The following is a 111,628-nucleotide window of genomic DNA, read 5'->3' as shown; positions in this document are numbered from 1 at the left end:
AAGCATCCCCTGCCGGCTGGAGAGTTGGGGCGGCAGAGCTGCCAATCTTCCCCCTCGTGGGGGAGATGTCCGGCAGGACAGAGGGGGGCGCTGTCCCGCCAGCCTATCAAGGCCTGACTAGCGCCTCCTCGGACAAGATTCGTGTCGACGCATGTAAATCGGGAACGTCGCATTCCTTCGCGCCCCCTCTGCCCTGCCGGGCATCTCCCCCACAAGGGGGGAGATTAGGCGCACCGTCGCCTCTTCCCTTGTCCTCTCCCACTCGAGCCCATTTCAATCCCCTAGCGTCAAGCAACTGGAGCCAGACGCCTCATGACCGACCAAACCAAATCCACCACTATCCCAATCCGTCTCACCATCAACGGACACAGTCACGAACTGCAGGTCGAGCCGCGCGTCACGCTGCTCGATGCATTGCGTGATCGCCTCGACCTGACCGGCACCAAGAAGGGTTGCGACCAGGGCCAGTGCGGCGCCTGCACGGTGCATGTCGAGGGACAGCGCGTGCTGGCCTGCCTGACGCTTGCAGCACAGGTCGAAGGCCGCGAGATCACCACCATCGAAGGATTGGCCGGCGATGACGGCACGCTCAACGCGGTTCAGGCTGCTTTCCTCGACCAGGATGCTTTCCAGTGCGGCTACTGCACGCCGGGACAGATCATGTCGGCGGTCGCCTGCATCCGCGAGGGCCATGCCGGCTCGGATGACGAGATCCGCGAATACATGGCCGGTAATCTGTGCCGCTGCGGCGCCTATCCGCACATCGTTGCCGCCGTGCGCCACGCGGCACTGGAGGTCGCGTCATGAGGGATTTTTCCTACGTTCGCGCCGATAGCATCGATGCGGCACGACAGGCAGCCGCCCTGCCTGGGGCCATGCTGCTTGCCGGTGGCACGACGCTGGTCGATCTCGCCAAATGCGGCGTGGCCGAACCCGACAGCCTGGTCGACATCACCCATCTCAAAGGGCTCGACGCAATCAAGGTTGACGGCAACGGCGCCATGATCGGTGCGCTGGCCAAGATGAGCCACGTTGCCGACCATGCCGAGATCAAAAGCCGCTTCCCCGCGGTCTCGGAAGCGCTGTGGCAGGCGGCCTCCGCGCAGCTCCGCAACATGGCGACCATCGGCGGCAATCTCATGCAGCGCACGCGCTGCCCCTATTTCCGCGATCCCGCGAATTTTCCCGCTTGCAACAAGCGCTCGCCCGGCAGCGGCTGCTCGGCGATCGGGGGCGTCACCCGCGGCCATGCCGTGCTCGGCACCAGCGACGCCTGCATCGCCATGTATCCCGGTGACCTCGCCACCGCGCTGGTCGCCTTCGACGCCGTGGTTCATCTTGGCGAACGCCAGGTTGCCGTCGACGACTTCTTTCTCCTGCCCGGCGCCACGCCCGACAGGGAACATGCCATCCAACCGGGCGAGATGATCACCGCCATCAGCATACCGGCTTCCGGCACTGCCCGGCGTTCGACCTATCTCAAGATCCGCGACCGGCAGTCCTATGAGTTCGCGGCTGCAAGTGCCGCAGTCGGCATCGACTTCGAAGCCGATGGCCGCACCATTCGCGACCTGCGCGTCGCGCTGGGCGGCGTCGCGACGAAGCCGTGGCGGGCGCACGCCGTGGAAGCGGCGTTGAAGGGCAAGGCGCTCAGCGAAGACAGGGTGCGGGCAGCCAGCTTGCTCGCCATGGAAGGGGCGATCGACCACGGCGCCAACCACTACAAGATCGAACTGGCGCCGCGCGTCGTTGCCCGCGCCATCCTCAAGACGGGAGCCATGTCATGACCATTCACGACCCGAGGACACGGCACGGCGACGCTTCGGACGGCACTGCCGATCAGGTTGGCGGGCGGCTGTCGCGCGTCGACGGCCCGGCCAAGATTACCGGTGCGGCAAAATATGCCGTCGAGCAGCAGCTCGACGGGCTAACCTACGGCGTCCTGGTCGAAAGCACGATCGCATCAGGCAAGGTGCGCTCGATCGACACGTCAGCCGCCGAGGCGGCACCTGGTGTGCTCAAGGTGCTGACGCCGGACACCATCATGCCGCTGAAGACTGCATCGGACTGGTTCGGCACACCGCCGCCGGACAAGCCCTACTGCCCGCTGGCGCGCGATATCACCTTTTCGGGCCAGCATGTCGCCGCGGTCATCGCGGAGACCTTCGAGCAGGCCGTTGCGGCCGCAGCCCTGGTCAAGGTCAGCTATGACGAGGCGCCGGCCATCGTCGACCTCAGCGACGCCAAGGCGGGCGACGGCATTCCGATCGCCGCCATGACCAAGGAATGGGGCGATGCGCAGGCCGCTTTCGCCGCTGCCCCGGTGCGCGTCTGCGGCGCCTATAACACGCCGCGCGAATACCAGGCGCCGATGGAGCCGCATGGCCTCATCGCCCGCTGGGAGGGCGACAAGCTCACCGTGTGGGAACCGAGCCAGTGGCTCGACGGCATGGCCCGCACCTATGCCGAATGGTTCGGCGTGCCGTTCGAGAATGTGCGCCTGGTCTCGCCCTATATTGGCGGCGGCTTCGGCTCCAAGGCGCTGGCGCTCGGCCATGGCGCGGTGGCTGCTGCCGCAGCCAAGATGCTGGGACGTCCGGTGCGGGTCGTGATGACGCGGCCGCAGACTTTTACCGGCTATGGCGGCCGCGCCGCGACCCGCCAGACGGTGACGATCGGCGCCGACCGTGACGGAAAGATCCAGTCGATCGTGCATCGCGGCGTCAATGAAACGTCGATCGACGGCATGTGGGTCGAGCCTTTGGGCGTGGTCACCTCGATCATGTATGCGACGCCCAACTTCTCCTCGAAGCAGAATGTCGTGCGGGTGAATTCGGTGGTGCCTGGCGCCATGCGCGCGCCGGGCGAAAACCCCAGCGCCTTCGGCATCGAAAGCGCCATTGACGAGCTCGCCTACGAGGTCGGCATCGATCCGCTGGAGATCCGGCTGAGGAATTACGCCGAGCAGGATCCGCACGCAAAAAAGGCTTGGTCGACGCGGCAGTTGCGCGAGGCTTTCGCGGCTGGCGCCGAACGCTTCGGCTGGGCCCAGCGCACGCCCAAACCGCGTTCGATGCGCGACGGCAACCAGCTGATCGGCTGGGGCGTCGCCGCCGGTACCTATCCGGTGCGGCGCGCTTACGGCGAGGCCATCGTGCGTATCCTTGCCAACGGCTCGGTCGAGGTCGAAAGCTCCTCGATCGACATGGGCCAGGGCACCTACACGATCCTGGCGCAGACGGCGGCCGAAACGGTAGGCGTGGCGGCCGACCATGTCGTGGTGAAGCTCGGTGATTCCCGGTATCCCCGCGCCGGCGTGGCCGGCGGGTCGCGGCTGGCCGGCGTGATGACGGGGGCGGTCTACAAGGCGGCGACATCGGCGCTCGACCAGCTGGTCGGGCTGGCGATCAGCGATCCGCGCTCGCCCTTCCACGCGCTGCAGGCCAACACGCTGGTCGTCGCCAATGGCCGCATCAGGTCGCCGCGCGGCGATGGTCCCGATGTCTCGATCGCCGACCTGCTGGCCAGCGTCGGCCGCGACCGCATCGAGGCCACCGGCGACACCATGCCGGCGAACTCGACCGCCGAGGATCGCTACAAGAACTACACCACCATCGCGGCGGCGCTTCCGCACACCGAGGGCGACTATTCGCGCCACTCCTGGTGCGCGCATTTCATCGAGGTGCGCGTCGACGAGGATTTCGGCACGGTGCGCGTGTCGCGCGTGGTATCGGCGCTGGATTCGGGCCGGCTCTACAACCCCAAGCTGGCCGAAAGCCAGTGGAAGGGCGGCATCATCATGGGCATCGGCCAGGCGCTGCTTGAAGAAGGCATTGTCGACCGCAGGCATGGCCGCATCGTCAACAACAATCTCGGCGACTATCTGGTGCCGACCAATGCCGACATCCCCGATATCGAGGTCATCTCGGTCGGCGTTCCCGACCTGCACTCTTCGGTGCTCGGCGGCAAGGGTGTCGGCGAACTGGCCATCGTCGGCGTAGCGCCGGCGATCGCCAATGCCGTGTTCCATGCGACGGGAAAAAGAGTGCGGGACTTGCCGATCACGCTGGAGAAGTTGATCTAGAAAGCGGCGTGCGTAATCTCCCCCCTCGAGGGGGAGATGTCGCCGAAGGCGACAGAGGGGGTCGCCTCTCGTTGAGCGCCAACCTCCTTCCGCCGCAATAGGTCGAGCCCGGTCGGACCGACCCCCTCTGCCCTGCCGGGCATCTCCCCCTCAAGGGGGGAGATTGGCAGCTCGCGCGCCTCGGCTACCAGTCGAGCTTGAACGCAAGCTTGCCGAAATGCTGCCCGCCCGCCGCCATGTGCGCGTAGGCTTCGGCCGCCTGCTCCTGGCTAAACACCTTGTCGACGACCGGGTCGATGCGGGCGGCGGCGATGGCGCGGACGGCGGCGCGAAGGTCAGATACCGACCCGGTGTTGTTGCCGACCAGCTTAAGTGCCTTGATGATGATCGGCAGCAGGTCGACCGTGGCCTCGGCGCCGGTGACGAAACCGATGGTGAACAGCGTGCCGCCAGGCGCGGTGGCGTTGACGGCGCGGGCGAAGGTGGCGGTGCCGGCGGTCTCGACGACGAGGTCGGCGCCGAGGCCGCCGGTCAGTTCCAGCACCTTGCCGTCCCAGTCGGGCGTCGCGCGGTAGTTGATGAGATGATCGGCGCCGAGTGCCTTCGCCCGCTCCAGCTTCTCGTCCGACGAAGAAGTGATGATGACGGTTGCGCCGGCGGCATTCGCCAGCTGAAGGGTGAAGATGGAGACGCCGCCGGTGCCGAGCAGCACGACGACCGAGCCCGGCCCGACATCGGCGGCGCGGACGGCGTTCCAGGCGGTGGTCGCGGCGATCGGCAGGGTCGACGCCGCCTCGAAAGAGAGACGAGCCGGTACCGGCACGAGCGAGTTGGCCGGCAGCGCGACATATTCGGCGAGCGACCCCGGCAGCGAAATTCCGCGCATCTGTGTCATCTCGTTAGGCCGGGGCGGACCGCCGATCCAGCGCGGCTTGGCATGGGCAACGACGCGATCGCCGACGGCGAAATCCGTAACGCCCTCCCCCAGCGCGACGATCTCGCCGGCGCCGTCGGCGACGGGAATGAGCGGAAAGCCGGGCACGCGATAATTGCCGCTGGCCACCGCCACATCGACGAAATTCAGGCTCGCGGCGCGCTGGCGGATCAGCACTTCGCCGCGCTGCGGTTCAGGCGTGGCAATGGTGGTGGCGCGAAAGGCGTCCAGCTTGGCGGCGGTCAGTTCGATGGCTTTCATGGCTCACGCATTCCGGTTGAAGGGGTCGATCGTCAGGATTGAGTGAAGCTATCTGCTGCGCTACAAGCAGATAATCCGGAACCTTACATATGAGTCCTGTGTTTCATGCAGCAATCACACGACCCCGCCAGCCTTGCCGAAATGGCCGCCTTTGCGGCCATCGCCGAAGCGCGCTCCTTCACCAAGGCAGCGTTGCGCGTCGGGCGCGACCCGACGATCCTGTCACGCCGCCTGCAATCGCTGGAGGAGCGGCTCGGCGTGCGGCTGCTGCACCGCACGACCCGAAGCGTATCGTTGACGGAGGCGGGAGCGGAGTTCCTGGTACGCGTTCGCGCCATCCTGGCCTCGGTAGACGAAGCCGAGGCAGCTGCTTCCGCGCATGCCAGCGGGGCTCCGCGGGGCTTGCTGCGGCTGGCGATGCCGGGAACCTTTGGCCGTATGTGGATCGGGCCGCTGCTGCCGCAATTTCTAGCGACGTTCCCGGATGTCCGCATCGAGGCCGAGTTCTCCAACCGGTTCGTCGATCTCGTTGCAGAGAACTTCGATGTCGCCGTCCGTCTCGGCGCGCTGGAGGACTCGCGCCTGGTGGCGCGCAAGATCGCGACACGGCGGCGGTTGCTGTGCGCTGCTCCCTCCTACCTCGCCCGCCGGGGCACGCCGGAAGCGCCGGAAGCGCTCACAGAACACGCCTGCCTCGGCTTCTCCGGCTTCCAGACCTTTCCAACCTGGGAGATGACCGACAGTTCGGGACGCCGCGTCAACGTCGACGTCTCGGGGCCGATGGTGTGCGACGATGCCGAGGTGCTGGTCGAAGCCGCGGTGCAAGGCCTCGGCCTGATGATGAGCACCGACTGGCTTGTCGGACGCGAACTCGCCGACGGACGGCTGGTGCCGGTGCTGGCGGACTGGACGCTGGCCGACGAAGGCGCGGTCTATGTCGTCATGCCCTCGGCCAAGGGACAAGCCGCCAAGACACGCGCCTTCGCCGAGTGGATCGGCAAGCGCTTCGCGCCGGAGCCGCCCTGGACGTCGAGGCCGGTCTCAAAGGCTTGATCAATGGGGCGCGCCGGGGGCTAAGACGGCATATGCCGCTGTCACCAGGCCTTTTGTCCTGTATGATCTCGTTGAATGTAGCTTGGGAGGGGATCATGCAAAGTGCATTGGCGAAGTTCATGATGGCAGGTTCCGTTCTGGCCGCGCTGCAAGCCGCGCAGCCGGCTTTTGCCGCGTCCTGCAACTGGAGCGCCAAGATGGAAGAAGACGAAGGCGGCAGCGTGCTGACGGCTTCGGTGTGCGGCGGACCGAAGGCCGATGCGCATCTGATGCTCGTCTGTTTCGACAAGCCGGTGCTGAGCTACGATCTGGGTGCGGCCGGCCAGCAGCTGGAACCCGGCATCAGCGCTTCCTTCACCTTCAAGGGCGGTGACAAGAGCGTGACCAAAAAGCTCGACCTCGAGGCCATGTATAATTACTTCACGGCTGAGCTGAGCAAAGACGATCCACTGCTCGGCCTGTTGCGCAGCAAGGGCGACGTCACGGTTACGGCCGACAAATATGGCGAGAACAGCTTTCCGCTGACGGGCTCGAGCGCTGCGATCGGTAAGGTGCTGGCGCAGTGCGGCAAAAGTTCGGCCGGCGAAGCGGACTGAAGCTCCCTACTTTCGACCACGCAGCTTGGTCCCGCGCCTCCATCAGGGCAAAGCCAAGCAGGTTCTCGCCGCGCCCGGTTTGCCGTTTCGCTCATCGACGGGGGCACGGGTTTGGAGGCGGCAATATGCGGCCTGAGTTTTCAACGCGAGCTGCGCTTTCCCTCCGGTGTCGCCACCAGCGAGGCGGCGGCGGCATTGGCCGTGGCGATCGCCGCTTCCATCGGATGGCCACGGGCGAGGCCTGCCGCGAAGGCGCCGACGAATTCGTCGCCGGCGCCATGGGTGCTGACGACTTTTACCGGAATGGCCGCCAGCGCGAAGGCCGCGCCGATCCGGTCGCAATAGGCGACGCCTTCGCCGCCGGCGGTGACGATCGCCGAGGGGTAGGTATCGATCAGCCGCCGCGCGGCTTCGGTTGCGCCGGCGAGCGTATCGACGACCGGAACGCCGGCCAAAAATTCCGCTTCGATGGCGTTGACGATGACGATGTCTATCAGAGCGGTCAATTCGGCCGACAGTGTTCGCGCCGGTGCGGCGTTGAGCACGACGCAGCCTCCGGATGCCTTCACCGCGCGCGCGGCAGCGATGTTGGCGGCATCGGGCACTTCGTTCTGCAGCAACAGCACTGCCGTCCGTACCACCACCTCGCCCGCAGCCGCGATGTCATCACCGCCCAGGGTGAGATTGCTGCCGGAGACGATCACCGCGCCATAGTCGCCATCGCTGTCGAAGATCGCCACGCTCATGCCGGAGCCTGCGCCTGCCGCCACGCGCACGAAGCGGCGATCGACGCCGGCGCGATCGAGATTGGCCAGCAGCGCCGTGCCGAAATCGTCGTCGCCGACGGCGGCGATCATCGCCGCGCGCACGCCGGCGCGTGCCGCCGAGACCGCCTGGTTGCCGCCCTTGCCGCCGCATTTCGGCTGCCAGGCATGGCCGGTCACAGTCTCGCCCTTGCGCGGACGGTCGGGCGCGTCGACCATGATGTCGTAGTGCAGGCTGCCGAAGACGGTGACCAGCGGAACCGTCATGTGCCGCGGTCTTTTCGCTTCGAGGTGACCGCCGACATGGTGCGGCCGAGATTGCGCTCCGCCGCCTGGTAGTCGCGCTGCGCCACCGCCACGAACAGCGCGTCGAGGATGTTGAGCTGCGCGATGCGCGCCGCCGCGTTCTCGCCCATCAGCGGCGATCCCTGCGCCGTCGAGCACAGCACGATGTCGGCAATCCGGGCCAGCGGCGAGTTGTCGTAGTTGGTGATGGCCAGCGTGCGGGCGCCGCTCTTGCGGGCAAGATGGATGGCGTCGATGACGGCCGACGTGTTGCCGGAATGCGAGAAGCCGACGGCGATGTCGTCGGCGCCGAGGAGCGAGGCCGACATCAGCATCATGTGCGAGTCGTCATAGACAGACGCGCGGATGCCGATGCGCAGGAATTTGTGCGAGACGTCGCGGGCGATCTGGGCGGAGCCGCCGACGCCATAAAAATCGCGGTTCCTGGCGCGGTAGAGCAGATCGGCGGCACGGTCGAAATCGTCCATGTCGAGGATCGCGAGCGTCTCCTCCAGCGCCTGGATCGAGGTGCGGAACACTTTCTGCACGATCTCGGCCGAGCTGTCGTCGACCGACAGTTCCTGGTGCATCTCGGCGGTCGGGAGGCGGCTGTATTCATAGACGGCGGTGCGGAAGTCGCGGTAGCCGGAGAAGCCGAGTTTCTTGGCGATCTTGACCACCATCGCCTCGGACACGCCGGCCTCCTCGGCGATCTGCTTGAGCGGAATGGTCTCGTCGAAACCGCGCCGGCCGAAGACGGTTTCCACCACCTTGGCCTCAAGCGGGGTGAGATGCGGCATCATCATGCGGATGCGCGGCCCCACGGCTTTCAGATCGAGATTGCTCAACGTCATCAACGTCCCCTCGTCTCCGGCCCGAGCATGGCTTCCTGGACGATAGCCTGCGACGTCACGGCGTCCTGGCTGTCCATGGCGGCGGACAGGCGGTTATCCTTCTCCAGCCGGTCGACAACGCGCAGCAGGCGCTTGACGGTGGCGATGTTGACTTCGCATTCGCGCACCGGATCGAGCCCGGTCATGTCGGGGAAAGTGTCGAAGTAGATGGCGCCGGCATAGCCGTCGCGACGGATCTGGCGCAGCAGTTCGATGGTCTGCAGCGTGTGCACCGCGCCGACCATCAGGCCGTCGTCGCGCTTGGCATAGCCATCGTTGAGATGGACGCCGAGCAGCTTGCTGTGGCGAGCGATCAGCGCCGCGGCGAAGGCCGGCTGTTCGTCGGCATAGAGCACATGGGCAAAATCGAGCGTGACGCCGAGATTGGGTAGGCCGACATCGCGGATCGCCAGCAAGGTGGTCGCGGCATCCGGCATCAGCGAGTAGGAGCGCGGTTCGTTAGGCTTGTACTCCAGGCTGATCTGGCAGCCGGGATCATGCGCGGCAACTTCACGAATCCCCTCGATTTCGTGCTGCCAGAGCGTCGCATAGTCAGTTTGAAATGCATAGTCGAAGCCATCCTGGCCCAGCCACAGCGTCATCAGACTGGCGCCGCACGCGCGCACCGCATCGATACCGGCCTTGGTCAAGTCGATGGCTTCGCGGCGCACCGCCGGGTCCGGATTGGTGAAGGCGCCGAGCTTGAAGGCCGGATTGGAGTAGTAACGCATGGCAAAGCCATTGATGGAAAGCCCGAGACCGCCGAGCTTTCGGGCGATTTCAGCCGGCTTTTCACTGACATGATCGGGGAAATTAAGATCAAGATCGGTCAACCCGTCGACCTTGGCCGCGCGAGTGGCCATCTGCAGCATGGACGGCTTGCCGGTGAGATCAGGCCATTCGGCTTGCGGCCGCGAGGCGAAGGAATTCAGGCGGGTGGCGAAGCGACTGTTTGTCATGATCGACCTTTCAGTGATTTACTTCACATAAATACGAGTATTTGTAAAGTTCTCATTTGCGAGGCGGTTTGTAGCGCGCAACATCCTGCTTGGCCGAGATCTTCGGCTGCGCCTCTGCATCCATGCCGGGAGTTTCGAGTCCCGCAACGGTGCGGATGCTGGTGCGAGCCCTTGCGCCCTGCCTGCCGATTGACCAATCTCGCCGACACTGTCATGAGCCGCGGTTGGGGGATCGCACATGCCAACGCTTTATCAACTGAAACCGGCCTTTCAGGCCAGGCTGCGGCCGCTGGCCGACCGGCTGGCCGATGCCGGCGTCACCGCCAACCAGATCACGCTTCTCGCCGCCGCGCTCTCCATCGCCACCGGCCTGGTGGTCGCGGCCTTTGCCTTCCATCCCCTGGTTTTCCTCTTGATGCCGGTGGTGCTGTTCGTGCGCATGGCGCTCAACGCCATTGACGGGATGCTGGCCAGGGAACATGGGCAAGCATCAAAACTCGGCATGTATCTCAACGAACTCTGCGACGTCGTCTCGGACCTGGCGCTGATCCTGGCCTTTGCCACCTTGTTCCCGGCCTGGGGTGTCGTCGCCTTCGCTATTACCGCCATGCTTGTCGAGTTCGCCGGCGTGCTTGGCGTTGCCGCAGGCAGCGGGCGCAACTATGCCGGGCCGTTCGGCAAGAGCGACCGAGCCCTGGTGCTCGGCGTCATCGCCTTCCTCATCGCCTGCGGCCTGTGGTTCCAAGCGATTGTGCCCTTTGTGTTTCCGGTCATGGCTACACTGTCAGTCGTAACCGCCATCAACCGGATACGCGGCGGCCTTAGAGCGGGCGGCGCATGATGCCAAAGCGTCAGGCACCCGACCGCCAGAGGGAAACCATGATCCACCAGACCATTGCAGCCGGAGCACCGGCAAGCCTCGAGCGCATCGCGCAGGAGCGCACGTTCAAGAGCCATGACGGCACCGAGATCTTCTACCGCTACTGGCCGGCCGCCGGGTCGACGCCAAAGGGTGCGATCCTTCTGTTCCATCGCGGCCACGAGCATGGCGGCCGCATGGCGCATCTGGTCGACGAACTCGCCATGCCCGACCATGCCTTCTACGCCTGGGACGCGCGCGGCAATGGCCGCTCGGCCGGCGAGCGCGGCTATGCGCCATCCTTTGCCGCCCTGGTTCGTGACATCGACTGCCTGGTGCGTGAGATCGGCCGGGATGGTTTTGGCCAGCGCGACATCGCGCTGATCGCGCAGTCCTTCGGCGCCGTGCTGGCCGCTGCCTGGGTGCATGACTATGCGCCCGACATCCGCGCGCTGGTGGTGGCTTCACCGGCCTTTTCGGTCAAGCTCTACGTGCCCTTCGCCAAAGAGGGCATTGCGCTGTGGCAGAAGCTCAAGGGCCGCTTCTTCGTCAATTCCTACGTCAAGGCGAAGTTCCTGACGCATGATGCCGAGCGCATCGCTTCCTTCGACGCCGATCCGCTGATCACGCGACCGATCGCCTCCAACATCCTGGTCGAGCTTTACGACCACGCTGCCCGCATCGTCTCGGACGCGCGCGCCATCACCGTGCCGACGCAGTTCTTGATCTCCGGCAGCGATTGGGTGGTGCGGCATGGACCGCAGCACGAATTCTTCGTCAATCTCGGCAGCAGCGCCAAGGAGCGGCATGTGCTGCCCGGCTTCTTCCACGACACGCTGGGCGAGCGCGATCGCAAGCAGGCGCTGGACTTGATCCGGCCGTTCCTCGAAAAGCAATTTGCCACGCCGGAGAAAACCATCGACTTGCTTCAGGCCGACCGCGCCGGCTACACCCGCGACGAGGCCGAGAGGCTCGCCTCGCCGCTGACGCTGTTGTCGCCCAAGGGAATTTTCTGGGCGATGAGTCGCGCCTCGATCCGCATGGGCGCCTGGCTGTCTTCGGGCATGAAGATCGGCATCGCCACCGGCTTCGATTCCGGCTCGACGCTCGACTATGTCTACGAGAACGATGCGCGCGGCACCGGCTTCATCGGCCGCATGATCGACCGCACCTTCCTCGACGCCATCGGCTGGCGCGGCATCCGCCAGCGCAAGCTGCATCTGGAAGAGCTGATCGGCAACGCCGCCGCCAGCCTGATGGCGGCTGGCCGTCCCGTCCACATGCTCGACATCGCCGCCGGTCACGGCCGTTATGTGCTCGATGCCGTCGCAAAATGCACTGAACCACCGGCAAGCGTGCGGCTGCAGGATTATTCCGAACTCAATGTCGGGCTCGGCTCGAAGCTGATCGCCGAGCGGCGTCTGCCGACCAGCGTTACCTTCCATCAGGCCGACGCCTTCGATGCCGACATGCTGGCTGGGTTGACCCCGGCGCCGGACCTCGCCATCGTCTCCGGACTTTACGAATTGTTCGCCGACAATACGATGATTTCCCGCTCGCTCGGCGGGCTGGCGAGCGCCATGCAGCCCGGCAGCCTGCTCGTCTACACCAATCAGCCATGGCATCCGCAGCTGGAGATGATCGCGCGCAGCCTGACCTCGCATCGCGGCGGCCAGGCCTGGGTGATGCGGCGGCGCACGCAAGGCGAGATGGACCAGTTGGTGACGGCTGCCGGTTTCGCAAAGATCGACCAGCGCATCGACCAATGGGGCATCTTCACCGTCTCGGTCGCACGGCGCGTCTGAGACCATGGCCCTGCCTGTCGCTGACCCTGCCCCGGCGCGGGAACCCTATTTGGGCATCGTGCTGAGGGCAGCCCTTTGGCTGGCGCTGTTGGCGCCATTCTTCTATTCGACCTATAGCTTTGCCAACTGGCTGGCGTCGCGGCGCGACCATGTCGGCAGCATCGTGTTTGCCTGGGAACACGCCATCCCGTTCGTCGCCTGGACGATCGTGCCCTATTGGTCGATCAATCTGTTCTACGGCCTATCGCTGCTGCTCAACACGACCAGGCGCGGCGTCGACCGGCTCGCCGGCCGCTATCTCTCGGCGCAGATCATTGCCGTCGCCTGCTTCATCGCGTTCCCGCTGACGGCGACCTTCGTGCGGCCGGAAACCACCGGCCTGCCGGGTTTCCTGTTTGCGGTGCTCGGTGGTTTCGACAAGCCGTTCAACCAAGCGCCATCCCTGCACATCGCACTCCTGGTGATCATCTGGGACCATTGGCGTCACGTTCTGGCACGTCACCGTCTCGGCGGCATTCTCCGCCCGGTCTGGCACGTCTGGTGTTTTCTCATCGGCGCCTCGGTGCTGACGACCTGGCAGCATCATTTCATCGACATTCCGACCGGCGCCCTGCTCGGCCTGTTTGCGCTGTGGCTGTTTCCGTCCAAGGGCGAGCTGCCATTCTGGGGTTTTCGGTTGACCGCCGACCCAAGGGCGCGGCGGCTGGCGGGTTATTACGGGCTGGGGGCGGCCCTTGCCCTGGCCGGCGCTGCCGAGGGCGCGTTGGTCTCCGCCGATTTTCTCATCCTGTTGTGGCCGGCATTGGCGCTGGCCATCGTCGCCTTCGGCTATGCTGGGGCCGGCACCAAAGTGTTCCAGAAGGCAGCCGATGGTAGCGTCTCACTGGCCAACCGTATCCTGCTCCTGCCCTACCGGCTTGGCGCCCGGATCAATGTGTGGGTATGGACCCGCCAACTGGCGCCGCAAGTGGAGATCACCGACGGTGTTTTCCTCGGCCGGTTTCCGAGTGCCGACGAGGCCAACCGCTTCGGCACAGTGATCGACCTTGCCGGCGAGATGGAACGGCCGCCCGGCGTGACCTGCCGCTGGATCAGCTACGCGATGCTCGACCTCGTGGCGCCGCCTCACGACAGGCTGGAGCGAGCGGTGGCGGCGATCGAGCTGGCGCGCCGGCGCGGCACCGTCCTGGTCTGCTGCGCGCTCGGCTTCCAGCGCAGTGCGGCCATCGTCGCCGACTGGCTGGTGGTGACGGGGCGCTCGTACACAGCTGCACAGGCGCGCAAGAGACTCGCCGCGTCGGGCAGGCCCGTGCACCTTCAGATCGGGCTGGATGAACCGGGGCTGGAAGAACCGGGGCTGGAAGAACCGACATGAGTTGGCCGGCATGAGTGGCGACAATTTTCCCGAGAAGGCCGAAATATTCGCCGCCGGGCTGATGGTGCAGGCGGTGTGGCCGATCCTGCTGGTGGTCGCGGCTGTGATGGCAGCGCCGGTCATCGGCCTGGTGGCCGGACCGCAGACGACAGCGCTGTCCGCGGCGGCCTGGCTGGTCGCGGCGGCGGGCGCCGTGGCCACGCTGGCTCTTTCGGCCTTGCTTTTGTTCGACGCGCTGCTGTTCCGGCTGATGGCAAGCCACGCCAGCGAGGCCGCCGGGGGTGCCGCGGTCGACGATGTGCTGGCGCGCATGCGCCTGAAGCCCGCCGCTGCCGGCGGCCGCTCGCTTGACCGTCGCATTGCAGGCACGCGCCGCCTGCTGACAAGGCAGCGCATGGCGCTCGCCATGTTTGCTGCGGCATCCCTTTTCGCAGCATTTGTTTGAGCCATGACAAAACTTCACCTGCGCGCCAACACCTTCACCTTGCTGCAGACGGTGACTTCGGTCGGCCTGTCGGCGGCGGCCTGGGTGGTAACCGGCGTCAGACCAATCTGGAACGGCAGCCAGCCGTCGGAGCGGCAGCGCATCTACTTCGCCAACCATGCCAGCCATGGTGATTTCATCCTGCTGTCGGCCTGTCTGAGTGAGAAGGTGCGCGCCCGGACCCATGCGATCGCGGCGGCCGAATATTGGGGCAAGTCGCGGCTGCGCCGCTTCATCGCGCAGGACATGATGTCGTCCGTGCTCATCCACCGGCAGTGGACCGACGAAACGCAACACCCGATCTCGATCATGCTGTCGGTGCTCGACGACGGCCACTCGCTGATCCTGTTTCCCGAAGGCACTCGCAACACGACGGAGGCGGATCTGCTGCCGTTCCGCTCCGGCCTCTACAATCTGTCGATGGCGCGGCCGGATGTGGAACTCATCCCGTGCTGGATCGAGAACATGTCGCGCGTGCTGCCCAAGGGCCAGTTCCTACCGGTGCCGCTTTTGTGCCGCGTCGTCTTCGGTCCGCCGGTGGCGATCGCGCCCGGCGAAGAACGCCGCACCTTCCTCGAGCGCGCGCGCCAGACGCTGCTGTCGCTCAACCCGCGTCCCGATCGGGACCGCTAGCATGACCAGGCAAAGAGACTTCGTATGACACTGCCGCCAATGCATGAAACCGTCATCCTGCTGGCCGGCCTGATCTGCGTGCTGACCATGGCGAGCATTATTGCCGGTATCCTCTCATGGCGGGCGCCGAAGCCGCTGCCCTCGACGCTCGTCAACTTGAACCAGCGCATCAACGCCTGGTGGGTGATGGTGCTGGCGATCACCGTCGCCTTCTTCTTCGGCCGCACCGGCATGACCATCCTGTTTGCGCTGATCTCGTTTGCCGCGCTGCGCGAGTTCGTGACGCTGACGCACAGCCGGCGCAGCGACCACTGGGTGCTGCTCGGCATGTTCGGCATCATCATTCCCTTCCAGTACTGGCTGGTGTGGACCGCCTGGTACGGGCTCTTCACCATTTTCATCCCCGTCTACTGCTTCCTCTTGATGCCGGCGGTCACCGCGCTCAACGGCGACACCGAGCGCTTCCTCGAGCGCGTGTCCGCGCAGCAATGGGCGGTCATGATCTCGGTCTACTGCGTCAGCCATGTGCCGGCGCTGCTGACCCTCAACGTGCCCGGTTTCGAGGGCCGCAACCTCCTGCTCATCGCCTTCCTGATCATCACCGTGCAAGGCAGCGACGTGCTGCAATACATTTTCGGCAAGCTGTTCGGCAGGCATCTTCTGTCGCCCTCCGTCTCGCCCTCGAAGACCTGGGAAGGGCTGGTCGGCGGGCTGGTGGCATCGAGCCTTCTCGGCGCGCTGCTGTCGTTCCTGACGCCGTTCTCGCCGCTGGCGGCGGCAGGCGTCGCCTTCATCGCCTGCCTGATGGGGTTCCTCGGCGGGCTGGTGGCGTCGGCGATCAAGCGCGACCAGGGCGTCAAGGACTGGGGTCACCTGATCGAGGGTCACGGCGGCATGATGGACCGCGCCGACAGCCTGGTCTTCGCCGCACCGGTGTTCTTCCACATCGTCCGCTATTTCTGGACGTGAGCTAAGCCGTTCAATCGCGGATGGCGCGGCCTGCCTGCTGCAGCAATTCGAAGGCGGCGAAGCGCTTGTCGTGCCAGGGCACGAGGTCGCCACCGGCCGGGCGATAGATGTCGCCGATGCGCGACATGCCGGTCATCGCCGCGATCACATCGGGAAATTTTTGCGCCGCCACCGCAGCCAATATGGCTGAGCCGAGCAGCACCGGTTCGGGCGAGGTCGAACCGGCGACGGTCAGGCCTGTGGTGTCGGCCAAAAGCTGACGTACCAGCTCGCTTTGCGCCGCACCGCCGCTGACGACGATAGTGTCGATGGCAATGCCTTTTTTGGCCATCGCCGCCAGGATCTGGCGAACGCCGTAGCCGATGCCCAGCAGGCCGCCGACATAGAGCGCGACCAGACTGTCGAGGGACGTGTCCATGCCAAGCCCGGCGATCAGGGCCTTGGACTCGGGATCGGCGAAGGGCGAGCGGTTGCCGAGGAATTCCGGCACAACATGCAGTCCATCGGCCAGGTGCGCTACGGCGGACAGGTCGGCGGACTGCTTCGCCGCCTGCTGACCAAGCCAAGCGGTCAGGCCGAGACCTTCCGCCTTGGCTTTTGCGGATGCCTCAGCCGTGGCCGGATGGAAAGCGACGAGGTGGTCGATTGCAGCACCCGCCGCCGATTGCCCGCCTTCATTGAGCCAAAGCCCCGGCACCATCGAGGAAAAATACGGGCCCCAGACGCCGGGCACGAAGGCCGGCTCGCTGGTGCTGGCCATGGTGCAGGCCGAGGTGCCGAAAACATAGGCCATGCGCGACTGCAAGGTGCCGACGGAGCCCTGCCCGCCAACCGTGCCGACTCCCCCGGCATGGGCATCGATCAGGCCGGCAGCAACCGGCGTTCCCGGCAGCAGGCCGAGATCGGCCGCGGCGGCCTCAGTGAGGCCTTGGGCAAGTGCCGTGCCACCCTCGACGATTTCGGTGCCGATGCGGGCAAAGCCTTCATCGGCGAGCGCGCCGAGGCCGATGGCACGGAAATAGGCATCGTCCCAGCGCCGCTCATGACCGAGATAGGTCCATTTGCAGGTCAGCGTGCAGATCGAGCGCGCTAGGCTGCCGGTTGAGCGCCAGGTCAGATAGTCGGTGAGGTCGAAGAAATGCTCGGCCGCATCGAAGGTGGCGGGCAGGTTCTCGCGCAGCCACAGCAGCTTCGGCGTTTCCATTTCCGGCGAGATGGTGCCGCCGACATAGTCGAGCACGGCGTGCTTGCCGGCATTGATGCGCTGCGCCTGATCGAGCGCGCGGTGATCCATCCAGACGATGATGTTGCGCTGGCTGTCGCCGGAACTGCCGACCGGCAACGGCGCGCCGTCCTTGCCGACCACGACCAGCGAACAGGTGGCGTCGAAGCCGATGCCGGCAATGTCGCGCCCAGCGAGCCCCGACTTCGTCACCGCCTCGCGCACGCTGGCGCAAACCGCACGCCAGATGTCCTCGCTCGACTGTTCGGCGATTTCGCCGGGCTCGATGAACAGAGCGATGTCGCGCTTCGCCGAGGCAAGCATGGTGCCCTTGCTGTCGAACACCCCCGCCCTGGCACTGCCAGTGCCGACGTCGATGCCGAGGAAGTGGGACATGGGAACCTCAGAAGTTAGGCAGTAGGGTGTAGGGTGTAGGGTGTAGGGTGTAGGGTGTAGGGTGTAGGGTGTAGGCGAGATGGTCAGCAGTGAACGGTCAGTTGCAAGAGCCTCTCCCCATTTCCTACTGCCTAACGCCTACTGCCTCACAAATCATTGCTCTGCGGCAGGATCACCAGATCCCTGATGGTGACGTTCCTTGGCCGCGTCAGCATGAACAGCACGGCTTCGGCGACCTCGACCGGCTGAATCAGGCCGCCCTTGGCCAGTTCATCCTCGAGCTTGTCCTTCGGCCAATCGCTGATCAGCGCTGTCACCACCGGCCCCGGCTGCACCGCGCCGACGCGCAGGCCGTGCGGGGCGACCTGGCGGCGCACCGTATGGACGAAGGCCTGCACGGCGTGTTTCGACGCTGTGTAGATCGGCTCCCAGACCACGGGCACCAGTCCGGCGATCGAAGACGTGACGATGATGTCGCCGGTCTTGCGCTCGACCATGTGCGGCAGCACGGCGTGTATGGAACGGAACACCGCATTGATGTTGAGGTTCAGCATGCGGTCCCACACATCGGGGTCGCCTTCGAGCACCGGGCCTCCGACATAGGCGCCGGCATTGGCGTGGAAGATATCGAGCTGGCCGGCCTTGTCCAGGATTTGCGGCATCATCGTCGCGACGCTGGCCGGCTTCATCAGATCGATCACCAGCGGGATCGCGTTGGGACCGAGTTCGGTGCAGACGCTTTTCAGCGCGTCTTCGGCGCGATCGACGAGCACAACGCGAACGCCGGCGGCAATCAGCGCTCTCGCGCATTCCAGGCCTATGCCCGACGCGGCGCCGGTAATCGCCGCGACTTTTCCACTCAAATCCTGAGCCATTCTTCTATCCTCGTATTCTCTGTTGGTTCAGGCTCGGCCGTGGGAAACCCGCGAGCGGCGTGCCAGGGAGTCGACGATGACCGCAATTGCCAGAACGGCGCCGGTGATCATGTAGCGAAGCGACGATGACAGATCGAGCAAGGTCAGCCCGCTGGCGATCGACTGGATGACGATGATGCCTAGCAGCGCGGAATAGGCGCTGCCACGGCCGCCAAACAGGCTGGTGCCGCCTATGACCGCCGCCGCAATGGCGTTGAGGTTGACGTCGCCGGTGCCGGCCTGCTGGCTGGCGGAGGCCAGCCGCGCCGCCGACAGGACGCCGCCGAGGGCGGCAAACATCGAGCACATGACGAAGGCGCTGAGGTAGATCGAGCGCACCTTGATGCCGGCCCGGCGCGCCGCTTCGCGGTTGCCGCCGACGGCGGTCATCGAGCGGCCCCATTGGGTGCGGGTCAGCGCATAGTTCATCGCCACCACCAGGCCGACGAACAGGCCGAACATCCACGGTATGCCGCGCGCCTGGTTGAGATAACCGACGATCAGTTCGAGCAGGATGGTCAGGGCGGCGACGCGCACGATGAGGCCGCCGACAGACGGCGCCGACAAATTGACGGCCCGGCGGCGGCTGACGGTGCGCAGGCCGCTGATCAGCATGACGATGCCGGGCAATGCCGCCAGTGCATAGGACAGCCAGTCCGGCATGACCAGCAACTGGCCGAAATTCACCAGGTTCGACCCATAGGGCAGATTGATCGAGCCGGTGGAGCCCAGAATATACAGTTGCAGGCCGAGCACGGCGAGCAGGCCGGCGAGCGTCGAGACGAAGCTTGGCATGCCGAGCCGGTTGAACAGCAAGGCATAGAGCGCGCCGATGAAACCGCCGACGGCAACCGCGGCGAGGATGGCGAGCGCCACCGGCCAGCCCTGGTTGACCCACAGCGTGCCTACCATGGCCGAGGCAAAGCCGCTGATCGAGCCGACCGACAGGTCGATCTCACCGACCATCAGCACACAGACGATGCCGAGCGCGATGACGCCGACGGTCGAGCAGTCGAACAGGAGATTGACCAGATTGCTCGACGAGACGAAGACCGGATTGAGGGCAGTGAACACGCTCCAGATGATGACCAGTCCGACAATCACCGGCAGCGAGCCGAGGTCGCCGGAGCGGACGCGGTCGAAGAAGGCGCTGATGGCGCCACCGACGCCGGCCTGGTGCTTGACGCGCACGTCGCTGCGGTCGAGCGCCGTCGACGAGGAGGTGTCCTGCTTGGGCTCCGCGCTCATGGCCGCTGCTCCTGGTTGTGCGCTTGTTCGGCGGCCTTGCGCCGTTCGGCGCGGCGCGACACTGCATTGTTGGCGGCGCCGGTGATGGCGCTGACCAGTTCCTGGTTCGAGGCGTCGGGTTCGAAGACGCCGTTGTTGCGGCCAAGCCTGAGCACCACGATGCGGTCGGCGACGGCGCGCACGTCCTCCATATTGTGACTGATCATCAGCACGCCGAGGCCACGCTCGCGCACCCGGTCGATGAGGTTCAGCACTTCCGCCGTCTGGGCGACGCCAAGAGCGGCGGTCGGCTCGTCGAGCAGGATGACCTTGGGGTCGAGCAGCAGCGAGCGGGCGATCGCCACGGTCTGGCGCTGGCCGCCGGACAGCGAGGCGACCGCCTCGCGGACGCTTGGAATACGCGCCGACAATTCGTTGAGCAGCGTCCAGGCGCGAATTTCCATCGCCACCTCGTCCAGCCGCAGCGGGTTGATCTCCTTGCCGAGAAAGATGTTGGCGACGACGTCGAGGTTTTCGCACAGTGCGAGATCCTGGAAGACGGTGGCGATGCCGAGCGTCAGCGCGGCGCTCGGGTCGGGCATCGTCACTTGCCTGCCGCGGAAATTGATGGTGCCCGAGCTCGGCTGGTGGACGCCGGCCAGAATCTTGACCAGCGTCGACTTGCCGGCGCCATTGTCGCCGACCAGCGCCACCACCTCGCCGGCATGGACATCGAGATCGATATCGGTGAGCGCCGAAACGGCGCCGAAATTCTTCGAGATGCCGCGCAGGCTGAGCACCAGCTCGCCTGCCGAAACCGGTCCGTCAGAGATGTCAGACATGGTGGCAAACCTTTCCGGATGGGCGGTCAAGAGTGACTGCGAACTTCCGGCCGCCGCAAGGGCGGCCGGAAAGCAGGATCAGGATTCTAGGTCATCCTTTTATGCATGTCTTATCCCAAAACCGCTGCGCGATTTTGGGCGACCTGCATTGTCACTTTGTGATGCCGAGCTTCTTGCAGCCTTCGGCATAGCGGTCGACGCAGAGCTCTTCGGCGGTGTTGATCTTCTTGTCGATGATCTCGGCCTTGAGGTTTTCCTGCGTCACCACCGCCGGCGTGAACAGCTGCGATGGGGTGTCGTAGAGGGTCATTTCGGCCTTCGGCGTCTCGCCCGACAGAAGCTGGACGGCGACGTTGGCGGCAGCCGCCGCAACGATCTCGCTCGGCTTGGAGATGGTGTTGTACTGATCGCCGGCGATGATCAGCTGCAGTGCGGCGATCGTCGCGTCGTTGCCGGTCACCGGCGGCACCGGATCGACACCGGCGGCCTTGAAGGCGGCGATGGCGCCACCACCGGTGCCGTCATTGGCCGCAACGACGCCGACGATCTGCGTGGAGAAGCGGGTGATCTGGCCGCTTGCCCATTGCTGCGCCTTCGGCGGGGCCCATTCCGGCGTGTCGTATTCGGCAAGGATCTTGTAGCCGCTGTTGTCGAGGCTGGAATGGATGCCCTTCTTGATCAGCCCGGCGGCCGCGTCGGTCGGCGATCCGTTGATCTGCAGCAGGCCGCCGCTGGCGGGGTCGACCTTCAGCGCCTTGAGGTGTTCGACGAGCGAGTCGGCAATGGCCTTGCCGATGCCTTCATTGTTGAACGAGACGTAGAAGTCGGCAGGTGCGGTCGGGATCGGGCGATCATAGGCGATGACCTTGACGCCCTGGCTCTGCGCCAGCTTGACCAGCGAGGCGGCGGCGGTCGAGTCGACAGGGTCGAGCACGATCGCCTTGGCGCCTTGCGAGATCACCGAGTTGAACTGCTGCTGCTGGCGCGAGGCGTCGGCATCGGCGTTCTGGTAGATCACCTTGCAGCCGGGGCAGAGTTTTTTCATCTCGGCGACGAAGCCGGGATAGTCGTGCTGCTCGTAGCGCGTCGAGGCTTGGTCGGGCATCAAGAAGGCGACCGTGGCGTCGGTAACCGGGGCAGCAAAGGCAGCGGTGCCGCCAAGAAGAGAAAGAGTGAGCGCGATGGCTCCCGTCGATTTCCAGGCAAATCTGGTCATTTCGATAGCTCCGTTTCAAGGAATGGTTTCATGAAGCCCTGGACACCACATGGCGCCGGGCCTTGACTGCAGTCGGGCTGTTGCGAGGAACAACGGAGCACTTGATCCGTGCTGCGCATCCTCTTGATATCTCTGGATTTCGGGACAAGCGATCTCCAGCACGGGACGCCTCCAACGCACCCCGCGTTCTTACCTCAGTAAATGTCTAGGCTCCTCCCGGTCCTCCCTGTTAGGCGGCAATCTCCGCGCTGATGTTTTCCGCCAGCAGGGCCCTGAAGCGCGAAGGCGACATGCCTTTCTGGGTCAGGAACTGGCGGTTGAAATTCGAGATGTTGTTGTAGCCGGCGGCGTAGCAGATCTCGGTGATCGGCATGTCGGCCTCACTCATCAGCAGCTGGCAGGCAAGGTTGATGCGCAGCCGGTTGACATACTGCACCAGGGCCATGCCGGTATGGCGGCGGAAGCTGCGCGAAAACGCGCTCGGGCTGCGGCCGGCGATCGCCGCCAGATCGCTTTCGCTGAACGGCTCGGTCAGGTTGGCGTTGATATAGGCAAGCGCCTTGTTGACGCCGGCCGACATGAAGCCTGAGGGATCCGGCAGATAGCTGGCGCTGGTCAGCGTCCGCACATCGGCGGCGCGGCTCAGAATGTCGATGAGCTCCATGAACAAAGCGATGCGGCGAACGCCTTGCGCCTCGACCAGTTCGGCCAGCACAGGTGCGGCGAGCTTGGCGGTAGCGGTGGAGAACAGCGCGCCGCGGCGGCTGAGCTCGAGAATGTTTTCACAACCGGCAAGTTCCGGCAACGCGGCGGTGGCGTCGGCAATGAACTCTTGCGAGAACTGCACGACGCGGCCGCGCAGCGGCACGCTGGCGCCTGCCGGCACGTCGCTGACCCAGTTGTGCGGCAGGTTCGGGCCGGTGAGCACGAGATTGCCGGGCTCGAACTCGCCGATGAAGTCACCGACGAAATAATGGCCCGTGGTGGCGACGACGTGATGGATTTCGTATTCGGGATGGAAGTGCCAGCGCACCGTGTGGAAGGGGTAGCCGTGGGCCCAGGCCTTGAACGACTCGCCGCGTCTGATCTGGACGACTTCCAAGTCCGGATTCATGTCAGTTCCTCCCGGCGCCGGTCCGGTCATGCGACCAGTTGCAGTGCCATCTCCCGCAGGCCGCGTTTGCCGCTCTCTGCAGTGATCGAAGCTTAGGCGGCAATTCATGCAGCCGCCACCACGGTGTGTCCACCTCACTGATACTTTTTTGACGTTTTTGTGGTCAAGGCGATACGTTTGCGAGTACGCGGGAGAGATCAGGCCCCGCTTGCGAGACGGTGACGACGCAAACGATGTCGCCGGCGGCGAGAGCTGGTCGCTCGATTTCGGCTCCGTCACAGTGATAATATGCAAAGGGAGCGGATCGGCATGACAAGGACGTTCACCTACTCCGGCAGCCCTGCGCATATTGTCTTCGGCAATGGCGCGTCGTCCGAGGTGGGCACCTGGATCGAAAAGCTCGGCTGCAAGCGCGCGCTGGTGCTGTCGACGCCGCATCGGGCTGCCGACGGCGAGGCGCTTGCCAAGTCCCTCGGCGCGCTGGCGGCCGGCATCTTTTCGGGCGCCGCCATGCACACGCCGGTCGAGGTAACCCAAACGGCAATGGCCAAGGCAACCGAGGTCAAGGCTGACTGCGTTGTCGCGCTTGGCGGCGGCTCTACCACCGGTCTCGGCAAGGCGATCGCCTGGCGCACCGACCTGCCGCAGATCGTCATCCCGACCACCTATGCCGGCTCGGAGGTGACGCCGATCCTCGGTCAGACCGAGAACGGCGAAAAAACCGCAATGGGTGACGCAAGGATCCTGCCGGAAGTGGTGATCTACGATCCAGAGCTGACCGTCGGCCTGCCGATAGCGATGAGCGTCGCGTCAGGACTCAACGCCATGGCGCACTCGGCCGAAGCGCTTTACGCGCAGGATCGCAATCCGATTTCCACCCTGATGGCGAAAGAAGGATTGCGCGCCATGAAGACTGCGCTGCCGGTGTTGACCAAGGAGCCTGGAAATATCGATGCACGCGGCGATGCGCTTTACGGCGCCTGGCTGTGCGGTACGGTGCTCGGCGCCGTCGGCATGGCGCTGCATCACAAGATCTGTCACACGCTGGGCGGCTCTTTCGACATGCCGCATGCCGAGACGCATGCGGTGATGTTGCCGCACACGATCGGCTTCAACGCCGTCGCGGTGCCCGACTTGTTGAAGCCGGTCGCCGACTTGTTTGGCGGCAGCGCCGGTAGCGGTCTCCAGGATTTCGCCAAGGCGGTCGGCGCGCCCCTTACATTGAAAGAACTCGGCCTCATGCAGGCCGATCTCGACCGCGCCGCTGAGATTGCGACCAGGAACCCATACTGGAATCCGCGGCCTTTCGACCGCGCCGCAATCCGCGCCCTGTTGCAGGACGCGTGGGAGGGAAGGCGTCCGCAAAACTGACTGCAACAGCAAGGAACTTACCCGCCGCGAATTCATCAGGAAGACCGCCATGAGTGGCACCGCCTGATCGGCGCAGGCCGCTCACGCTTTTGTGCGCGTGAAAAACTGCGCGGCTCGAAAAGCCCATTGACATCAACCGTATTTTCGACGCAAACGTTATATTGTTACTGTTATACAGTTACACAGCCCGCCTCTCCGGCGACATACCTTTCAGACTGCAAGGAGACCACGGATGCGTCGCATTCCCTTTCTCGCCGCGCTGCTCGTCGCGGTGCCGCTTTTGACCGGCACGGCTGCCCGCGCCGAAGACAAGCTGACCATCGTGGCGGCCGAGAATTTCTATGGCGACCTTGCCCGCCAGATCGGCGGCAGCAACGTCGCCGTCACCAGCATCCTGGCCAATCCCGATGACGATCCGCATCTGTTCGAGACCAGCCCGTCGACGGCGCGCACCATCGCCGACGCCAAGATCGTCATCTACAACGGCGCCGACTACGATCCGTGGATGGACAAGCTGCTGTTGGCCTCGACAGCCAAGGATCGCACGACCATCGTCGCCGCCGACCTGATCGGCAAGAAGTCGGGCGACAACCCGCATCTGTGGTACGACCCGGCGACGCTGCCGGCCATCGCCAAGGCGCTGAGCGCCGATCTTGCCAAACGCGATCCGGCCAATGCAGCGCATTACGAGGCCAATCTCAAGGCATTCCAGACCTCGCTCGAGGCCATTGACAAGGAAATCGCCGACGTCAAGAACACCTATGCCGGCACCGAGGTGACGGCTACCGAGCCGGTCTTCGGCTACATGGCGGAAGCGCTCGGCCTGAAAATGCTGAACTACGATTTCCAGGTGGCTTTGATGAACGATGCGGAGCCGAGCGCCACGCAGGTGGCGGCGTTCGAAAACAGCCTGAAGGACGGCTCGGCCAAGATCCTGTTCTACAATTCGCAGGTGACCGACGAGGCAACGACAAGGCTGCTCGACATCGCCAGGCAGAATAAGGTCACTGTCATCGGCGTCACCGAGACGGAACCGGCGGGCCAGACGATCCAGACCTGGTTCCGCGGCCAGATCGACGCGGTCCAGAAGGCGCTCGCCGCCCGCACACAATGAACGTGACTGCGAATGAATGTGACTAAATGAACGCAATCGAATTCGACAGGGTCACGCTGACCTATGGGGGACGCCGGGTTTTATCCGACGTCTCCTTTTCTCTACCGCAAGGCGCCTTTGTCGGCCTGCTCGGCGCCAATGGCGCCGGCAAGACGACGATGCTGCGCGCCATTCTCGGCCTGATCAAACCGGCCGGCGGCGCCATTTCGGTGCTTGGCAAATCGCCGACGCGCGGCAACGCCGACATCGGCTATATGCCGCAGGCGCGGCGCGCGCTTGGCGATGTCGGCGTCAGCGGCCTCGACTTCGTGCTGAGTGCCGCCGGCGGGCATCGCTGGGGCTGGCCCGTCGCATCGGCTGCCGAGAAGGAGGCGGCGTGCAAGGCACTTGAAGAGGTGGGCGCCGGCAGCCTCGCGCGCCGTCCCTTGGGCGAGCTTTCCGGTGGCGAGCGCCAGCGCATCCTGATCGCGCAATCGTTGATCGGCAATCCGCAACTGCTTTTGCTCGACGAGCCGCTGATCAGCCTCGATGCGGGCCATCAGCGCGCGATCATCGACCTGGTGCACGACATCGGCGAGCGGCTCGGCATTGCCGTGCTGTTCTGCTCGCACGAGATCAACCCGCTGCTGCGCGCCGTCGACCGCGTGCTCTATCTCGGCAACCGCAAGGCGGCGATCGGTTCCGTCGACGAGGTCATCAGCGGTCCGGTGCTGTCGAAACTCTATGGCACGCATATCAATGTGGTGCGGGTTGCCGGCCGCATCTTCGTCATGGCCGACGATGTCGAACTGGAGAGCGGGGCGCATGTCCACGATCTTTGACTATGAATTCATGCGCAACGCCTTCTATGCCTGCACCATTGTCGGCATCGTTTCGGGCGCGGTCGGCTATTTCCTCGTGCTCCGGGGCCAGACCTTCGCCGGCCATGCGCTCTCCCATGTCGGCTTTCCCGGGGCCACCGGCGCCGGCCTGATCGGGCTGTCGCCGTTTCTCGGCCTCACCGTGTTCACCGTCGCCGCCGGCATCGGCATCGGCCTGCTCGGCGAACGCGCGCATCGCGACGTCGCCATCGGCATCGTTTTGACGCTGTCGCTCGGCCTGGGCTTGCTGTTTCTGCATTTCTACACCGCCTTCGCCTCCCAGGCGACCAACGTGCTGTTCGGCAATGTGCTGGGCATCAGCCTGCGCACCGTCATCGTGCTTGCGGTCCTGGCAGTGGCGATCCTCGCAGCTCTTGTGCTGATCGCGCGCCCGCTGCTGTTCGCCAGCCTGCAGCCGGAACTCGCCGAAGCGCGCGGCGTGCCGCTCACTCTTGTCTCGACCCTGTTCATGGTGCTGGTCGCCGTCGCCACGTCCGAGGCGGTGCAGATCGTCGGCGTGCTGCTCGTCTTCGCGCTGATGGTGGCGCCTGCAGCCACCGCGCTCAGGCTTACCAGCGGCGTCGGAGCCGGCGTGCTGGCGTCCATCGCGCTTGCCGTGATCATCGCCTGGATCAGCCTGACGCTCGCCTTCCTGACCGACTGGCCGACGAGCTTCTGGATCACGGCGCTGGGCGCGGCGGCCTATGTCGTCAGCGGCATGGTCCGGCGCCCGTCGGTCCGAGAGACTCAGAGCGCCGACGCCGGCCCCTGAGGCTTGCCCTCCGGCGGGTCGATCGAGCCGGCTGGAGTGCAAAACTGACGTGAGGGAAATACACCCAAAAAAAGTCAGGTTTACAAACCGGCTCCTGAAACGTTTCAGCCGCGAAAGACAAATTCATCCAATCGCCTAGATCGCGACCTCTGTCGCGCCAAAGGGCCGCTCCGGAGCGGCCGGAACACCCGGAAAACCGCCATTTCAAGCGCATTTTGTAGCGGCGAATGGCGTCCGCGCGGCCGGTTGGAAGCTGGCCGGGAGGTGCAAAGGCGACCCCCCGCGGCCATTGCGGGCGGCGTTGACAGACCGCGGTGCTGCATGCGTATAGCAAGCCATGGGTCACGCCATGGCCGTGGCGGTTGAGACGGGGCTGGGGGGTTTCGTAACAACAGCACTGACGGCCCGGCGCCGGACGGGCGGCATGCACTCTCGAAGTGCGCCGCTCGCTCTTGGCTGACGCGCCGGCGACCCGGCAGCAGTCCTGGCCTGCGTTATCTCGACCAGGCTCCGCAGAACGCCATCGTCTCAGCTTTTCGATCCGCATCGGTTCGAAGCGAACGAGGTGACGCCCTCTTAACCGATATTCGCTTCGCTACGTCCCCCTCCCCCTGCTGGGCGAGGGGGACGCTGGCGATGAACCGCGCCGGCCGATGTGTATCGGCACCGATCAGGAACTGCCGACGACGCGATCAAGCAAGCCTGACGACGAGCCGATCAGGCGACCCTGGCGACGTCGATCAAGCAAGCTTGACGACGAAGTGCTTGGTTACCGGCTCGATGATCTGCCAGGTGCCCTTGAAATCGGCTTCGACCACGAACGCATCGCCCGGACCGACCTCGACCGGCGTGCCGCCATCGGGCGTGATGATGATGCGGCCGGCGATCATGTGCACGAACTCATAGTCGGTGTAGGTGGCGTGATAAGTGCCGGGCGAGGCCCGCCAGGTGCCCGACAGCACCTTGCCGTCGGCGGTGGTGTGCTGCACGGCGGTCTGCATGGTCGGCCGGCCCGCGACAACGATCCAGCCCGGCAAGTCGCCGCCCTCGGCATGCTCGACGGCGCCGAATTTGAGAATGGTGGTGTTGGTCATGAAGGGCTCCGTTTGAATTGCATGGCTGCCGGTTGGATAGCCGATGCGTGTGACGGGGGCAACGCAAGGGCCGACCCCGGATGTCGGAGATTTGGCGAAGGAGGCGGTGGCCGCGCGTGGAGCGCCTGCCTTCACTTGCAGGATTGGGCCGAGTCCGGTCGAACCGACCCCCTCTGGCCTGCCGGCCATCTCCCCCTCAAGGGGGGAGATCAGCGGCGTCGCCTCCTCCAATGTTGCACTGCGTTAGATTTGTTGCATTGCGATATCGACCCATAGGGCGGAGTCTTGGTCCGACTGTCAACGGTTGCAGCGACGTGTCCCGTTGGGCGCAAAGCTGCCGCACGTATGATCCCGGCGCGATCGTTACTCGCCGAGGCGGGGTCATGCACCAGCACGAGGTGGCAAATCGTGTCAGCATCGTTCCGGCCCGATATCGAAGGACTGCGTGCCTTGGCGGTGGCAGGCGTGATCGCCTTTCATTTCGGCTTCACCGGCCTGCCCGGCGGCTTCACCGGCGTCGACATCTTCTTCGTCATCTCGGGCTATCTGATCACAAAACACCTGCTTGCCGAAATCACCGAGACCGGGCGGCTCAACCTGTGGCGCTTCTATGCCAGGCGCGCTCGGCGGCTGTTGCCGGCGTCGCTGTTCGTCATCCTCGCCACACTGGTGGCCGGCGCCTTCATCCTGTCGCCGGAGGAACAATCGCTCTATTCCAAAGGCGCCATGTTCGCCTCGGCCTACATGATCAATCTGTGGCTGATCCGCTGGTCGTTCGATTATTTCGCCGCCGATGCGGCCAGCAACCCGTTTGTCCATTTCTGGTCGCTGTCGGTGGAGGAGCAGTTCTATGTCGCCTGGCCGGCGCTGCTTGTGCTGGCGGCATGGCTGCGCCCCGGCAAGCGCGGCGCGATCCTGGTGATCGGCATTGCCGGCCTCGTCTCGTTCGCCGTCTGCGCGTGGGTCACCACGGTCTCACAGCCCTGGGCCTTCTACTTCTCGCCGCTGCGCGTCTGGGAGTTCGCCGCCGGCGGGCTGGCCAGCATGGTGCCGCAACAAGTCTGGCAAAACCGCCCGCGGCTCGCCGCGCCGCTGGCGTGGCTCGGCCTGGCGCTGATCGCCGGCGCCTATCTCTCCTTCAGCGAGGAAGCCCCCTTCCCCGGCTTCCTCGCCCTGGTGCCGGTGGCCGGCACAGTGCTGTTGCTGCTCGCCGGTTCAGCGCATGCGCAGCAAGGGCAGAGCGCTGAGAAAAGCCCGAGCGCGGCACTGGCGCTGCCGCCCCTGCAATGGGTCGGCAAACTCTCCTACTCGCTCTATCTCTGGCACTGGCCGGTGATCGTCTATGCCACGATGGTGGTGCCCGAGCTGTCGCCGCTCGGACGCCTCGCCTGCCTGGCGCTCACTTTGGCGCTGTCGGTCTTCACCTATCATGTCATCGAGAACCCGATCCGTCGCAATGGCTGGCTGATGGCCAGTGCGGCGCGGGCGCTGGTGCCGGCCGTCCTCCTGACCGGCACCAGCGTCGCAGCCGCATATGCCAATGCCAGGCTGGCCGTCCACGATCTGGACCCTGAGCAGCGCAGCATTGCCGCCAGCGCCGCGCAGCCTTCCACGGCGCGCGCGGCCGGCTGTATTCTTTCCTTTGAGACGGTGACGCCGAAGGCCTGCGTGTTCGGCAACAAGGACGCCCCGCGCTCGATTGCGCTGTTCGGCGATTTGCATGCCGACCACTGGTCGACGCCGCTGATCGAGGCGGCGGCCAAGAACAACTATCGCCTCGTCACCTATCTCAAATCGTCCTGCCGTGCCTCGCGGGTGACGACCTGGAACTGGCGGCTGAAGCGCGACTACACCGAATGCGACCAGTGGCGGGAGCAATCGGTCAAGGACATTATCGCGTTGCACCCGCACATGGTGGTGATCTCGGAATTTTCGATCGGCAATGTGATGAAGGAATCGCCCGAGGAACTGAAGCACGCCGATGGGAACGAGGAGTGGAAGACCGGCCTGCGCTGGACGCTGGCGGCATTCAGCCGGGCCGGGATCAAGGTCGCGGTAATCCGGGACGTTCCCTACAATGGAAGCTATGCCGACAAATGCGTGGCGCGGGCGCTGTGGCGCGGGCAGGTGCCTGAAGTCTGCGACACGCCGAGGGACGCGGCGGCGAACGACGACATCGCCGCGGCCGAGCGCGACGTCGTGCGCAGCGTGCCCGGCGCCACCTATGTCGACCTGACCAGCCAGTTCTGCGACGCCCAAACCTGCCACGTGTTCATCAACGGCCAACTCGCCTTCCGCGACCGGCACCACCTGGCGACGCCATTTGCTGAATCACTGGAGCCGCTCTTGGAGAAGGCGGTGTTTTAGGGGGCGGCGAGGTAGGGGGACCTGACGGCTGACCGCTCAGTTGATGCGAGCTATGCCACAAACACATCCTCTCGATGGTGAGCGAGGTAAGCCTGCTGCGGCGGGGTGAAGGTGCTAGTGCGCCAGACGGCGGGGGCTTCGGCAAAGCCGAAACTCTGCATCACCAATTGCTCGAAACCGAGCCGCCGCAAATCAGTCTTGTCGACGCGCTGGGATATGAGGACCTGCCCGCTATCTTCAAAACTGATGAAGCCACGGTCAAAGAAGTGGTCGGCATCAGGCGTGAGGAGCAGCTCGTTCATGCCGTCCAAGCGCTCCTGCGCGGAAGCGCATAGGCGCCAAGGCTTGATGTGGCTTGCAATCAGCAACGAGGGATTGGTGACCCCTGTGAGTCGGCACGAGCGCTCCATGGCTTCGACATTGGAACGAAATTTACCTTGGCCGCGACGAGCTTGAATGACGCTCGTCTTTACAGTGTCCTCGAGTTGGAGGTCGTCTCGGATACGGCGCTCAACGACGTCCTCTAAAATTTCATTGACGACTTCGAAAGTGAGACTGTTTGCACCACCACGCCTCAGAGCTTCGCGGTCGAAAGCTGTACCCGCGACAATGGTGTGAAACACCTCGTGCGATACGCTCGCGAGATAGGCGTTTTGACGGCCTGATCCGGAGTTTGGGTCAATGGGCGAGTATCGGGGAGGCAGAAGCGGACCCAATTCGCCAATTATGTCCGACGGGCGCACCGTCGGCAGGAGCGGCGCCCAATACACCGGGAGAAGCCAACCTTCCTCGTTCCAATTGGCTCCAGTGTTCTTGAACTCCGGTGGTTTCGGTGCTGTGAATGCAAACTCCGCTACCCGACCAATATAGCGCACGGCTTGACCGAAAAAAGACAACACGAGGTCACCAGGTGTCGCCCGACGCATATTTTTGTAGAACTCGCTGCGTGCCCCATTCTTCTGAGTTTTGGGCGACCAGAGATATTGCCCGTCGATCTCTTGGCGGGCGGTCTGACTGTGATTTACCCACCAGAATTGCGACATCGTTTTGGTTTTAATAGTTGCCGTCGGTTGGATAAGCTCTATTCGAGACCTGTCTCGCCTTCAAGCAGGGAGCCGACCTTATTGCCAGGTGCGACAGGCGGCGTAACTGCATCTTTCGGCGAGACACCAAGAAGAGCGTAGGGCGACGATAGTCGCCGCCCCCACCCCGCTTGCAAATCGCCCCCCAAATGCCATCTACATCACAGGCGCACCGCGGGTGCGCGGCATCCACGGAGCATTCACTTGACGCAGCGAAGCGGCAGTGCGGACTTGCCGCTGCATGGCGGGCGGGTTCCGAAATGGCTGGGCGATCGTATGACGCGGCTGGGTGCGGTGTTGTGCGAGGCGATCATCCATCACTATGGCCGCGACGAGCTGTTGCGGCGGCTGGCGCATCCGTTCTGGTTCCAGTCCTTCGGCGCCGTCATGGGCATGGACTGGCACTCCTCAGGCATCACCACCTCGGTCGTCGGCGCGCTGAAGCGCGGGCTGAACCCGATGTCGCGGGAGCTCGGCATCCATGTCTGCGGCGGGCGCGGCGCGCATTCGCGCAAGACGCCGCAGGAGCTGATGGCGATCGGCGAGCGCGTCGGCATCGATGGTGCGGCGCTTGCCACCGCCAGCCGCTTGGTCGCCAAGGTGGACAGTGCGGCCGTGCAGGACGGTTTCGACCTCTATCTGCACGGCTTCATCGTCACCGACGACAGCCGCTGGGTGGTGGTGCAGCAAGGCATGAACGGCGACAGCCGCCAGGCGCGGCGCTATCACTGGCTGTCGGAAGGGCTGACAAGCTTCGTCGACCAGCCGCATGCGGCGATCGAGGGCGAGCGGCAGGGCGAGATCGTCAACCTGACCGACCATCTCGCCGCGCCGTCACGTAGCGGCCAGATCGACCTGTTGAAGACCATGAGCCCGGAACGGATCCTCGACGAGCTTGCCGTGCTGGAGCCGCCGCCGAAAGCAGCGCCTGCGAAACCGGCGGCGCAGCCGATGCTGCCCAATCTGGTGATGCCGGCGCATCACGACGTGCGCGAGAGCGACATCGTCATGCACCGGCTGCACGGCAACATTTCCGCCGCCATCGAAAGCGGGCCGGCCGATTTTCCCGAGCTGCTGCTGGTGCCCGGCGTCGGCGCGCGCACGGTGCGGGCGCTGGCCATGGTGGCGGAAGTGGTGCATGGCGCGCCCTGCCGCTTCTCCGATCCGGCGCGCTTCTCGCTCGCCCATGGCGGCAAGGACCGCCACCCCTTCCCGGTGCCGCTGAAAGTCTATGACGAGACGATCGCGGTGCTGAAATCGGCCGTCGGCAAGGCCAAGCTCGGCCGCGAGGAAGAGCTCGGCGCGCTGCAGCGGCTGGATGGCGAAGCGCGGCGGCTGGAGCGCTACGTCACCGGGCCAAGCCTTAAGGAGATCGTCGCCGGCGAGTTCGACCAGTCGCATCTGCTTGGAGGGCGCAGTGTGTTCGGGTGGGAGGGGGCGGCGGAAAGCGACGACGGTTCAGACAGGGGCCGCCAGTAGCTGCCTGTCCATCATGCAGAGATAGTGCGCGGCCCATAGAAACACGTGCTCGGCTTGTTTTGATAATGCTTGCAAAGACCCATTTCTCAAGTGATGCTCTGCCAGGCGAGGCTCGGCATGAAGACATTCGCATGGACGTTGGTTTTCGTGCTGCTGGCGATTGGCGGCGCGATCGCCCAAACGACGCCTGAGCCTGCCATACTGGCATATACACCGCCGATGCACTTCGTCGTTGTACGCAACAGCACGCCAGGATGCGAGCCGACATGCCCGGAATGGATTTCGGCGGAAGGTCACATCGTGGCCGGCACGCCAGCTTTGCTGAAGGCTTTGCTGAAAAAACTCGGCCCCCGCAAATTGCCTTTGGCGTTAAATTCCCCGGGCGGCGAGACCGATGCGGCGATGGCGCTTGGCCATATGATCCGCGCCAGCGGGCTCGACACGATGGTTGGCAAGACGGAGTTCTCCGAATGCGCGCCAGACACAAAAGCCTGCGGGCCGGGCGACCTCCGCTTCGGCGTCGCCAACCCCGTCGGCGCAGTCTGTTCGTCAGCTTGTACGATGGTTCTTGCGGGCGGCGTACGGCGCCTGGCAGACAGCCGCGCCTTTGTCGGCATTCACCGGATCATGCTGCCGGCCGCCAAGAAAATCCACGGCAAGAAGACCATCGTCCTCGTTCCGATACCCAAATGGTATGAACGCAAGGTCGACAGCTATTTCACCGAGATGAAAGCAGGTTCGTGGATCGTATCGGCCATGCAAAAAATACCCGACGACAGCATACGATACCTCGTGACATACGAACTTTTGGACCTGAATCTGATAACCGAAACCGGTCACGGCGACACGCGCACCTCCATCGATATCTGCAAGACCACGCCGCCGGCGGGCAACTGCCGAACGGTCAGGCAATAGGAATAGCGGGCCACGTAGGTCGTCGAAGCGCCTGTTTCTCAACAGCAACCCTTCACTTTACGCTGCGCCCTTCAACAGGTCTTCCGGCCGGCCCTCGATGAGCGCAGCAATATAGCTTTCCAGGCTGGTCGTGCCGCGCTCCGGGTTTTCCGGCTGCATCGGCTTGTCCAGCGTGGCCCCGGTCATGCGGGCATAGGACTCGGCCGCCGCTTTGGAGAAGCCTAGTTTTTCGTAGGTTTCTGTCCAGCGCTCCCGCGGCACCGTGACCACGCGCAAGTTTTTGCGCAACGCCGCACTGAAGGCTGCGGCGACATCGGCGGCGGAGTAGCGCCGAGGACCCTCGATATAGTGCGTGCCGGTCTTGTCCGCCGGCTCCAGCAGACGTCTCGCCGCAGCCTCGCCGAGATCCTGCGGCGCCACCATCGGCAGCTCGAAATCCGCCGGGAAGAAGGAGGTGATGACGCCGTCGCGCCGCGCCGTCTCCAGGGCCTGATCCCAGTTGCTCATGTAATAGGCGGCGCGGTTGATGCTTGCCGGAATGGCCTGGGCCTTCAGCTTCTGCTCGAGGCCGTAAAGGACGGTGAGATCGCCGACACCCTCGCCGGCCTGCGCGCCATAGGTCGATTCCGCTACCACTTTTTCGAGGCCGGACCCCTCCAGCGCCGCCGCAATGGCGCCAACCGTCTTGCGCTCCTCGGCGTCGGTGTCGGTCGATGGATCGGCCGGCGGGTTGAGCAGAAACGCCCGCTTGCCGCGCCGCAAGACTTCACGCAGCGCCTCGACATCGAGCACATCGGCAACCGCGGCCTCCGCGCCCTGTTCAACCAACCATGCGGCCTTCGACTCGTCGCGCGTCACCACCGTGACATCCTCGCCCTGCCGCAACAGCGCCATTGCCGCCGCCGAGCCGACATGGCCGGTACCTCCAAGAATGACATGCATGGTCTCGTCCTTCCCTTGCTGATTCATGCCGGATTAATGGCTGGGGCGGCGAAGGGTTCAAAAATCGGGGGACGATGCTGACAGGAGGTGACGCTGACTTTCCTCGCAATGCACGGCGCAGGGGTCGTTCGCATCTTGCAAAATTATGGAACGAGGTCGTGTCCAGCGAGTTATATTAGCGCAACCTTGAATAGGAGGCAGCTATGAGAAAGCTCCTGCTTGCTTCGGCTATCGCTATCACTGCGGCGGCGGCGATGATCGCTCCGGCGAATGCCGGCGGGCGCGTCGTGATCGGCATCGGCAACGGCTACTATGACGATGACTACAATGACAGCTATGGCGACTATTACGATCGCTACGCTCCTCGCCCTTACTACCAGTATAATGCCTACGATAACGGCTTCAGGTACCACAGGTATCACAGGCACCATCGCCATTGCCGCATAGAGTTGGTCAAGCATTGGCGCCATCATCACAGGATCGTCGAGGAAATTCGCGTTTGCGAACGGTGATCCGATAGGGTGAAACCGGTTCGGCCGGCATCTGCCGGCCGGCCGCTTCACTACGCGGCTGCCGGCCTTATCGCGGCTTCCGCATCATCATCCCGTAATCAACGGCCAAAAGGTCGAGCCCGACCTTCAACAGCTTCACCACCACATCTCGTCCCTCGCCGGTGCGTTCGGCGAGCGCCTTCACCGACTGGCCTTCGAGGCAGATTTTGCGAACCACCTCCGCCACTTCCCAGTGGGCCATGGCGGCGATGGCATGGGTGTGGGCGCGGCCGGCGTTGAGCACGCGGTCGGGGATGCCGCCATTGATGCGGCCGCCGTCAATGCGCTCTTCCCACGGCATCGGCCGCAGCCCGTCACGCGAGGCGCGCTCAAAATCGTCGCGAAACCGTTGGCCGGCCTCGCGTTGCTGGCGCGTCAGTGAGGTGATGCCGACCAGCGGATCGACATTGCGCACCCGCACGATGCCGCCGGTCGCGGTGTAGCCGTCATTGGAGACCTCGTAGACGCGCCGCGCCTCTTCGGTGCCGACGCTCAGCCGCTTGCGGCCGAAGCGATCGTCCTTCAGCGCGAAATCATGGCCGATCTCGCGGCGGATGCGCACCTGCTCGGCTTCGCCTATGGGGAGTTTCGGTGGCTGCCGTTTCTGCGCGGTTTTTTTGCTCATCGGGGGATCCTTGTGGGATTGGGTTGTTGAGCCGGAAGGTTGGCGTTCCTTCGCGCCCCCCTCTGCCCTGCCGGGCATCTCCCCCACGAGGGGGGAGATCGGATGTCGCGTCGGCTTTCGCCAATCACCACCGCCGTTGGAAAGGCAGTGCGGGCGAGCTGCCGATCTCCCCCCGCGTGGGGGAGATGTCCGGCAGGACAGAGGGGGCGCTGTCCCGCCGGCTTTCGATCATTGGTGGGGTCGTCCGGAGGCGAGGAACGGAGCCCAGCCGCTCACACCACCTCGCTCACCGGTCGGTGGAAGCGCGCCTGGTGGTATTCGCAGTAGCTTTTCAGCGCCCTTGTGCGCAGGCCGCAGCACAGCATCTCGAGCCCCGGCCGACTGCCGGGAGCATCGTTGTCGGGGTCTTCCTCCAGCGTCAGGTCGAGCGGCGCGCGGCAGCGGTCGAACAGGCAGTCGATGAAGCGCATGGCGGCGACATGCGGCTGACGCCCGAGCGAGGCAGGGCGCGGCGCCGGCACATTGAAGCGGTAGATTTCGCCGTCCACCACCAGCCGTCCTTCGCCCGGGATCGAGGGCGCCGGACGGGCTGGCAACAGAGGCCTGGCCGGCGTGTGTCTGGCTTGCCTGGCGACCGGTGTGGCCGGTGCGGCCGGCTTCGAAACTTCAGGCCGCCTTACCGGCTTGCTCGGCTGAGGCGCCGTCGCATTCTTCCTCGGTCGGCCGCCGGACCTGCCGCCTCTGGGGTTGGCGAAGCCGATGGTCTTCAACGCGCTGTTGCGGTGGACGATGCCGATGATGGCGTTGCGCGAGACCGGACTGCCGCGCAGCGCCGTGAAGCGGACGGCGATCCCTGTGGCCGACAGGCCATCCCTCAGCCAGACGGCGATCTCCTGCAATTCGGTCTCGGTATAGGCAGTCATGTCGGTATCCATTGATTGCGCGCGCAAAGGCGGAGCGCCGGCCCGAGGGCCTACGGGAAAAAATCAGAGCGGATGGTCGGTGCGGTCAGCCGATACTGGCGGCCGGCAGCGAGCCGGCGAGATGCCGCAAGGCGGCTTCGGCGGCCGCTTTGGTGAGGGCGGAAACCGCCCTGCCCCGTCAGCCGGTCGAACAGGATGACGGTGCCATCTTCCGTGCGGATGCAGGAAATACCCTGCCCGCCGGAGACAGCCCTTGGCGCACCGGCGGCGCCATGGGCTGAAGAGGTGGCCGGAGCCGGGAGAGGAGCGGCTCCGGCCGTTCCGGTCGATCGGGGGGACGACGGTTCGACCGGATCCGGGGCAGAAGCCCCGGTTTGCGTCCGGACCGGGGAGGAGGACAGCCCGGACGATGGGAGAAAGCTGAGGATGTCTGCGGAAACGCTTGCGATTTGTTCGATCATGCGCTAAGCGTACGATATGTACGAAACGTACGCAAGCGAAATCGTACATATTGGACGATAAATTTCAGGCAATTTGTACGATGCAGGAACCGAGGCACAGATTGCAGCAGGCGCGGGCGGAGGCGGGCTATGCCTCGCCGAGCGACGCTGCGCGGGCATTGCGCGACATCAACAAGAACACGCTGATCAGTCACGAGAACGGCAACCGGCCGCTGTCGCGCAAGGCGGCGGAGAAATACGGCCGCCTGTTCGGCGTCGATCCCGGCTGGCTCTTGTTCAACGGTGACGGCGGCAGCCTTGCGGGGGGCCATTTCGGCTTTGACGAGTCGGGCCGGCAGATCCCGATGCCGTCGCTGGCCACCGTCGATGTGCCCATCGTCTCATGGATCAGCGCCGGCGAACTCGGCAGCCAGGACATGGTGGTCAATCTCAGCGACTATCCGACCATCCCCACCACCGATCTGGAGCAGGGCCAATGGATTGCTCTGCGCGTCGACGGCCCGTCGATGAACAAGATCTCGCCACCGGATTCGATCATCTTCGTCAACCTCAGGGACAAGCGGCTGGTGACCAATGGCTGCTACGTCATTTCGGACGAATCCGGCCAGGCCACCTACAAGCGTTACCGCCCCAACGAGAACCCGCCCTTCCAGCCGGCCTCCTACATGGACATCCCGCCGCCGGCGCTCGAAGGCGCCATCACCATCATCGGCCGGGTGAAGCGCTCGATGATCGATATGTGAGGGAGAAGGCGGTGAGGCGCAATCTCCCCCCTCGAGGGGGAGATGGCCGGCAGGCCAGAGGGGGTCGCCGCGCGTAAGGCGCTGACGTCCTCTGTCCGCGATAGGAAGTCGCGTCAGGACGTACCGACCCCCTCTGTCGCCTTCGGCGACATCTCCCCCTCGAGGGGGGAGATTACGCGCCCAAAAACTCGTTCGTAAAATACCCCCCGAAATCCGGCTTCTCCTTCAGAACCTTGCCATCGCCATCGAGCAATATGCCGGCCCTGAAGAGGTAGGTTCCGATCGCCTCGATCTTGGCCCTGGCGATGGTGCCGATGACGCCGTCCTGGCTGCGCAAGAAGTGTCCGTCGACCAGCATTTTCAGCGAAGCGTGGATCAGCGCCGGGTCGGTCAGCGCATCCTTGTTGGAAGCGATCAGCAGATCGCCGGCTTCCTGCGGGTGATCGCAGGCAAATTGGTAGCCGCGCCGCGTTGCCTCGACGAAGGCCGATGCGGCCTTCGGGTTTGCCTGGAGATATGCATTGCTGGAGGCGATCAAGGTGGTGTGCTCGTCGGGCACGCCGTAGTCGGCGTAGCGGAAGCCGCGCTGCCTGACGCCTTTCAACTCGGCAGCGACGCCTTCCCAGGTCGAGACCTCCAGCGTGAAGTCGACCGAGCCGTTGGCCAGCGCCTCATAGGCCGAGGTGCCTAATGTCACCGTCTCGAAAACGCCCTTGCCGCCATCGTGGCGGATGATGGTCGAGATCAGCGTGTTTTCCCAGGCGCTGCCGAAGCCGCCATAGGTCAGACCGTCGAGATTCCTGGGACTCTTGATCTCGCCGCGATCCGCGTTGAAGACCAACCGGCCGGTCTCCTGCTGGACCACGGCGTAGACCGCCTTGAGATCGGCGCCGGCAGCCCGCTGGGTGAACAGGCCGACGCCGGCAATGCCGAAATCGGCGATGCGGTTGGCGACCAGCGTGCCGGCGCCAGTATCGCCATAGGGCAGGATCTCAACATCGAGCCCGGCCTCGTGGTAGAACCCTTTGTCGCGGGCAACGAACAGGCCGACATGGTTGGTGTTGACCGTCCAGTCGAGCGCGACGGTGATTTTTTGCGTAGCCGCATGAGCGCGAGAGGCAAGCGGCAGTCCGGCAGCCAGCGTCAGCAGCAAAGCCTGCCGGCGTGTGAATTCGGTCATGAAAAACTCCTTTGAGCGGTCTGCGGGAACGAGGGCCGGTCAGTCCCGGGATTGAGCAGCGTGTCGAGGATGTCGGCTTCGAGCGCGGCGGCCTGGCGCGCGGCATCGCTGCCGGTGGTGCGCGGGCGCGGCAGCGGCACGGCAATCTCGCCGATGATGCGGGCCGGCCGCGCCGACATCAGATAGATGCGATCGGAGAGGTAGACGGCTTCGCGCACGTCATGGGTGATCAGCAGCGCCGTCCAGCGTTGGCGCTGCCACATGCCTTCCAGCCAGCGCTGCATACCCGCGCGGGTCAGTGCATCCAGCGCGCCAAAGGGCTCGTCGAGCAGCAGCATGTCGCGCTGCTGCACCACGGTGCGCAAAAGGGCGGCGCGCTGGCGCATGCCGCCGGAAAGCTCGGCCGGCCAGGCGCGCTCGAAACCGGCAAGGCCGAACTCAGCGAACAACGGCGCGACGCGTTCGCGCGCCGCCTTGCGGCCAAGACCCTGCACTTCCAGCCCCAGCGTCACATTGTCGATGACGCGCCGCCACGGCATCAGCGCGTCGCGCTGCGGCATGAAGGCGAAGGGGCTGCCCTGCAATCGCGCGCCGTCGAAGCGCATGTCGCCCTCGCCTTTCAGCGCGCCGGTCAGCAACTGGAACAGCGTCGACTTGCCGGCGCCGGAAGGGCCGAGGATGGAGACGAACTCGCCGGCCGCGACATGAAGCGAAATGCCGGCGAGCACCTCAAGCGCGCCGAAGTTCTTCCTGATGTCCCGGAGTTCGAGCCGCGTCATTGACGGTTCTCTTCTGCAGCTTCAACCTTGCCGTCGCGGCTTTCGCTCCCTGCATTCTCCCAAGGCATGGCGAAGCGCTGGACGAGCACCGCAATGGCGAACAAGACAAGCGTGAGCGCGGCGCTGACGGCGACCGCGGCGAGCACCAGATCGGGCCGAAAGTTGTTCTTGGCATTGAGCATGTAGATGCCCAGCCCCTTCGCCGCCCCCGCATATTCGGCGAAGATCGCGCCGACGACGGCGTAGGTGATGGAGATGCGCAGCCCGGCGAAGAAATAGGGCAGCGCCGAAGGCAGGCGCGCCAGCCAGAAGATGCGCCAGCGCCCTGCCCCCATGGTGGCGAGCATCTGCGAAATCGCCTTGCTGGTCGCGGCAAAACCCTCGACCAGCGCCACCATCATCGGGAAGAAGGTAACGAGCGCCACAAGCAAGATTTTTGGCATCAGCCCGAAGCCGAACCACAGTACGATGAGCGGCGCAATCGCGACCAGCGGCAAGGTCTGGCTGACAATCAGCAGCGGAAACAGCGCGCGGCGCAGCGGGGCCAAGAAATCGACCAGCGCCGAAAGCACGAAGGCAGCGACCAACGAGCAGGCGAAGCCGGCTGATGTGGCGCGGATGGTGGGCAGCGTGTTGTCGGCAAGGGCAGCGCGATGCTCCCAGGCCTGCTGCAGCACGCGCGACGGCGCCGGCAGCATGGTGGGCGCAGCGCCACCATAGCGGGCGTAGAGCTCCCACGCCGCGAGGAGCAGGGCGGAGGCGCAGGCGGCGGGGATGGTCTTGGCGATGGCTGCGGCTAATCTCCCCCCTCGAGGGGGAGATGTCGCCGAAGGCGACAGAGGGGGTCGTCTCGCATAGAGCGCCCACGCCTTGCCGATGCGAAAAGGACGTCGGCGCTCCACGCGCTGGGACCCCCTCTGGCCTGCCGGCCATCTCCTGCTCGAGGGGGGAGATTCGTGGGCATCGCGGTCTTCGCCAATCGCCAATGGCTCCCCTCCTCTCTGTGCTGAGGGGTCAGAGGCATCTCCTCCACGCAATGGGTCAGATAAACCAGCCACGGCAATATCCTCAAGGAACGACGCTTGAGCCGCGGCTCAGACGGCGCTCGGGCTGTTCGCCGAGATCGTGATGTCGAGGGTGACGTGGCCGGCGCCGGGGCCGAAGCGGCAGAAGGCCTCGTTGAGCGTGGCAAACACCGCACCGGCATCGCCACGCAATTTGGTGCAGAAGTTCTTTGAGCGCTCAAAGACGCCGGACTGTTTCAGGAAATCGATGCAGCCGTAGATCTCGTCCATATGGTCGCCCGTGCCCATAACGTAGAGCGAGAACTGCGCCGCCACCGGCTGACCGGTCGACGGCGTGGCCTGGACAGCGCGGATCGCGGCGATCTTGCGCTCGTCCAGCGGAATGGCGGGGCCGCCGGTCTCGTCGGAGCGGCAGATCGGATCGTCGGGCTCGCCCGGACAGCCGCGCGAGACCGCCGCCGAAAGCACGCAGTGCTTGCCGCTTTTGGCCGCCGCGACGAACAGGTCGCGCATGGCGGGAAACAGCACCTCGGGCGGCCCGACCATAAGGGTCGAGATGTCATCGGTTTCGATCCGCAGCCGGTCGCGCCAGGGATCGAGCGCGCCGAGCGCGCCGAGGATGACGCCGACGAAATCGTCGGTCATGGGATAAAGGGAAATCTGTGCGCCTGAAAACATCGCCCGCCTCGCTCCGCTGGTATTATCCAGATCAGCTTTAGGGTCCGAAGGCTTGCCGCCCTCATCTCAGCCCCGACGATACGGAGCACCCCTGTGGATGGGCGGGTTAAAGCACCGTTCGCGGCATTGGGGAAGCCGTTTGTTGAGGCACTGCGGGAAAGTGTTTTGGGCCAGACGTGCCGGGCGCCCGGGCGTTAACAGACGACTCGTCAGTTCGTTGCGTTATAACGTTTCCACGAACTTCTTATAACTGCGTTGAAATTCAAGCTGATAAACGTAATTATAAGAAAACGGCAGAGACTCCGCGCAGCCCTTACGGTTTCTGGATTTCCTTATCCGCGACCCCATCCGGACTGTGCTCCTGCATCGCTCGGGCTTGCCTGTGCTGGTCCCCTCGCCCCAGCGCTACGCCATCCACAAGCTGATCGTCGCCTCGCGACGCGGGCCGAGCGCTGGCGCCAAGCGGGAGAAGGATCTCCATCAAGCGCGCCTGCTGACCCAAGCGCTCGAAGCCACGCGTCGCCAGGACGACCTTGCCTTCGCCTTCATGGAAGCGTGGGACAAGGGCGAAAACTGGCGCGAGACGATCCGGGGCGGCTTGAACCTGTTCGACGCCGCCACGAGGGAAAACAGTCACACCATCCTGGGGAAATCCCTCCGCGAAATTGGTGCGACTCCTGAGGGATTCACGATGCGGGATTAGCTGAAGCGACCGCTGCTATATTCATTTCCATCGTCCCAACCGTACGAAATTGGCTTGACGCTTATTCGTACATAAAGTGCGATATCTCTTTTCGCAGAGAGGAATGTCCTTGAGCACAGCGAACCATGTTGCCTTCGCCGATCTCTCTCGGCCTTTGCTGTCACCCCCGTCGTTGCCGCCGCCTTTGTTGCCGCCGCCTTTATTGCCGCCCCCTTTGTTGCCCTTGTCATTCGATCAGTGCCAACGCCTCGCCGGGGCCTGGCGAATGGCCAGCCAGGACATCGCCGACGACATCCGCTTCATCCGCCAATATCTGAAAGTCGTTGCCGAGAAGGACGAGAGGCTGTCGACCGGCACCCTTGTTCACAGCCGCGCCTATGTAGAGGCCTGCGCCGGCTGGCTGCCACAGACCGTGACGCGCTATCTGCGCCACCTGCGCCAGATCACCGAATGCGAACTGGCCATGACAGCTGCCGGCATTCGCTTTGCGCTGTCGAGTTATGCCTGGGAGGCATGAGGGCGCCTGTCGCCAAACACAAGGAATTGCGCTGCCCGTCGCAGGCGCAATTCGTCAGGTTGAGAGGCTCGGGCGCGCCTGAACGGCGGGCGCCAAGGATGGCCCGGCCAGCGAATTCCGGCCTTGCTTTATTTCGACTGGTCTTATTTCGACTTGGCCTTATTTCGATTTGGCTTTGCCGGACTTTGCGGCGGCAGGCTTCGCTGCCTTTGGCTTGGCGGCTGCCTTGGCGGGCTTGGCGTCAGCTTTCTTCGCCGCCTTTTTTGGCTTGGCGACCGCGCCATCGACTTCAGCCGTGGCCTGCTCCCAGTGTTCCTGATGCGCGCCTTCAGGCCGGCCGGCCTTTTCCCAGATCTCGTGCGCGCGCTGGCGAATGCGGTCCTGTTTGACGTCCGTCACTTAAGCCTCCGTGGTTGGGTCCGGTCGGTTGGTCCAGATTCCACGAAAACATTAGCCGAAAATTCGGCCGGCGTCTTGAGTGACGAGACATCTCAGCGCGGGTCGGAAATCACCGCAACGCCGAGCAGCGCCGCTTTCTTGACGATCAGCCCGGCGAGGTCGGCATCCGAACGATCGGTGCCGGTGCGCTCCCGCAGGAGCGCGATCGCTTCCTTCATCGATAACAGCGCCGTGTTGCGCTCGGCCAGCAACTTGTCGCAACACGCCGCAACATTGGCGGAGTTCGGGGTCTCGACATGCGGCAACATGGCAATTCTCCTTTCATCATGTTCGTCATTCGGCCCTGCCGCCCTTTTGGGAAGAACGACAGGGCCGTATCACCGATGAATGGTTAGGTTGTCGAGCGTTACTCGACCACCTCGACAATCCTGCGCGTGCTGGGGTCGACCAACACGGTATGGTTGTCGACGACGGCGTATCTGTACTGAACGTCGGGAACCTCCTGCAGCTCGACAGTGTCAGGCAAGGCAGTGCCGACATTCAATTCGACGCCGAGCAGATTGACCGAGGCAAGCGGATGTTTCTTTACGTATTGGTGCACGACCGTGCGCTGTTCCGGGGTGATGATCACCTGCTGCTGTGCCGGCTGCGTGACGATGACCTCGTCGGCGGCGGCAATGCCGATACCAGCGATCATGGCGAGCCCGGCGACGGCGGGAATAAGGATGGTTTTCATCTTCGTCTCCTGTCGTTGTTGGCGAGCTCCGCCGTGTTCCCGCATGAGGCGAAAACAGCGCAGATCGAGGTGGCGGGCTCCTGGAGGCAAACGCAGCCGGTACGGTCTTGTTCCGCAAGCGGAGACTAAATTGATCGGCTTCCGGTCATGCCAGCAGAACCCGCACCCGCAAGATTCGCATTGAAGCACAATCCCTCAGGAGACCTTCGACATGGACGATGCACGGCTCCAATTCCGGTGGCGATCGCGGCCGGCGCCGGCATTGATCCGGTGACCGCGTCGCGCCCGGCCAAGACCGGAACCGACCGCCTTCGTGCCACGCCGTGAAGTTTCAAGCAAAGGTCATTGCTTCGGCGGCTGCGCAGGCACCTCGCCAGGCTTGATCACCGGCGTCTTGCCCTGATCCGGCGGCGGCTGCGTCATACCCTGGTCACCACTGGGCGGCGGCTGCAGCACGCCGCCGCAGGGACCGAGCGTGCTGGTCGATTCGCCGCCGCCATTGGCGACCGGCGGCTTCTGACCATCGTCCTGAGGCTGCGCTTGGCAAGGCGCGGCAGGGCCGTTCTGGTCGCTATTGTCCTGCGCGGCCGCCGGGTCGACCAGCGCCAAGAGCAGCACGCATGGGATGAGGGGGAAAGTCTTCATGGTCCAGCTCCTCTGGATTCATCTCCTTGGCAAAGCAGACTAGTCCTTGGCAAAGCAGACTGGCGGCAATTGGTTCCACGGAGATGGAGTGGTTGCCGGAACCTGGCAGCCGGAAGTGAGTTCCACCTTCTCGACGCTAAGCCGCCCAGAGGAGGCAATCATGGAAGAACGAAACAGAAAACCCAATGACGAGGTCGAGGCGCCACCGAGCAAAAACGATGCCCGCGACAGGATCGCCAATGACGACGTGGAAGCGCCGACGCCGGGTCGGCAGGATTGGGATGCGCTGCGTGGCGCAACGGTCCTGCCCGACGGAGCAGATGAGGAAAGCCTGCCGGACACCACCGGTGTCGAGAAGGAAGGCGAACTGCCCGAGGAGGATGACGACAACCCCTACCAGGACAGTGACGATGCCTTGCCCGACGACGCCGAGGAAGCCGCCATTGGTCACGACCTGGCGAGGCGCGGCGGCCCGTTCGACGACGTGTAAGGCAGCGACCGCGGACTTTCGAGAAGTTTCCCGGGACGTCCACGCCGTCACCAGTTGGACCAAGGATGAGCTGAAGGCGATGCCGGAGCATCGCGATTGATATTTCGAAGGATCCGGCTGCCGGATCCTTCGTTTAAGGCGCCTTGGCGATTTTGGCTTAGCCCTTGTGGTCAAGGGCTGGACGGCGACGCAATCTCAGCACGTTCGACAGCCGCGAGGCAGCCGAGAAGCACGAACGCGAAGTCCGATATTTCAAGCGCCGTGGAGGCCGCTCGCCTGAAAGCTTCAAAGTGCGCAAGAGATCCCCGGCGCGGGCGGTGCGGGCACGCTCGCATGCAGCGCTGCGAATCGGGCCATCGACCGCCGGCACTTGAGTGCCGACGGGCTCTGGCCTTCAGTTCGACCCGGGATCGCCGAGCGCCTCGGTGACGAAGGACGCCGCGATCAGGTCGTCGGCGTCGAGGCGTAGGGAGCCTTCGACACCCCCCATGATGGCCGCGACCTTCTGGAAGGTCTGCATCTCGTGTTCAGTAACGCTGGCGTCTCGCATCCTGGCTTTCAGATCGGCGATGCGTCGGCCCAGTGAGGCCGACGTTCCGATTTCTCTGTTCGACATGGTGGCCTGCTCCTCCCCCAACCCATGCTGTGGACGTACTCAAGTCTGCCTATATATAAGGCAGCGCGAATACAGTCGCCGCAACGCGCGATATCTGGGAAGGTTCCGGCGCCAAATAGTCACGAAATAATACGTGGTGGGACTCGGGTATGTTAAGCGCCGGCGCGGCGATAGACACCGCAGCCAGCGGCTGCGGCCATCGGCCTGGCCAACCCGCGTGGCGGGTCGCGAACGCGGGTCGGACTTGATCGCTGCGCGAACAGTCAGCGAGAAGCCGGCACCACGCCGGACACCGAGCGCGCCGTTTCGGGCGAAAACACCACGAAAGCAAAAACCAGAACGGCAGCGGCGACGATGAGCGAGCCGCCGGCGACGATCGGTTCAAGCGCCGGGTTTCCCTGCAGCATCACATACAGCGCCGGCAGCATGATCACCAGGCCGAGTGTGTAGAGCCCGTAGTGGATCATGGCGATGCGACGCGCCGCCTTTTGCGGATTGAGCGCGTAGTAGCCGCCGAAGATGGCGCTCGTCACCCAACCGAGCAGATTGATATGCGCGTGCGCCGGAAAAGCGGCGTGGTCGCCCGAGATCGCCATCTGCAGGCCGGCCGCAATCCCCAACATCAGGAACAAGATGGCAGTTTTGAAAAAGAGTTCTGAAACCCTCGGCATGTCATTTCTCCCCCTATGCGGTCTGCGACCGCTTGCGACCTGGAGAATACACCCACGCGCAGAACTTTTCCACGCCCCGGTTATGGGGCCATGCCTGCACAGCTTTTTGCACGCTGTTCGACTTTTCTGGCTGCCACAACCCGGCGCCGCCGCGCTACGGCGTCAGCAAGATGTCGGCGCCCGCTCGCTCGTCGAACACCACCGCGCAGCCGCGCCCCAGCGCCACTGCCGACAGCGCGTTGGCCACCGTCTCGTCCGGCGATACGAAATCACCGGTCAGCACTCGCAACTCCTCCACCGCCCTGGCCATTGACACGCAGTGCCCGGCAACGCGATCGCTCGTGCAGGCGTCAACGACGCTGACGAGGTCGATCATCTCGAACTGGCCCATACCGGCCTCCACAAAAACAGCGTCCCGTCGCGGATAGGAACGCTGAGGCGAGAGACAATGTTCCGCAGGTCCGATGCCCAGGCGGAGCACTCGACGGCCCGACCTGGAACGGACCGGCCGGCGGCAACCGCTTCGCTTGACAATAGGCCCTGTTTGTTCTCTATTTGTTCGGAAAAACGCCTCTCACAACAGACGCGGCTAATGCTGCAACGCCGCAAAGGGAACGGTCGGGATGGAACCCACCATCCTGCATGCGGATCTCGACGCCTTCTACGCCTCGGTCGAGCAGCTGCTCGACCCGGCGCTCAGGGGCAAGCCGATCGCCGTCGGCGGCGGCGTCGTGCTTGCCGCCTCCTACGAAGCCAGGGTTTTCGGCGTGCGCGGCGGCATGCCCGGACGACGCGCGCGCGAGCTTTGCCCCGGACTGATTTTCGTCGGCGGCCATTTCGCCGACTATCAGCGGCTGGGCGACGCCGCCATCAAGGTGCTCGACGATTTCACGCCGCTGGTCGAGCGGATTTCCATCGATGAAGCCTTTGCCGATGTCGCCGGCTGCACGCATCTGTTCGGGCCGCCGGCCGAGATCGCCGCCACGGTGCGTCGGCGCGTCCGGGCAGAGCTCGGCCTGCCGATCTCGATCGGCGTGGCGCGCACCAAGCATCTGGCCAAGATCGCCTCGCAGGTGGCCAAGCCCGACGGCCTGGTGGTGGTCGATCCGGACACCGAACTTGCCTTCCTGCATGATCTGCCGGTCGGGCTGATGTGGGGCGTCGGCCCGGCGACCAGAGCGCGGCTGGCCGAGATCGGCATCGAGACCATCGGCCAGTTGGCAAAGACGCATAGCGGGGCGCTGCGAAGGTTACTCGGGCCCGCCGCCGGCGAAAAGCTGGCGTCGCTGGCATGGAACCGCGACCCGCGAAAGCTCGAAACCCACAGGCGGTCGCATTCCGCCGGCGCGCAGTCGGCGCTTGGCGGACGGCCGGCCGAGGCGCGTATCTTCGGACCCGTGCTGCTGCATCTGGCAGACCGGGTCGCAAGCCGGCTCAGGGCGAAATCACGGCCCGGGCGCACGGTGACGGTGCGCGTGCGTTTCGCCGATCTGCACGCTGTCACACGCTCGCTGACGCTCGATCAGCCGATTTCGGCAACCGCGATGCTGGCCGAAATCGCCGGGGAGCTGGTGCGCGGCGTGCTGGCCGCCAACCCTCGGGAGAAGACCATCTCGCTGCTGGCGATCTCGGTGTCGCAGCTGGAAGAAAGTGCCGAGCTGCAGCTGGAGCTGCCGCTCGGGCTTGCCGATGAAAAGCAGCGGCCCGGCAGCAGGCAAGGCCTGGCGCGCTTTGGCGCCGACCGCGCCATCGACAAGATCCGCCAGCGCTTTGGCAGAGAGGCTGTCGGCTATGGCGCCGTGGCGCTGGAAGCCCGGCGCTCGGTTCCCGACGCCTTCCGCGAACTGGCGGAGAAGGAACTGTGAGTGCGGCGCGACGGCAAGGCCAATGTTTAGGCTGGACCCCTCCGCGCTGCATTGCCGCTCTGTTTGAGCAGGCCGACCAACCAGGCCAGACCCGCCGCAGTTTCGGACATTTTTCGCACCGCAACCCGGCCACGCCATGCACGCCCAAGAACAACGCTTTGTCGATGAAGGTGGACTTGCAGTTAGCGCATCGGCGCCAAGAAAAACCGGGATGGGACAGCGAGGCCGCGAAGGTTGACAGTGCCGATCCGTCTGGCATTATCGCGTAAGCTTGGAGGATTCACTATGAAGAAAACCTATTCGAAGCCTGTTCTGGTCAAAAAAGGCAAGCTTTCGCAGGTTACGGCGCTCGCCAATGGAGCGGGTTCCGGCCCGATCGAGTGAGGTCGTTGAGTCCGACTGTCGCCTGATCTGGCGGCCCGCCTGACACTGGAGATGCGGCATGAAGAAGACCTATTCGAAGCCGGTGCTGGTCAAGAAGGGCAAGCTCTCGCAGGTTACAGCCGACAATGGTAACGGCTCCGGGCCGGTCACCATCTAACAGCCGATCATCCGGACGCCTCGTGCCGTCTGGCCGGGAACAGGGCTTTGGGTGCCCGACGTGGAGAGTGGAAATGAAGAAAACCTATCTGAAACCGGTGCTGGTCAAAAAAGGCAAGCTCTCGCAGGTCACCGCGAACGGTGCTTCCAATCCGCGATAAACCCTTTCACCCCGATTGATCGCGACACGCTTCAGCGCACAACCACCAGATCGTCGAGCACGAGCTGCCAATAGTGGCTCGTTGAAAAACGCACGCGCGTCACCGCCGCCAGCATCGGCGCATAGTGGACGGGCGCCAGTGCCGACAGGACGATCGTGTCGCTGGCGATCAGCCGGTCGCCAAGCCAGCTCTCGACCAGTGCGGTTTCGCCTTCGGACTTCAACCATGCCGCTGTCAGCATCACGGAATGGAACCCGAACGGTTTGTCGCTCGACAATTCGGCCGGGTGTCCGCTGCTCGTATAGCAGACATGGTCTCCCGAGATATTGCCGTTGACGTAGCCTTCGCTGCCTTCGGTATGATCGCGCGCCAGTGCGTTCAGGTTGAACCAGGTCAACCCGGCATAACCGGACGGCACCTTGCGCAGGCCGCGCGTCGTGACATCGTCGAAACCGATGGCCTGCAAGGACGCGGCGCTGTCGACAGCCGCGTTCTCGGGCGACAGCAGGCCGAGTTCGGTCGGGTAGGCCGACAAGGCCAGTCGTCGTTCCATGCCACCGCCGGTGATTTCGATCGCGTCGGCGTCATCGGGCAGATCGAGGCGGAAGCCATCGCTGAGCGGATGCACCGCCACCTCTTGCCCTTTCGCCACCACCGAGATGCTCGCCGAGACACCGTCCGCTACGCGGCCGCTGAGCCGGCGTATCGCAAACAGGCCGACCGGCTGCAGCATTGATTCCGAGACCAGCCCGGTGGGCGAGCCCGGCAGCGGCCGGAGGTGCTGCGACTGGACCTCGTTGGCGCTGCTCGAGCGCCAGCCGGGCGGCACAGACACGCTGAAGCGGTAGCTGCCCGGCACATGGATGGGCGCGGCGCGACGTTTCGTCGACGCCAGGAAATTGGCAAAGCCGCCGCGATTGCTCCGCGCCGCGGCGACGAAGCGGCCGTCGCCATCATGCAGTCTGACCATGATGCCGGCCATCGGGCGGTCGCCGAGCCCGTAGCGGCCGTCGCGATCGGCATCGAAATAGACAAAGGACGAATGATTGAGCTTGCCGTGGTTGCCCGACCAGTCGCGGCGCACGGCGTAGTCGTTGGCCGGATCTTCACGAAGCCGGGCTCTGCGACGAGACCGCGCCAGCCGCCAGGCGAGAGCCGCAACGACAGCGGCGAACCCGACAAGGAGTATTGCCTTGATCACGGACGGCTCAAGCAATGCTGTCGGCCCTGCTCATCTGGATCTCCTGCGCATACATCGATCCATATATCGATGCTGCGGGCGCTTGAGCAACCGGACACGGGATCGGCGGACCACGGCATCGGCGTCACATACCCATTTCAGGCAACTATTCCGGCGACGGCACCGGCGGCTTGGTGGTCAGCGCGGCGCCGAAGGCGGCGACGACGACTGCGGCAATGCCCGCGCATTGCAACGGGCTCAGGATCTCGTGCAGGAACAGGAAGCCGGCCAGCGCGCCCAGCGCCGGCTCCAGACAGGTCAGCGTGCCGTAGAGCCTGGCCGGCATCCGGGTCAGCGCCACCATCTCCAGCCAGAACGGCAAGGCGCTGGAGAACAGCCCGACCAGCAGCGCGCTGACCAGGATCGCGGGTGCGATCAGGCCGGTACCCGCCTCGGCGAGGCCGAACGGCAGGGCGAGAGCAGCGGCAATGACCAGCCCGTAAGCCGTGGTCTGGCTGCCAAGCTCGGCGCCCGCCTTTTGCGCAAAGACGATGTAGAGCGCCCAGCAGCCGCCGGCGGCCAGCGCCAGCATCACGCCGATCGGGTCGAGTGCACTGCCGGAGTGGATGAAGGGCGACAACAGCAATATGCCGGCAACGGCCAGCACCACCCAGACGAAGTCGGTGGCGCGCCGCGACGACAGCGTCGCCACGAGCAGCGGGCCGGAGAATTCGAGCGCCACCGCGACGCCGAGCGGAATTCTGGCGAGCGCTGCATAAAACAAAAGGTTCAGCGCCGCGAGGTTGACGCCGTAGGCGATGAGCCATGGCAGCACGGCGCGCGACGGCCGCACCCGCCACGGCCTCAGCACCGCCGCCAGCATCAGCGCCCCCACGACCAGCCGCAGCGCCGTGGTGCCGTTGGCGCCAATCAGTGGAAACAGGCCCTTGGCGAAGGTGGCGCCGATCTGGATCGACACCATGGCGCCAAGCAACGCGCCGATCGGCAAGCCCTTCGCTTCAGCTGCGGCAATCGGCGTCGACGTCAATTCCAGTCCCTCCGCGCGCGACCAGCCGGCCGTAGCGCAGGCCGGAGATAGGGATAAAGGGCCCGGCTGTCGTGTGGCACGAGCGGGCTGTTGATAGGGCAAGGGTGGGAGGCGAACGCCGACGCATTTCCTCTCCCCCGTCGATCGGGGGAGAGGAAAAGAAGCTAGCTCGCCAGCCCATACACCAGGCTCACACGTCCATCCGAAAGCGCCTCGGCCTTGCGCAGTTCCAGTCCGTGCCGGGCGTGCACCGTGCCGAACAGCGCCTTGCCGTCGCCGGCGAGCAGCGGATAGACGATGAGCCGCATTTCATCCACTAGCCCCGCCTCGATCAGGCTGGCGGTGATGCGGGCGCCGCCCATGAGATAGATGTTCTTGCCGGGCTCGCGCTTCAGCGCCGCGACGTCGTCGAGGCTGCGCAGGAAGCGCGTCGAGGCCCAGGCGGCCGAAGTCATGGTGTTCGACAGCACATAGTGCGGGGTTTTCGCGGCAAAGCGCGCCCATTCGAGTTCGGCCGGGTCGACCAGTCTGCCGGTCATCGGCAATGGCTGGTCCGGCTCGTTCTGTTGGATCGCGCTCCAGTAGCGCTCATAACCGGCATACATGACGCCGCCGAGCAGGCAGGCGTCGATCTCAGGCATCAGGCCGTATTCCTCCGACCAGTTGTCGACCCAGTCGGCGAAGCCTTCGGGGCCTTCCATCTTGCCGTCGATGGAGATCTTCATTCCGGTGATCAATTTACGCATGACTTCCTCCTTCGGCTTGCGGGATGCAAGCACGTTGCCTGGTTTCACTTCCGATGACGCGCCGCGGTGTCTGGCGAAGGCGCGTGTTTCGCCGGCCCTTGCGCCGGCATCCGGCGCAAGGGATCGATGGTGCCCGGTTAGACCAGGCGATGCGTCAGGTCAGGTCAGGCCGGCAGGCGCCGGTCGTAGTCCGCCACGAGACGGCTAAAGCTGTCCCAGAACGGTTCGGGTTTCTCGGCCGCCACGCGGGCAACCATGAGGTCGAGATGCACGTGCCAGCCTGCGGCATGCATCATCAGGCTCGAGCGGTCCGGCAGGCGGCGGTGGACCAGGGTGAGCAGAACGTCGTCGCCGCGCTGCGCCAATTCGAAGGTGACATTGCCGCTGCCGTTCCAGGTGATGGTGAGCTTGCGCGGCGGATCGCACTCGACGATCTGGTTGTGCATCCGCTGCTCGCCGCCACTGAAGCTGGCCGGCCTGTCGCCGGGCGGGTCGGTCAGTTCGTCATTGCGCCAGACCAGATCGAAGGAAGAGCCTTCCTCCATCTGCATGTCGCCGGCCGCCAGCCATTGGCGGCGCAGATCGCTCTGCGTCAGATATTCCCAGACGCGCTCCCTGGTGCCGGGCAAAAGCCGTTCGATCCTCAATGTGGCCGGCTGGATCAGCTGGGCGTAGCCGTCGAAGCTGTTCATCTGGTTCATCGGTCGTCTCCCTTGGAAGGTGTTGGCCTGGGTGATTCCGGCTTCGATGGTTCTGGATTTGCCGGTGCCGGCGTTGACGGCGTTGTCGACGTTTTGCGCCCCGCCTCCTCGCGCAAAAGCTGTTCGAGGACATCGAGGCGGCTGTTCCAGAAACGCGCGTATTGGCCGAGCCACTGATAGGCGGTGGCCAGCGGGCGGGCCTCGAGGCGGCAGACATGGGTGCGCCCGCGCACTTCGCGCCGGATCAGCCCGGCATGCTCCAGCGCCTTGATGTGCTTGGAGGCGGCGGCCAGCGACATGGCAAAGGGTTGAGCCAGCTCGCTCACCGTACGCTCGCCGCCGGCGAGGTGGTTAAGCATGTTCCGGCGCGTGGCGTCGCCGAGGGCGTGAAAAACCTGGTCCATCTGGGGCGCCTCTAATTCAACCATGTAGTTGAATATAGAGGCGAGATTTTAGATAGTCAACTAGTTGGTTGAATGTTTTTTGGGGAGAGGCGCTGGCCCCCTACCTCCCCCTTGTGGGGAGGTCGGACCGTAGGTCCGGGCGGGGGTACTAGCGCTGACCGTGGGGGATGTGGATTTCCTCTTCCCTCACGAAAGTCTGGGAGAGGAACCCAAGATGGCGGAGGTCCGCGCAGACCCCCACCCCGATCCGCTTTGCGGATCGACCCTCCCCACAAGGGGGAGGGTAAAGTGCCCTCACCCCGCCATCGCCAGCGGCACCGCGCTCTTGTTGGGGATCTGGATGTCGATCTCCAGCGTCGACATGGTCTCGCCGCGGTCCATCGAAACTTGCAGATAATCCTGGTCGATCTGCACATGCTTGGCGATCACCGCCATGATCTCCTCGCGCAGGATGGAGACGAGATCGGGCTGGCTGCGGTTGCGGCGCTCATAGGCGAGAAGCACTTGCAGCCGTTCGCGCGCCACCGGCGCGCTGGTGCGCCGCTTGAAGATGTCGAGCAGGTTCATGCCGCCCTCCTTCCCAAAAGACGATCGAGGAAGCCCTTGCGTTCGAAGGGCACGATGACCGGCAGCTGTTCGCCCTCGAGCCGCTTGGCCGCGTCGATGTAAGCCTTGGCGGCGGCATTGAGCGGCTCCGACAGCGTCACCGGCGAACCGAGGTTGGAGGCGCGCAGCACATCCTGGCTCTCGGGGATAATGCCGAGCAGCGGCACCGACAGGATCTCCAGCACATCGTCGATCGACAGCATTTCGCCCCGCGCGGCGCGTCCCGCATCATAGCGCGTGACCAGCACATGCTTGGCGATCTGCTCGCCCTCCTCGGCCCGCAAGGTGCGGGAATCGAGCAGGCCGATGATGCGGTCGGAATCGCGCACCGACGACACTTCCGGATTGGTGACGATGACCGCCTCGTCGGCAAAGCGCATGGCGAGCTGCGCGCCGCGCTCGATGCCGGCCGGGCTGTCGCAGAAGACGTAGTCGAACACCGAGCGCAGCTTGCCGATGACCTCGGCCACGCCCTCCTCGGTCAGCGCATCCTTGTCGCGCGTCTGCGAGGCCGGCAGCAGGAACAGCGTCTCCACCCGCTTGTCGCGGATCAGCGCCTGCGACAGCTTTGCCGAGCCCTGGATGACGTTGACGAGGTCGAACACCACGCGGCGTTCGGCGCCCATGATCAAATCGAGGTTGCGCAGGCCGACATCGAAATCGACCAGCGCCACCTTCTTGCCGGTCTTGGCGACCGCCGCCCCCAGAGCCGCGGTAGAGGTCGTCTTGCCGACGCCCCCCTTGCCCGAGGTGACCACCACTACCTTGCCCATCAATAAAGCCTCCGTTGTTGTTCGTTATGTCGTTGTCGGGCGAGACGCACTAGCTGAAAGGGGCGATGCGCAGCATGCCGTTGTCGAGAAATGCCTGCACAGGCTTGCCCCGGACTGACGGGTCCATCTCCTCGGCCGTGCAATACCAGCCATCCACCGAGAGAAGTTCGGCTTCGTTCCTGCGGCAGAAGACACGCGCCGCCGTGTTGCCTTGAGCGCCTGCCGAAGCGCGGCCGCGCAGCGTGCCATAGACGTGGATCGAGCCGGTGGCGACGATCTCGGAGCCGGAGGCGACGGAGCCCAGCACGATGACGTCGCCATGCGGATGGAAGATCAGCTGGCCCGAACGGATCGGCGAGCGGATCATCAACGTGCCGGCGTCCGGGGCCTTGGTGTCTCGAGGCTGCGTCTTGGCATCGCTCGCCGGTTTCAGATCGCCCGTCTTCAAATCGCCCGCCTTCAAATCGCCGGCCTCTGTCTTGATGTCACCGGCCGCCTTCGTATCGCCTGCCGGCGTGGCGTCCTCCGCCCTGCCCGCCTTGCGGCTCGGCTGCAGCAGCCCGTCGGTGGTCGCCTCCTTGGCGCCGACCAGCACCGGCGGCAGGTGCGCGCCAAGCTCAGTGCCGCCGTCGAGCTCGATGGCATAGATGCGAATGCCGCGCTGGCCGAGTAGATCGACCAGCGCTTCGATGGCCACGACATCGGGCTTGAGCACGTTCAGGTCGAGCACCACCGGGCGCCCGGCAAAATAGCCCGGCGAGTTGCCGACCCAGCGATCCAGGCTCTCCAGCCAAACATCCAAAGGCGCCTCCGGCGTCAGCGTGAAGGCGACGAAGGAGCGGGCGCGAAAGCGAATTGATTTGGCCTCAACGGGGGCGGCAAAGGTCACGGCGGGCGATTCCTTACTGAGAGGTAAACGCTAGCGGTGGTATGGTTAATGAAAGGTTAATGAGGGCGTATTCACGAGTTTCGGAAGCGCCTTTCCTGACACCCCGTGCCAGGCATCCTGCCGCCCTTGCAAAGACGCTAATCGATGCGGCCCATTCCCCGGCCGCCAGCAAGGCAAGCTGCAATCGCAACGCGACAAGTTTCGGTGCAGATTATTGAAAATAATCATGTATTACCGAGCGCCGAATACTTGCGCACCGCCATACGCCGCGTAATGTCGGCGTGGGATGGGTTTAATGAGGGGGAATAATGAAACGCAGTGTTTGGCACTATCGCTGCTGGCTGGCCTTGCAGGGTGCGCCACGCCGCCCGACAAGATAGCGGGCGTTCCGAATTCCGGCCCCTGCACCCCGGCCGACAGACAGCGCCTTGCCGTCATATCGAACCAGCAGAACAAGTCGGCAACCGGCGATGCGCTCGGCGTTTTCCTGATCGGCGTGCCGCTTGCGTCCATGTCGGGAGGTGACCACGAGGCCGAGATCGCCATTCTTAAGGGGCGGTGTGGGGCACCGAAGACCTAACATGAAGATAAATGTCGAAAAGGTACTTTTTGATGCGCAAGATAATTGATCTTGCCCTGAACAAGTACGCTACCATTCCCGCTACTTTACGAGAGAGCCCCGGCGCAAACGTGCCCAAAAGCTCTGTTGAGGTCGACCCTGCGCGACTTTTTCACCACCATTACCTCGATACACGAGGGTATGCGCCTCCAAATCCAGATCCAGCACAGTTTGAACACCTAAGTCTTCTGGCTCCCACTTCGGAGCTTCGCTGCTTGGGTGATGGTTTCGGGATTGGCACAGCATTTCGTCGCAGCACATCAAACCAAATGGGCCAAGCGCTTTGCCGCTGGCTTCTACACGATCATCTCAAGATCACCCATTTCGCGCACATGGACGCGGTTCTCAACCGTGCGCCTCAGTCAGGATTTGGCGGACACCGTGTTGAGCGAGCCGAGAAAGGTGATGCGCCGGACTACTTGTGTGCCGCGAACCCATCCACAGTATTCCTGGCAGAGGCGAAAGGGAGAACGTCACCGGTCAGCTTCGGCAGTACAGAATTCAAAAAATGGCGAAAGCAATTTGATCGCGTGGTAGTCAAAGATGGGTCCGGTACGCCTTGCTCGGTAAAAGGGCACATCGTCGCCACGCGCTTCGCGACTCAGGCGGATTCGGCACGAGTGAAGTCCAAGCTACTCGCCGAAGACCCAGCTTCGCCAGGAAATCGACCGCTACGGGAAGCCCCCGACCTTGGTTCGGCGGTGATTGCTATCCACTATTCCGATATAGCCGCGAAAATCAGACAACCGATCCTATCGAGCTCCTTGGCAACGGGCATTGTAGTACCTGGTGAAATCCAGTTCCCTGCTATTGTATGGGAGTTTGTGGCACCGCCGCTGCAAGGCAAGCGGTTCGTCGGCGGCTATTTCCCCGGTCGTGACGGAGCAACCCTACATACGCTGAGAAACGGTCAGACCGCGTTTCTGAATGCCGATCCTCTACGCCTGGACGTGGCTCCTGGGACATTCTTTGGCGTAGAGGAGACCATCTTCAAGGGACTATGTCAGATGGCACGGATAGGTGACGAGCTTGCATCCCAGCTAGAAATGCTCCCTGATATTCCGTTCTTTGACAGCGGCGCCAGTATCCTGCGGGATGGGTCGATCATTGCACCGGTCCACTATTTTAAGCCTCTTGACCTCGAAATCTACTGATCGTCGCGTAGATGAAAACTAGAATGACACTTGTCAATCAGGGCCTCTATCCTGAGACTCTGCCCCCTTGTTTTGCCTCTTATGATGCCTCCCGCGCATTCCGGGGTATAATTGGTGACTTGGACGCCGCGACATTTCAGACGCGCTCTAGTCAGTACATTAGGTACAATGGCACTAAACATGACGGAAATCGGCGATTCTTTGGATCGCCCAACATCGTCTCGTATTTCTACGTCTCCACGTTCATTCACAAACATTGGACCGATTTCGAAAATCGCTTCAAAGCCTCGCCGTACTCCTTAAGTGCCCCAAGTGTCATGCCTGAAGGAGGCGAGCGTGCAATCAAGGTAGCTTCGCTCTCAGAGCTATCTGAAAAAGCATCAAAGAAGCTTAGCTATGCGCCCGTCATTTTGAAGACGGATATTTCTCAGTACTTTCCAAGCATTTATACCCATTCAATCTCGTGGTCGATGCATGGTCGCGAGAAGGCGAAGGCCGACCCTGACCGACGGTCCAAAGACGTTTATTTTAACCTGCTGGACTTCCACACAATGAATTGCCAGTCCGCCCAAACACGCGGGGTATTGATCGGCCCGGATGCATTCCGGCTAATTGCGGAGTTTATCTCTTCAGGTATCGACATCGAGCTGCAGAAAGCCGTTGGCGAACTTATCGTCGGCGCAGTCCGGCATGTTGACGATTACTACATCGGATTAAGGTCCGAAACTGACGGCCTAGTGGTGCTTTCTAAATTGCGAGAAATACTTGCTCAATACGAATTACAGCTGAACGATACCAAAACGCGAATTTACGGCAGCCTTGAACCTATTAACGACCTGTGGGCCCAACAGATTAGAAAGAATCTGTCGGAGCTTCGTTCATGGGATCTCCGGGTCGAGCAGATGGAATTTGCGCTTGACAGCTCATTCGACCTCGCCCGACGCATCGCCTCTGATAGCCCCGTCAAAATGGTGTTACGCTCCCTAGATCAATTAAAGATATACAGCAGTGAAAGTTGGGGATTTGTTGAGAGTTATCTTCAGCGAATTTTACACTATCATCCCCATGCGATCGATTATGTTTGCCTTATAGTTGTAAAACGAAACTCAATTGACGAGGGGATAGATTTTACCGGGTGGGGGAAAGTCGCCAATTACCTAATTGAAAAGCACATACCCTTCAACAATCATCATGAAATAATTTGGTTGATGTGGATGATGCTTTGCTGCGAACTTGACTTCAGTGATCGTCTCGTGATGGCGCTTGAAAAGGTCGACAATGCGCACGTTCAAGCCCTTTTAGTGCAAGCTTTCCTTGATGGAAGGGTAGACACCCGTCCCAAGATTCAATTCACCAAGAGACTGCCATCTACAAATGATAAGTGGCTCCTCAATCTTGTCGCTCGATCGGGAGGCTTCACGAAGGCAAGTTTCGGCGGCGACATGGCGGCAGAATTTGAGCATCTCGCGTCGCGAAAGATTCGGTTGGTTGACATCGACGGATACGTGAAATTCTTGGCCAAGGCGCAAACAAAAGCAATTAGCCGCACTCGGTACGGCTATGATGACGAGGAGCAAGACGGCGACGTTTTTGGATGGCCTGAAGACGACGAAGAATAGGAGAAAGCGCGGTACATGACGCTTCGAGACGGCTACGAAAGATCGCCGATAGCGTGGCCTACGACATGGAGCTAAAGGCGGGAATATGACGGATTTTCCTCCCTCAGTGTTTCTAAATCATGATTTCGCCCGCCGCTTCCCCTTAAGCCCCCGCGCAGCCTGCTCAACTGCGGCGCGATCCGTGCCCAGCCTGTCGATCAGCTCCTGTGCCTCGTCGCCCGATATGCCGGTGCGCACGGCCAGTTCCTCGACGGTCAGGACGTCGGTGCTGGCGATCTCGCGCGGCAGGGCGTCGTCGGCCGTCAGCGGCAGCGCCGACTCGCGGTCGATTTCGGCCTCGGCCCGGTACCAGTGATGCTCGGGGTCGCCAACGCCTTCGCGCTCCCAGATCTGGTAAGCGCGCCGCTGGATCTTCTGATGCCGGTCGTCTTCCATGGTGGTTCCTCCCCTGGGCTTTGAGGACGATCCGAGCGATCCCAGAAATCGCGCGGTCGCAATCGTTCGCGGCGCTCGCGCGGGCTCGCAGCCCGCTACTCGCATTGCCGTCTCTGCCCGCCGGAGTATGGCTGGTAGCTGTTGTCTTCCGGACGGTACGAGCGATAGCGGCTGAAGCAGGAGGCGACATGGTCCGCGCCGCCGGCGGTCGCGTAGGCGCCCTCGCCCTCGACATAGCTTGCCTCTCGCGGCGCGGCGCGGTCGGCGGCGAGATAGGGCGAGACGCAGGTGCGCTGCTGTCCGCTATAGGACATGTAGCTGTTGTCGTCGGGATCGTAGGAGCGGTAGCGGTTGGCGCACCAGGCGAGATGCGGCGGCGGCAGTTCGGTCGGCGCGATGGCGCCGGTGACGGTGGGATCAGGCTGCTGCTTAGACTGGGCCGGCTCCTTGGCGGCGATGTCGGCAGGCGCGGACTGCTCGGGCGGCAAACGTTCGAAGTCCTGCGCCGTCTTGTCCACCGGCCGCGCTTTCCGGGTCCACAGTTCCGCCACGCTGACGGTGGGCCTTGCCTCCCGCACAGGCTTGGCGGCAAGCAGCCAGGCTGCGAAAACCAGCCCGCTGCCGAACACCGCAAGGGTCAGCACGAAGCCGCCGACCAGTCCCAAAATCGCTTTCACTCGACACTCCTTGTGTCCCTGCCAATAAAATGCGGGACATCACGGCTTGTTCCAGAAAAGCAGGCGCGAGGGACCTAAGTCTGACCTACCGACAACCGCCAGCTCGCCGAGAACCGGGTGCGGCGCGATTTTTTTCGACGGTGAAAAATCAAGGGAGCGGTCGAGCAGCCATTGGGCCACGTCGCAGCCGCTATTCCGCCGCCTCGGCATAGTGCTGAGGGACATAGTTGAGGATCGGGCCGAGCCAGCCCTCGACATCGGCCAGCGGCATGGCTTTGCGGCGGGCATAGTCCTCGACCTGGTCGCGCTCGACTTTGGCGACGCCGAAATAATAGCTTTCGGGATGGGCGAGATAGATGCCGGAGACCGAGGAGCCCGGCCACATCGCATAGCTCTCGGTCAGGCTGACGCCGACATTGCGCTCGCCGTCGAGCAGCCGGAACAAGGTCGCCTTCTCGGTATGATCGGGCTGCGCGGGATAGCCGGGCGCCGGGCGGATGCCGCGATAGGGCTCGCCGACCAGTTCGTCGGGCGCCAGCGTCTCGTCTGATGCATAGCCCCAGAATTCCTTGCGCACCTTCTCGTGCATGCGCTCGGCGAACGCTTCGGCGAAACGATCGGCCAGCGCCTTGACCATGATCGAGGAATAATCGTCATTGGCGCGCTCGAAGCGCTCTGATATCGCCACCTCCTCGATCCCCGCGGTGACGATGAAGCCGCCGATATAGTCCGGCTTGCCGCTGTCGGCCGGCGCGACGAAATCCGACAGCGCGACATTGGCCTTGCCGTCGCGCTTGGTCAGTTGCTGGCGCAGCGTGAAGAAGGTTGCCAGTTCCTGCGAGCGTGCCTCATCCGTGAACAGCCTGATGTCATCGCCAACCGCATTGGCCGGCCAGAAGCCGATGACGCCGCGCGGCGCGAACCATTTTTCGGCGATGATTTTCTCCAGCATCGCCTGCGCATCCTCGAACAGCTGGCGCGCGGCGGGTCCCTGCTTCTCGTCCTCAAGGATCTTGGGATAACGCCCCTTCAGCTCCCAGGTCTGGAAGAACGGCGTCCAGTCGATGTAGCGCGAGAGCTCAGTCAGGTCCCAGTTCTCGAACACTTTCACGCCGGTGAAGGACGGCTTCGGCGGTTCATAGGCGGACCAGTCCACCCTGTGCGCATTGGCCCTGGCCTTTGCCAGCGGCAGCCGCTGCTTGTCGGCCTCGGAGCGGGCATGCGCGTCGGCGACCTTTTTGTACTCGGCCCGCACTGTGTCGACGTAGCCGCCCTTGGTCTCGTTCGACAGCAAGGACGAGACGACGCCGACCGCCCGGCTGGCGTCATTGACATAGACCGTCTGTCCCCTGGAGTAGCGGGGATGGATCTTCACCGCCGTGTGCACGCGGCTGGTTGTCGCGCCGCCGATCAGCAGCGGAATGTCAAACCCTTCGCGCTCCATCTCGGCGGCCATGTGCACCATCTCGTCCAGCGATGGGGTGATCAGGCCGGACAGGCCGATGACGTCGACATTTTGCTCGCGAGCCGTCTGCAGGATCTTCGCCGCCGGCACCATGACGCCGAGATCGATGATCTCGTAATTGTTGCAGGCCAGAACGACGCCGACGATGTTCTTGCCGATGTCGTGGACATCGCCCTTCACAGTCGCCATCAGGATTTTGCCGGCCGTCTGGCGCTCGCCATTGTCGATGCCATTGGCGGCATTCGCCAGTTTTTCCGCCTCCATGTGCGGCAGCAATCCGGCCACCGCCTGCTTCATCACGCGCGCCGACTTCACCACTTGCGGCAGAAACATCTTTCCAGCGCCGAACAGATCGCCGACGACATTCATGCCGGCCATCAGCGGGCCTTCGATGACATGCAGAGGCCGCTCGGCCGCAAGCCGCGCCTCTTCGGTGTCGGCGTCGATGAATTCGGTGATGCCGTTGACCAGCGCATGCGAAATCCGCCGCTCGACCGTCCAGTCGCGCCAGGCGAGATCGCGCTCCCTGGCTTCCTTGCCGGCGGTGCCCTTGAAGCGCTCGGCGATCTCCAGCATGCGTTCGGTGGCGGTGCCGCCGGCCCTGGGCGCGCGGTTGAGCACGACGTCCTCGCAAGCCTCGCGCAGTCCCGGTTCGATCGTGTCGTAGACGGCAAGCTGGCCGGCATTGACGATGCCCATATCCATGCCGCGCTGGATAGCATGGTAGAGGAACACCGCGTGCATCGCCTCGCGCACGGGCTCGTTGCCGCGGAAGGAGAAGGACAGGTTCGAGACGCCGCCCGAGATATGCACATGCGGCAGCGTGGCGGTGATCTCGCCGGTGGCCTCGATGAAGTCGACGCCGTAATTGTCGTGCTCCTCGATGCCGGTGGCGACCGCGAAGACATTGGGGTCGAAGACGATGTCTTCGGGCGGGAAACCGGCCTGTTCGGTGAGCAGCTTGTAGGCGCGGGTGCAGATCTCGACCTTGCGCGCCTTGGTGTCGGCCTGACCGGCCTCGTCGAAGGCCATGACGACCACCGCCGCGCCGTAGGCGCGCACCAGCTTCGCATGATGCAGAAAGGCTTCCTCGCCTTCCTTCATCGAGATGGAGTTGACCAGTGGCTTGCCCTGCACGCATTTCAGCCCGGCCTCGATGATCTCCCATTTCGAGGAGTCGACCATCACCGGAACACGGGCGATATCAGGTTCGGCGGCGATCAGGTTGAGATACTCGACCATCGCCTTCTTCGAATCGATCAGGCCTTCATCCATGTTGATGTCGATGATCTGGGCGCCATTGGCGACCTGGTCGCGCGCCACGTCGAGCGCGGGGACATAATCGCCCGCCGTGATCAGTTTTCGGAACCTGGCCGAGCCGGTGACATTGGTGCGCTCGCCGACATTAACGAAGGGAATCTCGTCAGTCAGCGTGAACGGCTCCAGCCCGGACAGGCGCATCTTGCGCTCGATCTCGGGGATGGCGCGTGGCGGATATTTCTTGACAGCCTCGGCGATGGCGCGGATGTGGTCCGGCGTCGAGCCACAGCAGCCGCCGACGACATTGACCAGCCCTTCCCTGGCAAAATCCTCGATCTGCGCGGCCATGAAGTCCGGGCTCTCGTCATAGCGGCCGAATTCATTGGGCAGGCCGGCATTCGGATAGGCGCAGACGAAGGTGTCGGCGACGCCTGAAATTTCGGCCAGATGCGCGCGCATCGCATTGGCGCCGAGTGCGCAGTTGAGGCCGATGGTGAAGGGGCTGGCATGGCGCACCGAATGCCAGAAGGCGGTCGGCGTCTGGCCCGACAGCGTGCGGCCGGAGAGATCGGTGATGGTGCCCGAAATCATCACCGGCAGGCGCACGCCCTTTTCGAGGAAAATCTCGTTGCAGGCAAAGATCGCCGCCTTGGCGTTCAGCGTATCGAAGATGGTCTCGATGAGAATGATGTCGGCGCCACCGTCGACCAGGCCGCGCAACTGCTCGCCATAAGCCAGGCGCAATTCATCGAAGGTCACCGCGCGGTAGCCGGGATTGTTGACGTCGGGCGACATCGAGGCGGTGCGGTTGGTCGGCCCGAGCGCGCCGGCGACGAAGCGCCGCTTGCCGTCCTCCTGCTGTGCCCTCGCCGCTGCCCGACGCACCAGCCGCGCGCCGTCGCGGTTCAGCGCGTAGACGGCATCCTCCATGCCGTAATCCGCCTGGGCGATCGAGGTCGAGGAGAAGGTGTTGGTCTCGAGGATATCGGCGCCAGCGATGGCGTATTGATAATGGATCTCCTCGATCGCCTTCGGCTGCGTCAGGATCAAGAGGTCGTTGTTGCCCTGCTGGTGGCAGGCGCAGCCGGCGAATGCCTCGCCGCGAAAATGCTCCTCGTCGAAACCGAGACCCTGAATCTGCGTGCCCATGGCGCCGTCGAGAATGAGAATGCGCTCGCGCGCCGCTGCCGTGAGCGCCGCAAGCACTTCGGACCCATCGGGTCTGGCCGCGACGGGGCCGAACAATGCGTCCAGCGATGCAGAATTCTGCGACATTTTTTATCCTTGAGGCGACAACCATCACATAAGGATATCTTTATGTCAACATACGGAATGCAGGCGAACGCGTAGTGGCGAGAGTTTGGTGCGATGGTCATCCCGATCGACAATGTGACGGCGGCGGTCATTGTCGCCGCTGGGCCGTGCCTACACCACCACGTCCCGATATACCCTCACCTCGCCATCCTGGCCGCGGATGCGCCAATCCTGCCCTTCCCGCCCCTCGACATGGCATGGCCCGAGCGGCACCTTGCCGCCGCCTTCCGGCAGGTCCAGCACATAGACCGGATTGCAGATGCCCGACAGGCGGGCGCGCAGCGCGCCGGCCAGCGCCTGTCCCTGCGCAATCGTGGTGCGCCTGTGCGCCATGCCGCGCGCGAGGTCGCCGTGGTGCAGGTAATAGGGTTTGACGCCGAGCCGGTACATCAGTTCGCGGCAGAGTTCCTCCAGCACCTCGACCGTGTCGTTGACGCCCTTGAGCAGGACGCTCTGGTTGAGCAGCACGAAGCCTGCCTGGCGCATGGCGCGGCAGGCCAATTCGGTGGCCGGCGTGATCTCCCGCGCATGGTTGAAATGGGTGACGATTGTGACCATCAGCCGGCCCTGCAAGGCGTGAACCAGCCCCGGCGTGATGCGCGCGGGCAGCACGACAGGCACGCGCGTGTGGATGCGCAGCAGCCTGACATGCGCGATCGCCTCGATGCGGGCGCGGATTTCGGCCAGCGCCTTGTCCGGCAGCGACAGCGGATCGCCGCCGGTCAGGATCACCTCGCGGATTTCGGTATGGCCTTCGATATAGGCAAAGGCGTCTTCGAACGCTTCTCGCGTATAGCCGCGGCCGATCGAGGTCAGGGATTCCTTGCGGAAGCAGAAGCGGCAATAGACCGCGCATTGGTAGGTCGCAAACAACAGCACGCGGTCGGCGTGGCGGTGCGTCAGTCGCGGCACCGGACTGAAGGCATGGTCGGCGATCGGATCGTCGAGCTCGCCTTCCGTTTCCGTCAGCTCATCCGGCGATGGAATGACCTGGGCGCGGATCGGATCGGCGGGATCGTTCCAGTCGATCAGGTCGAGATAGGTTTTGGGGGCACGCACCTTGTGGCGTACGGCCGCCTCCTGCGCCGCCGCGTGCTCGGCGGGTGACAGCGGCAGCGAGGCGAGATCGCGGACGTGGCGCACACCGGCGCGGATGTCGTCCTGCCACGCGGTGTCGGCGTCGCGTCCTTCGTCGGCTGTGGCCGCGTCATCGAAAGTTGAGTTTGGGATCATTGGGGCCTCGGGGCAATTCTGGCGGTGCTATCGGCCGGATGGATGGTTCGGTCAACAGCAGTGGCTCGGCGCGGATTGTCGCTGCGCTGCGGTCCTTCGCATCCCCCGACTATCGCCGTAATCGACCAGCGCAGCAATTTCAGGCAATCTGACCGATAAGGCGCTCCAAGGGGAGATGGGCGCCGCTTAGGGAGGACCGCGATGAGCAAAATGCCGCGCTATGAGGATGCCGCTCAGCGCTTTCGCATCGAAGATGAGATCGCGCGGTTGTATGGCAACCCTGAACCGGCATCAATGCCTATGTCGAATGCTGCGGCCGCTACACCGGAGAAGACCGGCTGGCGCTGCGCGCGATCTCGGCCGGCGGCGAGCTTCGCGAATTCAGCTTCGACGATCTCGCCGACATGTCCGGGCGCGCCGCCAATGTGCTCAAGGCCGCCGGCGTCGGTGCCGGCGATGTCGTCGCCGGCATGCTGCCGCGCGTCCCCGAACTGGTGGCGCTGATCCTCGGGACGTGGCGCATCGGCGCGGTCTACCAGCCGCTGTTCACCGCCTTCGGTCCGAAAGCCATCGAGCACCGCCTCGGCTATAGCGGCGCCAGGATCGTGGTGACCAACCCGGCCAATCGCGGCAAGCTCGACGAGGTCGAGACATCAGCGCAAATCGCCACCATTCTTGGCAATGGCGGTGTGCTACCTGCAGGCGACATCGATTTCCGCGCCGCGCTTGCCGCCGCCTCGCCCGAGTGCCAGCCGGTGATGCGCAAGGGCGACGACTTGTTCATGATGATGTCGACGTCGGGAACGACCGGCCTGCCCAAGGGCGTGCCGGTGCCGCTTCGCGCCCTGCTCGCCTTCGGCGCCTATATGCGTGACGCGATCGGCTTGCTGCCCGACGACATCTTCTGGAATATCGCCGATCCCGGCTGGGCCTACGGCCTCTATTACGCCATCACCGGCCCGTTGCAGCTCGGCATCGCCACGACCTTCTATGAAGGCGCCTTCAACGCCAAGAGCACTTACGACATCATCGAGCGGCTCGGCGTCACCAGCCTTGCCGGCTCGCCGACCGCCTATCGCCTGCTGATGGCGGAAGGCGCGGAAGCTGCGGCCCGTGTCAAAGGCAGACTGCGCGTGGTGAGCAGCGCCGGCGAGCCGCTCAACCCGGAAGTCATCCGCTGGTTCGACGCAAATCTCGCCGCGCCCATTCACGACCATTACGGCCAGACCGAGAACGGCATGATGGTCAACAACCATCATGGGCTCTCGCACGTCGTGCGCGTGGGCTCGGCCGGCTTCGCAATGCCCGGATATCGCATGGTGGTATTGGACGAGGCCGGCAACGAGCTCGGCCCCAACCAGCCCGGCATCCTCGCCGTCGACATCGCGAAGTCGCCGCTGCGCTGGTTCGACGGCTATCACCAAGCCGAGACGCCAGCGATCACGGGCGGCTACTACCGCACCGGCGACACGGTGGAGTACGAGCCGGACGGTTCGGTCTCCTTCATCGGCCGCGCCGACGATGTCATCACTTCGGCCGGCTATCGCATCGGCCCGTTCGACGTCGAAAGCGCGCTGATCGAGCATCCGGCGGTCAACGAGGCGGCTGTCGTCGGCGTGCCCGATCCGCAGCGCACCGAGATCGTCAAGGCCTTCGTCGTTCTGGCGCCGGCTTACAAGGGCAATTCGGAGCTCGCCGAAGAGCTGGCCCAGCACGTCAAGAAACGGCTGTCGGCGCACGCCTACCCGCGCGAGGTCGAGTTCATCACGGAACTGCCGAAGACCCCAAGCGGCAAGATCCAGCGCTTCCTGCTGAGGAAGGCGGAGGTGGAGAAGCGCAAGGCGTGATTAGGCGCCAATCTCCCCCCTCGAGGGGGAGATGTCGCCGAAGGCGACAGAGGGGGTCGTTGCGCGTGAAGCGCTAACGTCGTCTCGCGCTGCAAAAGGAGTCAGCGCTTCACGCGCGGCGACCCCCTCTGGCCTGCCGGCCATCTCCCCCTCATGTGGGGAGATCTGCAGCTCCAACGGCGTCTTTTTTCAGCCCAATGTTGTCATGTATCCTTGGAATCGAACGTAGAGCAGGGTTTATATCATGCGGTGGGTCTGGACGTTTCTGTTTGCGCTGGTGAGCAGCGTGGCTTTCACGGCCTCGCCGGAGGACGACTATGTGGCCGCGCGTGACAAGGCGATTGCTGATATCGCGGCGCTGAACAGTGCGAACGCGGCAATCGAGACCATCGACGCTGAGAACGAGAAGGCGCTGGCCGACCTCCAGCAGCGTCTTGCCGGCATTATCGGGCCGCTGGCGGTCAAGGACTTTCCGCCAACCGGCACAATCAATATCGAAAGCCTCAGCGACTCCGATATCGGCTATGGCATGCTCGATGGGCTGCGATACACCAAGGGCGACGACGGCCCCAGCCTGGTGGCAACGACGCGAGGGCTGCTGGAGCGCTGGCTCCAGTCCAGAACCGCCGAGACCGACGAAAGTTTCAAACTGCCCGCCGGCATCGATGAGGCGCTTAAGCTGGATGCCTTCTATACCCAGGCGATCAACAGCGACGCCGCCTTCGAGGGAACGCTCGACTTTCCATTGAAGAAACCCGAAGGCGCCGACATCGCCTTCGCACGGCTCGGCGGCTGGACGCAGGACGTCGGGCCGATCTATGAGCAGGAAGTCATCGTTACGCTCGTCAAAGGCAACAGCGTGAGAATTATCGCAGCGCCGGCAGCCCCTGCCGTTCCGAAGATCGCCGCCTGCGACGCCGTGTGGGCTGCTGCGGACGCCGCCGCGCAGAAATTCCAGGAGGCCTACCAGGCATCGGACCTGAAGGACGAAAAAGCGTTCGAGTCCTCCAACGCCGCCTGGGACAAGGGCGACAGCGACTACCGGGCCTGCATGGCGCAGCGCCTGCCGGCTGACCCGGCTTTCCCGGCGCTGCTCGCCCAGGCGCAGGCGCTGGCCGATCAAATGGCTGGGAAGTAAGCCTCCCGCAAGGGCCCGCGCGGCAAGATCAGGCGGCTTGTTGCAATCTGAGGCGAATATGACTTCGCCGCTGGGTTGCAGAACGCTGCAACCTGGCGTCCTACTTTCGGACACTCATTCAGATTTCGGCTGGACCCTGGCAGCCAAAAGCTTACCGTTTGTTCTCGGATTCGTCTCGAAGCTCAAACTTAAGCTTTAGCTACTATGGTCGACCGAAGGACTACTGTCCTGGAAAGGTCTTCGGATCGAGTTGGCAGGTGCAATGCTCAATTCCGGCCGGTTGAAACGGGCCGTTTTTTCTTCCGCCAACTTGCCGGCGGCGATTGCCTTTGTCGTGCTTCTCGTCTGCGCCCTGGTTGCCGACCAGAGGAACAGAGAGGTCTCCGATCAGCTGGCGCGCGCCGACGTCCTGGCCAAGGTCAACATCATACGCGCCAAGCTCGAAGGCAACATAGGCGGCAATCTCCAGCTGGTTCAGGGTCTCGTTTCGACAATCGTTACCGAGCCCTATATGGGCCAGCAAAGATTTGCGGCACTCGCCCGTAATCTGTTCGAGCAAAAATCGCAGTTGCGCGATATTGCCGGCGCCCCCGACCTCGTCATCGCGCTGATGTATCCGCTGGAAGGCAATGAAAAAGCCATCGGGCTGGACTACCGCAAGAGCGATACGCAACGCATGGCCGCGCTTCGCGCCCGTGACCAGCGCGCGCTGGTGCTCGCCGGGCCGGTCAAACTGGCGCAAGGCGGACGTGGCTTCATCGGCCGTATCCCGGTCTTCGTGCCGACGGCGGGTGGCGGCGACCGTTTCTGGGGTATCGTCTCGGCCGTGATCGATGTCGATCGGCTCTACGCTGCCAGCGGACTGACCGACCCTGATCTGGATATCGATGTGGCGCTTATCGGCAAGGATGCGCTCGGCGGCGGCGGGGAACTGTTCTTCGGCGGCGATAATGTCGTGTCCGGCAATCCGGTGATGGCAGAGGTGCAATTGCCTTCAGGCTCCTGGCAAATTTCAGCCATACCGAAGGGCGGCTGGCCGACCGCTCCGAAAAATGAGTGGCTGTTGCGTCTGCTCATGGCGCTTGCCGGCGCGCTGGTGGTGCTGCCGATCCTCGTGGCAGGACGTCTTTTCGGTGAGCGGCAGAAAAGTGACGCCGAGTTGAGGCGCCTGTCCCGGCGGCTGGAGCTGGCGTTGGAAGCCTCTGCTATAGGCGTGTGGGAGCACGATACCGTCAGCAACGAACTCGTATGGGACGACCGCATCAACGAAATCTATGGCAAACCCGGCGGCGGCAAGACCCGTAGCTATGACGACTGGGCGCTGGCGATCCATCCCCAAGACTTCGAACGGGCTAAAGCAGATTTCGATTCGGCTGTTGCAACACAAGGCCCCTACTCTTCGCAGTATCGGCTCCTGCGGCCGGACGGCACCATTCGCCATGTGCGCACCCGCGCCAGTTTCTTCCGGGACATCGACGGCACGCCAAAAATGATCGGCGCCGAATGGGATGTGACAGGCGACGTGCTGCTCAACGAGAATCTCGTGCGTGAACGTCGCCTTTCAGAATCGAAAAATGCCGAACTGAACCTGGCCAAAGCCCGCATCGAGCATGTCGCGATGCATGATTCGCTGACCGGTCTGCCCAACCGTCGGTATCTGGACGAGATGCTTGCCGAAAACCGCGAAGCCGACGGCCGTGCGGCGTTGCTGCATCTCGACCTTGACCGGTTCAAGCAGATCAACGACACGCTCGGCCATGCAGCGGGCGATGCATTGCTGGTGCATGCTTCGAAAGTCATCAAGGCCAGCGTCGGCAGTGCCGATTTCGTTGCGCGCATCGGCGGCGACGAGTTTGTCGTGCTGAGCCATGGACGCGACGACAAGGAACTCGCCGCGCTGGCCGACCACATTATCGATGCGATGCGCCAGCCGGTCGACTATCTGGGTCACCAGTGCCGGTTCGGCGTCAGCATCGGCATTGCGGCCAATAGCGGCGTCGATGCAAGGCAGTTGCTTGTCAATGCCGATCTGGCGCTGTACCGGGCGAAAGGCCGCGGCCGCAACCGCTACGAGTTTTTCAACGAAGAGCTGCAGAGCGAGATCGTGCGGACCAAGCAGACCGCCGACGAGATTCTGGGCGGGCTCGAGCGGAACGAATTCATCGTCTACTATCAGCCGCAGTTCGACGCCAAGACGCTGGAGATCGTCGGCGTCGAGGCGCTGTCGCGTTGGGATCATCCGCAACGCGGCATGCTGACCCCCGACGCCTACATCAAGGTGGCTGAGGAACTCAATGTCGTGGCGCTTATCGACCGCACCGTCCTGGAGCAGGCGCTCGATAGTTTTGAGCGTTGGTCGCGCAGCCACCTCAACATCCCGCGCGTCTCGGTCAACGTTTCCGCACGGCGCCTGGAAGACAGGGACCTGATCAAGGGTTTGCGCAAGCTTCCGATCAAGGAAGGGACCGTGTCGTTCGAACTGGTGGAGTCGATTTTCCTCGACGAAAACGACGAGCTGGTCAGCTGGAACATCGAACACATCAAGGGGCTCGGCATCGACGTCGAGATCGACGATTTCGGCACCGGGCATGCCTCGATCGTCTCGCTGTTGAAGTTGCGGCCGCGTCGCCTCAAGATCGACCGCCAGCTGGTCACCCCCATCACCAGCTCAACCGCACAGCGGCAGCTTGTGTCGTCCATCATCGACATCGGCAAGTCGCTCGGGATCGAAGTGATCGCCGAGGGCGTCGAGACGATGGAGCACGCGCGCATCCTGAAAGAGCTTGGCTGCGACATCCTGCAAGGCTTCCTGTTCGGCTACCCGATGGATGCCAAAGCCTTCAAGGCCTTCGCGCAGTCGCGCAAATGGCTGGCGGCGAGCTGACAAATCCTGGCTTTGCTGGACGCAAATGCGGACGCAGGACCTGCGTCAGGTCCGCAGCCCCGGCGCCTCGTGCCCGGTCCTCTCCACATATTCGGTATAGCCGCCGCCATAGGTGTGGATGCCTTCTGGCGTCAGTTCCAGCACGCGGTTGGAGAGTGCGGCCAGGAAATGGCGGTCGTGCGAGACGAACAGCATGGTGCCTTCGTATTGCGACAGCGCCGTGATCAGCATCTCCTTGGTCGCGATGTCGAGGTGGTTGGTCGGCTCGTCGAGCACCAGAAGATTGGGCGGATCGAACAGCATCAGCGCCATCACCAGGCGCGCCTTTTCGCCGCCTGACAGAACCCGGCATTTCTTCTCGATCTCGTCGCCGGAAAAGCCGAAGCAGCCGGCGAGTGCCCTGAGCGGCGCCTGGCCGGCTTGCGGAAACGCGTCCTCCAGCGTCTGGAACACGGTGCGTTCGCCCTCCAACACCTCCATGGCGTGCTGGGCGAAATAGCCCATTTTCACACTCGGCCCCCGAGCAACTGTGCCGGCATCCGGGTCAGACGCGCCGGCCACCAGCTTCAGCAGTGTCGACTTGCCGGCGCCGTTGACGCCCATGATGCACCAGCGCTCGCGGCGGCGGACCTGGAAGTCCAGCCCCTCATAGATCGAGCGGCTGCCATAGCCCTTGTGGACGTTCTTCAGCGTCACGACATCCTCGCCGCAGCGCGGCGCCGGCTGAAAATCGAAATTCACGATCTGACGGCGCTTGGGCGGCTCGACACGATCGATCTTGTCGAGCTTCTTCACCCGGCTCTGCACCTGGGCGGCGTGTGACGCCCGCGCCTTGAAGCGCTCGATGAAAGCGATCTCCTTGGCCAGCATGGCCTGCTGGCGCTCGAACTGCGCCTGCTGCTGCTTGTCGGCGATCGCCCGCTGCTGCTGGTAGAATTCGTAATTGCCGGAATAGGCGGTGAGCGAACCGGCGTCGATCTCGACCACCTTGTTGACGATGCGGTTCATGAACTCGCGGTCGTGCGAGGTCATCAGCAGCGCGCCCTCATAACCTTTCAGGAACTGCTCCAGCCAGATCAGGCTTTCGAGATCGAGATGGTTGGACGGTTCGTCGAGCAGCATGACGTCGGGCCGCATCAACAGGATGCGGGCCAGCGCCACGCGCATCTTCCAGCCGCCGGACAGCTTGCCGACATCGCCATCCATCATTTCCTGGCTGAAGCCCAGGCCGTCCAGCACTTCGCGGGCGCGGCCATCGAGCGCATAGCCGTCGAGCTCTTCGAAACGATGCTGCGCCTCACCGTACTTCTCGATGACCTCCTCCATCCGGTCGGCCTGTTCGGGGTCGGCCATGGCCGCCTCGAGTTCGGCCATTTCGGCCGCCACGTCGCTGACCGGCCCGGCGCCGTTCATCACTTCGGCCACAGCACTATGGCCCGCCATGTCGCCGACATCCTGGCTGAAATAGCCGATGGTGACGCCGCGATCGACCTGCACCTGGCCCTCGTCGGGCTGCTCCTGGCCGGTGATCATGCGAAACAAAGTCGTCTTGCCGGCGCCGTTCGGCCCGACAAGGCCGACCTTCTCGCCCTTCTGTAGCGAGGCCGAGGCCTCGATGAAGACAAGCTGGCGGCCGTTCTGCTTGCTGATGCTTTCAAGACGGATCATGAGGCGGTCCGGGGGAGTTGGTGCAAAGTTGAGGGATTTGCCCGGGGCCATACGCGAATGAGCGCAAGGAGGAAAGAGGCAGAAGCGCCACAGATGGTGGCGAGGACCCGTCATCGCGCCCGAAACAAAAATCCAGCGATTGTCGAAAACCGCCCTCGCGGAACGACATTGGCACGGCGGCCTGCATGGCCCCCAAACAGCGACACCAACAGGCAGGAATATGACGATGGCCAAGATGCTCGTGATCTACAAAACCCCGGCTGATCCGGAGGCGTTCGACCGGCACTATTTCGAGGTTCATGTGCCGCTGGCCAAGAAGCTTCCCGGACTGCGGCGCTACGACATCAGCAGGCGGCCCATCATCAAGCGCTCGGCGGGCGAGATTCCGTATCTGGTCGGGACACTCTATTTCGACAGCCTCGCCGATATGCAGAGCGCATTTGCCACCGAAATCGGCATTGCCTGCGCCGCTGACCGGCGTATACTCGCCCCAGGAGACGATGACTTGACGATGCTCCTGTTCGACGTCGACCAAGTGTGAATCTTAGCCGATCTCGGAGTGGAACGAAGGAGCCGCGCCGAAGCGGACGACGTTACTTCGCGTCGTGGAAGATGATTCCCACCGTATGCCGCCGTCCCGAGCGCAGGCGGCTGACGCCGTGCCGGAGATTGACGCGGTAGTGCCCTTTCGTACCTTGCACCGGGCGATTGTGGACAGCAAAGATCACTGCATCGCCCCGGGTCAGCGGCACCACTTCGGCACGGCTTTGCATGCGCGGGCGCTGCTCGGTCAGCACGAATTCGCCGCCGGTGAAATCCTCGCCCGGCTGCGACAACAGGATCGCGACCTGCAGGGGAAAAGCGAGGTCGCCATAGAGATCCTGGTGGAGGCAGTTGAAGTCGCCGGGGCCATATTGGAGGAGAAGCGGCGTCGGCCGCGTTTGGCCGCCTTCGTGGCAAAGCTGGAGGAAGGCGGCGTGGTCATCGGGATAGCGCCGTGCCGCGCCCATGCGATCGTTCCAGTCGTTCGCGACGCCGGCCAGCCTGGGATAGAGCGCGGTGCGCAGGCCACCGACCAGATCCGGCAGCGGATAGCGGAAATAGCGGTACTCGCCCTTGCCGAAGCCATGGCGGGCCATCACCACATGGCTGCGGAAATGGTCCTCATGCGGATAGAGACCGGCGATCTCGGCGCACTCCTCGGGTGCAAGCAGCGCCGGCATGACGGCGCTGCCGTGGCTGTTCAGTTCGCCGATCAGAGCACTCCAGTCCTGCGCTGCGACGCGCGCTTCGGCCGAATGGGCTGCGCGTTTGGTGCTTATCGAATGGATGGTCATGGATGCCTCCTTTGCTTGCGGTCAAAGTGGGGCGAACGAGGCGCCTGGGCCACCCGATTCCTGCGATGAACATTGTCATCTGCTGCCGGCAGCGATTAACTGTGTACATGCATCTTTCGATCGAACCGCTAAATGGCGTCAAAGGGCTTCCTCTCGGATCGTCTAAGGCGACTGTCAGATCCTTCTTTTCAGGAGAGCTCAAGGTCTTTCGGCGGAGCCCAACCAGCGTTCCGGCCGACTATTGGCCGCACCTTGGAGTATTCGCCTATTACAAGGCCGATGGCGCACTCGAAGCGCTAGAATTCACCTCGCCTGCGATCTTGGAACTGGGTGGCGCGTCGCTGTTTCCGATTTCCATGGAGGTTGCGCTGAGGTTCTTGAGACAAACCGACCCCAATGTGAAGGTCGAGATCGATAGCGCGATTTCGAATGCTCTCGGCATCAGCATCTGGACAGCCATAGGAAAAGAAGCGGACTCCCAAGTGGAAACACTTTTGCTGTTTGGAGCCGGCTACTACGGCTGATCCTTCCGGGCGATATCCACTGCAGATCGACTGCGTATCGATCGCATCAGACCGGATCGGCACCCTTGCGGCGATACGCCTCCAACTCAGGGTCCAGATCGACCCTCACCGCGTTTGTGAACAGGCAGGTCGCCACCATGATGCCGGCGAAGGCGACGAGGTTGACCAGCAGTGTGTCGTCGTAGCTAGCCTTGAGTGCCGCCCAGACATCGTCGGGAACGGCGTTGGTATCGGCAGCGACTGCCTTGCCGAATTCGATCAGCAAAGCTTCTTCAGCGCTGGGCTCGATCGCCTCGGGATCAAGACCGCTGTCGATCAGCGCGCGGCGGAAGAAGGTAAGCGGTAGCTCGGCGCGGCATCTCTCGGAGATCGCCAGCGACAACAGCCAGACAGCGCGGTCGTCGAGTGCGGGCTTGAGCAGATCGCGCAGGGTGAACCATTCGGCATAGATGCGGTGGGCCGCCGGTGAATGCAGCAGGATGCGCTTCATGTTGGTCATGCGTCCGCGCAGGCCAAGCTCCCTGTCGTGCTCGGCGCGGATGTCTTGCGATGCCGAGGCGTAGTCGATCGGCGGGATCATGGCCATGGGACGGTCCTTGGTTGGTGGCAGCGAGGCATTCTGCGACACCCTCACCCAAGCGTCGTATGCAATTGCGGCGCGGCGCGCAGCGTGTTGGACACCGTGCAGATCGCTTCGGCGTCCTCGACGATCCGCTGCTTGGTCGCAGCGTCGAGATCGCCTGAGATGTCGAGCCTGATGTTGAGCCTTTCGACGCGCGACGGCTCGTCCTTGGCCTTCTCGCCGCTGACCTCGGCGCGCACCTCGCCAAGCGCGGCGGCAACGCCGAGGCGGGAGGCGGCGATGCGCGCGCTCAGCACCATGCAGGCGGCGAGCGAGGCGTAGAGCAGGTCGAGCGGATTGAAGCCCGGCGCGCTGACGCCGGTGACGACATCGACTGCACCGCCGGTCGGAGTGGTGATGGAAGGCAAGCCGCCGGGCTGCAGCGTCGCCGTCGCGCCGGTGACGCGGGTCCTGACCTTCAACTCAGCCATCGCAAAAACCTTTCAGCCGGCAGCCCGGCAAAGATCAGGGGCACTGTGGCGCGCACACGAGTGCGATTTGCACACGCGTTGCGGTGCCGAACAACATGCATGTGATTAGACACGACCGGCAAACAGGTGCCTACTGCATTGTCCATGGGGATGCGGATAACCGAGGAGAGGCCCATGATTGCGCTCAATGTAAACGGCGAGGATCGCAGTGTCGACGTGCCGGACGATATGCCATTGCTGTGGGTGCTGCGCGATGTCATCGGCCTGACCGGCACGAAGTTCGGTTGCGGCATCGCCCAGTGCGGCGCCTGCACGGTGCAGCTTGACGGGCAACCGGTGCGATCCTGCGTGATGCCGGTCGCGTCGGTTGGGTCGCGCCATGTCACCACCGTCGAGGCGATCGGTGCGACGCCGGCGGGCAAAAAAGTGCAACAGGCATGGCTCGACCTTGAAGTGATCCAGTGCGGCTATTGCCAGTCCGGCCAGATCATGTCGGCCTCGGCGCTGCTGGAGCGCAACCCCGACCCGAGCGACAGCGATATCGACGCCGCCATGTCCGGCAATATCTGCAGGTGCGGCACCTACACGCGAATAAGAGCGGCCATAAAACAGGCCGCGAAGGCCTGAGGGAGATAGCCAGCCATGAGCAAGCCGTCCTCCTCCCCCACCCAAAAATTCACCTCGCGCCGTGCCTTCCTGCAGGGCAGCGGCCTTCTGCTCGGCTTCACCATGCTGGGCGCCGGCACCAGGCCCGGTTTTGCCGCCGCCGAGCCCGTCGAGGGCGACGTCACCGCCGCCTTTTCACCCGATGCCTTTATCCGCATCGACAGCGACGGCAAGATCACTTTCATCCTGCCCAACATCGAGATGGGACAAGGCACCCACACCGGCGAAGCGACGCTGATTGCCGAGGAACTGGAAGTCGGCCTCGACCAGGTGAAGGTCGTCGACGCACCGCCCAACGACAAGCTGTACGCCACCGCTGCGCTTGGCGGCCAGGCAACGGGCGGCTCGACCTCGATGCGGGCTACCTGGGAATCGCTGCGCAAGGCAGGCGCCGTTGCCCGCACGATGCTGGTTGCGGCAGCAGCCGCGCAATGGGCGGTTCCGATTTCGGAATGCAGCGCCAAGCTTGGCGTGGTCACGCATCTGCCGACAGGCCGGCAGCTGGCCTATGGCGCGCTCGCCGACGCGGCCGGCAAGCAACCGGTGCCGAGCGACGTCAAGCTCAAGGCCCCCAAGGATTTCCAGCTGATCGGCAAGTCGCTGCGCCGGGTCGACACGGCGGGCAAGGTCAATGGCGCAGTGGTCTACGGCATCGATGTGCGCGTGCCCGGCATGAAGGTGGCGACGGTCGCCGCCTGTCCGGTGATCGGCGGCAAGCTCGGCGATGTGGACGAGACGGCGGCACGCGCCGTCCCAGGCGTGCGCGATATCGTCAGGCTGGACAATGCGGTCGCCGTGATCGGCGATCATTTCTGGGCGGCCAAGAAAGGCCTCGAGGCCCTCACCATCACCTGGGACGAAGGCGCCAACGCCAGGCTTTCAAGCGCCGATATGATGAACACGCTGAAGGCTGCGTCCAAAAACAAGACACCGATCATGGCGCGCCAGGAAGGCGACGTCGCCGGCGCGCTGAAGGCTGCCGTCAACACGGTCGAGGCAAGCTATGAGCTGCCGTTCCTGGCCCATGCGCCGATGGAGCCGATCAACTGCGTCGTGCATGTGCGCACTGATGAATGCGAGATCTGGCTCGGCACCCAGGTGCCCACCCAGGCGCAAGGCTGGGCGGCACAGGTCACGGGCTTCCCGCTCGACAAGATCATCGTGCACAATCACCTGATCGGCGGCGGTTTCCGGCCGCCGGCTTGTCGCCGAATATGTCGGCCAGGCGGTGGCGATCGCCAAACAGGTGAGGTACCCGGTCAAGGTCATCTGGACGCGTGAAGAAGACATCCAGCACGATCTCTACCGTCCGACCTACTACGACCGGATATCAGCCGGTCTCGGCGCCGACGGCCTGCCAACGGTGTGGATCGACCATGTCGCCGGCGGTTCGGTGTTGGGCAATTACATCCCCGGCGGCTGGCCTCAGGACAAGCTTGACGACGATGCCGTCGAGGGCGCCGCCAAACCGCCCTATGATCTGCCGGTCATCCAGGTCGACTGGGTGCGCGAGGATCCGCCGGTGCCTATCACCTGGTGGCGCGGCGTCGGACCGACGCACAACGTCTTCGTGGTCGAAAGTTTCATGGACGAACTCGCCCATTCGGTGGGCAGGGATCCGGTAGAGTATCGCCGGGCGCTGACGAAGAACCAGCCGCGGGCCGCAGGCGTGCTCGAGCTTGCGGCCGAAAAGTCGGGATGGGGCTCGCCGCTTCCGGCCGGCAGCGGCCGCGGCATTTCCCTGCACGATGCCTTCGGCAGCTTCATGGCCGCGGTGCTGGAGATCTCGGTTTCAGCGGCCGGCGAGATTACGCTGCAGCGCGCGGTGGTGGCCGTCGATTGCGGCATCGCCATCAACCCAAACACGGTCGAAGCCCAGATCGAAGGCGGGTTGATCTTCGGCCTGTCGGCGGCGCTCTACAGCGGCATCACTTTCAGCAATGGCCGCGTCGACCAGAGTAATTTTCACGACTACCGCATCCTCCGCAACAATGAGGCGCCGAAGATCGAGGTCTATCACGTCAAGAGCCTGGAATCGCCCGGCGGCATCGGCGAGACGGCAACGGTTTCGGCCGGGCCTGCCCTTGCCAACGCGATCTTTGCCGCGACGGGAAAACGCCTGCGCAGCCTGCCCATCGACCGCAACCAGCTGAAGAGCGACGGCGCCGATAAGACCAGCGTGTCGATGGTGCCGCCGCCCTCAGCACCCTTGCTGGCGGTGCTGGCGAACAGCAGGGAGCGCCCGGAGACCGGCATCGAAACCGAAGCCGAAGCGCTGTGAGGGCCAGGCCATGAGAAGCTTGGTCCGCATCCTCCTCGCTGTCGTGGTCGTCATCGCCGCCGGCGTTGCGATCTTCCTGTTCAAACCGGCGTCGCTGCCGGACGTCTCCGTGGCGGCGGCGAAACTGCCGACCGGTCAGGCGCTGATCGATCGCGGCGAATATCTGACGCGCGCCGCCGATTGCGTCGCCTGCCACACAACCGGAGGCGGCCAGCCTATGCCGGCGGCGTTGCCTTCAAGCTGCCGTTCGGCACCGTCTATTCCCCAAACATCACCGCCGACAAGGAAACCGGCATCGGCGACTGGAGCGACGCGGAGTTCGCGCGTGCCTTGCATCAGGGCATCGACAAGCAAGGCCACAATCTCTACCCGGCCTTTTCCTATGCGGCCTACGCCAGGATGACCACGGAAGATGCGCTGGCGATCAAGGCCTATCTGTTCAGCCTGCCGCCGGTGCACGCCGAGGCGCCGAAGAACGATCTGAGTTTTCCGTTCAACCAGCGTTATGTCCTGCGGTTCTGGAACCTGTTGTTCGTTCCCGACGGTCCGTTGCCGCAAGACGAAAAGCAGAGCGCGGAATGGAACCGCGGCGCCTATCTCACCGAAGCAATGGCGCATTGCGGCGAATGCCACACGCCACGCAACCTGCTCTATGGGCTAGACAACAGCAAGAAATTCGCCGGCGCCGAATTGCAGGGCTGGAAGGCCTACAACATCAGTTCGGACAAGACGACCGGCATCAGCAGCTGGAACGATCAGCAGCTGTCCAACTATCTCTCCAAGGGTCATGCGGAAGGGCGTGGTGCGGCCACCGGCAACATGGGCGAAGCCGTCGACTACAGCCTGCGCCATTTGACGCCGGAAGACATCAAGGCGATCGTCGCCTATGTGAAAACCGTGCCGCCGCAAGTCAGCAGCGACAAGGCGATCGTCGAAGTCGAGCCGCCGGCAACACTGACGACGTCCGTCGCCTACGCTCCGTCTGCCGATTCAGTGGCGCAAGGCGGGCTCGGCCTGAAGCTGTTCCAGGGCGCCTGTGCCAGCTGTCACGGATGGAACGGCGAAGGGCTGCAGACACCTTATGCGGCGCTGGGCGGCAGCCGCACGGTCAATGACCCCGATGGCACAAACCTCATCCAGGTCATCCTGAAGGGCGCGCATATGACGACGCCGCTCGGCAAGCAGGCGATGCCGGCTTTCGCCAATGCCTATTCGAATGTCGAGATCGCGGCGCTCGGCAACTATGTGCTGGCGCATTTCGGCGGCAAGCAATCCGCCATCACACCGGCCGACGTGGCCAAAGCGCGGGCGCAGTGAAGGACGGCGGTGGGGTCACCGGCAGCCGCGCAAAATGTGTTTCTGAATCTTGCCGGAGGCGGTGCGGGGCAACGCGTCGGTGAGCAGGAATTCCTTCGGCACCTTGTAGCGGGCGATGCGAGCCGCACAGTGCGCCGCGAGCGCCGCCGGATCGAGGACGCAGCCAGCCTTCAGCACGACGAAGGCACGCCCCACCTCGCCCCAGCGCTCGTCGGCGATCCCGACGACAGCGACTTCCGAAATGTCGGGATGATCGAGCAGCGCCATCTCGACCTCGGCTGGATAGACGTTCTCGCCGCCCGAAATGAACATGTCCTTGCGGCGGTCGACGAGGGTGACGAAACCATCTTCGTCGCGGCGCGCAATGTCGCCGGTGCGGAACCAGCCATCCGATGTAAAGGCCTGCGCCGTCTCATCGGGCCGGTTCCAGTAGCCCGGCGTGACATTGGGGCCTGACAGCCATATCTCACCCGGCTCGCCGGCTGCGGCGTCGTGGCCATCTTCGTCCACGATGCGCAGCGACAAAGACGGCGCCGGCAGGCCGGCGGAGCCGGCCTTGCGGGCGATCTGGTGTGCCTCGACCGGCATGCCGAGCACGGTGCCGGCTTCGGTCATGCCGAAGCCGTCGACCATGCGCACGCCCTGCTCCAGCCACCAAAGGATGTCGGCGGCGGGATTGGGCGCGCCACCGGTAAAGATGGCCGTCAGCGTGGCCCAGTTCGCCGGCGCGAACGCGGTGCCGTCGCGCAGCATCCGTGCCATTTGCGGGACGCAGAAATAGTGGGTGACGCCGAGGTCCGGGTCAGCCAGACGGCGGTTGGTGAGACCGGCCTCGAAGCCGGACGAGATCAGCACCGTGCCGCCCTGCAGCAAGGGCGGACGCAGGCTGGTGATAAGGCCGATGACATGGAACATCGGCGCGTCGCAGAGGAAGATGCTGGAATTGCCGACGCGGCCGAGCACGCCGAAATTGACCGCGGTGGCGAACGCATTGGCCTCGGTCAGGATGACACCCTTGGGCCGGCCCGATGTGCCGGAGGTGTAGAGGACGATCGACGGTACATCGCCCGCCGGCAAAGCGCGTCGTAGCGCGGGCGCTTGCGCTTCGACCGCCGCGGCAAAGGCCCTGACCTCCACAGGTACACAGCCTTTTGGCAGCGCCGTAATCAGCGCCGCGTCGTGCAGCAGCAGCACCGGCTCGCAATCGGCCAGGACCGTCTGCTGCTCGACGGCGGAAAGGCGCCAGTTGACCGGCACGAAGATGGCGCCGAGCCGCATGGCGGCCTGCTGCGCGATGAGTAGATCGGCGCTGTTGCGGGCGACGGTGGCGATGCGCTGCCCAGGTTCGATGCCGTAGTCTTCCAGCACAGCCATGGCGCGCTGGATGGCTTCGTCGAGCGTACGGTAAGTCCAGCGCCGCCCGGATGCGAGATCGACGCAGGCGACGCGCTGCGGCTGCGCGCCCGCGTGCAGCGCCACGGGGTCTGAAGTCGTCCAGGCCGGCATTCGCATCTTCTCCCCGGATTGCGCCCTCACTCTCGGCTCAGTCGGTCGCCGGGATCACCTTGCCTTGTCAAAGGCGCCGAGCCCGGGCTTGTAGCTCTTTTCGTCGATGAACTGGCGGATGCCTTCCTTGCGGCCGTCATTGTCGTAGGAATTGGCCGCTTCCTGCGCGCGCACCAGATAGTCCTCGGCATTGTCGTAGGTCATCTCGCCGACGCGGCGGATAGCATCCTTGGTCGCCTTCAGCGCCACCGGGTTTTTCTTCAGCAGGATGTTCGCCACCTCGGTAACTCGTGGCTTCAGCTCCGCCAGCGGCAGGCTTTCATTGACCAGCTTCCAGGCCGCCGCCTTCCTGCCGTCGATCAGCTCGCCGGTCAGCGCGTGATACATGGCGTCGCGCATCGACAGGAGATCGACCACCACCTTGGTGGCGCCGCCGCCGGGCAGGATGCCCCAGTTGATCTCCGACAGAGCGAATTGCGCCTCGTCGGCGGCGAAAGCGAGGTCGCAGGCAAACAGCGGGCCGTAGCCGCCGCCAAAGCACCAGCCATTGACCATGGCAATGGTCGGCTTGCGATACCAGCGCAGCCGCCGCCACCAGCCATAGGCCTCGCCTTGCGCCTTGCGGACGGCGCCCAGCCCCTTGGCCTCGGTCTCGCGAAAATACTCCTTGAGGTCCATGCCCGCCGACCACGCACTGCCCTCGCCCGACAACACCAGCACGCCGACATCGTCGCGGTATTCCAGCTGGTCGAGCACCTCCATCATGCGCCGGTTGAGCGCCGGGTTCATGCAATTTCGTTTTTCAGGCCGGTTGAAGCGCACCCAGGCGATGCCATCCTCGATGTCGAAGGCAACGGTCTCTTCGGTCATGGCAACTCTCCTCCGGCTTGTGTTCCTGTGTGGCGGGGAGAAGAGTTGTGCTCTTCCCCTGCATCAATCGCTATGTGACATAGCTTTTAGAATTGCTATGTTGCATAGTCTTTTTTGCTTGACAAGAACCTTGGTCGCAGCGATCGGTTGCAGCATGGACGAGACATCGGACCGCAGCGGCAAGGTGGCTAGGGTGGCGCCTGAAGACAGGCTCGACGCACAGATCGGCTACAATCTGCGGCGAGCTTCGACCCTGGCGCTCAATGATTTCACCGCCGAGATGGCCGATGCCTCACTGCGCCCGGTCACCTACGGGATGCTGGCGCTGATCGACGAACGGCCCGGCATCAGCGCCGCCGAGCTTTGCCGCCGGCTGGGCATGAAAAGCGCCAACATGGCGCCGCTGCTGGCCGAACTCGAGGAGCGCGGGCTGGTCGAGCGCGACGACCATGCGGAGGACAGGCGCATGCAGGTGCTCGCTCTGACCAAGGCAGCCAAAGCCGCCATGCCGGCATGGCGGCTCAAAGTGCGCAACCACGAGGACCGGTTCCTGCAACGGCTGACGAAAAAAGATCGGGCAACACTGCTGCGGCTGTTACGGCTGATCTGGAGCGAGGAAGACTGAAGGCAGGCCGAGCGGCGGCGCTGGAACTGCCAATCTCCCACTCAGGTGGATGTCCGGCAGGATAGAGAGCGCGAGAAGGATTGCAGCGTTGCAACGAGTGCCCTGCGCAACACCCTGTCAGCAATCTTCACCACGCCCGTTCCCTCTCCGCCCTGCCCTGCGGTAGGCTCGCGCGATCCGCAACAGGATCGCGAGAGCCATGATTGTCCAGACCTGCATCAACGGCGCGCGCGCCGCCGATTTTCACCCCACGCTGCCGCTCGACGCCGAAGCCATGGCGCGCGATGGCGCGGCCTCTGTTGCCACCGGCGCAGCTGAACTGCACGTCCATGCCCGCGGAGCGGACCGCCGCGAAAGCCTTTCGCCGGCGGCGATGGACCCGACGATCGCAGCACTTCGCCGCGCATGCCCCGGTACGCTGATCGGCGTCTCCACCGGCGCCTGGATCGAGAACGACGACGTCAGCACGCTGGTCGCCATCGCCGCCTGGCGCGAACTGCCGGACTATGCCTCGGTCAATCTCAGCGAGGCGGCAGCACCCATCGTCATGGAAAGCCTGCGTCAGCGCGGCATCGGCATCGAGGCCGGTCTGGCCTCGGTCGCCGACGCCGAGCGCCTCGTCGGCCTCGACCATGGCGGGCGCGTGCTGCGCGTCCTGATCGAGATTTCCGAGCAGACGCTAGACGAGGCTTTTGCGGTCGCCGACGGCATCGAACAGGTCCTGGAGCGCGCCGGCATTCGCCGTGCCATCCTGCTGCATGGCGAGAACGCGACGGTGTGGCCGTTCGTGCGCCGTGCGGCGGATCGCAACTGGTCGACGCGCGTCGGGCTGGAGGATGGGAAGCATCTGCCGGATGGCACGGTTGCGGCCGGCAATGCCGCGCTGACGGCGGCAGCGGTGGCGATCTTCCAGGCCGGGCGATAGCGCATACAAGCAGCGCGCCAAGGCATCGCCGAGACGATGGCGATCGCAAGGCCCGCGCCGCGAAAGTCGGTGGAAGCTATTCAAATTTTATGTATTAATTAAACCGGCAGTTAATAGTCGCATCAACGGTCTCATCTATGTTAATATTCTCCCGCATCGGGGACTTTTTTAATGAACGTCATTCCGGATAATGATCACGCTGCGCCGCGTCGGATTCAACAATATACATCGATACAGACCCTGCGGGGGCTAGCAGCCCTTATGGTTGTTATCTATCATCTTCCGGCCGCACTAGGCGTGCTCGATTTGCCTATTCCCATTCTAAACAGCGGCGTCGACCTGTTTTTCGTCATCAGCGGTTTTGTCATGGTTGTCTCGACGGAGAACAGACATCGCGACCACCGTGCTTTTTTGATGCAGCGGTTCACGCGCGTCGTTCCGTTCTATTGGGTCATGACCTTCCTCATGGTCGCCGCACTTTGGCTGTTTGCCGGTCGTGGAGTGTCCTTTGAGCAGATTACCAATAGCCTGCTTTTCGTGCCCTATCTCGATACGGCCACAGGCTATGTCCAGCCAGTGCTTGGCGTGGGTTGGACGCTCAATCTGGAAATCCTGTTTTACATTCTGTTCGCGGCGACTATGGGTTTTGGTGCGCTGACGCAAATGGCCACGATTGGCGTTGTCTTTGCAATCGCCGTAGCCGCACGCATTATCTTCAAACCCGCCGCCGACACTGTGCTGTTTTTCTATACCACGCCAATCCTGTTTGAGTTCCTTGCCGGCATGGCTGTCGGCCATCTGGTCGGCAGACTGGTGCGTCTGCCCGCTTTCCTGGGTGCCTCGGCTGTCGGGTTCGCTATTGTGTCCACACTGGTGATGGTACTTGGCTTCAACTTGCCGCGAACCCTTGCTCAAGGTATCCCGGCGCTGATCCTTGTCGCGGGTTGCATCAGCCTGGAGAGCTACTTCCGACTTTTTGCTCCTCGCGTGCTGGCAAGGCTGGGAGATGCTTCCTACTCTCTCTATCTGACCCATCCTATCGTGCTGCTCGCGATCGCTCCTGTCGTTGCAACCGCCAATGTGTCACCATGGCTTGCAGGCATAGCTATTGTCACCGCCTGCATCGCCGTGTCCCTGGCAAGTTATAGTTTTATTGAAAGGCCGCTTTTGGCCATGTCGCGAATGAGCCTCTCCGCTTATCAGGTGAAGGCGTGAGTTGCGGCTACGCCGCAACTCGGTCGGCCTGCTATGCGGGTGCGTTGCTCACTACGACCTACCGTCGCGTTCAAGCGACCACGGCGGCAAGATCGTCTTCGAACTCCGTCGCCTAGTGCTGTCGCGCACATCCTCGACTGCCCCAAAATGCGCAGCGGTTTTGGGACGACATGCATCCTGTCTTGCCTGAACGCACACGGGAACTGACACAGAGGGATGACATAGCTCTTGCTGCTGTTAAAAATTCCCCATAAGGTATTTTTCATATCCGAAAGAAAATCCGATCGTTTCTTTCCCTTTATGAAAGCCTTGCCTTTTGCGTGAGCATCTCGATCAAACCGATCGACGGCTGGTAAAGCTGTTGTCGCAGGATGCCCAGCCCGGCATCAACCGGCTCGCCGAGACGATGGCGATCTCGGTGCCGACGGTGCGCTCAAGGTTGCGCAATCTGCTCGACCGCAACCTCTTGAAGATCGTCGGGCTGCTCAATCTGACCGAACGCCCCGAGCTGATCTCTGCCATTGTCGGCATCAATGCGCAGGGACGTGGCCGCGCCCGGGAACTGGCGCAGCGCATTGCCGAACTGCCTTTCGTCAACTCGGCCTCGGTGGTTACCGGGCGCTTCGACATCATCGTCGACGTGACTGTCGCCGGCGATGTCGCCGACCTCTACCGCATCACCAGCGAGCTGATCCCCGGCGCCGGCATTCCCGGCGAAGTCGTGCGCAGCGAAACCTTCGTCGTCATGGCTTCATGCAACAAATGGGTCAGCCTTCCCGAAGGCTGCTGGTCGGAAGAAACACCGTCGCGCAAGGAGCCGGCATGAGAATAGCTGTTCTCGGCGGCCTCGGCCTGCAGGGACGGGCGGCCATCGCCGATCTCGTCGCCAGCGCCGGTGTCGAGGAAGTCGTCTGCGTCGATACGTCGGCCGACGGCCTTGCCCGGCTTGCCGGGCTGACCGACCTTTCCCGCGTGCGTTTCGTCGTGCCCGAGGGCCCCATCGGCCCGGCACTTGCCACCGTGCTGGCGGATGTCGACGCCGCCATCGATCTGTTGCCACAGCCATTGATGCGCGAGGCGGTGCAGGCCGCGATCGCAGCGCGCACGCCGCTGGTCACCACCAATTACGGCAAGGCGATTGCCGATCTGGCGGCGGAGGCTGAACAGGCCGGCGTTTCGATCATGACCGAATGCGGGCTCGATCCCGGCATCGACCTCGTGCTCTACGCGCGCGCCGCAAAGCAGTTCTCTAGGATCTCCTCGATCGATTCCTATTGCGGCGGCATCCCCGAACCGAAGGCGATGGCGAAGCCGCTCTGCTACAAGGTGAGCTGGAATTTCGACATGGTTCTGGTCAGCCAGAACCGCGACAGCGTGATGATCGAGCATGGCAAGCGCGTCGAAGTGCCGGCCGGGCGGCAGCACGACAATGCCTTCATCCACGAGATCGAGGTCGCGGGCCTCGGCCGGCTGGAAGCTTTCCCCAATGGCGACGCGCTGCACTATGTCGAGATGCTGGCGGCCGCCAAGGGATTGCAACGCTCGGGCCGCTATACGCTGCGCTGGCCGGGATGGTCGGCGTTCTGGGCGCCACTGAAGGAACTCGGCTTCCTCTCCGAAGACAAGGTGCCCGGCACCGGCGCCAGCCCACGCGAATTTCTCGGCCGTCTGCTCGGCCCGCAACTGCAATATGGCGCCGACGAGAAGGACCTTTGCGTGATGCGCAATGTCTTTTCCGGTCTCGAAGGCGGCCGCGCCAAAACGGTGACGTCGGACCTGATCATCGAACGCGACCTGGCATCAGGCCTGTTCGGCATGAGCCTTGGCGTCGGCTATCCCGCCAGCATCGTGGCGCAGATGCTGGCGCGGCGCGAGATCGCCACACCAGGGCTTTTGAACCCGCTGCTGCATGTGCCGGACGGGCCGTTCTTCGACGAGCTGGCCAGGCGTGGCATCAAGGTTGCCGAGACGGTGGCCTGGGACTGAGGATTTTCGAACGGTGGCTGCCGCCGGCAAACGGTGCCGCCGCTCAAAAAACACCCAAAAGGGTGGAATAACAAAGTGGAACAACAACGATAACAGGAGGAATGCCAAAATGAAGATTGCCAGACTTTTTATCGCCGGACTTGCGCTTGCGGGGCTCGCCACGGCGGCCAGTGCCGGAACGCTCGACGAGATCACCAAGCGCGGCGAACTGCGCGTCGCGGTACAGACGCAAGGACCTCCCTTCTCGCTGGTCGGCGCGGCCGGCGAGCGCACCGGCAGTTCGGTCGAACTCGCCGAGCTGATGGCCAAGGAAATGGGCGTCAAGATCACCTTCCTCGACTATGACTGGGACGGGCTGATCCCGGCGCTGCTTTCGGGCAAGGCCGACCTGCTCGTCGCCGACATGACGCCGACGCTGGCGCGCGGCATGAAGGTCGCCTTCACCACACCTTACATGTATACGGGCAGCACCGTCTTCACCAAGGCCGACAGCAAGTTCAAGACAACCGAGGACTGCAAGGCCAAGGGCACCAAGATCGCCGTGCTGTTGGGCGCCACCGGCGAAAAGGAAGCCAAGAACGCCTTCCCGGATGCCGACATCAAGAGCTACAAGGGCGGCGGCCCGCTGCTGCTCGACGCGGTCAACAACGGCCAAGCCGATTGCGGCGTCAACGACGTCTCGGCGGTCAAGGGTCAGTCGACAGCCTATCCCGCCGGCACCTTCACCATCATGCCGGACCTGTTGTCGAAGGAGCCGCTTGCCTTCGCCACCCGCTACGACGAGCCGGACCTGTTGATCTGGATGAACCTGTTCCTCAACCAGGTCAGCATCGACGGCCGCTTGCAGAAGAACCTCGACTACTGGGTCAATTCCGACGCCTGGAAGAAGGATCACTAAGCAGAGGTAAGCAGGGAGTAGTGAGTAGGAAGTAGTGAATGGTGAATGGTGAATGGCCATTCCGGACGCCCTTCACTGCTCACCACTCACTACTCACTACTGCCCATTCACCATTCACAATTCACCGCCATGCTCGAAAATTTCAGCTTCCGCACCATCGTCGAATATCTGCCGCTGTTCGGGCAGGGTCTGATCACGACCGTGTGGCTGTCGGCGCTGTCTTTTGCGGGCGCGCTGGCCGTCGGCATCGTGCTCGCCGCCATGAACCTGCAGCGCGGCCAGCTGTTTCGCGTGCTGGCCAAGGGCTATATCGATGCCGTGCGCGCCACGCCGTTGCTGGCGCAGCTCTACTTCCTCTATTTCGGCCTGCCGCGTCTCGGCTTCGTCCTGCCCGAGCTCGTCGTCGGCATCATTGCTTTGTCGCTGAACAGCGGCGCCTATGTCGCGGAAATCATCCGCGCCGGCATCCTGTCGATCCCGCGCGGCCAGGTCGAGGCCGGGGTTGCCTCGGGAATGACCTATGTCCAGCGCATGCGCCTGGTCATCCTGCCGCAAGCCTTCAAGGTGACGATCCCGCCGCTGCTCGGCCAGGCGATCGTGCTGGTCAAGGATTCCGCGCTTTTGTCGCTGATCTCGGTTTCCGAACTGACGCGCGCCGGCCAGTTGCTGGCGTCCGACCGCTTCATGCCGGCGGAAGGCTTTCTCACCATCGCCGCCTTCTATCTGCTGCTCTATTACGGCCTCAAAGGACTGGCGGGGCTGTCCAGTCGCTGGCTCGGTCTGCAGCCGGCAAGGAGCAGCACATGATCTGGCAACAGCTGCAAAGCCTGGCCGGCAGCTATCCCCTCGCCTTGCGCGGCCTTGGCATGACCGTGATGCTGTCGGCGATCAGCCTGGTGCTGGGCACGCTGCTTGGCTTCGGCCTCGGCATATTGCGCACCGGCGGCAACCGGCTGATCTCGAGCATGATCGGGGCCTGGGTCGACCTGATCCGCGGCACGCCGTTCCTGGTGCAGATCTTTCTGATCTTCTTCATCCTGCCGGAATTCGGCATCGAGCTCGATGCCTTCACGGCCGGCATCATCGCGCTCACCAACCTCGCCGCGTGCTTCATCTGCGAGATCGTCGCCGCCGGCATCCGCTCGGTGCCGACCGGCCAGGTCGAGGCAGCGCTGGCGTCCGGCCTGTCGCGCTGGCAACGCATGCGCCAGGTGGTGCTGCCGCAGGCGATGCGCATCGTGCTGCCGCCGCTGGTCGGGCAATATGTACTCTTGATCAAGGATTCCTCCGTCGTCTCGGCGATCGGGCTGACCGACCTCACCCGCGTCGGCTGGCTTGTGGTGCAGCGTGTGCCCAACGGCCTGCTGGTCTTCTTCCTGGTCGGCGTCGGCTATTTCGTCGTCTGCTATCCGCTGATCATGCTCGCCCGCCGGCTGGAGCGCCGCATGGGCGCGGCGCATGGCGAGGTGCAGCTGTGACATCGAACCCAAAGGGCTGACCGCCATGACCAATCCAAGCCCGACCAAGACAAACCTGACCAAAACGGGCATGGTCGACTTTCGCGGCGTCAACAAATGGTTCGGCTCGCTCAATGTGCTGAAGGACATCACGCTCAGCGTCGAGCCGCGCGAAGTGGTCGTCGTCTGCGGCCCGAGCGGCTCGGGCAAGTCGACGCTGATCCGCTGCATCAATGGCCTGGAGGCGATCAAGGACGGGGATCTCGTCGTCGACGGCCAGCGCCTCGGCGACCCCGCCACCAACATGACGCAGCTGCGCGCTGAGATCGGCTTCGTCTTCCAGTCGTTCAACCTCTACCCGCACAAGACGGCGCTGGAAAACGTCACGCTGGCGCCGATCCATGTGCGCAAGATCCCCCGCGCCGAGGCCGAGCAGGCCGGGCGCGACTTGCTGGCCAAGGTCGGCCTCGCCGACAAGGTCAACGCCTACCCGTCACAGCTGTCCGGCGGCCAGCAGCAGCGTGTGGCCATCGCGCGCTGCCTCGGCATGCGCCCCAAGATCATGCTGTTTGACGAACCGACCTCGGCGCTCGATCCCGAGATGATTTCCGAAGTGCTCGACGTCATGGTCGCGGTGGCCGAGGAAGGCATGACCATGATGGTGGTAACGCACGAAATGGGCTTTGCCCGCAAGGTGGCGCAGCGCGTGGTGTTCATGGACGCCGGCGCCATCGTCGAAAGCGGCACGCCGGAGGCATTTTTCTCCGACCCGAAGACCGACCGCAGCCGGGCTTTTCTAAGCAAGATTCTAAGGCATTAGAGTTTAGCCCAAGCCGAAAGGCCGCGGGGCAGGAACTGTCGACGCACAGCGCCAAACAACGAGCCGCCGGTAGAGTGGATCGGCTACGTTTACGTCTCCGGCTACGCCTCTGGAACTTCCACGTGCCGTCCAGAAGCTCCGCGCGGATGGAGCCGCACCATCCAGTTCCAGCCGGGCCACCATCGGCTGTACGGTCAAGCCACCGGCGCCGCGCCGCGCCGCTCGAGCGCGGTCCTGCGGATGATTTCCGCGATTTCCGGGCTGCTGCTGCACAGCATCTGGAAATCCGCCGCGTGCAGCGACAGGAGTGAGACAGAAGTTGCGGCAGTGACGGTCGCCATACGCGGTTCGCCGCTGATCAGCGCCATCTCGCCGAAGAAGGCGCCAGGGCCAAGCTCCACCGGGTTCGGCGTCGCGACGCTGACGCGGCCCTCCACGACGAAGAACATCCGATCGCCGGTCTCGCCGCTGCGGCAGATCACGGCGCCCGCCGGCACCGTGCGAGGCCTTAACGCGCGCACGATCTCGACCAGCGTGGCCGGGCCAAGCTTCTGAAACAACGGAACGCCGGCAATCAATTGCCAATTGCGGACGAAATCCTCGCGACGGACTTCTTGATAAAAGCCGGAGGCAAGAATGCCGGCCCAGAGCCCGAAGATGCCGATGCCACACATCATGACAGCCCCGGCAAGGACGCGGCCGGCGAAGCTTTGCGGAATGTCGTCGCCATAGCCGGTAGTGGACAGCGTGACCACCGCCCACCACATTGTCTCGGGGATGCTGCCGAACTTTTCCGGTTGGACGTCGCGCTCGATGACATAGGCCGCGAGTGCGACACCGAACAGAACCAGGCCGAAGACCGTGGTGACGCCGACCAGGTTGCGCGCTTCGTTGGCCAGAACCCTGCCAAGCAGCGGGAAGAAGGTCGAGTCGCGCAGCGGCTTCAGCAGCCAGACAGCACAGTAGAGGCTCCGGTCGGGCGTGCCGTCGAGCAGAAATGCGGCGACTGGAACCAAAACCGCGAGCACATCGATCGCGATTGCCGGCGTCCTGTCCCTGAGGTCTCCCGCCCAGCGCTTGAGCAGGGTCTCGGCCATCTGCAGAAGATAGGCGGCCCAAATGACAGCGAGCACAGCAGCCAGAGCCAGTCTGCTTCGTCCGGACATGTTCGGCATCGTGAGCGCAGCCACCGCCAGAAGCCCAGGCGCAGCGAGCACCGCATTTAGCGGTGCGTAGATTCTCAGAAAAGGCAGTACCGACATTCTATCCCACCAGCGGCCACTGTGCTCCAGAATAGAGGCCTTCCGGGCAAGCGCAAAGGGTGCTTTGCGATCGCAAGATCACGTCACGCCAATGGCTTTCGGGCGCCGCTATCGGCTCTCCACGGTCGCACCGCAGGCGACGGATCAGCTCGGGAGCCGCCACATTCGCACGCGACCCGCACCGCGCAATTCCGTTTCATCGAGTGGGTCGCAAGCAAATTTCGGTCCAAGCAGTTGGTAAGTTGCATCGGAAATACGGATTTCATCGGGCTCCGCGGACGTTTGAATACGTGAGGCGAGATTAACGGTCTCACCCCACAGGTCATAGGCGAACCGCCTCTTGCCTATGACACCGGCGACGATCGGTCCTGAGTGAATTCCAATTCTCAGCCTTATCGGTTCTCCTGCGAAGCGTTCCCGCCTTACCGCCTTGCGCAGCTCAACTGCATAGCGCGCGAGGGCTTTTGCATGATCGGATCGCGCGGTGGGCAAGCCAGAGACCACCATCACACAATCGCCGATTGTCTTGATTTTTTCGCAGCCGTATCGTTCCGAGAGCCGGTCCGCCGCCCTGAAGAAGTAATTCAAGATAGCGAGCGTCGTCACGGCTCCGACGCTTCGCGCTCTTTCGGTAAAGCCGACGATGTCGGCAAAAAGCACACTCACCTCCGCGTGGTTGTCGGCAATTTTCTTTTGCGCTTTCAATCGCTCCGCGATCGAGGCCGGGAGAATGTTGAGGAGCAGGTTTTCGGCGCGCTGATATTCACGCGCCAATCCCTCCTGGCTCTTCCTCAACGCCTCGTTCGTCGATTGCAATTTTTCGTTGAGTTGACGCTCCCTCTCTTGCAGGAGCGTCATTTCATAGGCCTTCTGTTGAAGCCGCTGCCTGTTGTCTCGTTCGGCAGTGGCGTCCAGAAAAAGCAGCCACACGAACGCATTGTCAGCAAAAAAATGGAGGTCGGCGACACGCCCGCCGGGCAGTTCAACCATGTCCATGCGAAACGGAAGCTCCGGGCAAGGCAGCAAACCCTCCATGAATTCAAGCTGCTCGGCAACAGGCTTGCCGATGCGAAGTGATGACAGCCCGTAATGTTCAACATTACCGCCCTTGGCAGCTATGCAAAGCTCAGGGTCGATTTTCAGATAAGCGACAGCGTGCCCGTCGAAGAAGAAATTGAAAAACCAATTTCTGACTTCTTTTGGCAATTCGTGCATGGTCTATTTGGTGACCATCAAGGCAAGTTGACGAAAGGCGTCATCGACCTGCTCGCCCGAAAGCGCACTTGTTAGATAGATTTGCCATCCACGTTGCCTCAACTCGTTGATCTCACCATCCGATATCGCCCACCGATCGGCCAGATCGGACTTGTTGAACAGCAATACGAACGGCATGGCGCCGAATTCGGCCTCGACCCGTTCGCGCAGCGTGAGTGCCACGGCAAGAGTAGCGGCGCGGGTTCCATCGACGACAAGCACGAGCCCGGTTGCACCGCGAACATAGCTGACGCGGAATGAGCCGATATCGTCTTCGCCGGCCAAATCCCACAAAATCAGATCCACGGTTTTGTCCGGGAGCGCGACGCTCTTCTTGTCGATTTTCACTCCAACGGTGGTCAAGTAGGTTTCTGAGAAGATGCTCTGCACAAACCTGCGGACCAGACTCGTCTTTCCGACAGCGAAGCCGCCCAGCATGCAGATCTTTTTTTGCAACATGTTGGGCTCCGCTAGTCCAGGTTTACCGTAATCGAAACCCGGCGATTGGTGGAGCTACCGGTTAGACTGTTTTCAGGTACAGCCGGCTCAAAAGTGCCCGCGCCCCGAACCAGCAGCAGTTCGGGAGCAACGCCGCGCTTGTTGAGAAGCGCACGAACTGTCTCGGCGCGGGCGGCGCTGATCGACGCGTTGGCCGTCTCACGGCCCGTGGTGTCCGAATGCCCGGTCAACATGAACCGCGCCGTTACGCCGGAATTGCGGGCACTCTGGGCGAATTCCTTTATTTGATCCGCCAACCTGTCGAGAACCGGCGTCTGCTCCGGTCCCGGCACAACCTTGCCGGAAGAGAAGAAAATATCGGTCGTCTGGATCGCCTGCCGCAAATGATTAAGTTCTGCAAGGTTCAGCTCACGCAGCTGCGAGACATCCAGAACCACTCCGTCCGCCGAAAGTTGTTCAGCGGCGGCCCGCGCGCGGTTGATCCAGCCGGCAGGAGCCTCACCCACGGCCACGATGCGACCCTGGATGATCGAGAGCTGAACGGTTTTCGGCGGGGACAGCGCCGCCGTCAGCCGCTTCACCACAAACTTCGGATCAAGGCTCTGATAGAATTGCCACTGTGCATGAACGCGGGCAGGATCAACGTCCGTTCCGGAGAGCAGGGCTTGCGGGTCGGCGGCAAGCGGGTCTCTCAAGCCGGAAATGTAGAAATGTCCGCCCCTCGCGCTTTGTTGGGCGACGATGATTCCCGATTGGGCCTCAAGTCGCGACACATAATACTGCCAGTGCTCCGCCGCGCGTGCTTCGGGGCTCACGTCACGAACCTTGGAGATGTCGAATTCGGGTCCGCCTGCCGAAAGCTGCCGGGCCGCTGCGCGCGCGCGATCGATCCAGGTGTCGGGAGCCTCACCCTCGGCAACGATGCGATCATCGACGATCGAAAGTCGTACTGTATCCGGCGGATACAGTGACGCCGTCAGCCGCTTCAGCACGAACTCCGGCTCAAGGCTCTGATAGAACTGCCACTGCGCATGAACCCGGGCGGGATCGACCTCTGTTCCCGACAACAGCGACTGCGGATCGGCGCCAAGCGGGTCTCGCAGGCCGGCGATATAGAATTGGCCGTCGCTTATCTTTTGGTCTGCAACGATGATGCCCGGCTGGGTCTCCAGTCGCGACACATAGGCGTGCCAGCGCTCCGCCTCGCGCACTTGGGGACTTACGTCACGAACCCCCGAGATATCGAACACCGGCCCGCCTGCCGAAAGCTGCTGGGCCGCCGCGCGCGCCCGGCTGATCCAGGTGTCGGGAGCCTCACCCTCGGCGACGATGCGGCCATCGACAATCGAAAGTCGCACTGAATCCGACGGAGCCAGCGACGCCGTCAGCCGCTTCAGCACGAACTCCGGCTCAAGGCTCTGATAAAATTGCCATTGCGGATGAACCCCGGCCGGATCGACTCCCGTGCCTGACAACAGCGACTGCGGGTCGACGGCAAGCGGGTCCCTCAGGCCGGCAATATAGAACTGGCCATCGCGTACCTGCTGTTCGGCAACGATGATGCCCGGCTGGGCCTCCACTCGCGACACGTAAGCCTGCCAGCGCGACACGTAAGCCTGCCAGCGCTGCGCTGATTGCCAGGAAAGAAAGTACCAACCGCCTGCCAGACTCAAGAGCAACAGGGCAACGGCCGCCACCAGCCACGGAAATCCGTCGTTTGATTCCTCTTGCTTGAGCTCGACGCAGGTCTGCAACTGCGCCTCTACGGAGGCCAGCTGCGAACCGTCGCCGTCGAACTGCTCTAAAGCCTCTGAGGATTGCTCATGGATGCGAAGCAACACATCGCGAACGATTTCATGCAATTCCTCCGGCGGATTTCCCCGGATCACCGAAACCAGTGTCGCAAACGGTCCAACTTCCGACCAGAGACGAAGCTCGCCGAAACGGATTGTGTCCAGGCCGCTCTGCTCTTTCTCGTTAAATGAGTCTTTTACAAAATCCTGAATCGCACTGAGCATCGAAGAAATGAGCTGAGGATCTTCGCTCGTCGCATTGTCGGCAGTTATATGCGCTATCAAAAGGCCGGAATTCCGATGAATGAGAAAGGCATGTTCCACACGGTAGACAAGGGAATGCTTCAGAACAACTGCCGAGAAGCTTGCCCCTGTTCTCCAGGCTTCAAGTCTCCACTTGAGCCCGTGCCAGGTGAATATGTGCCTTAGAGTTTCATTCAGCGACTGAAAGGTCTGGTCGATCTTTTCCCCGATCGACTTGCGAATTGCCGGCAGAAACACCGGGTACAATATGTCCGTCAGCGTGCGCGGGCTCTTCTGGATCGACCGTTGCACAGCCCGTTCGACAGCTGGCGCAAGCGCCTCGCCGAGTTGCGCGTAAGGCGCTCGTCCGGCAGCACTGGGAAGAACGTCGCCCACGGCCGCCGCAAGCTGCTCGGGTTCGTCGAGCAGATGCGTAACGCGTGAAAGCTCCGAGATTTCGCGGCTGACCAGCAACTGCCGCAGCGTTTCCATGCGCGGATCGGCGGTGGGAACCGCCTCGAACTGCGCACGGTAGTCCGGATCAACGTTCCGGGCAATTTCGATCAAAAGACGAGCCAGAGCCTCGCGATCAATCTCTGTATCGTTCGAGGCTGTTCTTTGCGGAAGGTTGAATGGGTCGACGGTGGACGTCAAGGTCCCATCAACTCACTTTCCAGCTGCGGTCCGAGTTACTCTTGCTCCCGACGGGATCCTGATTGAGACACTTTGCAACCTCGACAAACAGGCCAGCCAAAAGATTTCGGTCGGTCTTGACGTTGCTGAGGTCGGCAAACATCTTCTCGATCAGCATCTGAACGCCTTCATTCTTCTGCTTGATTTCCTCACGCAGCAAATGATCGTTTCGATTTATCCGGTCCGAAACGTCGCGCTCGAGCGCGCTCAACTGATCCGACAACGTGCGCACCTGCTTTTCAAGAGCCTGGTTTTGCTCGCGAAGATTCCGGTCGATCTCCTTGTCGGCATCGGCTCGTGAATCTTTTTCGCTCCGCAATTGCCCTGCAAGCGAATCGATCTGCTTCTTTGCATTCGACTCGTACATTTCGAGATTGCGCTTGGCCTCGGACTCGACATCCTTGAAGCGCTGCAACACCCGTTCTTCAAGCTTGGAAAAACGGCGGTCATAGTCCTGCATCTGGTTGCCGAACAGCAGGTCACGGATCTTGTCGACACCGACGGCGTCGCCGGCGGTTCCGTTTTCGCGAGCCTGAACTCCCATGAAGTTCAGCCCGTTTCCTTCTGTGTTACCTATCAGATTTACGTCCGCCTTCTTTTCTGAAGAAGCGGAATTCGAAGATTCCTTAGCCATCCATATACCCCCATTGAACACATGCCGTCAGGTAAGCATGTCAGCAATCGGGCCGCAAGCCGGATTCGTCTTGACTTATGCCTATTCATGGGGCAGCCGAGCGCGATGGCTAACGGCCCGGCAATGGCAATCAGGGGCGATGCCCTCTTGAAGGCGCGGAGCGTGCCGACGGTTCCGGGTATCCAAAAAGCGGCCTTCAGTCGAACGTCGCCAGCGGCTCGGCATTGATCTCGACCCACTCACAGCGCCGGCTTTCGTGGTAAAAAGACTGAAAGGGCGGCGGGAACGACGGGTCGGCGAAGGCGCCGACGGGAATGGCGATCACGCCGGGTTGCGTGTCGATCCGATAGTGGACGGCGGCGCCGCACTCCGGACAGAAATTGTAGATGACGCGGCCGCCCTCGTCGCCGGTGCGCGTGAACTGCTTCGCCCGCCCCTCGATCGATACATCAGCTTGCGCAAACCGGACATTGTAGCTGAAGGCGCTGCCGGTGCGGCGCTTGCAGTCGAGGCAGTGGCAGACCGAGATGCGCACCGGCTCGCCCGAACAGACGGCTGAAAGCTGGCCGCAGAGACATTGCGCGCGGCGCGAGACCATAGTTTCTTCCTCCCCTTCACATCACTGCGTATCGGCGCTGGCCCTCAGTTCCGTCCGCTTCTGTTCCGAAACCATGGCCAGATCCAGCACCTTCTGCAGTTCGGCGGCATGGTGGAATGAAGGCTCGGCCTGCACGCCGCTGCGAACCGCATCGACGAAGCGCTGGTAATTGGTCGGCACCGTGCCGGCGTCGAGCACCTGCCATTTGGCGTTCTCGATATCCTCGCCGACACACGCCTTCAGTTCCGAACCCTCGAGATTGTGCACGACTTCGATGCCGCCCTTGTCGCCATAGATGCGCAGGCGCAATTCGTTGATGTGGCCGGTCGCCCAGCGGCTGGCGTGAACGACGCCAAAGGCGCCGTTGGAGAAATCCAGCGTCATGGCGAAGCTGTCATTGGCGTCGAGGTCGTATTCGCCGATGCGGTTGCCTGGCGCCTTGTCGAAGGTGCGCAGCCGGCAAAACACGTGGTCGACGTCGAGTGCGGCGCCATAGCTGGCGAAATCGAGGATGTGGATGCCGACATCGCCGAGCACGCCGTTGGAGCCGTGGTCACGCGACAGCCGCCACAGCCATTTCGGGTCGGTGCGCCAGTCGCCCCAGAATTTCGACACCAGCCAGCTCTGCAGATAGGAGGACTCGACGTGGCGGACGGTGCCGATCTCGCCGGCCAGCACCATCTGTCGCGCCTTCTGCAAGGCAGCGACATTGCGATAGGTGAGGTTGACCATGTTGACGATGCCGGCGGCCTCAGCCGCTTTGGCCATCTCGCTTGCCTTGCCGAAGTCTTCGGCCAGCGGCTTTTCGCACAGTACCGGCTTGCCGGCCGCGATCAGCGCCATGGTGGTCGGGTGGTGAATGCGGTCGGGCGTGACGTTGGCGACCGCATCGAACTCGCCCCACGCCAGCGCGTCTTCCAGGGATGTGAACCGCTTCGGTATCTTGAACCCGTCGGCAAATTCGCCAACGCGCTTTTCATCGACGTCGACAGCACCGACGATCTCGACGCCGTCGATACCGCCGAAGCGGCGGGCATGCTCCTGCGCCATCCAGCCGGTTCCCAGTATCAAAAGCCGCATTTTCTGCACTCCGAGCGAATTGGTTCGATTCAATCATATGGCGCGGATGGGCTCTAGGCAAACCCATGCGGAAAGCCGCTACGCCTTTTCCTGGATTTTGCTTTAGCGGAAGCCGGCCTCGCCCGAGGCGTGCAGCTTGCCACCACGCTCGACGATCGGCTCCAGCGCCTTGTCGACAGGCACATTCGGCGCATCGAGAATCGCCGACTTGGTGCCTTGCGGGTTGTGCGCCCACTTCACCGCATTGCGCAGCACCTTGTGCACATTGGCGTCGTGGTAGGTCGGATAGGTCTCGTGGCCCGGGCGAAAGTAGAAGACATTGCCGGCGCCGCGGCGATAGGTCAGCCCGGAGCGGAATACCTCGCCGCCCTGGAACCAGGAAATGAAGACGGTCTCCAGCGGCTCCGGCACGGCGAACTGTTCGCCATACATTTCTTCATTCTCGAGCTCGAAATATTCGCTGACGCCATCGGCGATCGGATGGCTGGGACTGGTCACCCAGAGCCGCTCGCGCTCACCCGCCTCGCGCCATTTCAGCGTGCAGGGCGTGCCCATCAGCCGCTTGAAGATTTTCGAGAAATGACCGGAATGGAGAACGATCAGCCCCATGCCTTCAAAGACCCGGCGGGCGACGCGCTCGACGACTTCGTCGGCCACCGCGCCATGATCCTTGTGGCCCCACCAGACCAGCACGTCGGTCTCGGCCAGACGGTCGGCCGGCAGGCCGTGCTCCGGCTGCTCGAGCGTGGCGGTCGAGGCGGAGATCGCCTTGTCGGCATTCAGCGCCTTGGCGATGGTCGTGTGCATGCCCTCGGGATAGAGGGCTGCGACCACCTCATTGGTCCGCTCATGGATGTTCTCGCCCCAAACGACAGCGCGTATTGTCATGATGTCCTCGTGGTGAAGCCGACCCGCAGGGGTCACTCATAGTCTGCCTGGGGGTGAAAAGGGAATAGGCAGTGGGGAATAGGCAATAGGGGCAGAAAAACAATCAACAGGCGATGGACGCTCCTGGGCCCTACTGCCTACTGCCTACTGCCTACTGCCTACTGCCTACTGCCTACTGCCTACTGCCTACTGCCTACTGCCTACTGCCTACTGCCTACTGCCTTACGCTCCCCGGCCTTCCTGAGCGACCCGCGTCAGCGGCTTGGTCAGGCGCGGCACGACGACGAGGCGTTTGATCTTGCCCTTCTTGTAGGCGGCAAGGAAGCGGGCGTAGTCCTTGAAGACGACGCAGCCATTGGATTCCGCACGGCCGCCGCGCAGCATGTAGGTGTGGGCGAGCAGGCCGTCGCGGCCGTATTTGTTGCCGCCGCTGACGGGAGTGAGACGGAGCGCCTCGACGCCATGGAAGCGGGATTCGCGCAGCCGCAGATCATAGGTGTTGGGCGGCGTCGGGCCGACATTCTTCTTGTGCACGAAGCGCGGCTGGTCGACCATCGAACCCAGCCCCGAATGGGCCTCCAGCCGCGAGCCGTCCGGCATGTAGACGGTCTTGGCCGAGATATCGTAGACGGCGACGCCGCCGCCCATTCCGGGCGTGGCGAACAGATCCTTGAAGGCGCGACCGACACCGCCCGCCGGGACGTCCGGCTTGGCATAGGCCAGCATCTCGCCGGCCTGTGTCTTCGACCGTTTGCCAGGCTTGATCCGGCTTGATTGGATGCTCTGGCTGTCTGGCACGCCAGGCAGTGCGGCGACCTCCGAAGTACTGCGTGGCGAGCGCGGCGACGAATTGCCCGGCGACTGGGGTGCGGGGCTCTCGGCCGTCCTGTCGGTCTGTGGCTTGGCTGCCCTGGGCTTGCTGGCTTGCCGAGCCTCGGCAGGCTGAGCGGTTTCGGCGCGTGGACGCCAACCGGGCAACGCAATGTTGTCGGGCAGATCGTCCTGCGGCGGCAGCGAAGCGACCTGAACCTCGGCCTGCTCAGGATCCTGCCCTCCGGCGATTGCTTCAACGGCCGGCGGCGGGGCCAGCATGTCAGCGTCTTCCGGCAAGCTGTTGGCCAGCGCCAGCGCCAGGCGCGACGAGCGTTCGATCTCAGCCACTTCCGGCCCAAAGCGTTCCGAGGCCGGGCCATGCTGATCGGGCAGCCGGACTTCGGCGAAACGGGCAGCGACCGGAAGGCTGGCAAGCATGAAGGGCGCATTCGAGGCCTTGGCGAAGGCGGCAGCCAGCTTTTGCGGCGACAGCTCTGCCTTGGCCACCACGCCGTCGAAGCGCATGCCGCGCGAAGTGGCGAGAGCGACGCTGGTGTTTGGCGCAATGTTTGAGGCGACACTGCTCGGGGCCACAGCGTGCGCGGCCGGCTTCAGCCGCGCCATCTTGCCGTCATGCGCGAAGTTCGCGGCGGCATGCGCGCAGCCGGCGTCGCATTGGCTGAGCAGCGAGGTCTGTAATTTTTGCGCCGAAAGCCGAGGCGCCCACGAATTGGCGAGGCTGCGGCGCGAATCGGCAAGTGCTGCGTTCGGCAGAAGCAGACTGCGCGGAAGGCTGTTGGAAGCGGCGGTGAGCGAGGTGCCGAGCGAATAGAGGCCGGCCATGGTTGCCACCGACCACAGCGCCAAGGCCGCGCCGACAACCGGCACCACCACCCAGCGCTGGCCGGATCTCTTCGAAGTCAAACCCCGTTCAGGAGTGTCGCCCCGGTCTTTCAAACGCAAAAACGCCATACAACCACTCTCAATCGGCATGCAGGCTTGCGACCCTCGCATCCGTGACATCCACAGTTCGCTGGTGCCCCCTGCACCTTTCGCGTCTGTTGCCGATTGAATCAAAAGATGGACAAAGTTGGTTAACCAATCCCTCCATCAGCCACCGATTATGCGGCGCCTGATACGAAAAAAAGAGCACTCCGTGGTCTGCGCCACGGTAGAAATGCTCTCCCTCACCCCCGCCTTGCTGCCCGTTTTTGCGATCCAAGTCAAGGAAACGCTGCGTCAGCCTGCTGCAAGCCTGTGCTGATTGCCCGCTGATCGGCCTTCTCAATCAGTTGACCTTCCGGTGGCTGGAAGGTCTATCTGATTAGAGACGGAGACCTCCGGCGACGGAAATTTACCGATGAGAACCGGCATCACGACCGAAGAATCCGACTGCAGGTCGAACCCCTGCTGCGGCTGGCTGATCACGGATGGATGGGGCAAGGACATGGCGCCGTGAGATGGACTGTGAAAGCGGCGCTGCTGTGGCTGGTCTGTGCCCTTACGATGGCCGCCTCCGTCGGCAGCGGACCGATCGTCGCGGCCCGCCAGGCGTCGATGAAGGAGATGGCGGCGGCTGCGAAAACCATTGCCGGCATGTTCGACCGCAGGCAAGCCTATGACGCGGCAGCCTTCAAGGCGGCTGCGGACACGCTGCGCGCGCGCACCGGCCCTGCCCTGATTGCCGAATTTCCGAGCGGCTCGCTTGGACCGCCTTCGCAGGCTAGGCTGGTGATCGATCAGTCACGGGAATTCGAGGCGCTGGCAAATCATATCGGGGCGCTGGCGCGCGCGCTGGCCGCCAAGGCCCAAAGCGCGCCGGCCGTCATCACCGATGACATGCGCATGGGCACCGGCCTGGCGATGCGCGGCGGCAGCCTGCTCGGCAAGCACTCGATTCCAGAGGAAGCCGATCCGACCAAACTGCCGGCGGAGCATATCCTGCATCTCATCCTGCAGGATTGCTCGACCTGTCATTCGAAATTCCGGCAAAAGGTACAGTGAAGCAACATTATCCGGCGGAGCATTTCCTTGCTGGCCTGCGCCACAGCCACTTTGCATACAAGTAAATTCGTTTGTGCTAATATATCGAGGATCGTGCATATCCATGCATGACGAGCATCGGGAGGATGCAATGAAAACCATGAATCGCAGGTCTGCAATTGCCCTCGGTCTGACGACCGCCGCGGTAGCGCCTTTGTTCACCTTGGCGGCATCGGCAAAAATCAAGAAATACGGCCCGAAAGAGGGCAAGGAGATTGCGCCCGGTGTCAGGGTGGTGGAGGTCGGCACCGGCAATGCAGACATTCCCGCCTACAAGAGCATCGCCATTATCGACGTTGTGTTTCAGCCCGGAGCACATGCTCCTCAAACCGTGATGGACAACGACATGGTGTGCACCATTACCTCAGGTGCATTCACGATCAAGAAAGCGGACAAGGAATTCAAGCTCAAGACGGGTGATATGTACACCTGCTCCAAGGGCAAGACCGATGAAGCGACGAATACAAGCAAGGAGGTCGGCGTGCATCGCATCGCCGTATTGATACCCGCATAGCAGATGGAATTCCGGCCGGACCACGCCGTCGCGAGTCCGGCCGGCCAGACGAGGCGATCTCGTTCCGTCGTCAGCGCGGCCATCTCACGCCAGCCACTCCCTGATCGCCGGGCGGGCGGGAACGGCGCGCATGTGGTCTTCGCGCTATGGCTTTGTTTGGGCATGATCTTTTGGGGAAGCTGGCTTGGTTTCACAATCAACGGCTAGGTCGAATGGCTAATCAATCAGCGCATCCACGTGGCCAATACGGAGATCGAAAACCGCACGAGCTTTGCCGGCCACCAGGCGGTGTTCGAGGCGATCGAGCGCCGCGACCCGGAAGCGGCCGGCCAAGCGATGCGGGCGCATCTGGAAAACGCCCGGCGCAAGTTCAATTCAGGTTCGGGCAGATTGGACTAGCCCGGCAGACGCGGCAGCGCTCTGGCGCAAAGCAAAAAGCCCGCCGTTCAAAGCCGGCGGGCTCCCTTCAATCATACAGCGCGATCCGGTCGTCGATAACCAGGACGACCGAATTTCGGCCTCAGCGGCTGGTTGCGCTCAGGGGGCGGGCTTCGACGGGTTTGAAGCGACCAGCGATCCGAGTTTGCCGGCTTTGGCCAGACTCGGCTTTTCGTAAGTTTTCTTCACAGAATCCCTCCTCTAACGGCATCAATTTCCTCTGCCGGGCCTGTTTTGTCAAATCTGGCAGCAGTCCGTCACAGGTCCCGGCGGCAATTCGTGCCCTTACGCCGGCTCGCGCTTGAGCGCCTGCGCCATGCAGTGAATGCCGCCGCCGGTCTTGGAAATCTCGCTCATGTCGACGGCAGCAACCTCGAAGCCGCGTGCCTTGAGCTGGCCGATCAGCGACTGGCTCGACGTCGGCGCGATGACCCTGTCCTTGCCCAGCGACATGAAGTTGCAGCCGAGCGCCATCGTGTCCTGGAAGGGCACGTCGATGATCTCGTGGCCCTTGCCCTTCAGCCAGTCGACAATGCCGGGCTCGGTGCAGGCGAGGCACACCGCGGTGAGCTTTTCAGCGATCGGCACCACCATCAGATCGATATGGACATAGTATTCGTCGATGAAGGCGAGGCGCGTTTCCCAGCCTTCCTTTTCGAACCAGTCCTGCACCTGCCGGGCGCCCTCTTCCTGCGTGCGGGCGCCGCCGCAGCCGATCAGCACCACGCCCTCCTCGATGACGTTGAAGTCGCCGCCTTCGAAGGTGCCAGCCGTGACCATGTCGTAGATGGGGATGCCGAGCTTTTCATAGGTGCGGATGGCGGCATAGTTCTCGCCGCGCCGCCACCAATTGGCCATGGCGGTGATGAAGGCGCCGTAGGGCGTCATGACGCTGGAGTCTCTGGAATAGACCTGCATCGGCAGTTCCGGCGTCGGCTCGTGCCAGTGGATGTTGACGCCGAAATGCTCGTAGGCGGCGACGAGGTCCTTGTGCTGCGCCTGCGCGATCTGGACGTTGCAGGGCGCTTCGCGCAAATGCTTGCGCGAGAGCGAGCTGGTCGAGAGGTGGCGCAGGAAGTTTGGCGAGCCGAGCAACACGTCTGTCAGCACGTCGGTCTCATTGGCAAAGCCCCATGATGTCAGCGGCTTGGTGCCGCCGGCGGGATTGCGGCGCTGCAGCGAGAACGGTTCGGCGACGATGCGGTCATGGACGGTCATAAGGTTCTCCTCGATTTGACTATGCAGCTTGATTGGATTGGCTGCTCGGAATCCACCAATCGCGTCCGCGCGCGGTGGTGACATATTCCGGCCAGCGGAAATTGATCGGCGGGTCATAGTCGCAAAGCGGCGCGATCCAGTTCGAGCCGCCGACGCCGCCGCCAGTGCGGGTGACGAATTCGTCCATGGCCGCATCGCGCGCGGACTTGTCCTCGAGCAGGCGGAGGGCTGCAAGCGCAACCGTCTTGGCGGCGCAAATGACCATCGGGTCGATGGTGGCCGAGATACCGCCCAGCGCGTTCATCGCCCAGGATGGATAGGCATGGCCATTCGCCGAGCGCAGCGCCGGGCGGGCGACATAGAAGCGTGCGGTCGGCGTGTGCCACGACATGTCGGTGTAGTCGTCGGAGGTCGAGTTGATCTGCGACGGAGGCAAATCGCGGCGCAGGATTGCCTCGGCCTCTTGCGGCGCAACCAGCCGCTCCATCTCGTCGATGAAAGGGTTGTCGGTCGCGGTGCCGCCGGCATTGACCTGGACCTCGCGACCGATCGCTTTCGCCGCCTCGTCCCAGTTCGGAGCGCCAACGGTGGACAGCGCCTCATAGGCAATCCCTGCCATGGCGTGATTGGCGAGGCCCGGCCGCGACTTCGACACCCAATGGCGCTCATAGCGACAACCGCTGATCGCCGCGGCCGCGGCCGCATTACGGTCGAGCACCGCGGTGACCTGCTCTGCCATGGCAATGGTCGGCACGCGGATCATGTACTGGATCTCGGCCAGCCCCGCCGGCAGATTGTCGGCGGTCGCCTGCCCGGCGGTGAGGATCGCCTCGCTGATCGACCAGCCGCCCTGGTGAGGCAGCATGGAATCGCGCAGCGCCTTGGAGGTCATGTACATCGTCATCAGCGCGTCATTGGCACCGGGCGCCCGCACCGCCGAATGCGCCTGCGGGATCGGCGCGCCATCGCTTGCGCGAACCCAGTTTTCGGGTTCGTCGCAGACAAAACGGTAGATCATCGCGTAGGCCGCGCCGCAATGCGTGTCCCAGCGCGCCGTGTTGCAGAGCGGCAGCATATAGAAGGGGTGGAAGGAGATCATGCCGGCAAGGCCGTCATAGTAGCCCTTGGCCGCATGGATCGGCTTCGAGCCCCTGACCTTCTCGGCCGGCTCGCCGGTGAAGCGCAACGTCCCCTCGATGCCGTGGCGTTGCATTGCCGCCTTGGTGGCGAGAAGTCCGCCGAGGCCGGCAATGCCAAGCCCGGAATGCGGATCGGTGTGGCCGCCGGCCTCGCTGCCGAGGCCCGGCCGCGATCGCTTCACCGTTGCCGCGTCCTGGCAGTTGCCGGGCACGGCGTCGTATTCGCCGTACATGCCGATGGTCGGCCCCGGGCCGTTCGTCCAGTGGGCGCAAAAGGCGGTCGGCATGCCGGCCGACCCTTCCTCGACCGAAAAGCCCTCATGCTTCAGCCGCGCGACATACCAGGCCGCCGACTGGTATTCGCGCCAGGCTGTTTCGCCGAAATCGAAAATGGTGCGCGTCCACGCCGACAGCGACGGCTGGATGCTATCGAGACAGGCAAGCGCGGTGGCTTGCGCCGAGGTCGTCACCGGTTTCTCCATGCGGCCCAAGAAAGCAGTGAAGCGGCATTGCAAAAAGTGATATGTTTTTCCGGTTCATGCAAATTCGGTTCACCTGAGGCCTCTTGCGAATACCTTCCACACAGGCGCTGCGCGCCCTCGACAGTTTTGCCCGTCACGGCAGTGTCTGGCGCGCAGCCGATGAACTGCATTTGACCCGCAGCGCCGTCAGCCATCAGTTGCGGCTGCTCGAACGCGACCTCGGCTTCGACCTGCTGGAGCGCATCGGCAAGGGCGTGGCGCTGACACCGCGCGGCCAGCGCTATGCCGCCGATGTGAGAAAGGCGCTGACGGTGCTCGGCGATGCGGTGACGCGCCAGGCCGGCACGGGCGTCGGCGGTTCGTTCGCCGTTTCCTGCACGCCGGGCTTCGCCTCTCTGTTCCTGTGCACGCACATCGGCGAGTTCCGGCAGATGTATCCAGACGTGGCGCTGTCGATCCTGACGCCGCGGCGGCTGGACGATGTCAGCAATCCGGACGCCGATGCCTTCATTGCCTTCGGCGTCGGCAACTGGCCGAACCGCTCGGTGGAGTTGCTGTGCGAAATCTCGTTCACGCCACTTTGCAGCCCGACACTGCTCAACAAGGTCGGCGGCTTTTCAAAACCGGCCGACGTGCTGCGCGCCAATCTCCTGCATCTCGGCGACACCGAGGACTGGGCGCGCTGGCTGGCGCTGTCCAAGGTGGAAAACCCCGACACCGAAAGCGGTATCTTCTTCTCGGACATGAACCTCGTCTTCTCCGCGGCGATCGCCGGACAAGGCATCGCAATGGGCGACGAACTGACCAGCCGCCGCGCGCTCAGCGAAGGCCGTCTGGTGCGCCCCTTCGACATCGCGATCCCCTCGCCGCGCTCGTATTTCCTGGTGTCGGAACATGCCAAGGCCAGCCACCCGGTGCTGGAAGCATTCAATGGGTGGTTGAGGTCGAAGCTGTCGGAGAACCGGATCAGCCCGTACTAGCCTCCCATCCGTGAATCAAATTTGCCGATCAGGCGAAAACTATTCGGTTGCGGTGAGCCGGCGCACTGCCCTACGCTCAAGCCACGATCAAGGAAGAGGCAGGATGCAGCAACCCGGCCGGGCCGCAGAGATCAAGGCAATCGGGATCGGCAAGAGCTTCGGCTCGTTCCAGGCGCTGGACGATCTGACGCTCAATATCGGCCGCGGCGAGTTTTTGACGCTGCTCGGCCCCTCGGGTTCCGGCAAGACCACCTTCCTGATGATTCTGGCCGGCTTCGTGCAGCCCACCGTCGGCAGGCTTTTCAGTGACGGCGTCGATATCACCGAACGGCCGGCCGAGCAGCGTGCCGCCGGCATGGTGTTCCAAGGCTATGCGCTGTTTCCGCATATGTCGGTCGAGGCCAACATCGCCTTCCCGCTCAAGGTGCGCAAGAAATCGGCTTCCGAGATCAAGCGCCGCGTTGCCGAGATGATCGAGCGCGTCGGCCTCAAGGGCCATGAGACGAAACTGCCGGCGCAGCTTTCCGGCGGCCAGCAGCAGCGCGTGGCGTTGGCCCGCGCTTTGGTGTTCGAACCCGGCGTGCTGCTCCTCGACGAGCCGTTCTCAGCGCTCGACAAGAGCCTGCGCGGCCAGATGCAGGCCGAGATGAAGCGGCTGCATCAGGAGACCGGCACCACCTTCGTCTTCGTCACCCACGACCAGAGCGAGGCGCTGGCGCTGTCGTCGCGCGTCGCCATCTTCAACCACGGAAAATTGCTGCAGGTCGGAGCGCCGGACGAGGTCTACGACCGGCCGGACAACCGCTTCGTCGCCGAGTTCCTTGGCGAGATCAACATGCTGCCGTTGAAGGGGGTCAAGCCCGCCGACAATGGCTCGACGGGCCTCTGCGAGGACCGCGCGGTCAACATGCTTTGCAAGGCCGAGAAAGTCCGTGGCGATGCCATATTGGCGATCCGGCCCGAACATATGTCGATCACGCGCGAAGCCGCCGCCGGCGAGAACGGCATTGCCGCCACCGCCATCGGCTCGACCTATCTGGGTGCGGCGACCAAACTCGATCTGACGACACGCCAGGGCGCCAAGGTGACCGTCTCGGTGCCGAACGAGGTCGCGGCGGCTGCACTCAGCAAAGGCAATTCCGTCTGGCTGACATGGCCGGCGGAAAAGGGTTTCCTCCTTCCGGACGGAGGATGACGACGAGAACGGCGAAGTCTTCCAGCAAAGAATCTGGAGCGCGCCATAACCACCGGAACCAAAACGAAAAAGGGGAACTAAAATGACAAACCAAAGCAAAAAACAAGCCATGGACGGGCTGACCGCCCGGGCTGTGCGCGGCGAGATTTCGCGCCGGCAATTCACCCAGCTTGCAGCCCTCGTGCTGGCCGGCACACCGATGCTGCTGCGCTCGACCGGTGCCTTTGCGCAGGCCAAGGAGCTGGTGCTGGTCAACTGGGGTGGCGATGCCCTTACCGCTTATGACGCCGCCTACGGCCAGGCCTTCACCAAGGAAACCGGCATCACCGTCAAGATGGACGGTTCGGGCCCGACCGAAGGCGCGATTGCCGCACAGTTCAAGAGCGGCGCGCCGACCTGGGACCTTGTCGACGTCGACCCGTTCTCGGCCATCACGCTCGGCGCGCAGGGTGCGCTCGAGCCGATCGACTACGCCATCGTCGACAAGAAGAAGATGCGCGAGGGGTTCGGCTGGGAATACGCGGCGTCGACCTATTTCTTCTCCTATGTCATCGCCTATGATTCCGAGAAATACGGCAAGGACGCGCCGACCGGCATGGCCGACTTCTTCGACGTGAAGAAGTTTCCGGGCAAGCGCTCGCTCTACAAATGGGGCGTGTCGAGTTGGGAAGCCGCACTTCTCGCAGACGGCATCGCGCCGGCCTCGCTCTACCCGCTCGACCTGAAGCGCGCGCATGACAAGATCGCCGCCTTCAAGGAAAACGTCGTGGCTTACTGGGGCGGCGGCGCCGAGAGCCAGAGCGTGCTGCTCAACGGCGAAGCCTCGATGGCGATCGTGTGGTCGACCCGCGCCTCGCTGATCGAGCAGGACTCGGGCGGCAAGATCAAGTTCATCTGGGATCAGGGCCTGATTTCGCCCGGCGCGCTGGCCGTGCTCAAGGGCAACCCCGGCGGCAAGGACGCAGCGATGAAGTTCATCGCCAGCGCCCAGGATCCGCAAAAGCAACTGGTGATGTTCGACAAGCTCGGACAGGGTCCGGCCAATCCGGCCGCCGATGCGCTGATCCCCGCCGACAAGAAGCGCATCAACCCGGTCGATCCCGAAAACATGAAGAAGCAGATCGCGCTCGACATGGACTGGTACGCCAAGAATTACGGGGCAGCACTCGACGAATACACCAAGATCATCTCGGCCTGACCAGGCCGGGCACGAGCTTCGATGAGAGGCACCCTCTCCGACAGGATGGGCGCGGCGGTGCTGATGGCGCCGCTGCTGCTGTTCCTTGTGCTGGCCTACGCCTGGCCGTTCCTCGGCGTCGTCAAGTGGAGCGTCACCTTGCCGACACCGGGGCTCGGCCAGTATGGCGCGCTCGCCACCGATGCCCTGGTGCAGTCTGTGTTCATCCGCACGCTGCGCATCGCGCTGATCGTCACCGTGGTTTCCGTGGCGGCGGCATACGCCATCACCATGGTGTGGGTGCGCGGCAGCCCGGCACAGCGCATAATCGCTGAATTCTGCATTCTCGTCCCCTTCTGGATCTCGGTGCTTACCCGCGCCTTCGGCTGGGTGGCGCTTTTGTCCAACCGCGGCCTGATCAACACCTGGCTGCAATCGATCGGCTTCATCTCCGAGCCGCTGGCGCTGGTGCGCAACGAGTTCGGCGTCATCGTCGGCATGACGCATTTCCTCATTCCCTTCGCGGTGTTCCCGCTGGCCTCCGCCATGCGCAGCCTCGACGAGCGCGTGCTGCTCGCGGCGCGCGGGCTCGGCTCCAGCCGTATGCGCACCTTCTGGACCGTGTTCGTGCCGATGACGCGCTCCGGCATCATCGGTTCGGCGATGATCGTGTTCGTCTTCTCGCTCGGCTTCTTCGTCACGCCGGCGATCCTCGGCGGCGGCCGCAGCGTGATGATCGCCGAGCTGATCTATCTCCGCATCTTCCAGAGTCCCGACTGGGGACTGGGTGCGGCGATCAGCGTCGTGCTGGTGCTGTTCGTCGGCGCGCTCATGGCGCTGCTGTTCCGTTATGTCAGACCGAAGCAACTGATCTGATGCCGACCTATCGCCCCGGTCCCGTCTCGCTGATCCTCGCCGTGCTGGTGGCGCTGTTCCTGCTGCTGCCGCTGCTGGCGGTCATCCCAGTGTCGCTGACGCCAAGCCGCATGCTGGCTATGCCGACGGGCGAACTGTCGCTGCGCCACTACCGCGCGCTGATCGAGGATCCGCGCTGGCTCGACGCCATCCTGCTGTCGATCCGCATCGGCATCGTCAGCAGCGTCATCTCCACCGTGCTGGCGCTGTGCTTCAGCCTTGGCGTCTGGATGTTCCAGCCGCGCTTCACGGCCACCCTTGTCGGCTTCGTGCTGTTGCCGATGGTGGTGCCGCCGGTGGTCTCGGCGATCACGCTCTACTTCCTGCTGACGTCGATCTCGGGCATGAGCTCGTTCTTCGGCTACGACACCTGGCTCGGCGTCGCCATGGCGCATTCGGTGATGACGGTGCCTTTCGCCACGGTGCTGATCCTGGTCTCGCTCAGCCAGCTCGACCGCCGCATCGACCTTGCCGCGCGCGGCCTTGGCGCCGGCGTGTGGGAGCGCGCCACGCGCATCATCATGCCCAACATCAAGTTCGGCATCGTCACCGCCGCGCTGCTGTCCTTCGTGCTGTCCTGGGAAGAGATCGGCGTCACCCTGTTCATCACCTCGGTCAACGCCATCACGCTGCCGCGGCTGATGTGGATGGGCCTGCGCGACAACATCGACCCGGCGATCGCCGCGCTCTCGGTGATCCTGATCATCATCACCGTGCTGGTGCTGGCGGTGAGGACTGTGGTGGTGAAGATGCGCGGCGGGCACTGAGCCAAGGTGGCCAACAACAATCGGCGATAGCCAAGCCGCTGTGTGAAGGGCGTTACGGACGGTGAGCGCCGGGTACATTACGCGGCGTCATGGGAAACCTGCCGCTGGTGACATTTGCCTTCGTGTCGGTGCTCGGAATGGCGGTTCCGGGACCGGACGTCGTGCTCGCCATCACCAACGGCTCCCGCTACGGTTTTCGACGCGCGTTTCTCGGCATGGCCGGCGTCGTACTGTCTGATTTCGTTCTTATCAGCATCGTCGCGCTGGGCTTCGGCGCTCTTCTGCTGGCTTCGGAATTCTATCTCTCGGCTCTCAGGATGTTCGGCGCGGGCTATCTGCTTTTCGTCGCCATCGGTACCCTGCGCACCGCGTCCCGACCTTCGTTCAACCCTAACCTTCTCGAAACACGCCATTCAGCCAAGGCACTCATTGGGCGCTGCTTCCTGGTGGCGGTCACAAATCCGGCGGCCTGGCTGCTTTTCCCCGCGATCCTGCCGCATTTTGTCCGCGTGGATGAGCCGATCGCGATCCAGTATGGCATCCTGGCCATTATCGCCGCGCTTGCCGATGTGTTTGTGCTGACGTTTTACGCAGCCCTTGGCGCGCGGGCTGCAAGGCTTCTGGCTGGGCCAAACGCCGTGTGGATCGACCGGTTGTACGGTATCGCCCTGCTTGGTCTTTCGAGCACTTTGATCCTGCAATCCCTCGGGCATC

Annotated in this window: 109 protein-coding genes, 2 pseudogenes and 1 riboswitch (1 of these 112 cut by a window edge); of the genes and pseudogenes, 56 read left to right on the top strand and 55 right to left on the bottom strand. The window is 63.5% G+C overall.

Annotation, left to right across the window (positions count from 1 at the left end; all coding sequences use genetic code 11):
- The first annotated feature begins 312 nt into the window (after window positions 1–312).
- Genes ACYG9V_RS14020 through ACYG9V_RS14010 form a run of 3 tightly spaced genes read left to right on the top strand, consistent with a single transcriptional unit; the run spans window position 313 to window position 4,084 of the window.
- Complete coding sequence (locus ACYG9V_RS14020) at window positions 313–807, top strand: (2Fe-2S)-binding protein (protein ID WP_023685477.1); 495 nt, start codon at window positions 313–315, stop codon at window positions 805–807.
- Complete coding sequence (locus ACYG9V_RS14015) at window positions 804–1,787, top strand: FAD binding domain-containing protein (RefSeq protein ID WP_352764422.1); 984 nt, start codon at window positions 804–806, stop codon at window positions 1,785–1,787. Before ACYG9V_RS14020 ends, ACYG9V_RS14015 begins: the two co-directional genes overlap by 4 nt.
- On the top strand, window positions 1,784–4,084 hold the full coding sequence (locus ACYG9V_RS14010) for a xanthine dehydrogenase family protein molybdopterin-binding subunit (protein ID WP_352764419.1): 2,301 nt from the start codon (window positions 1,784–1,786) through the stop codon (window positions 4,082–4,084). The genes ACYG9V_RS14015 and ACYG9V_RS14010 overlap by 4 nt, the downstream gene beginning before the upstream one ends.
- A 184-nt stretch (window positions 4,085–4,268) precedes the next feature.
- Here the strand turns inward: ACYG9V_RS14010 and ACYG9V_RS14005 are convergent, their stop codons facing one another.
- Window positions 4,269–5,279, bottom strand: a complete 1,011-nt coding sequence (locus ACYG9V_RS14005) for a zinc-dependent alcohol dehydrogenase family protein (RefSeq protein ID WP_352764416.1) — start codon at window positions 5,277–5,279, stop codon at window positions 4,269–4,271.
- 105 nt (window positions 5,280–5,384) lie between these two features.
- Here ACYG9V_RS14005 and ACYG9V_RS14000 point away from each other — a divergent pair, with 105 nt between their 5' ends.
- Both ACYG9V_RS14000 and ACYG9V_RS13995 read left to right on the top strand, forming a co-directional pair.
- Window positions 5,385–6,332, top strand: a complete 948-nt coding sequence (locus tag ACYG9V_RS14000; protein ID WP_352764413.1) for a LysR family transcriptional regulator — start codon at window positions 5,385–5,387, stop codon at window positions 6,330–6,332.
- Window positions 6,333–6,427: 95 nt separating this feature from the next.
- Entirely contained in the window at window positions 6,428–6,928 is a 501-nt protein-coding gene (locus ACYG9V_RS13995) for a hypothetical protein (RefSeq protein ID WP_245260094.1), read from the top strand.
- Window positions 6,929–7,068: 140 nt separating this feature from the next.
- Here the strand turns inward: ACYG9V_RS13995 and ACYG9V_RS13990 are convergent, their stop codons facing one another.
- Genes ACYG9V_RS13990 through ACYG9V_RS13980 form a run of 3 tightly spaced genes read right to left on the bottom strand, consistent with a single transcriptional unit; the run spans window position 7,069 to window position 9,829 of the window.
- Window positions 7,069–7,959, bottom strand: coding sequence for a ribokinase (locus ACYG9V_RS13990; RefSeq protein WP_352764411.1), 891 nt, complete (start codon window positions 7,957–7,959; stop codon window positions 7,069–7,071).
- The gene (locus ACYG9V_RS13985; RefSeq protein ID WP_023730361.1) at window positions 7,956–8,831 is read right to left on the bottom strand and encodes a MurR/RpiR family transcriptional regulator; all 876 of its coding nucleotides are present in this window, start codon (window positions 8,829–8,831) and stop codon (window positions 7,956–7,958) included. Before ACYG9V_RS13985 ends, ACYG9V_RS13990 begins: the two co-directional genes overlap by 4 nt.
- A complete protein-coding gene (locus tag ACYG9V_RS13980) occupies window positions 8,831–9,829 on the bottom strand; it encodes a sugar phosphate isomerase/epimerase family protein (protein WP_352764408.1) in 999 nt (332 codons plus the stop codon). The genes ACYG9V_RS13985 and ACYG9V_RS13980 overlap by 1 nt, the downstream gene beginning before the upstream one ends.
- Window positions 9,830–10,067: 238 nt before the next feature.
- Here ACYG9V_RS13980 and ACYG9V_RS13975 point away from each other — a divergent pair, with 238 nt between their 5' ends.
- Genes ACYG9V_RS13975 through ACYG9V_RS13950 form a run of 6 tightly spaced genes read left to right on the top strand, consistent with a single transcriptional unit; the run spans window position 10,068 to window position 15,954 of the window.
- Window positions 10,068–10,670, top strand: coding sequence for a CDP-alcohol phosphatidyltransferase family protein (locus ACYG9V_RS13975; protein WP_027048772.1), 603 nt, complete (start codon window positions 10,068–10,070; stop codon window positions 10,668–10,670).
- A gap of 41 nt (window positions 10,671–10,711) precedes the next feature.
- Complete coding sequence (locus ACYG9V_RS13970) at window positions 10,712–12,493, top strand: bifunctional alpha/beta hydrolase/class I SAM-dependent methyltransferase (protein WP_460222067.1); 1,782 nt, start codon at window positions 10,712–10,714, stop codon at window positions 12,491–12,493.
- Window positions 12,494–12,497: 4 nt separating this feature from the next.
- Window positions 12,498–13,868 carry a phosphatase PAP2/dual specificity phosphatase family protein gene (locus tag ACYG9V_RS13965; RefSeq protein WP_352673751.1) on the top strand — a complete coding sequence of 457 codons (1,371 nt, stop codon included), beginning with the start codon at window positions 12,498–12,500 and terminating at the stop codon, window positions 13,866–13,868.
- 10 nt (window positions 13,869–13,878) lie between these two features.
- Window positions 13,879–14,313, top strand: coding sequence for a hypothetical protein (locus ACYG9V_RS13960; RefSeq protein WP_352673753.1), 435 nt, complete (start codon window positions 13,879–13,881; stop codon window positions 14,311–14,313).
- 3 nt (window positions 14,314–14,316) lie between these two features.
- The gene (locus ACYG9V_RS13955) at window positions 14,317–14,985 is read left to right on the top strand and encodes a lysophospholipid acyltransferase family protein (RefSeq protein ID WP_352673755.1); all 669 of its coding nucleotides are present in this window, start codon (window positions 14,317–14,319) and stop codon (window positions 14,983–14,985) included.
- Between the two features lie 39 nt (window positions 14,986–15,024).
- Complete coding sequence (locus ACYG9V_RS13950; RefSeq protein ID WP_031246892.1) at window positions 15,025–15,954, top strand: phosphatidate cytidylyltransferase; 930 nt, start codon at window positions 15,025–15,027, stop codon at window positions 15,952–15,954.
- Window positions 15,955–15,964: 10 nt separating this feature from the next.
- On the opposite strand, the gene ACYG9V_RS13945 is transcribed toward ACYG9V_RS13950, so the two are convergent.
- From ACYG9V_RS13945 to ACYG9V_RS13920, 6 genes are all read right to left on the bottom strand, one after another.
- Window positions 15,965–17,572, bottom strand: a complete 1,608-nt coding sequence (locus ACYG9V_RS13945; RefSeq protein WP_352764401.1) for an FGGY-family carbohydrate kinase — start codon at window positions 17,570–17,572, stop codon at window positions 15,965–15,967.
- Between the two features lie 146 nt (window positions 17,573–17,718).
- Entirely contained in the window at window positions 17,719–18,447 is a 729-nt protein-coding gene (locus ACYG9V_RS13940; protein WP_352521038.1) for an SDR family oxidoreductase, read from the bottom strand.
- A 27-nt stretch (window positions 18,448–18,474) separates the two neighbouring features.
- Entirely contained in the window at window positions 18,475–19,734 is a 1,260-nt protein-coding gene (locus ACYG9V_RS13935; protein ID WP_352764399.1) for a sugar ABC transporter permease, read from the bottom strand.
- Window positions 19,731–20,555, bottom strand: coding sequence for an ATP-binding cassette domain-containing protein (locus ACYG9V_RS13930; protein ID WP_023688990.1), 825 nt, complete (start codon window positions 20,553–20,555; stop codon window positions 19,731–19,733). The genes ACYG9V_RS13935 and ACYG9V_RS13930 overlap by 4 nt, the downstream gene beginning before the upstream one ends.
- 151 nt (window positions 20,556–20,706) lie before the next feature.
- Window positions 20,707–21,771 carry an ABC transporter substrate-binding protein gene (locus ACYG9V_RS13925; RefSeq protein ID WP_023672498.1) on the bottom strand — a complete coding sequence of 355 codons (1,065 nt, stop codon included), beginning with the start codon at window positions 21,769–21,771 and terminating at the stop codon, window positions 20,707–20,709.
- 229 nt (window positions 21,772–22,000) lie between these two features.
- Entirely contained in the window at window positions 22,001–22,885 is an 885-nt protein-coding gene (locus tag ACYG9V_RS13920) for an AraC family transcriptional regulator (protein WP_023672497.1), read from the bottom strand.
- Between the two features lie 309 nt (window positions 22,886–23,194).
- Between ACYG9V_RS13920 and ACYG9V_RS13915 the strand changes: the two genes are divergently transcribed.
- The 4 genes from ACYG9V_RS13915 (at window position 23,195) to ACYG9V_RS13900 (ending at window position 27,002) form a co-directional block, all read left to right on the top strand.
- Window positions 23,195–24,256, top strand: a complete 1,062-nt coding sequence (locus tag ACYG9V_RS13915; protein ID WP_352764396.1) for a maleylacetate reductase — start codon at window positions 23,195–23,197, stop codon at window positions 24,254–24,256.
- A gap of 232 nt (window positions 24,257–24,488) precedes the next feature.
- Window positions 24,489–25,370 (top strand): metal ABC transporter solute-binding protein, Zn/Mn family, encoded by an 882-nt coding sequence (locus tag ACYG9V_RS13910; protein WP_352764394.1) that lies wholly within the window; start codon window positions 24,489–24,491, stop codon window positions 25,368–25,370.
- A gap of 26 nt (window positions 25,371–25,396) precedes the next feature.
- Window positions 25,397–26,191 (top strand): metal ABC transporter ATP-binding protein, encoded by a 795-nt coding sequence (locus ACYG9V_RS13905; RefSeq protein WP_352764392.1) that lies wholly within the window; start codon window positions 25,397–25,399, stop codon window positions 26,189–26,191.
- Complete coding sequence (locus ACYG9V_RS13900; protein ID WP_352759518.1) at window positions 26,175–27,002, top strand: metal ABC transporter permease; 828 nt, start codon at window positions 26,175–26,177, stop codon at window positions 27,000–27,002. The genes ACYG9V_RS13905 and ACYG9V_RS13900 overlap by 17 nt, the downstream gene beginning before the upstream one ends.
- A gap of 740 nt (window positions 27,003–27,742) precedes the next feature.
- Here ACYG9V_RS13900 and ACYG9V_RS13895 read toward each other — a convergent pair.
- Entirely contained in the window at window positions 27,743–28,096 is a 354-nt protein-coding gene (locus ACYG9V_RS13895; protein WP_023821253.1) for a cupin domain-containing protein, read from the bottom strand.
- A gap of 408 nt (window positions 28,097–28,504) precedes the next feature.
- Here ACYG9V_RS13895 and ACYG9V_RS13890 point away from each other — a divergent pair, with 408 nt between their 5' ends.
- Window positions 28,505–30,463 carry an acyltransferase family protein gene (locus ACYG9V_RS13890; RefSeq protein ID WP_460221958.1) on the top strand — a complete coding sequence of 653 codons (1,959 nt, stop codon included), beginning with the start codon at window positions 28,505–28,507 and terminating at the stop codon, window positions 30,461–30,463.
- A 50-nt stretch (window positions 30,464–30,513) separates the two neighbouring features.
- Here the strand turns inward: ACYG9V_RS13890 and ACYG9V_RS13885 are convergent, their stop codons facing one another.
- Entirely contained in the window at window positions 30,514–31,506 is a 993-nt protein-coding gene (locus tag ACYG9V_RS13885) for an HNH endonuclease (protein ID WP_352764389.1), read from the bottom strand.
- A gap of 243 nt (window positions 31,507–31,749) precedes the next feature.
- Here ACYG9V_RS13885 and ACYG9V_RS13880 point away from each other — a divergent pair, with 243 nt between their 5' ends.
- Window positions 31,750–33,024 (top strand): DUF763 domain-containing protein, encoded by a 1,275-nt coding sequence (locus ACYG9V_RS13880; protein WP_352764386.1) that lies wholly within the window; start codon window positions 31,750–31,752, stop codon window positions 33,022–33,024.
- 147 nt (window positions 33,025–33,171) lie between these two features.
- Entirely contained in the window at window positions 33,172–33,939 is a 768-nt protein-coding gene (locus tag ACYG9V_RS13875; RefSeq protein WP_155923295.1) for a COG3904 family protein, read from the top strand.
- A gap of 57 nt (window positions 33,940–33,996) precedes the next feature.
- On the opposite strand, the gene ACYG9V_RS13870 is transcribed toward ACYG9V_RS13875, so the two are convergent.
- Window positions 33,997–34,881: an NmrA family NAD(P)-binding protein gene (locus ACYG9V_RS13870; RefSeq protein ID WP_352764384.1), complete on the bottom strand. Its 885-nt coding sequence runs from the start codon at window positions 34,879–34,881 to the stop codon at window positions 33,997–33,999.
- 203 nt (window positions 34,882–35,084) lie between these two features.
- Between ACYG9V_RS13870 and ACYG9V_RS13865 the strand changes: the two genes are divergently transcribed.
- Window positions 35,085–35,393 carry a hypothetical protein gene (locus ACYG9V_RS13865; RefSeq protein WP_023672486.1) on the top strand — a complete coding sequence of 103 codons (309 nt, stop codon included), beginning with the start codon at window positions 35,085–35,087 and terminating at the stop codon, window positions 35,391–35,393.
- A gap of 67 nt (window positions 35,394–35,460) precedes the next feature.
- Here ACYG9V_RS13865 and ACYG9V_RS13860 read toward each other — a convergent pair whose 3' ends face one another.
- Entirely contained in the window at window positions 35,461–36,057 is a 597-nt protein-coding gene (locus tag ACYG9V_RS13860) for a DUF6456 domain-containing protein (protein ID WP_352764383.1), read from the bottom strand.
- A gap of 272 nt (window positions 36,058–36,329) precedes the next feature.
- Complete coding sequence (locus ACYG9V_RS13855; protein WP_352764381.1) at window positions 36,330–36,980, bottom strand: GcrA cell cycle regulator; 651 nt, start codon at window positions 36,978–36,980, stop codon at window positions 36,330–36,332.
- A gap of 541 nt (window positions 36,981–37,521) precedes the next feature.
- On the opposite strand from ACYG9V_RS13855, the gene ACYG9V_RS13850 reads away from it, so the two are divergent.
- Window positions 37,522–38,184, top strand: a complete 663-nt coding sequence (locus ACYG9V_RS13850) for a LexA family transcriptional regulator (protein ID WP_023672482.1) — start codon at window positions 37,522–37,524, stop codon at window positions 38,182–38,184.
- Between the two features lie 172 nt (window positions 38,185–38,356).
- Here ACYG9V_RS13850 and ACYG9V_RS13845 read toward each other — a convergent pair whose 3' ends face one another.
- From ACYG9V_RS13845 to ACYG9V_RS13830, 4 genes are all read right to left on the bottom strand, one after another.
- The gene (locus ACYG9V_RS13845) at window positions 38,357–39,364 is read right to left on the bottom strand and encodes an ABC transporter substrate-binding protein (protein ID WP_352764379.1); all 1,008 of its coding nucleotides are present in this window, start codon (window positions 39,362–39,364) and stop codon (window positions 38,357–38,359) included.
- Window positions 39,361–40,143: an ABC transporter ATP-binding protein gene (locus ACYG9V_RS13840; RefSeq protein WP_352764376.1), complete on the bottom strand. Its 783-nt coding sequence runs from the start codon at window positions 40,141–40,143 to the stop codon at window positions 39,361–39,363. The genes ACYG9V_RS13845 and ACYG9V_RS13840 overlap by 4 nt, the downstream gene beginning before the upstream one ends.
- Window positions 40,140–40,982: an ABC transporter permease gene (locus ACYG9V_RS13835; RefSeq protein WP_023689011.1), complete on the bottom strand. Its 843-nt coding sequence runs from the start codon at window positions 40,980–40,982 to the stop codon at window positions 40,140–40,142. Before ACYG9V_RS13835 ends, ACYG9V_RS13840 begins: the two co-directional genes overlap by 4 nt.
- A gap of 255 nt (window positions 40,983–41,237) precedes the next feature.
- Window positions 41,238–41,846: a YkoF family thiamine/hydroxymethylpyrimidine-binding protein gene (locus tag ACYG9V_RS13830; protein ID WP_023670364.1), complete on the bottom strand. Its 609-nt coding sequence runs from the start codon at window positions 41,844–41,846 to the stop codon at window positions 41,238–41,240.
- Window positions 41,837–41,949: riboswitch (TPP riboswitch) on the bottom strand. Its footprint overlaps the gene before it by 10 nt.
- Window positions 41,950–42,159: 210 nt before the next feature.
- Between ACYG9V_RS13830 and ACYG9V_RS13825 the strand changes: the two are divergent.
- Window positions 42,160–42,549, top strand: a pseudogene (locus tag ACYG9V_RS13825) (GSU2403 family nucleotidyltransferase fold protein); the annotation flags it as partial.
- A 265-nt stretch (window positions 42,550–42,814) separates the two neighbouring features.
- Window positions 42,815–43,066 carry a hypothetical protein gene (locus tag ACYG9V_RS13820; protein ID WP_023684826.1) on the top strand — a complete coding sequence of 84 codons (252 nt, stop codon included), beginning with the start codon at window positions 42,815–42,817 and terminating at the stop codon, window positions 43,064–43,066.
- A 159-nt stretch (window positions 43,067–43,225) separates the two neighbouring features.
- Here the strand turns inward: ACYG9V_RS13820 and ACYG9V_RS13815 are convergent, their stop codons facing one another.
- The 4 genes from ACYG9V_RS13815 to ACYG9V_RS13800 all read right to left on the bottom strand — a co-directional run bounded on the left by ACYG9V_RS13815 (window position 43,226) and on the right by ACYG9V_RS13800 (window position 44,846).
- Window positions 43,226–43,465, bottom strand: a complete 240-nt coding sequence (locus ACYG9V_RS13815; protein ID WP_352764373.1) for a DUF2934 domain-containing protein — start codon at window positions 43,463–43,465, stop codon at window positions 43,226–43,228.
- 92 nt (window positions 43,466–43,557) lie between these two features.
- Complete coding sequence (locus tag ACYG9V_RS13810) at window positions 43,558–43,773, bottom strand: hypothetical protein (RefSeq protein ID WP_023670360.1); 216 nt, start codon at window positions 43,771–43,773, stop codon at window positions 43,558–43,560.
- A gap of 98 nt (window positions 43,774–43,871) precedes the next feature.
- Window positions 43,872–44,201: a DUF1236 domain-containing protein gene (locus ACYG9V_RS13805; protein ID WP_023670359.1), complete on the bottom strand. Its 330-nt coding sequence runs from the start codon at window positions 44,199–44,201 to the stop codon at window positions 43,872–43,874.
- A gap of 342 nt (window positions 44,202–44,543) precedes the next feature.
- Window positions 44,544–44,846 (bottom strand): hypothetical protein, encoded by a 303-nt coding sequence (locus ACYG9V_RS13800; RefSeq protein ID WP_023814876.1) that lies wholly within the window; start codon window positions 44,844–44,846, stop codon window positions 44,544–44,546.
- A 160-nt stretch (window positions 44,847–45,006) separates the two neighbouring features.
- Between ACYG9V_RS13800 and ACYG9V_RS13795 the strand changes: the two genes are divergently transcribed.
- Window positions 45,007–45,336, top strand: a complete 330-nt coding sequence (locus ACYG9V_RS13795; protein WP_352595867.1) for a hypothetical protein — start codon at window positions 45,007–45,009, stop codon at window positions 45,334–45,336.
- 394 nt (window positions 45,337–45,730) lie between these two features.
- On the opposite strand, the gene ACYG9V_RS13790 is transcribed toward ACYG9V_RS13795, so the two are convergent.
- From ACYG9V_RS13790 to ACYG9V_RS13780, 3 genes are all read right to left on the bottom strand, one after another.
- Window positions 45,731–45,952: a hypothetical protein gene (locus ACYG9V_RS13790; protein WP_023670355.1), complete on the bottom strand. Its 222-nt coding sequence runs from the start codon at window positions 45,950–45,952 to the stop codon at window positions 45,731–45,733.
- A 263-nt stretch (window positions 45,953–46,215) separates the two neighbouring features.
- Window positions 46,216–46,623: a heme-copper oxidase family protein gene (locus tag ACYG9V_RS13785; RefSeq protein ID WP_023684822.1), complete on the bottom strand. Its 408-nt coding sequence runs from the start codon at window positions 46,621–46,623 to the stop codon at window positions 46,216–46,218.
- Window positions 46,624–46,777: 154 nt separating this feature from the next.
- The gene (locus ACYG9V_RS13780) at window positions 46,778–47,014 is read right to left on the bottom strand and encodes a hypothetical protein (protein WP_023689015.1); all 237 of its coding nucleotides are present in this window, start codon (window positions 47,012–47,014) and stop codon (window positions 46,778–46,780) included.
- Between the two features lie 232 nt (window positions 47,015–47,246).
- Between ACYG9V_RS13780 and dinB the strand changes: the two genes are divergently transcribed.
- The 3 genes from dinB (at window position 47,247) to ACYG9V_RS13765 (ending at window position 49,029) form a co-directional block, all read left to right on the top strand.
- Window positions 47,247–48,488, top strand: coding sequence for a DNA polymerase IV (gene dinB, locus ACYG9V_RS13775; protein ID WP_286456567.1), 1,242 nt, complete (start codon window positions 47,247–47,249; stop codon window positions 48,486–48,488).
- A gap of 285 nt (window positions 48,489–48,773) precedes the next feature.
- Window positions 48,774–48,872: a hypothetical protein gene (locus ACYG9V_RS13770; protein WP_023670351.1), complete on the top strand. Its 99-nt coding sequence runs from the start codon at window positions 48,774–48,776 to the stop codon at window positions 48,870–48,872.
- 58 nt (window positions 48,873–48,930) lie between these two features.
- Window positions 48,931–49,029, top strand: coding sequence for a hypothetical protein (locus ACYG9V_RS13765; protein ID WP_023670350.1), 99 nt, complete (start codon window positions 48,931–48,933; stop codon window positions 49,027–49,029).
- A gap of 191 nt (window positions 49,030–49,220) precedes the next feature.
- Here ACYG9V_RS13765 and ACYG9V_RS13760 read toward each other — a convergent pair whose 3' ends face one another.
- The 8 genes from ACYG9V_RS13760 to minC all read right to left on the bottom strand — a co-directional run bounded on the left by ACYG9V_RS13760 (window position 49,221) and on the right by minC (window position 55,536).
- Window positions 49,221–50,390, bottom strand: coding sequence for a hypothetical protein (locus tag ACYG9V_RS13760; protein WP_023805609.1), 1,170 nt, complete (start codon window positions 50,388–50,390; stop codon window positions 49,221–49,223).
- Between the two features lie 145 nt (window positions 50,391–50,535).
- On the bottom strand, window positions 50,536–51,417 hold the full coding sequence (locus ACYG9V_RS13755) for an EamA family transporter (RefSeq protein ID WP_023805610.1): 882 nt from the start codon (window positions 51,415–51,417) through the stop codon (window positions 50,536–50,538).
- 164 nt (window positions 51,418–51,581) lie between these two features.
- Window positions 51,582–52,163 (bottom strand): dihydrofolate reductase family protein, encoded by a 582-nt coding sequence (locus ACYG9V_RS13750; RefSeq protein WP_023807780.1) that lies wholly within the window; start codon window positions 52,161–52,163, stop codon window positions 51,582–51,584.
- A 164-nt stretch (window positions 52,164–52,327) separates the two neighbouring features.
- Complete coding sequence (locus ACYG9V_RS13745) at window positions 52,328–52,864, bottom strand: SRPBCC family protein (RefSeq protein ID WP_023805612.1); 537 nt, start codon at window positions 52,862–52,864, stop codon at window positions 52,328–52,330.
- Complete coding sequence (locus ACYG9V_RS13740) at window positions 52,861–53,292, bottom strand: ArsR/SmtB family transcription factor (RefSeq protein ID WP_023693878.1); 432 nt, start codon at window positions 53,290–53,292, stop codon at window positions 52,861–52,863. Before ACYG9V_RS13740 ends, ACYG9V_RS13745 begins: the two co-directional genes overlap by 4 nt.
- A 270-nt stretch (window positions 53,293–53,562) precedes the next feature.
- Window positions 53,563–53,835, bottom strand: a complete 273-nt coding sequence (gene minE, locus ACYG9V_RS13735) for a cell division topological specificity factor MinE (RefSeq protein ID WP_023684809.1) — start codon at window positions 53,833–53,835, stop codon at window positions 53,563–53,565.
- Window positions 53,832–54,647, bottom strand: coding sequence for a septum site-determining protein MinD (minD, locus tag ACYG9V_RS13730; protein ID WP_023670342.1), 816 nt, complete (start codon window positions 54,645–54,647; stop codon window positions 53,832–53,834). The genes minE and minD overlap by 4 nt, the downstream gene beginning before the upstream one ends.
- A 49-nt stretch (window positions 54,648–54,696) precedes the next feature.
- Window positions 54,697–55,536: a septum site-determining protein MinC gene (minC, locus tag ACYG9V_RS13725; protein ID WP_352560241.1), complete on the bottom strand. Its 840-nt coding sequence runs from the start codon at window positions 55,534–55,536 to the stop codon at window positions 54,697–54,699.
- A 322-nt stretch (window positions 55,537–55,858) separates the two neighbouring features.
- On the opposite strand from minC, the gene ACYG9V_RS13720 reads away from it, so the two are divergent.
- The 3 genes from ACYG9V_RS13720 to ACYG9V_RS13710 are packed head-to-tail and all read left to right on the top strand — an operon-like array spanning window position 55,859 to window position 58,928.
- Window positions 55,859–56,116 carry a hypothetical protein gene (locus ACYG9V_RS13720; RefSeq protein ID WP_352764367.1) on the top strand — a complete coding sequence of 86 codons (258 nt, stop codon included), beginning with the start codon at window positions 55,859–55,861 and terminating at the stop codon, window positions 56,114–56,116.
- A 32-nt stretch (window positions 56,117–56,148) separates the two neighbouring features.
- Window positions 56,149–57,309 carry a hypothetical protein gene (locus ACYG9V_RS13715; protein WP_352764365.1) on the top strand — a complete coding sequence of 387 codons (1,161 nt, stop codon included), beginning with the start codon at window positions 56,149–56,151 and terminating at the stop codon, window positions 57,307–57,309.
- A gap of 23 nt (window positions 57,310–57,332) precedes the next feature.
- Window positions 57,333–58,928 carry an RNA-directed DNA polymerase gene (locus ACYG9V_RS13710; RefSeq protein ID WP_460221957.1) on the top strand — a complete coding sequence of 532 codons (1,596 nt, stop codon included), beginning with the start codon at window positions 57,333–57,335 and terminating at the stop codon, window positions 58,926–58,928.
- Window positions 58,929–59,045: 117 nt separating this feature from the next.
- Here ACYG9V_RS13710 and ACYG9V_RS13705 read toward each other — a convergent pair whose 3' ends face one another.
- From ACYG9V_RS13705 to ACYG9V_RS13690, 4 genes are all read right to left on the bottom strand, one after another.
- Window positions 59,046–59,363, bottom strand: coding sequence for a DUF2934 domain-containing protein (locus tag ACYG9V_RS13705; protein WP_352764359.1), 318 nt, complete (start codon window positions 59,361–59,363; stop codon window positions 59,046–59,048).
- Between the two features lie 95 nt (window positions 59,364–59,458).
- A complete protein-coding gene (locus ACYG9V_RS13700; protein WP_352764356.1) occupies window positions 59,459–60,040 on the bottom strand; it encodes a BA14K family protein in 582 nt (193 codons plus the stop codon).
- Window positions 60,041–60,230: 190 nt separating this feature from the next.
- Window positions 60,231–64,040 carry a methionine synthase gene (metH, locus tag ACYG9V_RS13695; RefSeq protein ID WP_352764353.1) on the bottom strand — a complete coding sequence of 1,270 codons (3,810 nt, stop codon included), beginning with the start codon at window positions 64,038–64,040 and terminating at the stop codon, window positions 60,231–60,233.
- A 150-nt stretch (window positions 64,041–64,190) separates the two neighbouring features.
- Window positions 64,191–65,312 (bottom strand): KamA family radical SAM protein, encoded by a 1,122-nt coding sequence (locus ACYG9V_RS13690; RefSeq protein WP_352764350.1) that lies wholly within the window; start codon window positions 65,310–65,312, stop codon window positions 64,191–64,193.
- Between the two features lie 201 nt (window positions 65,313–65,513).
- Between ACYG9V_RS13690 and ACYG9V_RS13685 the strand changes: the two are divergent.
- From ACYG9V_RS13685 to ACYG9V_RS13675, 3 genes and pseudogenes are all read left to right on the top strand, one after another.
- Window positions 65,514–67,159 (top strand): annotated as a pseudogene (locus ACYG9V_RS13685) (acyl-CoA synthetase).
- Between the two features lie 244 nt (window positions 67,160–67,403).
- Window positions 67,404–68,297 (top strand): hypothetical protein, encoded by an 894-nt coding sequence (locus tag ACYG9V_RS13680; RefSeq protein ID WP_023827697.1) that lies wholly within the window; start codon window positions 67,404–67,406, stop codon window positions 68,295–68,297.
- Between the two features lie 262 nt (window positions 68,298–68,559).
- The gene (locus ACYG9V_RS13675) at window positions 68,560–71,181 is read left to right on the top strand and encodes a bifunctional diguanylate cyclase/phosphodiesterase (RefSeq protein WP_031205202.1); all 2,622 of its coding nucleotides are present in this window, start codon (window positions 68,560–68,562) and stop codon (window positions 71,179–71,181) included.
- 45 nt (window positions 71,182–71,226) lie between these two features.
- Here the strand turns inward: ACYG9V_RS13675 and ACYG9V_RS13670 are convergent, their stop codons facing one another.
- On the bottom strand, window positions 71,227–72,849 hold the full coding sequence (locus ACYG9V_RS13670; protein ID WP_023705196.1) for an ABC-F family ATP-binding cassette domain-containing protein: 1,623 nt from the start codon (window positions 72,847–72,849) through the stop codon (window positions 71,227–71,229).
- Window positions 72,850–73,075: 226 nt separating this feature from the next.
- Between ACYG9V_RS13670 and ACYG9V_RS13665 the strand changes: the two genes are divergently transcribed.
- Window positions 73,076–73,390 carry an EthD family reductase gene (locus ACYG9V_RS13665; protein ID WP_023705197.1) on the top strand — a complete coding sequence of 105 codons (315 nt, stop codon included), beginning with the start codon at window positions 73,076–73,078 and terminating at the stop codon, window positions 73,388–73,390.
- 52 nt (window positions 73,391–73,442) lie between these two features.
- On the opposite strand, the gene ACYG9V_RS13660 is transcribed toward ACYG9V_RS13665, so the two are convergent.
- Complete coding sequence (locus ACYG9V_RS13660) at window positions 73,443–74,186, bottom strand: 2OG-Fe(II) oxygenase (RefSeq protein WP_023705198.1); 744 nt, start codon at window positions 74,184–74,186, stop codon at window positions 73,443–73,445.
- A 65-nt stretch (window positions 74,187–74,251) separates the two neighbouring features.
- On the opposite strand from ACYG9V_RS13660, the gene ACYG9V_RS13655 reads away from it, so the two are divergent.
- The gene (locus ACYG9V_RS13655; RefSeq protein ID WP_352764346.1) at window positions 74,252–74,710 is read left to right on the top strand and encodes a hypothetical protein; all 459 of its coding nucleotides are present in this window, start codon (window positions 74,252–74,254) and stop codon (window positions 74,708–74,710) included.
- A gap of 46 nt (window positions 74,711–74,756) precedes the next feature.
- Here the strand turns inward: ACYG9V_RS13655 and ACYG9V_RS13650 are convergent, their stop codons facing one another.
- Both ACYG9V_RS13650 and ACYG9V_RS13645 read right to left on the bottom strand, forming a co-directional pair.
- A complete protein-coding gene (locus tag ACYG9V_RS13650) occupies window positions 74,757–75,296 on the bottom strand; it encodes a carboxymuconolactone decarboxylase family protein (protein WP_352764344.1) in 540 nt (179 codons plus the stop codon).
- Window positions 75,297–75,340: 44 nt separating this feature from the next.
- A complete protein-coding gene (locus ACYG9V_RS13645; protein ID WP_023670326.1) occupies window positions 75,341–75,763 on the bottom strand; it encodes an OsmC family protein in 423 nt (140 codons plus the stop codon).
- 174 nt (window positions 75,764–75,937) lie between these two features.
- Here ACYG9V_RS13645 and ACYG9V_RS13640 point away from each other — a divergent pair, with 174 nt between their 5' ends.
- The 4 genes from ACYG9V_RS13640 to ACYG9V_RS13625 all read left to right on the top strand — a co-directional run bounded on the left by ACYG9V_RS13640 (window position 75,938) and on the right by ACYG9V_RS13625 (window position 80,027).
- Window positions 75,938–76,390 carry a (2Fe-2S)-binding protein gene (locus ACYG9V_RS13640; protein ID WP_352764342.1) on the top strand — a complete coding sequence of 151 codons (453 nt, stop codon included), beginning with the start codon at window positions 75,938–75,940 and terminating at the stop codon, window positions 76,388–76,390.
- A gap of 15 nt (window positions 76,391–76,405) precedes the next feature.
- Window positions 76,406–77,710 (top strand): molybdopterin cofactor-binding domain-containing protein, encoded by a 1,305-nt coding sequence (locus tag ACYG9V_RS13635; protein WP_348626195.1) that lies wholly within the window; start codon window positions 76,406–76,408, stop codon window positions 77,708–77,710.
- Window positions 77,658–78,710, top strand: coding sequence for a xanthine dehydrogenase family protein molybdopterin-binding subunit (locus tag ACYG9V_RS13630; RefSeq protein ID WP_352764339.1), 1,053 nt, complete (start codon window positions 77,658–77,660; stop codon window positions 78,708–78,710). The genes ACYG9V_RS13635 and ACYG9V_RS13630 overlap by 53 nt, the downstream gene beginning before the upstream one ends.
- A 180-nt stretch (window positions 78,711–78,890) precedes the next feature.
- Window positions 78,891–80,027 (top strand): c-type cytochrome, encoded by a 1,137-nt coding sequence (locus tag ACYG9V_RS13625; protein WP_352764336.1) that lies wholly within the window; start codon window positions 78,891–78,893, stop codon window positions 80,025–80,027.
- 15 nt (window positions 80,028–80,042) lie between these two features.
- Here ACYG9V_RS13625 and ACYG9V_RS13620 read toward each other — a convergent pair whose 3' ends face one another.
- Together ACYG9V_RS13620 and ACYG9V_RS13615 are read right to left on the bottom strand one after the other, a co-directional pair.
- A complete protein-coding gene (locus ACYG9V_RS13620; RefSeq protein ID WP_460221956.1) occupies window positions 80,043–81,539 on the bottom strand; it encodes an AMP-binding protein in 1,497 nt (498 codons plus the stop codon).
- Window positions 81,540–81,587: 48 nt separating this feature from the next.
- Entirely contained in the window at window positions 81,588–82,403 is an 816-nt protein-coding gene (locus tag ACYG9V_RS13615) for a p-hydroxycinnamoyl CoA hydratase/lyase (RefSeq protein WP_352764330.1), read from the bottom strand.
- A gap of 154 nt (window positions 82,404–82,557) precedes the next feature.
- On the opposite strand from ACYG9V_RS13615, the gene ACYG9V_RS13610 reads away from it, so the two are divergent.
- From ACYG9V_RS13610 to ACYG9V_RS13570, 9 genes are all read left to right on the top strand, one after another.
- Window positions 82,558–83,028 (top strand): MarR family winged helix-turn-helix transcriptional regulator, encoded by a 471-nt coding sequence (locus ACYG9V_RS13610; RefSeq protein WP_352764328.1) that lies wholly within the window; start codon window positions 82,558–82,560, stop codon window positions 83,026–83,028.
- A gap of 199 nt (window positions 83,029–83,227) precedes the next feature.
- Entirely contained in the window at window positions 83,228–83,953 is a 726-nt protein-coding gene (locus tag ACYG9V_RS13605) for a 3-keto-5-aminohexanoate cleavage protein (protein WP_352764325.1), read from the top strand.
- 171 nt (window positions 83,954–84,124) lie between these two features.
- Complete coding sequence (locus ACYG9V_RS13600) at window positions 84,125–85,168, top strand: acyltransferase family protein (protein ID WP_352764322.1); 1,044 nt, start codon at window positions 84,125–84,127, stop codon at window positions 85,166–85,168.
- A gap of 316 nt (window positions 85,169–85,484) precedes the next feature.
- Window positions 85,485–85,994: an Lrp/AsnC family transcriptional regulator gene (locus tag ACYG9V_RS13595; RefSeq protein ID WP_023670324.1), complete on the top strand. Its 510-nt coding sequence runs from the start codon at window positions 85,485–85,487 to the stop codon at window positions 85,992–85,994.
- Window positions 85,991–87,154 carry a saccharopine dehydrogenase family protein gene (locus ACYG9V_RS13590; RefSeq protein ID WP_352764319.1) on the top strand — a complete coding sequence of 388 codons (1,164 nt, stop codon included), beginning with the start codon at window positions 85,991–85,993 and terminating at the stop codon, window positions 87,152–87,154. The genes ACYG9V_RS13595 and ACYG9V_RS13590 overlap by 4 nt, the downstream gene beginning before the upstream one ends.
- Window positions 87,155–87,263: 109 nt before the next feature.
- Entirely contained in the window at window positions 87,264–88,052 is a 789-nt protein-coding gene (locus tag ACYG9V_RS13585; protein WP_023670322.1) for an ABC transporter substrate-binding protein, read from the top strand.
- A 129-nt stretch (window positions 88,053–88,181) separates the two neighbouring features.
- Window positions 88,182–88,859 (top strand): amino acid ABC transporter permease, encoded by a 678-nt coding sequence (locus ACYG9V_RS13580; protein ID WP_023670321.1) that lies wholly within the window; start codon window positions 88,182–88,184, stop codon window positions 88,857–88,859.
- Entirely contained in the window at window positions 88,856–89,530 is a 675-nt protein-coding gene (locus tag ACYG9V_RS13575; RefSeq protein WP_352764316.1) for an amino acid ABC transporter permease, read from the top strand. The genes ACYG9V_RS13580 and ACYG9V_RS13575 overlap by 4 nt, the downstream gene beginning before the upstream one ends.
- A 70-nt stretch (window positions 89,531–89,600) precedes the next feature.
- Window positions 89,601–90,329, top strand: coding sequence for an amino acid ABC transporter ATP-binding protein (locus tag ACYG9V_RS13570; protein WP_352764516.1), 729 nt, complete (start codon window positions 89,601–89,603; stop codon window positions 90,327–90,329).
- A 194-nt stretch (window positions 90,330–90,523) separates the two neighbouring features.
- Here the strand turns inward: ACYG9V_RS13570 and ACYG9V_RS13565 are convergent, their stop codons facing one another.
- From ACYG9V_RS13565 to ACYG9V_RS13525, 9 genes are all read right to left on the bottom strand, one after another.
- Window positions 90,524–91,591: a cyclic nucleotide-gated potassium channel gene (locus ACYG9V_RS13565; protein WP_023684786.1), complete on the bottom strand. Its 1,068-nt coding sequence runs from the start codon at window positions 91,589–91,591 to the stop codon at window positions 90,524–90,526.
- A 144-nt stretch (window positions 91,592–91,735) separates the two neighbouring features.
- Window positions 91,736–92,806, bottom strand: coding sequence for an adenylate/guanylate cyclase domain-containing protein (locus ACYG9V_RS13560; RefSeq protein WP_352764313.1), 1,071 nt, complete (start codon window positions 92,804–92,806; stop codon window positions 91,736–91,738).
- A gap of 3 nt (window positions 92,807–92,809) precedes the next feature.
- On the bottom strand, window positions 92,810–93,304 hold the full coding sequence (locus ACYG9V_RS13555; protein WP_023670316.1) for a Rab family GTPase: 495 nt from the start codon (window positions 93,302–93,304) through the stop codon (window positions 92,810–92,812).
- Between the two features lie 11 nt (window positions 93,305–93,315).
- Complete coding sequence (locus ACYG9V_RS13550) at window positions 93,316–95,994, bottom strand: OmpA family protein (RefSeq protein ID WP_352764311.1); 2,679 nt, start codon at window positions 95,992–95,994, stop codon at window positions 93,316–93,318.
- 7 nt (window positions 95,995–96,001) lie between these two features.
- Window positions 96,002–96,667, bottom strand: a complete 666-nt coding sequence (locus tag ACYG9V_RS13545; RefSeq protein WP_023670314.1) for a hypothetical protein — start codon at window positions 96,665–96,667, stop codon at window positions 96,002–96,004.
- A gap of 196 nt (window positions 96,668–96,863) precedes the next feature.
- Window positions 96,864–97,265: a GFA family protein gene (locus tag ACYG9V_RS13540; RefSeq protein WP_023689042.1), complete on the bottom strand. Its 402-nt coding sequence runs from the start codon at window positions 97,263–97,265 to the stop codon at window positions 96,864–96,866.
- A gap of 21 nt (window positions 97,266–97,286) precedes the next feature.
- Window positions 97,287–98,345, bottom strand: coding sequence for a Gfo/Idh/MocA family protein (locus ACYG9V_RS13535; RefSeq protein WP_023684783.1), 1,059 nt, complete (start codon window positions 98,343–98,345; stop codon window positions 97,287–97,289).
- A 102-nt stretch (window positions 98,346–98,447) separates the two neighbouring features.
- Window positions 98,448–99,233 (bottom strand): ThuA domain-containing protein, encoded by a 786-nt coding sequence (locus tag ACYG9V_RS13530; RefSeq protein WP_352595897.1) that lies wholly within the window; start codon window positions 99,231–99,233, stop codon window positions 98,448–98,450.
- Between the two features lie 222 nt (window positions 99,234–99,455).
- Complete coding sequence (locus tag ACYG9V_RS13525) at window positions 99,456–100,970, bottom strand: tlde1 domain-containing protein (protein ID WP_352597538.1); 1,515 nt, start codon at window positions 100,968–100,970, stop codon at window positions 99,456–99,458.
- A gap of 531 nt (window positions 100,971–101,501) precedes the next feature.
- On the opposite strand from ACYG9V_RS13525, the gene ACYG9V_RS13520 reads away from it, so the two are divergent.
- The 3 genes from ACYG9V_RS13520 to ACYG9V_RS13510 all read left to right on the top strand — a co-directional run bounded on the left by ACYG9V_RS13520 (window position 101,502) and on the right by ACYG9V_RS13510 (window position 103,002).
- A complete protein-coding gene (locus ACYG9V_RS13520) occupies window positions 101,502–102,050 on the top strand; it encodes a cytochrome c (RefSeq protein ID WP_352597537.1) in 549 nt (182 codons plus the stop codon).
- 130 nt (window positions 102,051–102,180) lie between these two features.
- Complete coding sequence (locus ACYG9V_RS13515) at window positions 102,181–102,603, top strand: hypothetical protein (RefSeq protein WP_023684778.1); 423 nt, start codon at window positions 102,181–102,183, stop codon at window positions 102,601–102,603.
- 237 nt (window positions 102,604–102,840) lie between these two features.
- On the top strand, window positions 102,841–103,002 hold the full coding sequence (locus ACYG9V_RS13510; RefSeq protein WP_023752549.1) for an FCD domain-containing protein: 162 nt from the start codon (window positions 102,841–102,843) through the stop codon (window positions 103,000–103,002).
- 324 nt (window positions 103,003–103,326) lie between these two features.
- On the opposite strand, the gene ACYG9V_RS13505 is transcribed toward ACYG9V_RS13510, so the two are convergent.
- Window positions 103,327–104,259 (bottom strand): dimethylarginine dimethylaminohydrolase family protein, encoded by a 933-nt coding sequence (locus ACYG9V_RS13505; RefSeq protein WP_023693913.1) that lies wholly within the window; start codon window positions 104,257–104,259, stop codon window positions 103,327–103,329.
- Window positions 104,260–104,278: 19 nt separating this feature from the next.
- On the bottom strand, window positions 104,279–105,880 hold the full coding sequence (locus ACYG9V_RS13500) for a zinc-binding metallopeptidase family protein (RefSeq protein WP_352764309.1): 1,602 nt from the start codon (window positions 105,878–105,880) through the stop codon (window positions 104,279–104,281).
- Window positions 105,881–105,963: 83 nt separating this feature from the next.
- Here ACYG9V_RS13500 and ACYG9V_RS13495 point away from each other — a divergent pair, with 83 nt between their 5' ends.
- From ACYG9V_RS13495 to ACYG9V_RS13470, 6 genes are all read left to right on the top strand, one after another.
- Window positions 105,964–106,860, top strand: coding sequence for a LysR substrate-binding domain-containing protein (locus ACYG9V_RS13495; protein ID WP_023705214.1), 897 nt, complete (start codon window positions 105,964–105,966; stop codon window positions 106,858–106,860).
- A 103-nt stretch (window positions 106,861–106,963) separates the two neighbouring features.
- Window positions 106,964–108,055 carry an ABC transporter ATP-binding protein gene (locus ACYG9V_RS13490; protein WP_023824105.1) on the top strand — a complete coding sequence of 364 codons (1,092 nt, stop codon included), beginning with the start codon at window positions 106,964–106,966 and terminating at the stop codon, window positions 108,053–108,055.
- A gap of 82 nt (window positions 108,056–108,137) precedes the next feature.
- Complete coding sequence (locus ACYG9V_RS13485) at window positions 108,138–109,253, top strand: ABC transporter substrate-binding protein (RefSeq protein ID WP_023689052.1); 1,116 nt, start codon at window positions 108,138–108,140, stop codon at window positions 109,251–109,253.
- 21 nt (window positions 109,254–109,274) lie between these two features.
- Window positions 109,275–110,108 (top strand): ABC transporter permease, encoded by an 834-nt coding sequence (locus tag ACYG9V_RS13480; protein ID WP_023670301.1) that lies wholly within the window; start codon window positions 109,275–109,277, stop codon window positions 110,106–110,108.
- Window positions 110,108–110,914, top strand: a complete 807-nt coding sequence (locus ACYG9V_RS13475) for an ABC transporter permease (RefSeq protein ID WP_023689053.1) — start codon at window positions 110,108–110,110, stop codon at window positions 110,912–110,914. The genes ACYG9V_RS13480 and ACYG9V_RS13475 overlap by 1 nt, the downstream gene beginning before the upstream one ends.
- A gap of 89 nt (window positions 110,915–111,003) precedes the next feature.
- A protein-coding gene (locus tag ACYG9V_RS13470; RefSeq protein WP_352764306.1) for a LysE family translocator crosses the window boundary here: on the top strand, window positions 111,004–111,628 show its 5' portion. The gene runs 8 nt beyond the window's last position; 625 of the gene's 633 nt are visible here — the first part of the coding sequence; it begins with the start codon at window positions 111,004–111,006; the stop codon falls past the right edge of the window.

Source organism: Mesorhizobium sp. W016 (assembly GCF_054719485.1).
This window is presented reverse-complemented; position numbering and strand designations above follow the sequence as displayed.

Bases quoted from the DNA above. Each gene is read 5' to 3' on its own strand.
- ACYG9V_RS14020 (WP_023685477.1), top strand. From the start codon at position 313: ATGACCGACCAAACCAAATCCACCACTATCCCAATCCGTCTCACCATC.
- ACYG9V_RS14015 (WP_352764422.1), top strand. From the start codon at position 804: ATGAGGGATTTTTCCTACGTTCGCGCCGATAGCATCGATGCGGCACGA.
- ACYG9V_RS14010 (WP_352764419.1), top strand. From the start codon at position 1,784: ATGACCATTCACGACCCGAGGACACGGCACGGCGACGCTTCGGACGGC.
- ACYG9V_RS14005 (WP_352764416.1), bottom strand. From the start codon at position 5,279: ATGAAAGCCATCGAACTGACCGCCGCCAAGCTGGACGCCTTTCGCGCC.
- ACYG9V_RS14000 (WP_352764413.1), top strand. From the start codon at position 5,385: ATGCAGCAATCACACGACCCCGCCAGCCTTGCCGAAATGGCCGCCTTT.
- ACYG9V_RS13995 (WP_245260094.1), top strand. From the start codon at position 6,428: ATGCAAAGTGCATTGGCGAAGTTCATGATGGCAGGTTCCGTTCTGGCC.
- ACYG9V_RS13990 (WP_352764411.1), bottom strand. From the start codon at position 7,959: ATGACGGTTCCGCTGGTCACCGTCTTCGGCAGCCTGCACTACGACATC.
- ACYG9V_RS13985 (WP_023730361.1), bottom strand. From the start codon at position 8,831: ATGACGTTGAGCAATCTCGATCTGAAAGCCGTGGGGCCGCGCATCCGC.
- ACYG9V_RS13980 (WP_352764408.1), bottom strand. From the start codon at position 9,829: ATGACAAACAGTCGCTTCGCCACCCGCCTGAATTCCTTCGCCTCGCGG.
- ACYG9V_RS13975 (WP_027048772.1), top strand. From the start codon at position 10,068: ATGCCAACGCTTTATCAACTGAAACCGGCCTTTCAGGCCAGGCTGCGG.
- ACYG9V_RS13965 (WP_352673751.1), top strand. From the start codon at position 12,498: ATGGCCCTGCCTGTCGCTGACCCTGCCCCGGCGCGGGAACCCTATTTG.
- ACYG9V_RS13960 (WP_352673753.1), top strand. From the start codon at position 13,879: ATGAGTGGCGACAATTTTCCCGAGAAGGCCGAAATATTCGCCGCCGGG.
- ACYG9V_RS13955 (WP_352673755.1), top strand. From the start codon at position 14,317: ATGACAAAACTTCACCTGCGCGCCAACACCTTCACCTTGCTGCAGACG.
- ACYG9V_RS13950 (WP_031246892.1), top strand. From the start codon at position 15,025: ATGCATGAAACCGTCATCCTGCTGGCCGGCCTGATCTGCGTGCTGACC.
- ACYG9V_RS13945 (WP_352764401.1), bottom strand. From the start codon at position 17,572: ATGTCCCACTTCCTCGGCATCGACGTCGGCACTGGCAGTGCCAGGGCG.
- ACYG9V_RS13940 (WP_352521038.1), bottom strand. From the start codon at position 18,447: ATGGCTCAGGATTTGAGTGGAAAAGTCGCGGCGATTACCGGCGCCGCG.
- ACYG9V_RS13935 (WP_352764399.1), bottom strand. From the start codon at position 19,734: ATGAGCGCGGAGCCCAAGCAGGACACCTCCTCGTCGACGGCGCTCGAC.
- ACYG9V_RS13930 (WP_023688990.1), bottom strand. From the start codon at position 20,555: ATGTCTGACATCTCTGACGGACCGGTTTCGGCAGGCGAGCTGGTGCTC.
- ACYG9V_RS13925 (WP_023672498.1), bottom strand. From the start codon at position 21,771: ATGACCAGATTTGCCTGGAAATCGACGGGAGCCATCGCGCTCACTCTT.
- ACYG9V_RS13920 (WP_023672497.1), bottom strand. From the start codon at position 22,885: ATGAATCCGGACTTGGAAGTCGTCCAGATCAGACGCGGCGAGTCGTTC.
- ACYG9V_RS13915 (WP_352764396.1), top strand. From the start codon at position 23,195: ATGACAAGGACGTTCACCTACTCCGGCAGCCCTGCGCATATTGTCTTC.
- ACYG9V_RS13910 (WP_352764394.1), top strand. From the start codon at position 24,489: ATGCGTCGCATTCCCTTTCTCGCCGCGCTGCTCGTCGCGGTGCCGCTT.
- ACYG9V_RS13905 (WP_352764392.1), top strand. From the start codon at position 25,397: ATGAACGCAATCGAATTCGACAGGGTCACGCTGACCTATGGGGGACGC.
- ACYG9V_RS13900 (WP_352759518.1), top strand. From the start codon at position 26,175: ATGTCCACGATCTTTGACTATGAATTCATGCGCAACGCCTTCTATGCC.
- ACYG9V_RS13895 (WP_023821253.1), bottom strand. From the start codon at position 28,096: ATGACCAACACCACCATTCTCAAATTCGGCGCCGTCGAGCATGCCGAG.
- ACYG9V_RS13885 (WP_352764389.1), bottom strand. From the start codon at position 31,506: ATGTCGCAATTCTGGTGGGTAAATCACAGTCAGACCGCCCGCCAAGAG.
- ACYG9V_RS13870 (WP_352764384.1), bottom strand. From the start codon at position 34,881: ATGCATGTCATTCTTGGAGGTACCGGCCATGTCGGCTCGGCGGCGGCA.
- ACYG9V_RS13865 (WP_023672486.1), top strand. From the start codon at position 35,085: ATGAGAAAGCTCCTGCTTGCTTCGGCTATCGCTATCACTGCGGCGGCG.
- ACYG9V_RS13860 (WP_352764383.1), bottom strand. From the start codon at position 36,057: ATGAGCAAAAAAACCGCGCAGAAACGGCAGCCACCGAAACTCCCCATA.
- ACYG9V_RS13855 (WP_352764381.1), bottom strand. From the start codon at position 36,980: ATGACTGCCTATACCGAGACCGAATTGCAGGAGATCGCCGTCTGGCTG.
- ACYG9V_RS13850 (WP_023672482.1), top strand. From the start codon at position 37,522: ATGCAGGAACCGAGGCACAGATTGCAGCAGGCGCGGGCGGAGGCGGGC.
- ACYG9V_RS13845 (WP_352764379.1), bottom strand. From the start codon at position 39,364: ATGACCGAATTCACACGCCGGCAGGCTTTGCTGCTGACGCTGGCTGCC.
- ACYG9V_RS13840 (WP_352764376.1), bottom strand. From the start codon at position 40,143: ATGACGCGGCTCGAACTCCGGGACATCAGGAAGAACTTCGGCGCGCTT.
- ACYG9V_RS13830 (WP_023670364.1), bottom strand. From the start codon at position 41,846: ATGTTTTCAGGCGCACAGATTTCCCTTTATCCCATGACCGACGATTTC.
- ACYG9V_RS13820 (WP_023684826.1), top strand. From the start codon at position 42,815: ATGGCCAGCCAGGACATCGCCGACGACATCCGCTTCATCCGCCAATAT.
- ACYG9V_RS13810 (WP_023670360.1), bottom strand. From the start codon at position 43,773: ATGTTGCCGCATGTCGAGACCCCGAACTCCGCCAATGTTGCGGCGTGT.
- ACYG9V_RS13805 (WP_023670359.1), bottom strand. From the start codon at position 44,201: ATGAAAACCATCCTTATTCCCGCCGTCGCCGGGCTCGCCATGATCGCT.
- ACYG9V_RS13800 (WP_023814876.1), bottom strand. From the start codon at position 44,846: ATGAAGACTTTCCCCCTCATCCCATGCGTGCTGCTCTTGGCGCTGGTC.
- ACYG9V_RS13795 (WP_352595867.1), top strand. From the start codon at position 45,007: ATGGAAGAACGAAACAGAAAACCCAATGACGAGGTCGAGGCGCCACCG.
- ACYG9V_RS13790 (WP_023670355.1), bottom strand. From the start codon at position 45,952: ATGTCGAACAGAGAAATCGGAACGTCGGCCTCACTGGGCCGACGCATC.
- ACYG9V_RS13785 (WP_023684822.1), bottom strand. From the start codon at position 46,623: ATGCCGAGGGTTTCAGAACTCTTTTTCAAAACTGCCATCTTGTTCCTG.
- ACYG9V_RS13780 (WP_023689015.1), bottom strand. From the start codon at position 47,014: ATGGGCCAGTTCGAGATGATCGACCTCGTCAGCGTCGTTGACGCCTGC.
- dinB (WP_286456567.1), top strand. From the start codon at position 47,247: ATGGAACCCACCATCCTGCATGCGGATCTCGACGCCTTCTACGCCTCG.
- ACYG9V_RS13770 (WP_023670351.1), top strand. From the start codon at position 48,774: ATGAAGAAAACCTATTCGAAGCCTGTTCTGGTCAAAAAAGGCAAGCTT.
- ACYG9V_RS13765 (WP_023670350.1), top strand. From the start codon at position 48,931: ATGAAGAAGACCTATTCGAAGCCGGTGCTGGTCAAGAAGGGCAAGCTC.
- ACYG9V_RS13750 (WP_023807780.1), bottom strand. From the start codon at position 52,163: ATGCGTAAATTGATCACCGGAATGAAGATCTCCATCGACGGCAAGATG.
- ACYG9V_RS13745 (WP_023805612.1), bottom strand. From the start codon at position 52,864: ATGAACCAGATGAACAGCTTCGACGGCTACGCCCAGCTGATCCAGCCG.
- ACYG9V_RS13740 (WP_023693878.1), bottom strand. From the start codon at position 53,292: ATGGTTGAATTAGAGGCGCCCCAGATGGACCAGGTTTTTCACGCCCTC.
- minE (WP_023684809.1), bottom strand. From the start codon at position 53,835: ATGAACCTGCTCGACATCTTCAAGCGGCGCACCAGCGCGCCGGTGGCG.
- minD (WP_023670342.1), bottom strand. From the start codon at position 54,647: ATGGGCAAGGTAGTGGTGGTCACCTCGGGCAAGGGGGGCGTCGGCAAG.
- ACYG9V_RS13715 (WP_352764365.1), top strand. From the start codon at position 56,149: ATGCGCAAGATAATTGATCTTGCCCTGAACAAGTACGCTACCATTCCC.
- ACYG9V_RS13710 (WP_460221957.1), top strand. From the start codon at position 57,333: ATGACACTTGTCAATCAGGGCCTCTATCCTGAGACTCTGCCCCCTTGT.
- ACYG9V_RS13705 (WP_352764359.1), bottom strand. From the start codon at position 59,363: ATGGAAGACGACCGGCATCAGAAGATCCAGCGGCGCGCTTACCAGATC.
- metH (WP_352764353.1), bottom strand. From the start codon at position 64,040: ATGTCGCAGAATTCTGCATCGCTGGACGCATTGTTCGGCCCCGTCGCG.
- ACYG9V_RS13690 (WP_352764350.1), bottom strand. From the start codon at position 65,312: ATGATCCCAAACTCAACTTTCGATGACGCGGCCACAGCCGACGAAGGA.
- ACYG9V_RS13680 (WP_023827697.1), top strand. From the start codon at position 67,404: ATGCGGTGGGTCTGGACGTTTCTGTTTGCGCTGGTGAGCAGCGTGGCT.
- ACYG9V_RS13675 (WP_031205202.1), top strand. From the start codon at position 68,560: ATGCTCAATTCCGGCCGGTTGAAACGGGCCGTTTTTTCTTCCGCCAAC.
- ACYG9V_RS13670 (WP_023705196.1), bottom strand. From the start codon at position 72,849: ATGATCCGTCTTGAAAGCATCAGCAAGCAGAACGGCCGCCAGCTTGTC.
- ACYG9V_RS13665 (WP_023705197.1), top strand. From the start codon at position 73,076: ATGGCCAAGATGCTCGTGATCTACAAAACCCCGGCTGATCCGGAGGCG.
- ACYG9V_RS13660 (WP_023705198.1), bottom strand. From the start codon at position 74,186: ATGACCATCCATTCGATAAGCACCAAACGCGCAGCCCATTCGGCCGAA.
- ACYG9V_RS13655 (WP_352764346.1), top strand. From the start codon at position 74,252: ATGAACATTGTCATCTGCTGCCGGCAGCGATTAACTGTGTACATGCAT.
- ACYG9V_RS13650 (WP_352764344.1), bottom strand. From the start codon at position 75,296: ATGGCCATGATCCCGCCGATCGACTACGCCTCGGCATCGCAAGACATC.
- ACYG9V_RS13645 (WP_023670326.1), bottom strand. From the start codon at position 75,763: ATGGCTGAGTTGAAGGTCAGGACCCGCGTCACCGGCGCGACGGCGACG.
- ACYG9V_RS13640 (WP_352764342.1), top strand. From the start codon at position 75,938: ATGATTGCGCTCAATGTAAACGGCGAGGATCGCAGTGTCGACGTGCCG.
- ACYG9V_RS13635 (WP_348626195.1), top strand. From the start codon at position 76,406: ATGAGCAAGCCGTCCTCCTCCCCCACCCAAAAATTCACCTCGCGCCGT.
- ACYG9V_RS13620 (WP_460221956.1), bottom strand. From the start codon at position 81,539: ATGCGAATGCCGGCCTGGACGACTTCAGACCCCGTGGCGCTGCACGCG.
- ACYG9V_RS13615 (WP_352764330.1), bottom strand. From the start codon at position 82,403: ATGACCGAAGAGACCGTTGCCTTCGACATCGAGGATGGCATCGCCTGG.
- ACYG9V_RS13610 (WP_352764328.1), top strand. From the start codon at position 82,558: ATGGACGAGACATCGGACCGCAGCGGCAAGGTGGCTAGGGTGGCGCCT.
- ACYG9V_RS13605 (WP_352764325.1), top strand. From the start codon at position 83,228: ATGATTGTCCAGACCTGCATCAACGGCGCGCGCGCCGCCGATTTTCAC.
- ACYG9V_RS13600 (WP_352764322.1), top strand. From the start codon at position 84,125: ATGAACGTCATTCCGGATAATGATCACGCTGCGCCGCGTCGGATTCAA.
- ACYG9V_RS13590 (WP_352764319.1), top strand. From the start codon at position 85,991: ATGAGAATAGCTGTTCTCGGCGGCCTCGGCCTGCAGGGACGGGCGGCC.
- ACYG9V_RS13585 (WP_023670322.1), top strand. From the start codon at position 87,264: ATGAAGATTGCCAGACTTTTTATCGCCGGACTTGCGCTTGCGGGGCTC.
- ACYG9V_RS13580 (WP_023670321.1), top strand. From the start codon at position 88,182: ATGCTCGAAAATTTCAGCTTCCGCACCATCGTCGAATATCTGCCGCTG.
- ACYG9V_RS13575 (WP_352764316.1), top strand. From the start codon at position 88,856: ATGATCTGGCAACAGCTGCAAAGCCTGGCCGGCAGCTATCCCCTCGCC.
- ACYG9V_RS13570 (WP_352764516.1), top strand. From the start codon at position 89,601: ATGGTCGACTTTCGCGGCGTCAACAAATGGTTCGGCTCGCTCAATGTG.
- ACYG9V_RS13565 (WP_023684786.1), bottom strand. From the start codon at position 91,591: ATGTCGGTACTGCCTTTTCTGAGAATCTACGCACCGCTAAATGCGGTG.
- ACYG9V_RS13560 (WP_352764313.1), bottom strand. From the start codon at position 92,806: ATGCACGAATTGCCAAAAGAAGTCAGAAATTGGTTTTTCAATTTCTTC.
- ACYG9V_RS13555 (WP_023670316.1), bottom strand. From the start codon at position 93,304: ATGTTGCAAAAAAAGATCTGCATGCTGGGCGGCTTCGCTGTCGGAAAG.
- ACYG9V_RS13545 (WP_023670314.1), bottom strand. From the start codon at position 96,667: ATGGCTAAGGAATCTTCGAATTCCGCTTCTTCAGAAAAGAAGGCGGAC.
- ACYG9V_RS13540 (WP_023689042.1), bottom strand. From the start codon at position 97,265: ATGGTCTCGCGCCGCGCGCAATGTCTCTGCGGCCAGCTTTCAGCCGTC.
- ACYG9V_RS13535 (WP_023684783.1), bottom strand. From the start codon at position 98,345: ATGCGGCTTTTGATACTGGGAACCGGCTGGATGGCGCAGGAGCATGCC.
- ACYG9V_RS13530 (WP_352595897.1), bottom strand. From the start codon at position 99,233: ATGACAATACGCGCTGTCGTTTGGGGCGAGAACATCCATGAGCGGACC.
- ACYG9V_RS13515 (WP_023684778.1), top strand. From the start codon at position 102,181: ATGAAAACCATGAATCGCAGGTCTGCAATTGCCCTCGGTCTGACGACC.
- ACYG9V_RS13505 (WP_023693913.1), bottom strand. From the start codon at position 104,259: ATGACCGTCCATGACCGCATCGTCGCCGAACCGTTCTCGCTGCAGCGC.
- ACYG9V_RS13500 (WP_352764309.1), bottom strand. From the start codon at position 105,880: ATGGAGAAACCGGTGACGACCTCGGCGCAAGCCACCGCGCTTGCCTGT.
- ACYG9V_RS13490 (WP_023824105.1), top strand. From the start codon at position 106,964: ATGCAGCAACCCGGCCGGGCCGCAGAGATCAAGGCAATCGGGATCGGC.
- ACYG9V_RS13485 (WP_023689052.1), top strand. From the start codon at position 108,138: ATGACAAACCAAAGCAAAAAACAAGCCATGGACGGGCTGACCGCCCGG.
- ACYG9V_RS13480 (WP_023670301.1), top strand. From the start codon at position 109,275: ATGAGAGGCACCCTCTCCGACAGGATGGGCGCGGCGGTGCTGATGGCG.
- ACYG9V_RS13475 (WP_023689053.1), top strand. From the start codon at position 110,108: ATGCCGACCTATCGCCCCGGTCCCGTCTCGCTGATCCTCGCCGTGCTG.